The 115,343-nt window shown below is 33.2% G+C and carries 110 protein-coding genes, 2 CRISPR repeat arrays and 1 other annotated feature (2 of these 113 running past the window's edge); of the genes, 24 read left to right on the plus strand and 86 right to left on the minus strand.

The window, feature by feature from the left end:
* The 46 genes from EQM13_RS09180 to EQM13_RS09405 form a co-directional block, all read right to left on the minus strand.
* Positions 1-703, minus strand: the 5' portion of a protein-coding gene (locus EQM13_RS09180; protein WP_071138632.1) for a hypothetical protein. The gene continues 119 nt to the left of window position 1, outside the view; the window shows 703 of its 822 coding nt (coding positions 1-703); its start codon is at positions 701-703; its stop codon lies beyond the left edge, outside the window.
* A 10-nt stretch (positions 704-713) separates the two neighbouring features.
* A complete protein-coding gene (locus EQM13_RS09185; protein ID WP_128752494.1) occupies positions 714-1,811 on the minus strand; it encodes a DUF917 domain-containing protein in 1,098 nt (365 codons plus the stop codon).
* Positions 1,812-1,877: 66 nt separating this feature from the next.
* On the minus strand, positions 1,878-3,473 hold the full coding sequence (locus EQM13_RS09190; RefSeq protein WP_240662913.1) for an AroM family protein: 1,596 nt from the start codon (positions 3,471-3,473) through the stop codon (positions 1,878-1,880).
* Positions 3,466-5,259: a dipeptide ABC transporter ATP-binding protein gene (locus EQM13_RS09195; protein ID WP_071138629.1), complete on the minus strand. Its 1,794-nt coding sequence runs from the start codon at positions 5,257-5,259 to the stop codon at positions 3,466-3,468. Before EQM13_RS09195 ends, EQM13_RS09190 begins: the two co-directional genes overlap by 8 nt.
* Positions 5,260-5,273: 14 nt before the next feature.
* Complete coding sequence (gene nikC / locus EQM13_RS09200; protein ID WP_071138628.1) at positions 5,274-6,176, minus strand: nickel transporter permease; 903 nt, start codon at positions 6,174-6,176, stop codon at positions 5,274-5,276.
* A 15-nt stretch (positions 6,177-6,191) separates the two neighbouring features.
* Positions 6,192-7,202, minus strand: coding sequence for an ABC transporter permease (locus EQM13_RS09205; RefSeq protein WP_071138627.1), 1,011 nt, complete (start codon positions 7,200-7,202; stop codon positions 6,192-6,194).
* Positions 7,203-7,388: 186 nt separating this feature from the next.
* Positions 7,389-8,966: an ABC transporter substrate-binding protein gene (locus EQM13_RS09210; RefSeq protein WP_071138626.1), complete on the minus strand. Its 1,578-nt coding sequence runs from the start codon at positions 8,964-8,966 to the stop codon at positions 7,389-7,391.
* A gap of 489 nt (positions 8,967-9,455) precedes the next feature.
* Positions 9,456-10,763 carry a SpoIVB peptidase gene (gene spoIVB, locus EQM13_RS09215; RefSeq protein ID WP_071138625.1) on the minus strand — a complete coding sequence of 436 codons (1,308 nt, stop codon included), beginning with the start codon at positions 10,761-10,763 and terminating at the stop codon, positions 9,456-9,458.
* 169 nt (positions 10,764-10,932) lie between these two features.
* Positions 10,933-12,633 carry a DNA repair protein RecN gene (gene recN, locus EQM13_RS09220; protein ID WP_071138624.1) on the minus strand — a complete coding sequence of 567 codons (1,701 nt, stop codon included), beginning with the start codon at positions 12,631-12,633 and terminating at the stop codon, positions 10,933-10,935.
* A 16-nt stretch (positions 12,634-12,649) separates the two neighbouring features.
* Entirely contained in the window at positions 12,650-13,102 is a 453-nt protein-coding gene (argR, locus tag EQM13_RS09225; RefSeq protein WP_071138623.1) for an arginine repressor, read from the minus strand.
* A gap of 36 nt (positions 13,103-13,138) precedes the next feature.
* Positions 13,139-13,942: a TlyA family RNA methyltransferase gene (locus EQM13_RS09230; protein WP_071138622.1), complete on the minus strand. Its 804-nt coding sequence runs from the start codon at positions 13,940-13,942 to the stop codon at positions 13,139-13,141.
* 10 nt (positions 13,943-13,952) lie between these two features.
* Positions 13,953-14,567, minus strand: coding sequence for a hypothetical protein (locus EQM13_RS09235; RefSeq protein WP_071138621.1), 615 nt, complete (start codon positions 14,565-14,567; stop codon positions 13,953-13,955).
* 425 nt (positions 14,568-14,992) lie between these two features.
* Positions 14,993-15,208: a hypothetical protein gene (locus tag EQM13_RS09240; RefSeq protein WP_071138620.1), complete on the minus strand. Its 216-nt coding sequence runs from the start codon at positions 15,206-15,208 to the stop codon at positions 14,993-14,995.
* A 44-nt stretch (positions 15,209-15,252) separates the two neighbouring features.
* Entirely contained in the window at positions 15,253-16,128 is an 876-nt protein-coding gene (locus tag EQM13_RS09245; RefSeq protein WP_128752496.1) for a polyprenyl synthetase family protein, read from the minus strand.
* Between the two features lie 3 nt (positions 16,129-16,131).
* Positions 16,132-16,368 (minus strand): exodeoxyribonuclease VII small subunit, encoded by a 237-nt coding sequence (gene xseB, locus EQM13_RS09250; protein ID WP_071138618.1) that lies wholly within the window; start codon positions 16,366-16,368, stop codon positions 16,132-16,134.
* Complete coding sequence (xseA, locus tag EQM13_RS09255) at positions 16,355-17,581, minus strand: exodeoxyribonuclease VII large subunit (RefSeq protein WP_071138617.1); 1,227 nt, start codon at positions 17,579-17,581, stop codon at positions 16,355-16,357. The genes xseB and xseA overlap by 14 nt, the downstream gene beginning before the upstream one ends.
* 2 nt (positions 17,582-17,583) lie before the next feature.
* Positions 17,584-18,549, minus strand: coding sequence for a tRNA (adenosine(37)-N6)-threonylcarbamoyltransferase complex transferase subunit TsaD (locus EQM13_RS09260; RefSeq protein ID WP_128752497.1), 966 nt, complete (start codon positions 18,547-18,549; stop codon positions 17,584-17,586).
* A complete protein-coding gene (nusB, locus tag EQM13_RS09265; RefSeq protein ID WP_071138615.1) occupies positions 18,550-18,957 on the minus strand; it encodes a transcription antitermination factor NusB in 408 nt (135 codons plus the stop codon).
* 31 nt (positions 18,958-18,988) lie between these two features.
* A complete protein-coding gene (locus EQM13_RS09270; RefSeq protein ID WP_234958743.1) occupies positions 18,989-19,228 on the minus strand; it encodes a DUF2273 domain-containing protein in 240 nt (79 codons plus the stop codon).
* Between the two features lie 20 nt (positions 19,229-19,248).
* Positions 19,249-19,800 (minus strand): alkaline shock response membrane anchor protein AmaP, encoded by a 552-nt coding sequence (gene amaP / locus EQM13_RS09275; protein WP_128752498.1) that lies wholly within the window; start codon positions 19,798-19,800, stop codon positions 19,249-19,251.
* 58 nt (positions 19,801-19,858) lie between these two features.
* Complete coding sequence (locus EQM13_RS09280) at positions 19,859-20,254, minus strand: Asp23/Gls24 family envelope stress response protein (RefSeq protein WP_071138914.1); 396 nt, start codon at positions 20,252-20,254, stop codon at positions 19,859-19,861.
* 72 nt (positions 20,255-20,326) lie between these two features.
* Positions 20,327-20,959 carry a SpoIIIAH-like family protein gene (locus EQM13_RS09285; protein WP_071138613.1) on the minus strand — a complete coding sequence of 211 codons (633 nt, stop codon included), beginning with the start codon at positions 20,957-20,959 and terminating at the stop codon, positions 20,327-20,329.
* Between the two features lie 13 nt (positions 20,960-20,972).
* Complete coding sequence (locus EQM13_RS09290; RefSeq protein WP_128752500.1) at positions 20,973-21,557, minus strand: sporulation stage III protein AG; 585 nt, start codon at positions 21,555-21,557, stop codon at positions 20,973-20,975.
* Positions 21,541-22,212, minus strand: a complete 672-nt coding sequence (gene spoIIIAF / locus EQM13_RS09295; protein WP_161567207.1) for a stage III sporulation protein AF — start codon at positions 22,210-22,212, stop codon at positions 21,541-21,543. The genes EQM13_RS09290 and spoIIIAF overlap by 17 nt, the downstream gene beginning before the upstream one ends.
* Before the next feature lie 8 nt (positions 22,213-22,220).
* Entirely contained in the window at positions 22,221-23,405 is a 1,185-nt protein-coding gene (gene spoIIIAE / locus EQM13_RS09300) for a stage III sporulation protein AE (protein WP_071138610.1), read from the minus strand.
* An 11-nt stretch (positions 23,406-23,416) separates the two neighbouring features.
* Complete coding sequence (gene spoIIIAD, locus EQM13_RS09305; protein ID WP_071138609.1) at positions 23,417-23,803, minus strand: stage III sporulation protein AD; 387 nt, start codon at positions 23,801-23,803, stop codon at positions 23,417-23,419.
* 15 nt (positions 23,804-23,818) lie between these two features.
* Positions 23,819-24,016 (minus strand): stage III sporulation protein AC, encoded by a 198-nt coding sequence (gene spoIIIAC / locus EQM13_RS09310; RefSeq protein WP_071138608.1) that lies wholly within the window; start codon positions 24,014-24,016, stop codon positions 23,819-23,821.
* A gap of 13 nt (positions 24,017-24,029) precedes the next feature.
* Positions 24,030-24,554, minus strand: coding sequence for a stage III sporulation protein AB (locus tag EQM13_RS09315; RefSeq protein WP_071138607.1), 525 nt, complete (start codon positions 24,552-24,554; stop codon positions 24,030-24,032).
* 1 nt (position 24,555) lies between these two features.
* Positions 24,556-25,545: a stage III sporulation protein AA gene (gene spoIIIAA, locus EQM13_RS09320; RefSeq protein WP_071138606.1), complete on the minus strand. Its 990-nt coding sequence runs from the start codon at positions 25,543-25,545 to the stop codon at positions 24,556-24,558.
* 125 nt (positions 25,546-25,670) lie between these two features.
* Positions 25,671-26,048 carry a CD1247 N-terminal domain-containing protein gene (locus EQM13_RS09325; RefSeq protein ID WP_234958742.1) on the minus strand — a complete coding sequence of 126 codons (378 nt, stop codon included), beginning with the start codon at positions 26,046-26,048 and terminating at the stop codon, positions 25,671-25,673.
* Positions 26,049-26,089: 41 nt separating this feature from the next.
* Positions 26,090-26,647 carry an elongation factor P gene (gene efp, locus EQM13_RS09330; RefSeq protein ID WP_071138605.1) on the minus strand — a complete coding sequence of 186 codons (558 nt, stop codon included), beginning with the start codon at positions 26,645-26,647 and terminating at the stop codon, positions 26,090-26,092.
* A gap of 219 nt (positions 26,648-26,866) precedes the next feature.
* The gene (locus tag EQM13_RS09335; RefSeq protein WP_071138604.1) at positions 26,867-27,148 is read right to left on the minus strand and encodes a late competence development ComFB family protein; all 282 of its coding nucleotides are present in this window, start codon (positions 27,146-27,148) and stop codon (positions 26,867-26,869) included.
* A 1-nt stretch (position 27,149) separates the two neighbouring features.
* Positions 27,150-28,190 carry a hypothetical protein gene (locus tag EQM13_RS09340; RefSeq protein ID WP_071138603.1) on the minus strand — a complete coding sequence of 347 codons (1,041 nt, stop codon included), beginning with the start codon at positions 28,188-28,190 and terminating at the stop codon, positions 27,150-27,152.
* A gap of 14 nt (positions 28,191-28,204) precedes the next feature.
* Positions 28,205-28,789, minus strand: a complete 585-nt coding sequence (locus tag EQM13_RS09345; RefSeq protein WP_071138602.1) for a prepilin-type N-terminal cleavage/methylation domain-containing protein — start codon at positions 28,787-28,789, stop codon at positions 28,205-28,207.
* Entirely contained in the window at positions 28,749-29,174 is a 426-nt protein-coding gene (locus EQM13_RS09350; RefSeq protein ID WP_071138601.1) for a type II secretion system protein, read from the minus strand. The genes EQM13_RS09345 and EQM13_RS09350 overlap by 41 nt, the downstream gene beginning before the upstream one ends.
* A 2-nt stretch (positions 29,175-29,176) precedes the next feature.
* The gene (locus EQM13_RS09355; RefSeq protein WP_071138600.1) at positions 29,177-29,659 is read right to left on the minus strand and encodes a type II secretion system protein; all 483 of its coding nucleotides are present in this window, start codon (positions 29,657-29,659) and stop codon (positions 29,177-29,179) included.
* A 17-nt stretch (positions 29,660-29,676) separates the two neighbouring features.
* Positions 29,677-31,449 carry an S-layer homology domain-containing protein gene (locus EQM13_RS09360; RefSeq protein WP_071138599.1) on the minus strand — a complete coding sequence of 591 codons (1,773 nt, stop codon included), beginning with the start codon at positions 31,447-31,449 and terminating at the stop codon, positions 29,677-29,679.
* A gap of 6 nt (positions 31,450-31,455) precedes the next feature.
* Entirely contained in the window at positions 31,456-32,892 is a 1,437-nt protein-coding gene (locus tag EQM13_RS09365; RefSeq protein ID WP_161567208.1) for a LysM peptidoglycan-binding domain-containing protein, read from the minus strand.
* Positions 32,861-33,526, minus strand: a complete 666-nt coding sequence (locus EQM13_RS09370; RefSeq protein WP_128752503.1) for a PilN domain-containing protein — start codon at positions 33,524-33,526, stop codon at positions 32,861-32,863. Before EQM13_RS09370 ends, EQM13_RS09365 begins: the two co-directional genes overlap by 32 nt.
* Position 33,527: 1 nt before the next feature.
* Entirely contained in the window at positions 33,528-34,598 is a 1,071-nt protein-coding gene (pilM, locus tag EQM13_RS09375) for a pilus assembly protein PilM (RefSeq protein ID WP_128752504.1), read from the minus strand.
* 11 nt (positions 34,599-34,609) lie between these two features.
* Positions 34,610-35,377, minus strand: a complete 768-nt coding sequence (locus tag EQM13_RS09380) for a prepilin peptidase (protein WP_128752505.1) — start codon at positions 35,375-35,377, stop codon at positions 34,610-34,612.
* A gap of 36 nt (positions 35,378-35,413) precedes the next feature.
* Positions 35,414-35,857, minus strand: a complete 444-nt coding sequence (locus tag EQM13_RS18935) for a type II secretion system protein (RefSeq protein WP_320052438.1) — start codon at positions 35,855-35,857, stop codon at positions 35,414-35,416.
* 81 nt (positions 35,858-35,938) lie between these two features.
* A complete protein-coding gene (locus tag EQM13_RS09390) occupies positions 35,939-37,144 on the minus strand; it encodes a type II secretion system F family protein (protein WP_128752506.1) in 1,206 nt (401 codons plus the stop codon).
* A gap of 12 nt (positions 37,145-37,156) precedes the next feature.
* Positions 37,157-38,209: a type IV pilus twitching motility protein PilT gene (locus EQM13_RS09395; RefSeq protein ID WP_128752507.1), complete on the minus strand. Its 1,053-nt coding sequence runs from the start codon at positions 38,207-38,209 to the stop codon at positions 37,157-37,159.
* Positions 38,210-38,222: 13 nt separating this feature from the next.
* Complete coding sequence (locus EQM13_RS09400) at positions 38,223-39,896, minus strand: GspE/PulE family protein (RefSeq protein WP_071138591.1); 1,674 nt, start codon at positions 39,894-39,896, stop codon at positions 38,223-38,225.
* A gap of 464 nt (positions 39,897-40,360) precedes the next feature.
* A complete protein-coding gene (locus tag EQM13_RS09405; protein ID WP_206172646.1) occupies positions 40,361-41,788 on the minus strand; it encodes an ISLre2 family transposase in 1,428 nt (475 codons plus the stop codon).
* Between the two features lie 654 nt (positions 41,789-42,442).
* Here EQM13_RS09405 and EQM13_RS09410 point away from each other — a divergent pair.
* Complete coding sequence (locus EQM13_RS09410; protein WP_161567209.1) at positions 42,443-42,991, plus strand: YhcN/YlaJ family sporulation lipoprotein; 549 nt, start codon at positions 42,443-42,445, stop codon at positions 42,989-42,991.
* Positions 42,992-43,167: 176 nt separating this feature from the next.
* On the opposite strand, the gene EQM13_RS09415 is transcribed toward EQM13_RS09410, so the two are convergent.
* Together EQM13_RS09415 and EQM13_RS09420 are read right to left on the minus strand one after the other, a co-directional pair.
* Entirely contained in the window at positions 43,168-43,875 is a 708-nt protein-coding gene (locus EQM13_RS09415; protein WP_128752510.1) for a LysM peptidoglycan-binding domain-containing protein, read from the minus strand.
* A 371-nt stretch (positions 43,876-44,246) separates the two neighbouring features.
* Complete coding sequence (locus tag EQM13_RS09420; RefSeq protein ID WP_128752511.1) at positions 44,247-44,915, minus strand: GntR family transcriptional regulator; 669 nt, start codon at positions 44,913-44,915, stop codon at positions 44,247-44,249.
* A gap of 239 nt (positions 44,916-45,154) precedes the next feature.
* Between EQM13_RS09420 and EQM13_RS09425 the strand changes: the two genes are divergently transcribed.
* From EQM13_RS09425 to EQM13_RS09435, 3 genes are read left to right on the plus strand one after another with little or no spacing between them, the layout of a single operon-like run.
* Positions 45,155-47,086 (plus strand): FAD-dependent oxidoreductase, encoded by a 1,932-nt coding sequence (locus EQM13_RS09425; protein WP_128752512.1) that lies wholly within the window; start codon positions 45,155-45,157, stop codon positions 47,084-47,086.
* Positions 47,086-47,352 (plus strand): 4Fe-4S dicluster domain-containing protein, encoded by a 267-nt coding sequence (locus EQM13_RS09430; RefSeq protein ID WP_071138575.1) that lies wholly within the window; start codon positions 47,086-47,088, stop codon positions 47,350-47,352. Before EQM13_RS09425 ends, EQM13_RS09430 begins: the two co-directional genes overlap by 1 nt.
* A gap of 28 nt (positions 47,353-47,380) precedes the next feature.
* Positions 47,381-48,379, plus strand: a complete 999-nt coding sequence (locus tag EQM13_RS09435) for a M42 family metallopeptidase (RefSeq protein ID WP_114217670.1) — start codon at positions 47,381-47,383, stop codon at positions 48,377-48,379.
* Positions 48,380-48,471: 92 nt separating this feature from the next.
* Here EQM13_RS09435 and EQM13_RS09440 read toward each other — a convergent pair whose 3' ends face one another.
* From EQM13_RS09440 to EQM13_RS09460, 5 genes are all read right to left on the minus strand, one after another.
* Positions 48,472-48,930, minus strand: coding sequence for a VanZ family protein (locus EQM13_RS09440; RefSeq protein WP_083381714.1), 459 nt, complete (start codon positions 48,928-48,930; stop codon positions 48,472-48,474).
* Between the two features lie 96 nt (positions 48,931-49,026).
* Positions 49,027-49,500, minus strand: a complete 474-nt coding sequence (locus EQM13_RS09445; protein ID WP_161567210.1) for a prepilin-type N-terminal cleavage/methylation domain-containing protein — start codon at positions 49,498-49,500, stop codon at positions 49,027-49,029.
* A gap of 60 nt (positions 49,501-49,560) precedes the next feature.
* Positions 49,561-49,902, minus strand: a complete 342-nt coding sequence (locus EQM13_RS09450) for a type II secretion system protein (protein ID WP_240663027.1) — start codon at positions 49,900-49,902, stop codon at positions 49,561-49,563.
* Positions 49,899-51,236, minus strand: a complete 1,338-nt coding sequence (locus tag EQM13_RS09455) for a DUF7305 domain-containing protein (RefSeq protein WP_161567211.1) — start codon at positions 51,234-51,236, stop codon at positions 49,899-49,901. The genes EQM13_RS09450 and EQM13_RS09455 overlap by 4 nt, the downstream gene beginning before the upstream one ends.
* A 142-nt stretch (positions 51,237-51,378) precedes the next feature.
* Complete coding sequence (locus tag EQM13_RS09460) at positions 51,379-52,272, minus strand: diguanylate cyclase (protein WP_071138569.1); 894 nt, start codon at positions 52,270-52,272, stop codon at positions 51,379-51,381.
* 104 nt (positions 52,273-52,376) lie between these two features.
* Between EQM13_RS09460 and EQM13_RS09465 the strand changes: the two genes are divergently transcribed.
* Positions 52,377-52,622: a helix-turn-helix domain-containing protein gene (locus tag EQM13_RS09465; protein ID WP_071138568.1), complete on the plus strand. Its 246-nt coding sequence runs from the start codon at positions 52,377-52,379 to the stop codon at positions 52,620-52,622.
* Positions 52,623-52,795: 173 nt separating this feature from the next.
* Here the strand turns inward: EQM13_RS09465 and EQM13_RS09470 are convergent, their stop codons facing one another.
* Entirely contained in the window at positions 52,796-53,281 is a 486-nt protein-coding gene (locus EQM13_RS09470; protein WP_161567212.1) for a GNAT family N-acetyltransferase, read from the minus strand.
* 199 nt (positions 53,282-53,480) lie between these two features.
* Here EQM13_RS09470 and EQM13_RS09475 point away from each other — a divergent pair, with 199 nt between their 5' ends.
* Positions 53,481-54,209 carry an EcsC family protein gene (locus EQM13_RS09475; protein ID WP_240662914.1) on the plus strand — a complete coding sequence of 243 codons (729 nt, stop codon included), beginning with the start codon at positions 53,481-53,483 and terminating at the stop codon, positions 54,207-54,209.
* A gap of 79 nt (positions 54,210-54,288) precedes the next feature.
* Here the strand turns inward: EQM13_RS09475 and EQM13_RS09480 are convergent, their stop codons facing one another.
* From EQM13_RS09480 to EQM13_RS09495, 4 genes are all read right to left on the minus strand, one after another.
* Positions 54,289-55,476 (minus strand): MalY/PatB family protein, encoded by a 1,188-nt coding sequence (locus EQM13_RS09480; protein ID WP_071138567.1) that lies wholly within the window; start codon positions 55,474-55,476, stop codon positions 54,289-54,291.
* A gap of 141 nt (positions 55,477-55,617) precedes the next feature.
* Positions 55,618-56,496, minus strand: a complete 879-nt coding sequence (locus tag EQM13_RS09485; protein ID WP_071138566.1) for a YitT family protein — start codon at positions 56,494-56,496, stop codon at positions 55,618-55,620.
* A gap of 193 nt (positions 56,497-56,689) precedes the next feature.
* The gene (locus tag EQM13_RS09490; protein ID WP_128752515.1) at positions 56,690-57,469 is read right to left on the minus strand and encodes a dimethylarginine dimethylaminohydrolase family protein; all 780 of its coding nucleotides are present in this window, start codon (positions 57,467-57,469) and stop codon (positions 56,690-56,692) included.
* 145 nt (positions 57,470-57,614) lie between these two features.
* A complete protein-coding gene (locus EQM13_RS09495; RefSeq protein ID WP_071138587.1) occupies positions 57,615-58,979 on the minus strand; it encodes a sigma-54 interaction domain-containing protein in 1,365 nt (454 codons plus the stop codon).
* 217 nt (positions 58,980-59,196) lie between these two features.
* Here EQM13_RS09495 and EQM13_RS09500 point away from each other — a divergent pair, with 217 nt between their 5' ends.
* The 4 genes from EQM13_RS09500 to EQM13_RS09515 all read left to right on the plus strand — a co-directional run bounded on the left by EQM13_RS09500 (position 59,197) and on the right by EQM13_RS09515 (position 64,239).
* The gene (locus EQM13_RS09500) at positions 59,197-59,817 is read left to right on the plus strand and encodes a TetR family transcriptional regulator (RefSeq protein WP_071138563.1); all 621 of its coding nucleotides are present in this window, start codon (positions 59,197-59,199) and stop codon (positions 59,815-59,817) included.
* 4 nt (positions 59,818-59,821) lie between these two features.
* On the plus strand, positions 59,822-62,074 hold the full coding sequence (locus EQM13_RS09505; protein ID WP_128752516.1) for an ABC transporter ATP-binding protein: 2,253 nt from the start codon (positions 59,822-59,824) through the stop codon (positions 62,072-62,074).
* The gene (locus tag EQM13_RS09510) at positions 62,067-63,902 is read left to right on the plus strand and encodes an ABC transporter ATP-binding protein (RefSeq protein WP_071138561.1); all 1,836 of its coding nucleotides are present in this window, start codon (positions 62,067-62,069) and stop codon (positions 63,900-63,902) included. The genes EQM13_RS09505 and EQM13_RS09510 overlap by 8 nt, the downstream gene beginning before the upstream one ends.
* Before the next feature lie 91 nt (positions 63,903-63,993).
* Positions 63,994-64,239: a 2-hydroxyacyl-CoA dehydratase gene (locus EQM13_RS09515; RefSeq protein WP_406565244.1), complete on the plus strand. Its 246-nt coding sequence runs from the start codon at positions 63,994-63,996 to the stop codon at positions 64,237-64,239.
* 79 nt (positions 64,240-64,318) lie between these two features.
* Here the strand turns inward: EQM13_RS09515 and EQM13_RS09520 are convergent, their stop codons facing one another.
* The gene (locus tag EQM13_RS09520; RefSeq protein ID WP_071138559.1) at positions 64,319-65,410 is read right to left on the minus strand and encodes a dipeptide epimerase; all 1,092 of its coding nucleotides are present in this window, start codon (positions 65,408-65,410) and stop codon (positions 64,319-64,321) included.
* Positions 65,411-65,561: 151 nt separating this feature from the next.
* Positions 65,562-65,888, minus strand: coding sequence for a DUF3870 domain-containing protein (locus EQM13_RS09525; protein WP_071138558.1), 327 nt, complete (start codon positions 65,886-65,888; stop codon positions 65,562-65,564).
* Positions 65,889-66,121: 233 nt separating this feature from the next.
* Here EQM13_RS09525 and EQM13_RS09530 point away from each other — a divergent pair, with 233 nt between their 5' ends.
* Positions 66,122-67,843 (plus strand): IS1634 family transposase, encoded by a 1,722-nt coding sequence (locus EQM13_RS09530; RefSeq protein ID WP_128752517.1) that lies wholly within the window; start codon positions 66,122-66,124, stop codon positions 67,841-67,843.
* Between the two features lie 214 nt (positions 67,844-68,057).
* On the opposite strand, the gene EQM13_RS09535 is transcribed toward EQM13_RS09530, so the two are convergent.
* The 9 genes from EQM13_RS09535 to EQM13_RS09575 form a co-directional block, all read right to left on the minus strand.
* On the minus strand, positions 68,058-69,182 hold the full coding sequence (locus EQM13_RS09535) for an ABC transporter permease subunit (RefSeq protein ID WP_114217655.1): 1,125 nt from the start codon (positions 69,180-69,182) through the stop codon (positions 68,058-68,060).
* Between the two features lie 3 nt (positions 69,183-69,185).
* On the minus strand, positions 69,186-70,223 hold the full coding sequence (locus tag EQM13_RS09540) for an ABC transporter permease subunit (protein WP_128752518.1): 1,038 nt from the start codon (positions 70,221-70,223) through the stop codon (positions 69,186-69,188).
* A complete protein-coding gene (locus EQM13_RS09545; RefSeq protein ID WP_071138556.1) occupies positions 70,211-71,833 on the minus strand; it encodes a sugar ABC transporter ATP-binding protein in 1,623 nt (540 codons plus the stop codon). Before EQM13_RS09545 ends, EQM13_RS09540 begins: the two co-directional genes overlap by 13 nt.
* A gap of 171 nt (positions 71,834-72,004) precedes the next feature.
* Positions 72,005-73,231: a DUF3798 domain-containing protein gene (locus EQM13_RS09550; protein WP_128752519.1), complete on the minus strand. Its 1,227-nt coding sequence runs from the start codon at positions 73,229-73,231 to the stop codon at positions 72,005-72,007.
* A 502-nt stretch (positions 73,232-73,733) separates the two neighbouring features.
* Entirely contained in the window at positions 73,734-74,210 is a 477-nt protein-coding gene (locus tag EQM13_RS09555; RefSeq protein WP_128752520.1) for a GNAT family N-acetyltransferase, read from the minus strand.
* Positions 74,211-74,253: 43 nt separating this feature from the next.
* A complete protein-coding gene (locus tag EQM13_RS09560; protein ID WP_128752521.1) occupies positions 74,254-74,889 on the minus strand; it encodes a GyrI-like domain-containing protein in 636 nt (211 codons plus the stop codon).
* A 416-nt stretch (positions 74,890-75,305) separates the two neighbouring features.
* Positions 75,306-76,154, minus strand: coding sequence for a GNAT family N-acetyltransferase (locus EQM13_RS09565; RefSeq protein ID WP_128752522.1), 849 nt, complete (start codon positions 76,152-76,154; stop codon positions 75,306-75,308).
* A 71-nt stretch (positions 76,155-76,225) separates the two neighbouring features.
* Positions 76,226-77,278: an FAD:protein FMN transferase gene (locus EQM13_RS09570; protein WP_071138551.1), complete on the minus strand. Its 1,053-nt coding sequence runs from the start codon at positions 77,276-77,278 to the stop codon at positions 76,226-76,228.
* Between the two features lie 64 nt (positions 77,279-77,342).
* Complete coding sequence (locus EQM13_RS09575; protein ID WP_128752523.1) at positions 77,343-78,197, minus strand: hypothetical protein; 855 nt, start codon at positions 78,195-78,197, stop codon at positions 77,343-77,345.
* A 326-nt stretch (positions 78,198-78,523) separates the two neighbouring features.
* On the opposite strand from EQM13_RS09575, the gene rsxC reads away from it, so the two are divergent.
* The 6 genes from rsxC to EQM13_RS09605 are packed head-to-tail and all read left to right on the plus strand — an operon-like array spanning position 78,524 to position 82,980.
* Entirely contained in the window at positions 78,524-79,870 is a 1,347-nt protein-coding gene (rsxC, locus tag EQM13_RS09580) for an electron transport complex subunit RsxC (protein WP_071138549.1), read from the plus strand.
* Positions 79,871-79,872: 2 nt separating this feature from the next.
* Entirely contained in the window at positions 79,873-80,859 is a 987-nt protein-coding gene (locus EQM13_RS09585; protein WP_128752524.1) for an RnfABCDGE type electron transport complex subunit D, read from the plus strand.
* Positions 80,856-81,437, plus strand: a complete 582-nt coding sequence (locus tag EQM13_RS09590; RefSeq protein ID WP_071138547.1) for an RnfABCDGE type electron transport complex subunit G — start codon at positions 80,856-80,858, stop codon at positions 81,435-81,437. The genes EQM13_RS09585 and EQM13_RS09590 overlap by 4 nt, the downstream gene beginning before the upstream one ends.
* Positions 81,438-81,458: 21 nt before the next feature.
* Positions 81,459-82,094, plus strand: coding sequence for an electron transport complex subunit RsxE (gene rsxE, locus EQM13_RS09595; protein ID WP_071138546.1), 636 nt, complete (start codon positions 81,459-81,461; stop codon positions 82,092-82,094).
* A gap of 24 nt (positions 82,095-82,118) precedes the next feature.
* Positions 82,119-82,691: an electron transport complex subunit RsxA gene (gene rsxA, locus EQM13_RS09600; protein ID WP_114217643.1), complete on the plus strand. Its 573-nt coding sequence runs from the start codon at positions 82,119-82,121 to the stop codon at positions 82,689-82,691.
* 13 nt (positions 82,692-82,704) lie between these two features.
* Entirely contained in the window at positions 82,705-82,980 is a 276-nt protein-coding gene (locus EQM13_RS09605) for an RnfABCDGE type electron transport complex subunit B (protein WP_071138544.1), read from the plus strand.
* 56 nt (positions 82,981-83,036) lie between these two features.
* Here the strand turns inward: EQM13_RS09605 and EQM13_RS09610 are convergent, their stop codons facing one another.
* The 3 genes from EQM13_RS09610 to EQM13_RS09620 form a co-directional block, all read right to left on the minus strand.
* Positions 83,037-83,420, minus strand: coding sequence for a DUF6483 family protein (locus tag EQM13_RS09610; protein WP_071138543.1), 384 nt, complete (start codon positions 83,418-83,420; stop codon positions 83,037-83,039).
* A gap of 157 nt (positions 83,421-83,577) precedes the next feature.
* The gene (locus EQM13_RS09615) at positions 83,578-84,345 is read right to left on the minus strand and encodes a serine hydrolase (RefSeq protein WP_114217641.1); all 768 of its coding nucleotides are present in this window, start codon (positions 84,343-84,345) and stop codon (positions 83,578-83,580) included.
* A gap of 14 nt (positions 84,346-84,359) precedes the next feature.
* Positions 84,360-85,655 (minus strand): SLC13 family permease, encoded by a 1,296-nt coding sequence (locus EQM13_RS09620; protein ID WP_114217640.1) that lies wholly within the window; start codon positions 85,653-85,655, stop codon positions 84,360-84,362.
* A 438-nt stretch (positions 85,656-86,093) separates the two neighbouring features.
* Between EQM13_RS09620 and EQM13_RS09625 the strand changes: the two genes are divergently transcribed.
* The gene (locus EQM13_RS09625) at positions 86,094-87,593 is read left to right on the plus strand and encodes a C69 family dipeptidase (protein ID WP_128752525.1); all 1,500 of its coding nucleotides are present in this window, start codon (positions 86,094-86,096) and stop codon (positions 87,591-87,593) included.
* 52 nt (positions 87,594-87,645) lie between these two features.
* Here the strand turns inward: EQM13_RS09625 and fba are convergent, their stop codons facing one another.
* Positions 87,646-88,512, minus strand: coding sequence for a class II fructose-1,6-bisphosphate aldolase (gene fba / locus EQM13_RS09630; RefSeq protein ID WP_071138539.1), 867 nt, complete (start codon positions 88,510-88,512; stop codon positions 87,646-87,648).
* Positions 88,513-88,796: 284 nt separating this feature from the next.
* On the opposite strand from fba, the gene EQM13_RS09635 reads away from it, so the two are divergent.
* The gene (locus tag EQM13_RS09635; RefSeq protein WP_071138538.1) at positions 88,797-89,960 is read left to right on the plus strand and encodes a CD0519/CD1768 family membrane protein; all 1,164 of its coding nucleotides are present in this window, start codon (positions 88,797-88,799) and stop codon (positions 89,958-89,960) included.
* A 187-nt stretch (positions 89,961-90,147) separates the two neighbouring features.
* Here the strand turns inward: EQM13_RS09635 and EQM13_RS09640 are convergent, their stop codons facing one another.
* From EQM13_RS09640 to EQM13_RS09655, 4 genes are all read right to left on the minus strand, one after another.
* The gene (locus EQM13_RS09640; protein ID WP_200795933.1) at positions 90,148-91,194 is read right to left on the minus strand and encodes a zinc-dependent dehydrogenase; all 1,047 of its coding nucleotides are present in this window, start codon (positions 91,192-91,194) and stop codon (positions 90,148-90,150) included.
* Between the two features lie 12 nt (positions 91,195-91,206).
* On the minus strand, positions 91,207-91,869 hold the full coding sequence (locus EQM13_RS09645) for a class II aldolase/adducin family protein (protein WP_071138537.1): 663 nt from the start codon (positions 91,867-91,869) through the stop codon (positions 91,207-91,209).
* A 33-nt stretch (positions 91,870-91,902) separates the two neighbouring features.
* A complete protein-coding gene (locus tag EQM13_RS09650) occupies positions 91,903-92,184 on the minus strand; it encodes a PTS sugar transporter subunit IIB (protein ID WP_071138536.1) in 282 nt (93 codons plus the stop codon).
* A 90-nt stretch (positions 92,185-92,274) separates the two neighbouring features.
* Positions 92,275-93,645 carry a PTS galactitol transporter subunit IIC gene (locus EQM13_RS09655; protein ID WP_071138535.1) on the minus strand — a complete coding sequence of 457 codons (1,371 nt, stop codon included), beginning with the start codon at positions 93,643-93,645 and terminating at the stop codon, positions 92,275-92,277.
* A 178-nt stretch (positions 93,646-93,823) separates the two neighbouring features.
* Between EQM13_RS09655 and EQM13_RS09660 the strand changes: the two genes are divergently transcribed.
* On the plus strand, positions 93,824-95,266 hold the full coding sequence (locus EQM13_RS09660; RefSeq protein ID WP_128752526.1) for a DDE-type integrase/transposase/recombinase: 1,443 nt from the start codon (positions 93,824-93,826) through the stop codon (positions 95,264-95,266).
* 284 nt (positions 95,267-95,550) lie between these two features.
* Here EQM13_RS09660 and EQM13_RS09665 read toward each other — a convergent pair whose 3' ends face one another.
* Positions 95,551-96,435 (minus strand): zinc-dependent alcohol dehydrogenase, encoded by an 885-nt coding sequence (locus tag EQM13_RS09665; protein ID WP_206172647.1) that lies wholly within the window; start codon positions 96,433-96,435, stop codon positions 95,551-95,553.
* Between the two features lie 425 nt (positions 96,436-96,860).
* Between EQM13_RS09665 and EQM13_RS09670 the strand changes: the two genes are divergently transcribed.
* Positions 96,861-97,199, plus strand: a complete 339-nt coding sequence (locus EQM13_RS09670) for a cytochrome C biogenesis protein (RefSeq protein WP_114217633.1) — start codon at positions 96,861-96,863, stop codon at positions 97,197-97,199.
* Positions 97,200-97,307: 108 nt separating this feature from the next.
* Positions 97,308-97,451: a DUF6019 family protein gene (locus EQM13_RS18230; protein WP_159429020.1), complete on the plus strand. Its 144-nt coding sequence runs from the start codon at positions 97,308-97,310 to the stop codon at positions 97,449-97,451.
* Between the two features lie 16 nt (positions 97,452-97,467).
* Here EQM13_RS18230 and serS read toward each other — a convergent pair whose 3' ends face one another.
* The 6 genes from serS to EQM13_RS09700 form a co-directional block, all read right to left on the minus strand.
* Positions 97,468-98,751 (minus strand): serine--tRNA ligase, encoded by a 1,284-nt coding sequence (gene serS, locus EQM13_RS09675; protein ID WP_114217632.1) that lies wholly within the window; start codon positions 98,749-98,751, stop codon positions 97,468-97,470.
* A 59-nt stretch (positions 98,752-98,810) separates the two neighbouring features.
* Positions 98,811-99,013: a binding site (T-box leader), on the minus strand.
* A 68-nt stretch (positions 99,014-99,081) separates the two neighbouring features.
* Positions 99,082-103,512, minus strand: coding sequence for a coiled-coil domain-containing protein (locus EQM13_RS09680; protein ID WP_128752528.1), 4,431 nt, complete (start codon positions 103,510-103,512; stop codon positions 99,082-99,084).
* Complete coding sequence (locus EQM13_RS09685; RefSeq protein ID WP_128752529.1) at positions 103,481-104,248, minus strand: DUF6063 family protein; 768 nt, start codon at positions 104,246-104,248, stop codon at positions 103,481-103,483. The genes EQM13_RS09680 and EQM13_RS09685 overlap by 32 nt, the downstream gene beginning before the upstream one ends.
* Positions 104,238-105,746 carry a replicative DNA helicase gene (locus tag EQM13_RS09690; protein ID WP_128752530.1) on the minus strand — a complete coding sequence of 503 codons (1,509 nt, stop codon included), beginning with the start codon at positions 105,744-105,746 and terminating at the stop codon, positions 104,238-104,240. The genes EQM13_RS09685 and EQM13_RS09690 overlap by 11 nt, the downstream gene beginning before the upstream one ends.
* Positions 105,737-106,768 carry a Wadjet anti-phage system protein JetD domain-containing protein gene (locus EQM13_RS09695; protein ID WP_128752531.1) on the minus strand — a complete coding sequence of 344 codons (1,032 nt, stop codon included), beginning with the start codon at positions 106,766-106,768 and terminating at the stop codon, positions 105,737-105,739. The genes EQM13_RS09690 and EQM13_RS09695 overlap by 10 nt, the downstream gene beginning before the upstream one ends.
* 44 nt (positions 106,769-106,812) lie before the next feature.
* Positions 106,813-107,238: an acyl-CoA thioesterase gene (locus tag EQM13_RS09700; protein WP_206172648.1), complete on the minus strand. Its 426-nt coding sequence runs from the start codon at positions 107,236-107,238 to the stop codon at positions 106,813-106,815.
* Between the two features lie 200 nt (positions 107,239-107,438).
* On the opposite strand from EQM13_RS09700, the gene EQM13_RS09705 reads away from it, so the two are divergent.
* Positions 107,439-107,723: a transposase gene (locus EQM13_RS09705; RefSeq protein WP_206172649.1), complete on the plus strand. Its 285-nt coding sequence runs from the start codon at positions 107,439-107,441 to the stop codon at positions 107,721-107,723.
* A gap of 8 nt (positions 107,724-107,731) precedes the next feature.
* Positions 107,732-108,634, plus strand: coding sequence for an IS3 family transposase (locus tag EQM13_RS09710; protein WP_240663028.1), 903 nt, complete (start codon positions 107,732-107,734; stop codon positions 108,632-108,634).
* 88 nt (positions 108,635-108,722) lie between these two features.
* A CRISPR array of direct repeats spans positions 108,723-109,735; the repeat unit is 29 nt; unit sequence GTTTCAATTCCTCATTAGGTATTATAAAT.
* Between the two features lie 169 nt (positions 109,736-109,904).
* Here the strand turns inward: EQM13_RS09710 and EQM13_RS09715 are convergent.
* Together EQM13_RS09715 and EQM13_RS09720 are read right to left on the minus strand one after the other, a co-directional pair.
* Positions 109,905-111,194: an IS110 family RNA-guided transposase gene (locus EQM13_RS09715; RefSeq protein WP_128751741.1), complete on the minus strand. Its 1,290-nt coding sequence runs from the start codon at positions 111,192-111,194 to the stop codon at positions 109,905-109,907.
* A 413-nt stretch (positions 111,195-111,607) separates the two neighbouring features.
* A CRISPR array of direct repeats spans positions 111,608-114,182; the repeat unit is 29 nt; unit sequence GTTTCAATTCCTCATTAGGTATTATAAAT.
* Positions 114,183-114,481: 299 nt separating this feature from the next.
* Positions 114,482-115,343 carry the 3' portion of an RNA-binding domain-containing protein gene (locus EQM13_RS09720; protein ID WP_128752533.1) on the minus strand. 305 nt of this gene lie beyond the right edge of the window, so the window shows 862 of its 1,167 coding nt (coding positions 306-1,167); its start codon lies off the right edge, out of view; its stop codon occupies positions 114,482-114,484.

Here is a 115,343-nt window from a genome sequence, read left to right on the forward strand (position 1 = left end):
TTTCATAGATTTTATCCAGCTCATCGGATTCCCCTGATATGTCCATAGTTATACTTCCCTGAGCTTCACCTATTCCTCCCGCAGAAATAACCGTTCCCTTTACTTTAGCTAACCTTTCTATTCCACTTACTTCCGTTATTATTTCACCTATCAGAGGAACCAAACCGACTGCCATGCCAAACGAATATTTTTTCTTTAATCTGCCTGTTTTTTTTATTATATCATTAATATTTCCTGGAACAAGTTTTTCATAACCTGCAGGTATCATTATGTTTATTCCTTCTCCATACCAGTTGGAAAGAGCATAGGGTACTTCTCCGCCAAGAGATGATCCGACCATCATAGCTGCATTTCCATAATTATCTATTGCATTTGCCCCGCATATTATTACATCATCTTTTTTTATATTTTTAATATCCCTAAAAAAAGTATCATCAATGCCATAGAATTTTCCGTCTTCCAAAATAGCTACATGGGGAACGCTGAAATCCATATTCATTTTTGTTCCTCTTTTACTTACAACTCCACATACACTTACCTTCTCTCCGCATAATAAATAGCAAACTTTCGAAACGGTACTTCCGCCTTTGAACACTATTCTCCCTTTCTCTAAAGCTTTCTTTATCCTTTTATCTTCTCTTATTGAAAGGGCTATAATATATTTTGATTCTTCCGGCGTTAATGTTACTTGCAATATCTCCATCTTTTCTCCTTTATATATACGGTTTCCAATCTATATCATGCCCGAAGTGCCTTGGCCCAAAAGTCTTTAAACCCTTTTCGGTAGTCCATTCTTTCGGCGCGGGAAGTACTATAACGGAAACTTTCATCCCTTCTTTTCCGTAGGGATTTAATAATGGTTCTTTTTCGTCTTCGTTAAATATACAAATAAGATCCGGTACTACCGCATCATATTTACCGTTTCTCCAAGTTATTATATTTTCATTTTTATACCATACTTTAAATTCATCATTATTGTACTCACCACTTCCCTTTATTGTAAGTGTTCCCACAGTAAAACCTTCCAATGTATCCCAATCATTGGAAAAGATACATCCTTTAAATATTACTTTTCCCTTGCCGGAGTCCGCTATTTTTTCTGATATATCTTCATTATTTTCCTTTGCTGTTCTATATGCTCTCCCGATTTTCAAAGCATTCGTTATTGCACCTCTTATAACTGCTTTTTTCAAAGTCTTTGTCGGTTCAACATGATCTACTACCGCTATACTGTTTTGGCTTACAACTGCCAAAGCTCTGACTAAAGATTCAGCTCTAAAGTCATTCACCACATTAGTAATTATGACAGATTCTCCGAATTTATTTACTAAGGACATAGGATGAATACTTACATTGTTTAAATAATAAGTCGAATGTTGAAGTTCCGGCACCGACCTTCCTGCCGGGTCAGCATCCACTATATACTTTCCCGCCATTGCTCCGCTATAAAAAGCTGTTGCAGTATTTCCACCTCCAAGTTCCGTAGATATCACTGCTTTTACTTCCTTTCCGAGATATTTCTCCATTTCCCTGAGAGCAATAACATGGGAAGCTTCTTCTGTTACCGGAAGTCCTTCATATTTTTTTATTTCTTCTTCTGTTAAGGGAGATATTGCTCCGCATGAGTATGGAGTAGCAATAAGATCATCATCCTCTAATTCATCAAAATCAACAAGGATGAATTCCTTGTTAAGGTCCAAAGCCTCATCAATTTTTTTTATACCGTCAGATAAGCTTCCCCCTCCTCCGGTTCCTAATATAGTTGCACCATAAAGTATATCTATTAAATCCTGTCTTGTAAGTTTTATCATTTCAATCTTCTCCTTTTATTTGAAAATTAAGTTAAGCAAAAACTGTTTTATCTTTCAATTCCCATATCAAGCCAAAGTCTTTAACAGCCTTGTTGCCAATACCCTTGGCACAAGTACATTTTTACCGGATTCTTTTTCTACTATATTTCCCATATCTTCCGTATATCCCATACAATCCATCAAAATGATATCTACATCTTCACTTTTAAATTCCTTTGCCTTTTCAGAAATAAATTTTTTATCTTCATAAGGTTCTGCTGACTTTATAATCGGCTTATATCTCTCATACTGCTTACATGAATCTCTGATCTGTTCTTCCTCAGGCACAAGTATTCCTATTCTTTCCACTCCAATTGCGTCTAATGTAGCCCTTATTATCTTCTCGGGCTGTAAAACCATGGATTTCTTATTGAAATCTTTAAATTTACCTGTACACATAAGCATTGATGCTTTTATATTTCTTTCTTCAAGTTCTTCTATCTTTTTCTGGACTAATTTCCATGCACTATTTTCAGATATCTTAACAATTTTGTCTTCTCCTATTATTGTCACAATAAAAGGTTCTCCCTTTGCAGGCCAAAATTTTTCTTTCACTTCATCATAATTGTAGCCATCCAATGCTCCTATGGAAATTACCTCTAATTCAGGCTCAAGTATATCATTTATATTTTCGGTAATGTCACTTCTTGCTGCCTGTCCCATAGTAATCAATCCGACTTTTTTCTTGATCTGAACTCCCTTAGTTTGAAATCTTCTCTGACTGCCATAAAGTCTTTTAATAATGTTATATTCTTTAGGGTCATAAAATAAATTTGGATTCTTAGGAAATTCTTTTGCTATTTCTACTATATATCTTGCCGCCTGTTCTATATCAAACAAGTGAGTCGACCCTGTTGCACATCCTGCTATAGGAAGTTCAGTTGTTATAGCTATCCCCAATACAGGAGCTTTTGTAACTGTAGAAGGCTGCAATATACTGTTAAGATGAGAAAGCCTATTTCCATAAGGAGTTATATCCTGTTGTGCCAAGGGAAATACTACCGGCATCTTGCCTGTCGTTCTTTTCATTATATCTAAAAGGTATTTACTTACGCTTAATATATATCCTTCTTTTACCGTGTTTGATATAGCATATCCGTTATTATTTATAATCTCGTTTCCCTTTGTTGTATCTACACTTATAATTGCATCCATGTCTTCATATATGCAATTTTCATTTATATCTTCATCATCTACCGATGATCCCATAAACGGAACGGGAAAATGATCTACAACAGGGGCATTAGGACATATATGGGTTGTAATGATGACATCGGAGTCAAGTCTGTCACCTTTTTTATTCATTCTCAGAATCTTAAGGCCCGCTGCCAATACGGTCAAAGCACCATCCCCGTCCGAAACAAATCCGGTTAATTTCGGTCTTGCACCTATACCTCCGAGAGTCCCCGTTATCCCAAGGGTAGGAGCACTTTTACCAATTGATTTTCCATTTCTACCTTTTATTTTTATATATATAAAATCTGTGCTTCCCTTGTCCGTAGTCACTCTGTTTATTTTATATTCAAAATCACCGGATTCATTTTTAAAAACATCTACTACATCCTGTCCTGTAACATTTTTATCATCCATAATTTCATATAAATCTATAACTTGTCTAAGCATTATGCCCCTCCTCAAATAATAAACATGATACATAATGTTCTTTATCCAAATATGTTATTGCCGGTTTCCTTTTCTTACATTCTTCTGTTGCATTTTTGCATCTTGTATGAAATGAACAACCTGACGGTGGATTTATGGGACTCGGTATATTGCCTTCCAAAGTAACCAATGATTCTATTCCTTCTTTACCAAGTTTCGGTATGGAATTGAATAAAGCTTTTGTATAAGGATGTTGAGGAAATTCAAATATTTTATCTGCTGTCCCAAATTCCACGATTTTTCCAAGGTACATAACTGCTATTTTATTTGACATCTGATTGACTACGCCGAGATCGTGAGATATAAGAATATTTGTAAGCTCAAATTTATCTTTCAGATTCCTTAATAGCTCCAATATCTGTGCCTGAGAAAACACATCTATCGACGATGTAGGCTCATCAAGGATGACAAGCTTTGGTTCGGAAGCTAAGGATCGCGCAATTGCTATTCTCTGTCTTTCTCCGCCACTGAATTCATGAGGATATTTAAATGCCGCATCTTCTTTTAATCCAACCATCTTTAACAGAGCATCTACTCTTTCCAATTTTTCTATGCTGTTAAGATGTTCATGAACATCTATAGGTTCTGAAATTATATCTTTAACAAGCCATCTTGGATTTAAAGACCAATAGGGATCCTGAAATACTATTTGTATATCCTTCCTTATATTTCTTATGCTTTTTTTGTCTAAGCTGTATATATCCTCTCCTTCAAATATAACTTTTCCTCCTGTAGGCTCAAAGAGCTTCAATATGGTATTTACAAGGGTGGATTTACCACAGCCCGATTCTCCAACTATGCCTAAAACTTCACCTTTTCTTAATTCAAAGCTCACATCATCAACTGCTTTTAGCTTCAGCACCTTTTTCTTGCTTAACTCATTTTTAACTTCAAAGTACTTCTTTAGATTTTTAACTTCAAGTATTACTTCATTATCATTTATTTGTTCTGTTCTTTTCTTCTTAGATTTTACTGCCTCAATCAATTGTTTCGTGTAATGCTCTTTCGGACTGTCTATTATTTCAGATGTCCTTCCCTGTTCTATTATTTTCCCTTTATATAAAATTCCAATATTATCACAAAATGCAGAAACCAAGCTCAAATTATTTGCTATAAAAAGTACCGTCATATTAAATTTTTCCTGAAGTTCTTTCAATAGTTTTAATATACTTGCCTGAATAGTAACATCCAAATTTCTTGTGGGTTCATCTGCAATTAAAAGTTCGGCTCCGCAGGAAAGAGCCAAGGCTATTATTATTCTCTGCCTCTGTCCTCCGCTCAACTGGTGAGGATATTTTTTCATTATATTCTCAGGGTCTGCCAGCTTTACTATTTCAAGTACTTTTACGGCTTCTTTTTCCGCTTCTTTTTCATTTATATTTTTATTTTTCTTTATAACTTGTACAATCTGATATCCTACTGTAAATACGGGATTTAAGGTAGACATAGGGTCTTGAAATATCATTGCGATTTTTTTACCTCTGATTTCCCTTTCAAGATATTTTTGATTTTTATTTAGTATATTTTCTCCTTCAAGTAATATCTCTCCCTTTTCTATTTCTCCCGGCGGACATTGAAGCAGTTTTAATATGGTAAGAGCCAATACTGTCTTTCCGTATCCGCTTTCTCCTACAATTCCGTAAGTAGTACCCTTTTCAATCTTTATACTTTCTATATCCAATACATTTTTTGTTCCTTCAAAGGTATGGTGGTTTACCTTTAAATTTTTTATTTCTAAAAAAGCCATTTTCCGTTCCTCCTTTATTTGTTCCTCGTTTTAGGATCAAGTATTTCTCTTATCCCATCTCCCAATAAATTAAATGTCAACACGGTTATGAATATTGACAACCCGGGAAATATACTGTACCACCATATATCAGGGAAATAATTTCTTCCTGTACTTATCATCAAGCCCCATTCAGGAGTCGGTGCTTGGGCACCGAGGCCTAAAAAACTGAGGGATGCTATAGTCATAATAACTCCACCCATATCCATTGATGCCTGTACAATAACCGGTGAAATCGTATTCGGTATTATATGTTTAAAGATTGTTTTAAATTTTGATGTCCCTATAGTTTCAGCAGCTTGAACAAATTTTCTTTCTTTCATGGATATGGCCTGCCCTCTGACAAGTCTCGTGTACCAAGGCCACCAAGATATTGCTATAGCCATCATGGCGTTATTTAAACTTGGTCCAAGAACGGAGACCATGGCTATTGCCAAAAGAAGAGGTGGGAAACTTAGAAATATGTCCGTAATTCTCATTATGACTTCATCTAACATTCCTCCGACAGTCCCTGCAATGGCACCTAAAGGCACTCCTATTATTAATGCCAGTCCAACAGAAAGAACTGCCGTAGTAAGGGACACTCTTGTCCCATAAATTACTCTGCTGAATATATCCCTTCCAAGTTCATCTGTACCAAAAAAATGGGTACGTGAAGGAGCAAGAAATTTATCTGCTATATTAGCCTCATTAGATATATGAGAAGGATACGGTATTATCAGAGGAGCAAATACAGCTATTAGGAACAAGACTATCATTACATAAAAGGATATTTGAGTAAGTCTGTTCTTTTGTAATAAATAAAATGATTGTTTTAATTCCTTTACCTTAGGTTTCATAATTTCTATAAATACATTTTTATTTGTGCTTTTTTCCATCTTCAACACCTTCTCCTATACTCTTACTCTGGGGTCCATAGCTATAATTATATCTGCGATCAAATTCAGTATTACATAACATGTAGCAGAAAATATAGTTACCCCTATTATTGCCGGATAGTCTAAAGTCACAACCGACGTTGAAACATAATTCCCTAATCCGGGCCAGCTGAATATCGTTTCTACCAGAAAGGTATTTACCAGCGTATAACCAAGAGATAATGTAAGCACCGTAGCTGTCGGCCCCAATGTATTTTTAAGTGCATAATTCCACAATACCTTTCTTTCCGAAATACCATAAGATCTTGATGCCGTTATATAATCTTCATTTAAAACTTCAAGGAGAGCTGATCTTGTCATTCTTGCCACAAGCCCAATAGGATAAAGAGCTATAGTTATGCCCGGAAGAATTATGTGAGTGAGGGCATCCCAAAATATTGCCCACTGTCCTGTTATCAAACTGTCAAACAAAAGCATTCCGGTAATATGAGGTAAATTATAAAAAATGGTTGTCTCCGTACTTACTCTGCCTCCGAGAGGAAGTATCCCAAGATTTCTATAGAAAATCAATTGCAAAAATAATGCAACCCAAAAAGTTGGAAGAGAAACCGAACCTATTGAAAAAAATCTGCTTATATGATCCATAGCCTTATCTTTTTTCTTCGCGGAATATATCCCCATAGGAATACCTATTATTATTGCAAGTATAAAACCAAACAAAACCAGTTCCAATGTTGCCGGGATGTAAGTTGCCAGTTCTTTCGTTATTGGCTGATGAGTTCTTAAAGAATTTCCGAGGTCTCCCTTTAACAAATCTTTTAAATAATTTATAAACTGTACAGGAATTGGTTTATTCAATCCCAGCTCTATCTTTGCTTTTTCTATCTGTTCCGGTGTAGCTCTTGCGCCAACCCATTTTGCAGCGGGATCTGACGGGACGATTCTTGCTATAATAAAAGTTATGGTTATTACTCCTAACAGCACAACCAGCCCCATCAAAAGTCTTTTAAAAATGTACTTTTTCATATGCCTTTCCCCTTTTAATTAAATTATATTAGATTTACATGAAGTATCTTTCACATCACAATCCCCTTTATTTTTTTATAAAAACAGATGCAAATAATTATTTAATATCTTAAATTTGCATCTGTTTTTATTTTGAGGGGAAATATCTTATTAGCAGGTAAATTTTAAAATTTTGTGATTCAAATTTTATTCTGTATACAAATCATAGAAATATATTACTCCTTCATAAGCAGGATTAGACTCAAATCCTTTTACTTTCTTATTTACAACCCATGTTGACTGATCATCATATATATTAATAAAATATGATTTATCAACCACTTCTTTTTGAACATCCACAAGTATTTTTTCAGCTTTTTCTCTGTCCGTAGCAATTAAATTTTCTGCTTCCTCTATCATAGAATCAAGCTTAGGATCCTTTATATATGAAAGGTTAAATGTTATATTTTCTTCCGATTTTACTAAACTTGTAAACCAGCTTATAGGACTCGCATAATCAGGCCACCAGTTCATAACAAGTATATCCTGTCTGTCCTGGGGATTCGTATTCTTCGATTTTTCCCACACGTTATCCCAGTTCATTTCTCTTATCTCAAGATCAATACCAAGTTTTTTTAGATTGATTTGATATAGCTGGGCAAAATTTCTATAGGCTTCAGTTCCTGACGTAAAAGTCATCTCAAGTTTTAATCCATTTGGGTCTACTCCCGATTTTTTAAGATATTCCTTGGCCTTATCCAAATCAAACTTATACTGAGGAATGCTTTCATCGTGTCCCCAAAGTCCCGGAGGAACAAGACCAAAAGATTGTTTTGCCTGTCCTTCCCTCACATCTACAACTGCTTCCTCATAAGGAAATGCATAGCTCAAAGCCTTTCTGAAATCCACATTATCAAGAGGCGGTTTTTCCGTGTTAAAAAATCCTATTACATTTCTCCATGTATCCTTATTTTCTACCAATAAATTTTCATTTTGTCTTAATGCCTTTAAATCCGTATTTGAAAACCTGTCGGCAAAAAGTGCTTCACCTTTTTCAAGAAGCTGTCTTCTGGCACTTCCTTCTGCAACCTTTTTGATTACAGCGTTAGAGTATTGCCCTTCTTTCCATCCTCCCCAATATTTATCGAATTTTTGGAAAACGACTTCTTCACCTTTCGTTATTTTCATAATTTTATATGGCCCTGAACCGGCATCATTTCCTTCATTAAACCATTCACTGTCTTTATCTATTGCATTAGGTGATATTATATATGCTGCATATCCGGCCGATGCTATAAGATCTATGGGAGCCGGATATTTAAGATTAAACGTAACTTCATACTCTCCTGTAACTTCTATTGATTCTACGCTGTCCCAAATAAAGGCCGCTCCAAGGTTCATATTTTTTGTTCTTTCTATAGATTTTTTTACTGCTTCTCCATTCAATGCTTCACCATCATGAAATGTTATTCCTTTCCTTATATTAAACACCCATGTCTTTCCATCTTCACTGGCCTTCCAGTTTTCTGCAATAACCGGTTTTAATTTCTGAGTCTTATAATCATATCTCGTTAAAGTTTCATACACATTTTGCAAAACTATTATTCCGTTTGAATATTCAACACTGGGATCCAAATTTATATATGGCTCCGTACTATAAGCATAATAGGCAATTTTTTTATCAGATGCCTCTCCCTTTTCAGAATCATTTCCCCCATTTCCACATCCGACTAACATAACTGCAATAAGCACTAAACATATTATTGCTGAAAATCCTTTTTTCATTATATTTTCATCTCCTCAATGCAACCCATTTATTTTTCATAATATTAACACAATTTAAGATTTAATTCTTTGTATTTTTTACAAAATTTTTTATATTTTTTTATAAAAAATATATTTTATTGCATTAAATCATTTTTTTATCCGATATTTACAATAATCGACATCATAATGATAAATAAATTAAATCCAATTATACCTTTTTTAATCCTCTTTTTTTAATAAACGTTTTCCATTTTTAAATTACTGATATGTAAATAAAAATTACTTTTTTTATAATAATTCAAATTCTAATATGAATAAGAAAAATTCTAAAATTTCATTTTTAGAATTTTTCTTAGTTATTTATCATTTAAAATAGCTTTTTGTAATATTTATATATACAATTTCTTTATCATATATAAATTTATTAAAAAGGAAGCCTTTTTTGAAACTCACCTGAAGTCAAGTATACATTAAAGTATATTATAAAAAAGATAGGATAAAATAATCCTATCTTTTAATTTCTAAATATTCACTATTATCATAACTATTTTTTATCTGTCTCAACATCCATTCTATATATAATCCGTATCCTTTCGACGGATCATTGACAAATACGTGAGTTACCGCACCTACTATCTTTCCATTTTGAATTATAGGACTTCCGCTCATCCCCTGAACAATTCCTCCGGTTTTCTGCAATAGCTTCTTATCTGTAACCCTTATAATCATACTTTTTTGTTCCGGAACTGTTTGATTATAAGCTTTGACTATTTCGATATCAAATTTCTCCACTTTTTCTCCGTCTATTGTACTTAAAATATAAGCTTTCCCTTCTTTAACTTCTTCTTTAAATGCAATGGGATAAGCTTTTGATTTACTCAGACTATTATTGTATAGATCTCCGTATATACCAAAGGAAGTGTTCTTATTTATATCTCCTATTGTACCTTCCGTTTCATAGAATATTCCTCTTATTTCTCCCGGGCTTCCTTTTTTGCCTTGTTCTACATTAGAAATCTTAGCATTCATAATTTTGCCGTTTTCCACACTTAAAAGTTTGCCCGTATCTATATCGGTAATTCCATGACCTAATGCGCCAAATACTTTCGTATTTTCGTCATAAAATGTTAATGTTCCTATTCCCGCTGTTTTATCTCTAACCCAAATTCCCAGCCTGTAGCAATTATCCTGCATGCTCTTTACCGGTTTTACTTCGGTTGTAAAATTAGCTTTATTCCTTTCTATCTCTACTTTTATACGAGTATCTTTTAAATCATTTAAAAGTTCAACCACATGTTGAGCATCTCTGATTTTTTGACCATTTATCTTTACTATACTATCTCCTGCTTTTATTCCGGCATCCTTAGCAGGATTATATTTTTTACCGTCTATACCTATAATATCTGCAACTGCAACTACCAATACACCCTTTGTATTTAACTTTACACCAATGGAATTTCCTCCAGGAATTAAATAGGGTCTTTCTATTACTTTCACTTTTACATCTTTTACAGGTATTAATCCAAGTAATTTAAATTGAAACTCAGTATTACCTATTTCTATTCCATCTATACTATAAGATCTTTTAAAAGACGAATTATCTTTTTCATAACTCACCGGCTTAACTATTTGATTATTTGACTCTGTTTCGTCAAAGGTAAAGGGTAAAAGAATATCAAGAACTTTATTCTCTCCTTTAATTACATTTATTTCTACCGGTAAGCTGTAAACACTGATTAATTGTATAATGGAAATAAAAAACAAAATCAGAAAAAAATTACAGAAAATTCTTTTATGTCTATAATGTTTAGTCAATAAAAATCACTCTCCCAATCTTGCCTTTTCTATCTTCACCTCCAAAAAAAAATTTTTTGTGCAAATATAATTTAGCCTTTTTGAGAGTTAATTATTCTCTGTAATTATTTATTGATATGTAAAGCACAATAATTTTTGGAAAAAAAAACACTTTAAATTATAAAGTGTTCTAAGTAATTTTTTTAAATTTTTTTGACATTTCCAACATTTCCTTTGCGTGAAGCTTAGTTGTATCAGTTAAATTCACTCCACCTAAAAGTCTCGACATTTCAGCTATTCTTTCCTCATAATTAAGTATTTTAACTTTTGTGCTTGTCCTCCCATTTACGATTTCTTTTTTTATAGAAAAATGCGTATCAGCTAATGCGGCAATCTGAGGTAAATGAGAAATACATATTACTTGACGTCCTTTTGATATTTTATAAATCTTTTCTCCTACTATTTGTGCCGTTCTTCCGCTGATCCCAGCATCTATTTCATCAAAAATTAAACAAGGTATTCTGTCGTATTTTGCAATGACCGTTTTAAATGCAAGCATTATTCTTGACATTTCTCCTCCGGAAACTATTTTTGATAATGGTTTCAATTCTTCTCCCAAATTAGTTGAAATTAAAAATTCAATTATATCAAATCCCTCTTCTCCATAATACTTCATTTTTTTAAAATTTATTTTAAATATAGAATTTTTTATATTCAATGTATGAAGTTCCTTTGAAATATCCGATTCTAATTTTTTAGCTATTTTTTTTCTCATTTCCGATAAAATGGTTGAATTTTTATTTAGTTCATTTTCCGTTTCCTCTATTTTTTTATTTATTCTCTCTATTTCCTTTTCATTATTAATCAGTTGATAAAGTCTTTCCGAGATACTGTTTTTATAATTAAGTATTTCCTCTAAACTGTTCCCATATTTTTTCTTTATTTTATATATGAGATTCAGCCTTTCTTCTAAAAATGCAAGCCTTTCTTCATCGAATTCGGTATTTTCAATATAATTTTTAAGTCCTCTTGAAATGTCCTGGATTTCAAAGTTTACATTTTCCAAAGCTGATGAATATTGATTTAAATCTTCATCATATCTCTTTACCGAATTCATCAGACTTATACTCTTATTGATTCCATCCGATACGGAAATGCTGTTATAGTCTTCCGAATCCAGTATATTTATAATCTCTCCTACATTTAAGGAAATATTTTTAATATTGGACATTTTATTGTACTCATCATATACTTTCTTTTCTTCTCCATCAGAAAGTTTAGCACTATCTATCTCCTCTATTTCATATTTTAATAAATCTATTTCTCTATCCTTTTCTTTTGAATCAATTGAAAGCTTTTTAAGCTCTCCCTTTAAAGAAACAATTTGATTATATTCTTCACTGATTTTTTTCTTTAAAATATTAAATTTATCGTCGCCGAAATCATCTATCAACTTTATGTAACTTCCTACATTCAGCAGGGACTGATGTTCATGTTGACCATGAATATCAATTAATTTCTGTGTCACATCATTTAGGATATTTAATGTAACCGTTTGTCCATTTATTCTTGACACACTTCTTCCAGTTGAAAAGATTTCCCTTGATAAAAGAAGGGAGTTGTTATCTTCCTTTTCAATGCCGTACTTTTCAAGAATATCATCGATTTCTTTGGAATTCTCAATATAAAACAGTCCCTCCAATATTGCTCTGTCGCATCCTGTTCTGATCAAATCCTTATTAGCTCTACTCCCCAGAATTAAATTTATAGCATCTACAACTATTGATTTTCCTGCTCCGGTTTCCCCGGTTATAACATTTAGCCCTTCAGAAAAATTAATCTTCAGGCTATCAATAATAGCAAAATTTTTAATATTTAATTCAACAATCATATATTACTCCTCCAATTTAATTAAGAAAACTGGTAAGTATTTTTAATACATAATCGGTTTTTTCCTCTTTTTCAATCGCAACAAATATAGTATCATTTCCGGCAATAGAACCTGCTATTCCATCAATTTTAGCAGTATCTATTGCTGAAGCGCAAACTTGAGCTGCTCCCGGCAATGTTTTTATTATTATTATATTTTCGGCAACATTAAAATCGATTACTGAACTTTTAAAAATCTTTATAAGCCTTTCCGTAGTCCCTTCCTTGTTATCTTCCATTAATGCATATTTGTATTTTCCATTCTTTGATAATACTTTTACAAGTCTTAGTTCTTTAATATCTCTGGATATAGTGGCCTGCGTTATATCAATTCCAGCCCTTTTCAAATAATTAGATAAATCTTCCTGGGTTTCTATTTCAAAATTTTCAATTAGTTCAAGAATTTTGCTTTGTCGCTGATACTTTTTCATGTTTGCCTCCTTCGTACAGAAATTAATCATAATATTTTATAATAATTTATGAGCAGATTTAATAACTTCCTTAATCCTGCTATTGTCTACAACCTCTTCTGTCTTCCATTCCTTTTTTATAAACGATAAATACTCTGTATTTCCTTCTTTCCCTTTTATGGGAGAATAAGTCAATCCGCACATACCCATTCCTATACTGTCACAATAATCTCTTAAGCCTATTATAACATTTTCATGAATTTTATAATCTCTGACTATACCTTTTTTGCCTACATTATTTTTTCCGGCTTCAAACTGAGGTTTTATAAGGGCTACCATTTCTCCCTCTCCTTTCAATAATTCTTTAACTACGGGAAGAACCAACCTAAGGGATATAAAAGACACATCTACGGATGCGAAATCTCCTTCTACATCTAAATCTTCTTTTTTTAGATATCTAATATTAGTCCTCTCTTTCACAATAACTTTGGGATTATTTCTTATCTTTAAATCAAGTTGTCCATAACCTACATCTATGGCAACTACAATACCTGCTCCCTTTTGAAGCATACAATCCGTAAATCCTCCCGTAGAAGCTCCTATGTCTAAAGCCGACTTTCCCTTTAAAGTTATATTAAATTCATTAATTGCCTTTTCAAGTTTAAAACCACCTCTTCCAACATAGACAAGAGGGTCTTTCTTAACTTCTATAACACTGTCTTCATCTATTTTTTCTCCTGGTTTATCTATTTTTTTTGTACCAACATATACCGATCCTTCTTTAATAATCTTCTTAGCCCTTTCTCGTGAGTCAGCAAATCCCTTTTCTGTCAGCAAAACGTCAATTCTTTTTTGTATCATAAAACCGCTCCTAATATTTATCAGCTTTTTTGTTATTCTTCTTTTTTAAATCTGGAAGAAAATTAATATGAAATTTCTCTTCCATAAATTTAAAAAACTTTGAAGTCTGAATTATTATGTTGTTTTTATATTTAATTGCTATTTCTTTCCCAAAAGCCTTGCCTCCTACGGTAAGAGCTGCTATCAAAGAAGTAAAAATAACGCTAAGCATTGTCCCCCGTTTTATACTATATATATCGATTAATTCATAAATAATTGTAGTTCCCACGGCACCACTTATTATTCCACATATATCTCCTATTACATCATTACAAAAATTTGAAACCTGTCCCGCATTTCTTATCAATTTTATTGCATATACCGCCTCGTCGACTTTATCTGCAGCCATGGAATGAAAGGGCTTTTCTATCGCGGAAGTAATGGCTACCCCTATTATGTCAAATATGATTCCAATAAGTATTATAATTACGAGGAGTAAAAAACCCAATATTATATTCAACTCTTTTAACAGACTTTCTGAAATCAAAGTAAAAAATACAGACATTCCAAAAGTCCATAACAATATAAAGGTAATCCATTTAGTATTAAATTCATTGGAAAAAAATTTTTTCCCTCTTTTCCCCATTATTTTACCTCCAAGACCATATTAAATAAAAAGCTGATAGCTCTTGCTATCAGCCATAAAAGTGGCAGTATAATAGGTAAATTTTACGGCTTAAGGTCTAGTTGGATTTCCCAGATAGAAACTGCATGTCGCCATAACAGTGGTTTCCCTTTAATTCCATCTCTGCTCTGTTGCCAAAAGCAAGGCTAGATTACCATTTAGTCCGCACTGTAATCCCTAAAATACCTCTCATCTGAACAGTCTAGGAGTTTTCCTCTGACAGTCAGCCTATTTCTCAGCCTCTTTTGCAAATTAGGTTTCGATAACATAATTCTACACATTTTAGGCCTAAATCAGGTAGAATCGAACTTATCATCCGCCTATTTCACTCAAGGCAGGCTACTATGCGGTAATTCAATTAAAACCACAAGTTTATCATGTCATAATTACTGTATAGTATTTATAACAAGTCTCCACAAAGGCAGGGTCAACGCCTGCATGCCGTTGCAAGTCGCCCCATCCTTTTTACTCCCAGAAAAGACCCTCAACTGGGCGTCGAAAGCCTCAACCAGGAACTTCATCGATATGCCCTTTAACGGATTTTTAGCCCCGTTTTCAAAAATAGCTGTACTGACTAGAATACTGTACCACTTCTTTGCCATTTAAATTATATCATAATAAAATTATATTTTCAATAATAAAATGATTATTTATTCCGCCCAGTTAAATAATATGCAAATTTTTCAAAAAATTTAGCTCTATTTCTGTCCTTATTCACAAAATATTTAACTATATTTATGGCATTATTGTCAAGTTCTTCAATTTCTTTTTTTGCCTCGTCAACGGTATGAAAAGATAAGTAAGTGGTTTTGGAATCATCTTCTCCGCTGTTATAGTCTAATACATCATCTTTAATTTGATAACTTACGCCAATAGCTAACCCGTACTCTTCTAATTTTTTTAATTCTTCTTCACCTGCTCCTCCGATTATTCCTCCGGAAATCAATGAGGCTTGAATTAAAGCGGCAGTTTTATTTTTATACATAAAAAAAAGCTCGTCTCTTTCAATATTCTTTCCTTCCGATAATATATCAACTACCTGTCCTCCTACCATACCGTATATTCCTGAAGCATTTGCTATAACATTCATTGCTCTTACATACCTTCTGTAATCTTCTAATGTATGGCTTTTGTTAATAATATTTTCAGCCATGGTTTCATAGGCAAGATTTAAAAGACCGTCTCCTGCGAGTATTGCCAATGCATCTCCGAAAACTTTATGATTAGTAAGTTTCCCTCTTCTGTAATCATCGTTATCCATTGACGGCAGATCATCATGGATTAATGAATAAGTATGTATCATCTCTATTGCCAATGCAAATGGTATTGCATCTTCATACTCTCCCTTAAAAAGCTCGCAACTTTCTAAAAGCAAAATAGGCCTTAATCTCTTTCCTCCCGTAAACAAACTATATTCCATAGCTTCTACAATCTTTTTCTGATAACTGCATTCTTTAATGACGTTTTTTAATTCTTTGTCTATAACTTCTTTCAAGTTATTCATCTCTTGTAATAAATCCATTAATTAGTCCTCCAAATAAAAATCATTCTCCAAAATATTTCCTTTATCATCTTTTAGTAATACTTTTACATCCCCTTCAACTTTATTTAAAATATCAAAACAATATTTATAAAGTTCTACCCCTCTCTTGAAATTTTCAAAAGATTCTTCTAAGGTCAGATCTTTACTTTCCATTCTATCTACAATATCCTTTAATTCCTGGAGGGCCTTTTCAAAAGACAATTCGTTATTTAAATTCATTTTTAAGTACCCCTTTTTGTATTTTTGCCACTTTTCCTTTTATCATACCATCTTTTAATAAAACATTAAAGTTATCTCCGACTTTTATTTCTTCCACAGATTTTACTACCATTCCTTTATCATCATATATTACTCCATATCCCCTCTTTATAGATGACAAAGGGCTCAAAACATTCAGCTTATGCTTATATAAATCCAACTTGTTTTTTTCTTCCTTATACTTTGCCGTAAATAAAATATTTAAATGTTTAAATATGCCATCCAAATACTGTTTATCATCATTGATGACATTTGCTGGATTAGAATTTTTAAGCCTTTTTCCCATATACTCCATCTGAACAAAATTCCCCTTCATCACAGATAGAAAATTGGATTTTAAACTCTTATAGGAATTCTCCAGATCTTCTTTCAATAAACTCAATTTGGGAACAGCCAATTCTGCACCTGCTGAAGGAGTAGGAGCTCTTAAATCCGAAACAAAATCCGCAATAGTAAAATCTCTTTCATGGCCTACCGCTGAGATGACGGGAGTATTTAAATTATAAATTATTCTTGCAAGGTTTTCATCATTAAAGGAAAACAGTTCCTCATAAGAACCTCCTCCTCTTCCCATAATAATTAAATCAATATCATTCCTTGAATCTAAGTACTTTAATCCTTCTATTACATTTGAAGCTGCATTTTCTCCCTGAACCAAAGACGGATATATTATAATGTCCGCAATGGGAAATCTTCTTTTAATTACATTTAAAATATCCTTTATTGCAGCTCCCGTAGATGAAGTAACTATTCCGATTTTTTTAGGAAAAGCAGGAATAGCTTTCTTATTTTCAATATTAAATAAACCTTCTTTTTCTAATTTTAATTTTAAATTTTCAAAGGCTTCATATAATTCTCCGATTCCGTTTTTTTTGATATTTCTAACATATAACTGATAATCCCCATCTCTTTCATAGACGGATATATATCCTAACGCTATAACTTTCATGCCGTCTTCCAAAGAAAAATTCAAGGATTGATTATCATTCTTAAACATTACACATTTTAGCTTTCCACTTTCATCCTTCAATGAAAAGTACATATGACCGCTGTAGTGATGTTTAAAATTAGAAATTTCCCCTTCTACACACACATTGCAAAGTATCGGGTCCCCTTGAAAAAGTCTTTTTATATAAAAATTTATTTCACTTACCTTTAAAGGTTTTATATCCATATTTATATCTCCCAAACATGACCCTTTTTTATTCTCCCAAGGTTTGCCATTCCTACTCCGTTATCAGTACATATATCGGTATTGGGAAAATAACATTCAATATCATTATAATTTAAGCCTTTTAGAAGTTCATCCCTGATTATTGAATTAGATGAAACGCCTCCAATAAACAAAATATATTTTACATCGTATAAATAGGAGGCTTCTAAAACAATTCTAATAATAAATTGTGAAATACAATAGAATAGGGTATTAGCAATATCTTCCCTATAATATATATTCTCGCCGTAAATTTTTTTAAAATAATTTTCCATTCCGGAAAAATTGGCCCATGTGCCATGAGTACTCATCGGTAACTTAAGATTTATCCTCTTTCCTTTTTGAGAAATATAATCCAATTCCCTCCCACAAGGAAACCTAATTCCCATTGCCACTCCTATTCTATCGATAAGTTGTCCTATATTTAAGTCTTTTGTCCCACCAATTATATTAATATCAAAATTATCTTTCTCATTGTCAATTAATAACAATTCGGTAGTTCCGCCTGACAGGTGAAAGGCAAGAAATCTTTTTTCATCTTCTAAAGGACTATTTAACATTCCCGAACTTATATGCCCTTCCTGATGGCTAAACTGTTTTAAAGGTTTCTTCAATATGGAAGAAAGAATAAATGCCTGTCCTTTTCCTACTTGAAATACAGGCATGTATGAATCCTTAACTGTTCTTGGAGCTACACTTACGGATATAGTATTAATATTTCCCGGATCAATTATATTTGAAAGCTTATCGATCATTAGAGGTAAATTTTTCATATGCTGAAAAATTGCATCTTGTTGTCTCAACCCAACTTGATTTTTCTTCACTTCAAGTATCTTTCTTAAATCAATCAACGTGTTTCCTCCAGCGTCAATAACAGCCAAAGATGTAGTATAATTACTGGTATCAATTCCAACATAATATTTATCCATTTATCTATTCTCCATTGTTCGAACGAAATTTCCCAGCATTCCGTTAATAAATTTTGAAGATTCTTCTGTACTATACTTTTTGGCAATTTCTATCGCTTCATTTATGCATACTTCTATAGGTATATCCTCCCTGTATAAAAGTTCGTATATGGCGATTCTTAAGATGGACAAATCCACCTTCGCAAGTCTGCTTATTTTCCACCCTCTGATATTTTGAGAAATATTCTTGTCAATAGTATCCAAATTCTTTAAAATAGTAACTGCCGAAGAAGAAATGTACTCTTTCTCTTCTTTATTAAGTTCTCCGTTTTCTATAAAATCTTTTACACTGCTCTCAGAATAATCATTGTTCATATCCATTTGATATAATAACTTCATCGTTTCTTCCCTTGCCAATTTCCTTCCCATTATGATCCTCCTTTAGCAGAAACATTATATACTATTGCTTATTTTTACCTTGCGGAAGAAATTTATCCAAAAAGTGCTTTAAAGCCTCCATTTTGTCGGTTTTACCTCCTAAATAGCAGCCTATGCAAATACACAATACTATAAACAAAGTTTTAAAAAATCCCACTGTAAGTATAAAAATTCCAATCAAAAAACCTATTATCCCGCCTATAGTTTTTCCTCGGTTAGTATTCAAAATATTTACGATATTATCTAATATCTCTTTAAACACTTTTTAAACACCCCTGCTCTTTATTTTACTACTCTTGATGCAGTTGTAACATTGGATATTTCTATTTTTACTTCATTTACAGGAACACCTGTACATTCCTCAATATGTTCCTTAACTTTTTTTTGAAGTTCTTCGGACATTTGGGGAATATTTATTTCGGAAGAAACTTCCCCCTTAAGTCTGACTGACAAATTTCCTTCTGATATATCAACAGCATTTTTAACATTTCTGATTCCGCTAAATTTATCTGCAACGCTTTGTACTAATCCTTCTATTGTTTGAGATGAAATCTTCACTTCTCCCACATTATTATATTTTATAATATAAGCTTCTTTTTCGCCGCCATTTTCTCTTCCCTTAACTACCAAAAGAAAAAACCTTATACTTGCCAACAAAAAAGCAACGCCAATAACGGAAAAAACAAATTCTCCCTTCATGTTTTGCAAATATACATTCAGGTTTTCATCCGACAGGAACCATATATTATCAAAGGGAAATAATATAAGGACAATAGACAGTATCCCAATGCAAAATGTATAAATTGCCAACATCAATTTATCCAGCATATTCATAATATTACCTCCTTAAAAGTATTTAAATTTACCCTCTGTACGATCAGAGGGTAAATTTTTACTTTACTCTTGGTTCTTCCTCTAATTTAGGTTCTTTAGGAATATTTACCCCCTGTACATTTACATTTACTTCCACTACGTTCAATCCGGTCATAGTCTCAACAGTTTCTTTTACATTTTCCTGTACTTGTTTTGCTACTTCTCCAATCTTTGAACCATATTCCACTATTAAAAAAAGATCTATTGCCGTTTCTTTATCTCCAACTTCAACTTTAACACCCTTGGACAAATTTTTCATCCCGAGTATTTCAGTTATTCCGCCTGTTATTCCTCCGCTCATTCCGGCAACTCCCTTAACTTCCGTTGCTGCTAAACCTGCTATTATAGCTACTACCTCATTAGCAATCCTAACATTTCCATATTCGCTTTTTTCTTTATCATTAATTTCTGCCATAATATCCACCTCCATAAATTTTAATCTCCTCCAGTATATTATACCAAATGTGCATTAGTTTTACAAACTATTCTATGCCTTTTTCATTATTTTTATCTTATCTGAATCCAGATTTGTCTCACTTTTAATTATTTCCAATATTTTTACCACATCCTGCTCAGTCAGTTCCTTTGCAGATACTACAACCTTTGCACTGTCCTCCTTTAAAAATACCAAAGCATCATCAAACCCCTTTGCTTTAATCAGTCCTTCTATATATAATTCATTTTCCGATAAAGCTCCTATTCTCATAATTTCTTTTTGAGCTTCATCTCTTGTTTCGGCCTTTGTTTTTTCATTATTTACAATATCATTCAATTTATCAATTAATCCTGCTCTCATTTTATCTCTGGATAATCTGTACTCCACAAAATAATTACTTTTTTGGGCACTTACTTCTTCCGTAAGGGACTCCTCGATATTCTTATTGGTGTCTTCAATTAAATCTGCCGGATTTTCGCTTTCCACAACCTGAACCTTTTCTTCACTTATTGTTTGAAGAGAGTTTTTTTCATTTTCTTCTGCGAGTTTTTCCTCTTCATATTTCTGATATTCATTAGAAGATTTAATTGCTGATTTCTGAGTTAAATAATGATTTAAATATCCCGCCAATACCAACAGCACAACTAAAATAGTAATAAATGCAGGTTTTTTCACTGAAAACATTAATATCACCCTCCTAATTACTTGAATATACATCTACCTTACTGCCTGAAATTCCCAAAACGGTTTTTACCGCTTCATATAATTTTTCCTTTACCACAGCATCATCCGCTCCTTGGGCCACAACTATTACTCCGTTAACTTCCGGATTTATCTCCTTCAACGTTATAAATGAATCTTCATTTTCTTTTGTAACTATTTCGTAAACCGTATCCTCTTTAAGTGTTTCCCTAACTCCCCCTTGGGAATCCTTTTCACTTGTATTTTCTTGATTCTTGGTCGTATTTACTGCAGGTACTTTTTCCGTAGTATTTTGTAATGTAATCATGACATTTACCTCTCCTGCTCCTTTTATTTGGCTTAAGATGTTTTCTAATTTTCTTTCCAATATTGTCACGTAATCCTCCGTAGAATCTCTCTTCGATTTATCTGTCGTATTCGTTTCCCCTAAATTATAATTTCCTTTATTTTTACTGTCAGTAAACATACTTACTGTTATCAATATCATTACTCCAATAATTAGTATAATGACGAGTTTAGTTATATATTCTTTATTTCCCATTTTTTCTAACTCATCTTTTATTTTATTTAGTAATTTCATTTTCATCACCTGCCAATTTAGTATTTTTATATAAAACGATATTCTCATAAGGTACATTAAAATTTTCGGATATTACATCCTTAATATCTTTATTATCTATTATTTCTCTATTTGTAGAAGAGGGCTTTTGATTTTTACTAACTGTTATCTCTTCAATGTCATCAATTTTTATATTCTTTTTTTCACCCTCTTCTTCCTTTTTTTCTTCTTTAGCTTCTTTTATGTCCATTTCTATTTTTTTGATATTCCCGTAATCCTCCCTTTCTTCATCTTCTTGAAGCTCTATTTTAATGTCCGAAACGCTATAGTTTGTATTGGAACTTATAATTTCTTCAATTTCTCTTTTTAACTTATTTTTATATGCAGTTATCACCTGTTCTTTTTGAGCTGCCAACAAATCATCATTTTCTTTATAGCTTATATTCATGGTTTCAACAGAACTTGTAAGTAAGGATTTATCAACATCTATATCCTTGTTCTTATTTAAAAGCTTTATGATAGGGTTCATAATTGCTATAATTACTAAAATTCCTATTACCATATCCAAGAATCTTTTCATGTTTCCACTGGGAAGAATAATCTCAAGGAATGATATTAATATAAATAAAATCACTATATTTACAGCCCAGTCTTTTAAAAAACTTATATATTCCACTTTTCCACCTACCTTAACATCAAAGTAGCATTTCCTGCCTCTATAATAATAGTTATGGTTATAAAAAACATGGTTGCTACAGAAAGTATCGATGCTAATATTAAAGTCAAAGACTTACTTACCTCATTTAAACATTCAATTTCTTTCTGACCTGATATTGGTTCGATAATAGCTATTGTCAATTTATATAAAAATATTATGGAAATTATCTTCATGACCGGTATTATACATATTAAAAATAATGCAAATAACCCTATTACGCCTACCGCATTCTTAAGTATTGCAGAACATCCTACCACAGTTTCCACAGCATCCGAAAGAAATTTCCCTATTATTGGTATGAATTTATCTACCGCAAATTTAGCAGTCCTTATAGTTACACCATCAACCTTGGAAGCTACCCCATACATTGATATAACTCCTATAAAAACCGTTAATGCAATGCCAATTATCGTTACTGCAGCACCTCTTATAAGCTCAGCCAATCTTCCGAACTGAATTTTGTCCGATATTTTGCTTAACAAACCTATAATAAATGAAAAGAATATCAGCGGAAATATTATTCCTCTTATCACAGTTCCTACGATATTTACAGTCCCAATTATCAAGGGATTAAACATTACACTTGTGGTGGTTCCCCCAACTGCTATTAGCAAGCCCAACATGGGAGGAAGCATAATTTCCATGAAATTTACCATGTTATCTACCGCTTCCTTGCCTATAGATAATGATATGCTGAAGCTTCGTATCAGTATTATTGAAATAACCATATAAGAAACAAAATAAGCAAGTTTACTGACATTATTTGTTTCAAAAGAACTTTGAAGATTAGTAAGGATGCCCGATATTATCACTATAGATAATATATTTATTAGAATTGTAATATTTGCTAAGACCTCCTTTAAAAAAATCTTCAATATACCTATAAGAATCGACTTGCCATCTATTCGGTTTTCTCCCTTTATCATAGATAATATAAATTCTTTAAGGCTGATTTTGGGAAAATAATCATAAGTGGTTTTATCCAAATTATCAAGAAAATTTTCTATTCCGCTTAAATTCAATTTGTCAAACTGTTCTTCAATTAAACTTTTATTTTCCTCGTGTATTTCATCTTCAACCTCACTACAGAAACTTATTTGAGGGATTAGCAACAATAAAAATATTAAAAATAAACTTTTGTTTTTTTTCATAAAATCCACCTTTAAGGAAAAATTTTTATAATCATATCCATAAGAGCTATAAATATGGGCATTGATATAACCATTATTATTACTTTTCCTCCCAGTTCAATTTTATTTGCAATATTTTCTTCTCCGGCATCTTTAGAAATCTGAGCTCCAAATTCAACTACGTAAGATATTCCTATGATTTTTAAAATTGTTGTAAAATATGCAAAATCCACATTCGCTCTTTGGGCTAAATTACTTAATACTTGTACAACATTAAAAAGTTTGTCAATAACCATGGAAAATATAATAATACCTGTAGCTACACTTACAAGTAATGCATATTCAGGTCTTATACCTTTAAGTACTACTATTATTACTGTAGCTATAAGGCCTATTCCTACAATTCTGAATATATCCATAACCCCACTTCCCAGCTAATAAAGTTGAAATAAAGATTTTACATTTTCAAATAATTTGCTTATTAAATTTATAACTACTCCCAATACTATTATTACTCCAGCTAAAGTCGCTAAATAAGCATATTCTTCTTTCCCCGCTCTCTCCAATAATGTATGGAGTACTGCAGATAAAATTCCAATACTTGCTATTTTAAATATCAAATCCACATTCATGCTTTTCTCTCCCTTACAACAATATAATTACTAGAGCTACTCCAAACAGTAATCCTAAATTTTTATAAACCTTCTCGTTTTTTTCCTTTTCTTCTCTTGCTTCTTCTTCCAAATTTCCTATTTCCATAAATATAAGTTTAAAATTCTTTTCCTGATCACTTCTGTCGGAATTACCCAACATTCTTCCTAAAGATAAAAATACTTCTACATCTTCTTTTTTGAACAACAGTTCTTCCTTCAATACATCTTCAACACTTAAAAAGCCATCCAACAGATTGGCATTTTTATTTTGAAATAAATAATCTCTTATATATTTAAATATGAATGAAAATTTCTTATTTCCTTTGTTATATATATTTAAGAATGCTTCAGGAATAGGATTTGCTCCATATATAATTTCAGTCTCCAACAATCTTATGCAATTCTTCATATGTAGGATATTATTGAGTCTGTCTGAATATTTTTTCCCATAAATATATCCTATTAATGAAGAAGAAGTAACTATTAAAAGACTTCCTATAATCCTTAAAATAATCATATTAATATTTCTCCCGATTAAGAACTGAATTAAAAGAATATCCTTCAACTATGTCCCTTACAGTGCCTACGCCCTTAGAATTATCCAAAAATATTATCCTTTCAAATATCTTTTCTTCGATTATCCAGCTTAAACTTTTCTTAGACAGCAGGTCTTCTATATCTTTACCATGAACGGTCGATATCAATTTGACTCCTGCCTTTAATGCTTCATGAACGGCATTGATGTCCTTATAATCTCCCAATTCGTCTGTAGCCACAACTTGAGGTGACATAGCCCTGATAAGGATCGTAATACCGTCACTTTTCAAACAACCGTCCAGTATATCGGTTCTGATTCCCAAATCATTCTGGGCAACTCCATTGTACACTCCTCCTATTTCAGATCTTTCGTCTACCAATCCTACTTTTAACCCTCTAAAATCGTACTCTTTCATTCCGTTACTGATATTTCTTATCATGTCTCTCAATAAAGTGGTCTTTCCACATTGAGGAGGAGAAACGATAAGAGTATTAAAAATTGAATCCGGAGGAATTATTATAAATTTCATTATATTATCGGATATACCTTTCTTTTCTCTGCCGATTCTCATATTAAGAGAAGATATATCCCTGATACTTTCTATTCCCTTTATCCCATAAACAGTTTTTCCTGCTATTCCTACCCTATGTCCTCCCTTCAAAGTTATAAATCCACTTCTCATTTCTTCTTCAAAGGCATATACGGAATATCTGCTTATGAGCTGAAAAGTTCTGACCAAATCCTCATGGGTTGTAATCAGTGCGCCTTTTTCTTTTTTAGATACAGACCCTTCATTCATTAAAAAATATTCTGTTCCTCCTCCAAATATCATAAGAGGTTTTTCTTTTCTAAGCCGAATTTCTTCTGCATTTTTTTTTATATAATCTGGAACTTTCCATAATTTCTTACTCAACTCTGGTGAAATATATTCTAAAATACTGTTAAAAGTTTCCGTTCCGTTCTTATCCATAACATGTCCCTCCTTTTTATATATAAATATGACTTTTAAAAAAGAATATGCTATGAATTTAATCAAAAAAAATAAAACTCTGAAATAGGGCCCTATTTCAGAGTTTTATTTTTTTTGATTAAATCTTATTCTTCATCGTCAAAGTTTTTATCATGACTATATAAGCCATTTCCATCTTCTTCCTCTTCGTCATCTTCATCGTCATCTTCATTATCATATTCAAAATCGTCATAATCTTCATCATCATAATCTTCATCATAATCTTCGTCGTCAGATCCGAATATTCTTTCTTCTACATCTGCCAAATCCTCATCCATATAATCTACATATTCTTCCAAATCCGACTGGTCATCATTCAATTCACTGATTGCATCGGCAAACTCTTCTAACGCATCAATTATATGTAGAATCATTTTGCCCTCTTTTGACCCTGCTTCAATCTCCATCCCTTCGGCTAATCCCTTTAGATAAGATACCTTTGCATATAAATGTTCCATTTTCATTTTGACCCCTCCTTATATTTTTTTCTTAATATTATTGTTTCCTAAGCTCTTGATAAATACTCTCCTGTTCTTGTATCAATTTTAATTTTATCCCCTTCATTTACAAATAAAGGCACTAATACAGTGGCTCCTGTTTCCAGAGTAGCAGGCTTATTGGCACCTGTTGCGGTATCTCCCTTTAATCCCGGCTCTGTATGAGTTACAACAAGTTCCACAAAATTCGGCGGAAGAACTTCAAAAGGCTTTCCCTGATAAAATCTTATTGTAGCACTATCATTTTCCTTAATATAAGTTATGGCTTCTTCTACTTGATCTTTATTTAATGGAATCTGTTCATAACTTTCGTTATCCATAAAATAATATAATTCTCCATCATTATATAAATACTGCATTTCCTTAGTTTCAATATGGGCCTTAGGAAATTTATCATTTGGATTAAATGCAATTTCTTTTATTGCACCTGTCATAACGCTTTTAATTTTTGTCCTTACAAAAGCCGCACCTTTACCTGGCTTAACATGCTGAAAGTCAATAACTTGATATACATCTCCGTCCATTTCAAATGTTACGCCCTTTCTGAATTCACTTGCAGAAATCATAAAAAAACCTCCTATTAAAAATTTCATCTCCTGAATAATTTAGTACTTCTAATTTTATCGAGCAATATATAATTATCTCACTATATGGAGCAATAAATAGTTTTAATTAATAGTTAAAAAAATAATTATATCATTTTAATTATAACAACTCCTAACAATTCCTACAAGATTAAAATTTATGCTATATTAATTATTTCCTATATTTAATAAAAATATTTTTTACCTCTCCATATCCGTATGATGAGGAGAATCTTTAACTATTTGTATTGCCTTTTCTACCTCCTTAACCAAATCCGCTTCAAACTGAAAATTCATAATATCCAGCCTCTCATATATCTCTCCCATCTTTGTAACTACATACTTAGGCGGTAAATTATTTAACGATATTGCTTCAATATCGAGTCTGCACTTTTCGCAACTACACACATCTTTTCTTTTCTTTAGCAATTTATCTATTATATATTCCACTTCGTCTTCCATTAAATTATGTAATTTTATCATTTTATCTTTTCTCCTTAATAGCTATTAATTTAGGATTTATATAATTATCAATATAAATTCCAAATTTTCTGATTAACCTCTTATCAAAGCTAAACTCTATTCTTTCTGACAAATCATCTATTTGTCCCTTATATTCATTTAAAAAAGTTATTCCACTAACAGATGGTTTCCCCAATGAATTACATACTATTTCCCCTCCGTCAATCATTAAAATGCCCTCTATATTTATTTGATCATTAATAATTAAATTTCCCTGAACATATAATATCCCTTTGACCTTTTTGTCCTTATCAGAAAAATCATTTAAAATACTCACAAAAGGCTGTATTCCTTTCTCTCTTTTAACAACCAAAAATAATTCTTCCGAATTCAAAACAAACCTTTCATGGGGAAATCTTTCTTTTGGTCTGTACAACTCAACGGACACCTTTTGCCCATCCTCACTAAAAACAACATCTATTCTTTCATTTCCAATTGAATTAATCACTACTTTATTATCTACAATCAGATGATCAAATTCTCTTATTGTCTCTGATAAAAAAGCATTAAATTCTTCTTTTTCTTCTTCCTCAAAAAGATCTTCCCTAAGAATCGGAAATCCCATTTCATAAAAAGAATTTAAAATATTAAAATATCCTTCTATATTTTTTTTTGAGTTTATATATATGCTGTTTGTGTTGAGACAACCTCTTAATTTATCGTCTTTCTCAGATATTTTCATGGTTACGTAAGGATTGTCATTTTGAATCAGCAAATCCTCTTCAGCGATCTTTATCCTGTTTCCTTTAGGAAAATTACCCTCTCTTCCAAAAATCAAATAATGTTTAATCCTCGGAAGAATTTCTTCTTTATAATACCTTTCATCATTCAAACATAAATAAATCTTGCCTTCTCCTGAATAAAAACATTGATCCGCTTGAATTGCAGAATTAACAATCATTCTTTCCAAATAAGAAAGATATAAAAGAAAAATTCCCATAAACATTAGTATTGCCATTACAAATAACGAAATTATCGTTATATAACCTTTATTCTCAGACAATTTCACACCTCAAATCAATAATCCCTCAGGCATCTTATAAAGATATCAGTTTCTAACAATAAATCATCGTTAATCTCTCCGTCGAATATAAAGGAAAGCCGAATTATACTTCTTTCAAAGTCTACATAGGTATCAGTTGATTTTATATGCTGGCAAATTGAATTATGGCCTCCTTCTTTAAATCTCTTTCCATGAGGATATTCATTTCCTCCGCTAACCGACAGACGTATAATTTCTTTGGTTTCTTCCTTATGATAATATGTAATATATTTATATTCTTCCTTGTCATCAGCATCAATGATCCTTTGAATCACAAACCCCATATTATTCTTTATTATTCTGTTCAGGTCGGGAATTTTCTCTGATGATATAATTTTATCCCCATCTTTAATTTCTCCTTCAATATAATCCATGAGATACCTTCCGTTTAAATACATATCATCCAATTCTTCAACTTTCCTATTCATCTTTGCATAATGATTTAAAACATAACTTAAAGTTAAAATAATGACAGAACATATACATAAAGAAAACACAACCTCGATAAGAGTAAATCCTTTATTCCCTTTTCTTGATAATATATGATTTATATTCCACATCCTTAACTTTTCTCCCATTATGAGAAATCAGCACTCTAATCTTCCACAGGACTCCTTCTTCTTTATAAATACGGATTGTAAAGGGATATTTATTCTTCTCAGAACCAGAGGGAAGAAATATTTCGGCATTTCCCTCGGGTTTAAATTTATCCATTATATTATCAAGGCTTTCATCTAAAATAAAAAAATCGGAACCTAATTTATAATCATAACTTTTAATATTCTCTATGACTGTTTCCCCATAATATTTCATTTTCATTTTATGTTCCAATAAAGAAAAATTGTATAATGCATTATTTAATATGGGAAGAACAAAGACGGCTACAATTCCCAATATGAATAATCCCAAAAGAATTTCTATAAGGAAAAAACCTTTTCTTTTCATATTTACCTTTCTTTTCTTTCTATATTGATCTTTCCTGTTACAGGTTGAATTGTAATCTCAAAAATTTCTTCTCTCCGGTTTTTTAATCCGATTGTTCCTCCCTGAGAGGGTGAACCCGTAGGGTTAAATATTATCTGGTTGTCATGAAAATTTTGTCTGTATAACAATAAACCACTCTCAAAATAAACTCTTTTTATCAATTCCTTTTTCATTTCTTCTTTATATAAAGAATAGCAATTCTCCTTTGTGTCAAGCCTTACAATATACATCTTTCCTTCCGTTATTGATTTGTTCCTGCAATAAATTAAATCCCTTTTAAAAGTGTTTATTTCGGCTCTTTCTCTTATTCTTAAGGCGGTCTCCCATTTAGGCAGAGCAATGAACAAGATCAGAGAAAATATGGCAATAACTATTATCAGCTCAATAAAAGTAAATCCCTTCTTGAGAAATTTTCTTTTTATAGTATCTATTTCTACAAAAAACATAAATTTCCTTCTTCTTTTCAATATTTTTCTTCATTGATAATATTAAGCATATATACAACTTCTCCCCGTGATATATAGCTTTTCATACTATTGTAACTCTTAGAACGGGTATCTTTAATATAAAGAATTTTATCGGCGATATTTCTCCATTTAAAACCGTCGGTATTCATAAGTTTCTTCATTATATTATCAATTTCCTCATAAGTAATAAAATTATTTGGCCTGAAAGTATCGTCATTGTAGCCTCCTATATACCCTTTATCCAAGGCATAGCCGATAACTTTCTCATATCCCTTCATGGAATTTGCATCTTTAAACTTTTCTATATTTTCAACATCATCAGGAAGATGCCAATCATATACTCTGCTCAATATAATTAAAAACTCTCCCCTTCTTATGGGGTTGTCCGGTTTAAATGTATTGTCGGAATATCCGAAAACATATCTTCTTTTAATATATGTTGTAATTTCATCTCTTGCCCAGTGTCCCCTTATATCATATAAACCGGAAAAATTTTTATCTACCAGTACCCTGAATATTCCTCCTTCTCCCTTTATAGAAGATGGAGAAACCAGAGCGGAAATACTGTCTTCCTCAATATTGCTTGGAATATAAATCCAATTATTATCGATAAGTTTGTATATTCCTCCCTTTTCATCCCCGTAATATTCAAAGGATATTTTCACTTTACTATTATCATTAAAAACTCCAGATTCATTGTTTAATCCTATATTTACTATTTCAGACCCCTTAATCATATTATCGGGAAGTGAAAAATTTCCTCTCGGGTTTGTATTGATGTTTAATATACTGTCTTCATAAAAAGTTCCTTTTTCTATTTTAACATTTATCTTTCCGTTATCGCTTTTTACTTCTTCTCCCTTTGCAGAAATAAGCTTAGTCAAGGAACTCTGAGATAAATTCTGATTTTCCTCTGTCTGATAAGATTTTGCATATCCTTCATTAAAGCCGTCTCTGTACCCGTCTATAAACCCATCAATATATTTCTCATTTTCCATCTTCAAGTTAAAATTCTGTATAATGCTTAAATCAGAAACATAATGATCATTCGGATCATCGGCATATCCCATATAATAATCAAAAGTCCCTGCCTGTTCTCCGTTTCTCATTCCTATTTCTTTTCCGTAATCATATGAATTCTCATAAAATATTTTTACATTATTCAGATTAGCCTCTCTGTAGCTTTCCTCATATTTCTCTTTAAAAAATGTTCTGAAATCATTTATAAAAGCACTCCTGTAAGAACTACTGTCCAAAGATAAATTAAACATTGATATGATAACTGAATTTGATGGAAGAGATTGATAATAATTATTCTTCTTGCCTAAATAATAATCCCTTATACCATATATTTTCCCCAAAAGTTCTCCCATGTCTTTTCCATCTGTATTATCTGCATTTTGACTATCCGAGCTTTTGTCGGTTTTTTTGTCTGGTTTAAGTATTTCTTCATATCCAACCTGAAATCCTTCATAGTATCCCTGGGAAAAGTACAGAAAATACTCATCATTCTCATCTTCCAGAATATTTTTAAACTTTGTCTTTAAGCTTGCAGCAGAAGGCAAATATTTATAATATTCATCATCTATTTTCTTCAATTTATTTTCCAGAGCTTTTTCCCGTCCGTCGGCAATTCCCCTTTCATATCCTTTTGTCCTTGCCTCGGTATAATTTTCTTCGTCAGCAGAATCTCCATAAGAAATCCCGTTAAATAAGAATATAAATAAAATAAAAAATACTGCCACCAAAATGCTTTTCTTATTCTTCATCACTTTTCACCTTCCATCCTGTACCGGAAGTACCAATATTTTTCCCGGAATCAAATCCTGATCCCCGGATATTTCATTATATTTAAGTATATCATTCTTCCTGTTTCTGTTGCTATGTGTTTTATCACATATCTTATCTAAAGTATCTCCCTTTTCCACCACATAAAATATAAAGGTGTTTTTATCTTCGGATGCACTTTGCCCTTGGTTTAAAGGGTAATTCGCTTCCAATTCATCTATAAGTATTACTCCGTAATCATTCTTGTTTTCATTTAATTCCACGTATATCCTGTCAATCTTTAAAGGATAAACTTTTAAATCGGAAGGAGGCTTAGCTTCAACATATTTCCATCCTGTCCACCCTATGCCGTTGGAAATATTCGTATATATTTTTTCTCCGTCCTGAGTTGAAAATCTGATTCCCACCGTGACGGGAGAATATCCGTAAGAATAAACCCACATCCCGACAGAATCGGGAGGATAATCAATCTTGATATTTTCATCGGTTAAATCCACAAAAGCTCTGTTTTCCTTCTCCGATCCCAAAATATTGTACTCCAGTCTTAAAGAGTATTTCCCTTCTTTGAAATTGCTGGATTTGGATATTCTTCCCCCGATATCAACGTGGGAAGGCATAAAATATATTTCTCCGTCATCAAAGCTTTCTAAAAGTTTTTTATTAGCTTTCTGTTCTCCGCTTTCTTCTTCGCTTCCATATGGATAGCTGCTATTACCGGAAATTTCGGAAAAATTTTCTGCGTTTTCTAAAGAGTCGGAAAGATCCTCAGAATTTTTGATTTTCTCATAATTAAAATCTGATTTAAAGGGATCTTCTTTATAACTGTTTTTAGGTTCTTCCATATAAACAAAATCTTTATTTTCATCATCATTTCCCTCTATACTGTAAGCCCTCAGAAAAATATCCCCTTTTACCGCATCATTATCTGTTTTGTCAATTGTAAGCCCTGTAATAACCAGCTTTTTAGAACTTATCCCTATATTTTCCAAAATATCCATAAGTCCGTCATAATATCCTTCATATGGAATAGATATGTCAACATAATCAAAGGTAATACCTTCAATTTTTTCTTTAGAATAAGGGCTAAAGGAAATATCATTTATTTTAACCTCAGAATTTTCGATCATATTGTTAAGCATATATAAAATCTGTGCTTGATCTAAAGACGGAAAATATTTTCTGTATATATCATCTTTATTTTCTTTCAGCGTTATCAATTCCTTTTCCGTTTTATCTTCTCTTCTGAATATTCCATTTCTCCTATCCAATATATCAGTATATTCGTCCTTTGTTGAATTCAACATAAAAATTTTATCTCTTTGGGGAAAAACAAAAAATTTTAACATTCCCCAAAATACTATTAAAAAAACCAATATAGATAAAAGTATTCTTTCATTCTCCGTCAGGCTTATTTTGAAGTTCATCTTGGGAATTTTCCTCGCCGGAACTGTCCTTATGAGATTCCCTCTTTGTTCCTTCCGTACTTTTTTCCCCATCACTATTTTTCACACCTTCAAATTGAATATTTAATGTAAAATTATAATAACTTTCCCGTGAAGATATATCTGATATAAATATACTTTTAAAATCCTTTATTTCATTTAAGCCACGTTCAAAATCCGCAATCAGATATCTGTTCTTTGAATTTCCCGATATCTCAATGGAAGAAGGATTAATATTTATTGAAGTGAGAAAAAGATTGTCCGGCATCTTGTCCGTAATTTTTTCTAATATAGCATTATCTATTTTATCCATTGAAGTAATCTTTTCATCGGCTTTATTTAATCCCGTAACAATTTCTTCTTGACTTTTAAGCTCTTTTTCCTTATTTTCCGTGTACTTAACCTCTTCTTTAGCTCCTTCATCTTCCACTTTTTCTTTCAGGAGAAGTGTTTCCCTACTTAGTTTTCTAACCCTAATGGCATTCGAAACAGAATATATTGCAGTAAAAATTATAACTAATGCTATGGAAAAATAAAAAATTATTTCCTTATTGATTTTATTGGTTCTTTCATTTTTCTTTTCAATATAAGGCTCAAAAAAATTTAAATCTCTCATATCACTTCTCTCCCGACAACCGTATTATTAACCCGATACAATTAATGTACTTATTCAATTCTTCATTTATAAACACCTTATTCAAACTATCTATTCTTGCCGAAGGAATACTGTAATAATTAGAAAAGATATTTTCCATTCCAGATATTTGAGAGTATCCTCCATATATAAATATCATATCGATTTTGTTTCCTGTTTCCCTCGAAGTATAATATTTAAATACTTCTTCAATCTTCTCAAGTATGCTTTCAATTGAAGTTTTCATTATATTTTTCAACCTGTTATCATCGGAATATTCATTATCAATATCCCTTATTTCTCCCATAGTCTCTTTTTTTTCATTCAATTCTTCTCTTCCTATTCCAAGGAAATTCATCATATTATTATCTACATATCTGCCGCCTTTTTCTACTATTCTGCTTACCTGAATAATTCCATTCTTAACTATAGTTACATTTGTGGAATCAAATCCTATATCAATAAGAGCGATAGTACCTGCCCTTGTGTTATAAACGTTATTTGCTCTATCTGAAAAATTAATTGCCTTGACAGCAGAATTCGACTGATAATCCAATACAGCCGGCCTTAAGTTCAACTCCTTTATGAGATTTAAATGCTGTTCGACAATTTCCTTGGGAATTGCAATCATAAGTATATTCTTCTTTTTACCTTCTTCATCTTCAACAACTTTAATATCCTTATGCTGTATAATATAATCTTCACAATCCTTAGGAAGATACTCGTCAGCCTGATATTTCAAAATACCGTCTATTTCCTCTCCCGATACGTTAGGAAGAATTACTTCTCTTGATATAATATCAGAACTCTTAATCGTAATATATGTTTGTCTATCCTTAATCTTATTATGTTCCATTCCTTCTTTCAAGAGATAGCAGATAAGTTCCTTATCCTTTATATATCCGTTTTCATAAGCTCCCTCGGGAGTAGAAACTGAAAAACATTTTGATATATATATTCCCTTCGGTGTTTCTCTTCCTTCTACAATTTTCATTTCATAAGCACCTATATCCATAGAAATAATATTTTTATTGATCAAAGATAAAAATTTCAAAAAAATTCCTCCTAATTACTTCCCCAAAAAATATTTATATACCACAAAAGCAGTTTATCTCCCCAAAGAGATGTTATGAGAAACCCCATACATATAAAAGGTCCGAAGGGGATTGAATCCTTTCTTCCCTTCTTTTTTAAAGCTATAAGCATTAATGATATAATTGCACCTATAATAAAGGATAAAAATATATTTAAAAATACCATTTTAAGACCTAAAGCAAACCCCAACGCTCCGATTAATTTAATATCTCCCCCGCCCATTCCTCCTTTGGACAGAACGGATATAGTCAGGAAAAGTAGTCCTCCTACCAATAGGCCTAAAATACTATTGAACCATTGAGGAGATACGCTGTAAAATATATAAAGAGATATTTTATATATTATAGAAAAAATAAGGATTAAAAAAATAAATCTGTCGGGTATAATGCCGCTATAACAGTCAATAGAGCTTAATACAATTAAGACACCGCAAATGGCCCCATAATATATGAATTCCGCAGACAATCCGTATTTATGATAAAATATCAGATACATAACTCCGTTTAGAAATTCTATAAGGGGATACTGCAAAGAAATTTTTCCCCTACAGTATCCGCATCTGCCCCTTTGAAATATAAAACTAAGTATGGGTATATTATTATACCATTTAAGAGGATGCCCGCATGTGGGACAATGAGAACCCGGAAAAACTACGGATTCTCCCCTTGGTATACGATAAACGCATACATTTAAAAATGAACCTATTATTGTGCCGAAAATAAATATAATTAAAGGCATGTTTTTTTCTCCTTTAAAAACTTTGATTAACAGATATTATTCAGCAGGAGCTTCTTCATCAAGTACAATTTCTCCGTCATCATTTAATTTAGCATAGCCGGGCTCGACTTTGATTTTATCTTCCTCTACAGTAACTGTGTAAGTATCCGGATCGATTTCTTTTTTTACCGATTCCGGAACTTCCGGCCACTCCTGAAGATAATCTTTCCACCCTACAGCACCTTCTTCATCCGTTTCTTCAGTATCCTTTGTCCAACCGCCTTCGGGCAGAGCTTCATCATCGGTTATCGCCAAATTTGCCGCACCTTCCAAAGTCTTTACATTGGCATTGTGAGCAGCTACCGCTGCATTCCTCCTTGATTTTGTGTATCTGGGCACTGCTATTGCCGCCAAAATTCCAAGTATTGCTATAACTACCACCAATTCAATTAACGTAAATCCTCTTTTTTGTTTCATCTTTTTGACAAAATAATTAAACATTCTTTCTTCCCCCTTATTAAAATTATTAAAATTTTATTTATATAAAAAGCTGTACTACTTTTTTATATCACCCCCTACAAATTACATCTTTATTGTATTAACCATGTCAAACATCGGCATTGCCATAGCTATAACTATGAATCCCACTATCAATGCCATAAAAACTATAAGCAAAGGCTCAAGCATTGTAGTCATCCTCTGGAGGGATGTTTCCACCTCTTCATCATAAAAATCCGCTGTTTTATCGAGTATCTCATCAATAGACCCGGATTCCTCTCCTACTTTAATCATTGAAACTACCATAGGAGAAAAAATATTTGTGTCATCTATGGTTTGAGACAAAGGTATACCTTTTTTTATGTTTTCCTTTACAATTTCAAATTTATCGGATATAACACTATTTTCCAATACCTTTTCCACCACATCCAACGACTGAATAAGAGGTATGCCGCTGAACATAAGAGTTGACAAAGTCCTTGCGAATCTCGAAGTAATCACCTTAATATTGAAGTCCTTAATTATCGGAAGCCTGATTTTCAATCCGTCAAAAAATAATTTCCCCGAAACAGTCTTTTTATAGGCATTCAACGATCCTACAACCAAACCGATTATCAATATATACAAATACCAAAAATTCTTTATGCTGTTACTTATGCTCAGTAAAATTCTTGTAGGCAAAGGAAGAAGAGCGCCATTACTTTCAAACATTCCTATAAATGTAGGCATGACTACCACAATAAGAAATATCACAACTCCTATAGTTACTATACTTAAAATGGCGGGATATATAAAAGCATTTTTAATCTTATTCTCAATTTTATTTTCTTTTTCATAATGAGAAGCCATTCTTTCCATTATTGTATCTAAATTACCGCTTACTTCCCCGGCCTCTACCATATTTATCAAAAGAGACGGAAATATCTTCTCTTCTTTTTTCATAGCTTCAGATATGCTTAAACCTTCCTGCACATTTTCACAAACAGAATTTAGCCCTAATCTTAATTTTTTATTTTCGGTTTGAATGCTTAATATGTCCAAACATTTCACAATACTTATTCCTGAATTAAACATTGTATAAAATTGCCTGCAAAATACTCCCATGTCCTTTTTGGAAATCTTCTTGGAAAAAGAAATATTTCTATTTTCGTTAACCTTTTTTTCTTCAACGGACACGGGATAATATTTTTTGTCTTTAAGCATTGCTACCACATCATTAGAACTTTCCGCTTCATATACTCCTTCTATAGGCTGCCCCGTCTTTGATACCGCTCTATATTTAAACCACATATTCACACCATCCTATTTCAAATACCTTTTAATAACATCGGGAAATACAGATTGGCTTAATACAGTTTCCTCGGATATCTTTCCTTTATTGAAAAGTTTCAACATGGAATTATCCATGGTTTGCATCCCATATTTGCTTCCTGTCTGTATTGCCGTATCTATTTGGTGAGTCTTTTCTTCTCTTATTAAATTTCTGATAGCGGGAGTGGCAACCATTATCTCAAAGGCTGCAATTCTCCCTTTTCCATCAATCGTCGGAAGAAGCTGTTGAGATATTATTCCCTGTATTACAGAAGAAAGTTGAATTCTCACCTGCTGCTGCTGATAAGAAGGAAATACATCTATTATTCTGTCTATGGTACTGGCTGCTCCTATAGTATGAAGAGTAGAAAGAACCAAATGCCCTGTCTCTGCGGCCGTCAGCGCAATACTCATGGTTTCAAGATCTCTCATCTCACCTACAAGTATTACATCGGGGTCCTGCCTTAAAGCAGCTCTCAATGCATTGGCAAAGGATAAGGAGTCACTTCCTATTTCTCTTTGATTGACTATGCTTTTGTCATGCTTATGAAGATACTCTATGGGATCCTCTAAAGTCAGTATATGGTATTTTTTGTTATGGTTTATCAAATCCACTATGGAAGCAAGAGTTGTAGATTTACCACTTCCTGTAGGTCCCGTAACTAATATAAGGCCTCTGGGCAGCATGGATAAATCCTTTACAATTGGAGGAATCCCCAATTCATCCATAGTGGGTATTGTCAAAGGAATTATTCTTAGAGCCATTCCAAAGCTTCCTCTCTGTTTAAAAACGTTAATCCTAAACCTTCCTACGCCTGAACTTGAAAAGGATATATCAAGTTCTCCTTTTTCCTCAAGAATTTTAAATTTATCTTCGGATAAAATTTCTTTGACCAAATATTCCGTATCCTTCGGAGTAAAAATATTTTCCCCATAATTTTGAAGAATACCGTTAATCCTAAATACAGGAGGAACTCCAACGGTTATATGAATATCCGATGCTTTTAATTTTATCCCCACTTTTATTAAATCCGAAATCTCCATATCTGCCTCCTAATTATAAAGTGTATCCTACCTTCAAAGCTTCCTCCATAGTTATAGTGCCACTTTCCACTAACCGTACTGCGTTTTGAAACAGAGTTTTCATACCCTTTTCAATCGCTAAATTCTTAATATAATCGGCACTCTCTCTTCTGTCAATACCTCTCCTTATATCCTCGTCTATGGGCATTACCTCATGGACAGCTGTTCTCCCTTTATATCCTTTATTACATAAATTGCACATATTAGGCTTGTAAAAGACCATGTCCTTTTCCGTATCCAATCCCAGAATCTTTTTTTCTCTATAACTTGTCTCGTAAGGTGTCTTACAAAAAGGACATAATTTTTTTATCAGTCTTTGAGAAATTATCCCGATAACTGCCGAAGAAACCAAATATGGTTCAATTCCCATATCAACAAGCCTTGTTATAGAAGATGCAGTATCATTGGTATGAAGGGTTGAAAAAACCAAATGCCCCGTTATAGCTGCTCTTACAGCCATTTTCGCCGTCTCGCCGTCTCGTATCTCTCCCAACATAATAATATCCGGATCCTGCCTTAATATGGATCTGAGTCCGTTGGCAAATGTAAGCCCTGCTTTATTATTGACCTGAACTTGATTTATTCCGCTAAACTTATATTCCACGGGATCCTCCACCGTTATAATGTTCTTTTCTATGGAATTAAGCTCACTAAGTATAGTATAAAGAGTAGTCGTTTTTCCGCTGCCTGTAGGACCGGTAACTAAAATCATTCCATAAGGCTGATTAAGAATATTTTCAAAGGATATAAAATCTTCTTCAGTAAAGCCTAAATCCTTCTTAGTAAATAAAAAACTTCCTCTATCCAAAATCCTTAAAACTATTTTTTCTCCGTAAATTGTGGGAAGAGTAGAAATACGCAAATCAATATCTCTTCCGTCCACATTAATTTCAACTCTTCCGTCTTGAGGAATTCTTCTTTCCGCAATATTCATCTTCCCCATTATTTTTATTCTGGTAATTATAGCAGAAATGGTGTTTCTAGATAAATTCATTATTTCCTGTAAATCTCCGTCTATACGAAACCTCACTCTGACATTATCGTTAAAGGGTTCGATATGTACATCACTGGCTCTCATGTTAACAGCCTGTGCTATCATAGAGTTTAAAAGCTTTACAACGGGAGCACTATTTATCTCCTCTTGGTTTTCCTCGATTGTTTCATCATTTGGAATATAATTTTCTTTAAACTCTTCAAGTACTCTCTTTGTTCTTTCTTTTTCATAATATTTATCTATTGCCCTTTCAATATCCTTTTTTGTAGAGATTACAGGTTGTACATTAAATCCAGTGGTCAATCTAACATCATCAATTGCAAATATATTAAGAGGATCCGCCATCGCTACAATCAGATAATCATTTTTCTTATCTACTGCAATTAGATCATACCTTCTGGCTAAATTTTCCGGTATCAGCCTTGATACTTCCGAATTTATTAAATATCTGTCCAAGTCTACATGAGGTATACCCAGTTGAAATTCTAACACCTCTATAATGTCTTTCTCACTTACCCAACCTTTTTCCACTAAAATTTCTCCAATTTTTTTATCGCTGTTTTTCTGTTCTGAAATTGCTTCATTTAATTGCTCTTTTGTTATCTTCCCTACATACAAAAGCAAATCACCAAGTTTTGCATTATTTCCCTTCATAATTCTCCCTTCAATTTTTTCATTTATTATCTATGATTATACAAAAGATTTTATGTTTTTTCAATATTTCATAAATATTTGATAGAGTCAAGTTACTGTAGGGAAAAAATATATAGATATCATCCATATTTTAAAAAATAAATTGTTTTATACAATTATTCCCTATGTTTGTAAAATAAGTTCTCCTTTTATTTCTTTTGGTATAAAATTTTTTATTACTTCGTTGCCGATTTGCTATTGACATGGAGCCTCTGCCTGCATGGTTTGTGTACCTAAAGGGGGTAACCCATAGATAAACGTACCACCCTCCTTTACAGGTTACCATGCAGGCTACTCCATATCAATGGCCCGCTACGCCAAATCTTTTATCTCTATGGTTTTCTAACTAATATGCTAACTTTATAACTCTATTATATAACTTTTATTTTTTGCTACAACTATTCTTACCTCTTATTTTACTTTACTTAAATTCTACCCATTATTGCTCTTATTTCGTTATATAATCCTGTCTTTTCTCCTCTCACTATTGCTGTCGGCCTAATGTCCCAAGTATCATTATACCTGTTCGCAATACTTCTTGCTTCTTTTATTAATTCATCTTGTATCTGTTCTTTCTCTTCTTTTTCCCTTTTCATCTTTTGCGCCATTACTAAATCATATACTTTCCCTCCGTTCCCTTTGTAAATTAATAACTTCGACATTTTACCGACTCCTATTTTTGACCATCCTTTTGGTCTGCTGCTCAAACGGCTTGAAAATATATGGCTTACGTGTCCTTCCGTACTACATCCTATTATTCCTATCCCTTCTTCTGCTCTTATCTCTATTCCATCCCAATTGTTTAATATATATTGTTCTGCTCTTTTTACTGCTCCCTTCTTTGTTTTATTTTCTGTAAGGCTCAATATCTCTTTAAATACTTTTTTTACTTCTTCTCTGTCCGGCCAGTCAACCGCATCTTTCAATTCCTGTCTTATTATTTCATTATTTAGATGCGCGGTTGCTGTTATTATACACTTTTTCAGATGATATCCGTCAAGCACAAATTTACTCTTTTCAATCCACTTTACTCCTTGGCGTATCCAGGATGCTCCATCTCCCGATATATATATTTTCTCTACATAATTCATGTTGTATTGTTTGTCTATATAATCTGCTGCTTCAAGCCATAATTTTTCCGTATTTTCATACATCCCTCCAAAATATTTTACATTCTTTAACCTCTTTCTGCTTTTACTGCTTTTTTCTGCATCTATTCCTTCATGTACATAAACGATCTTTGGCATTGCTATATTATACTTGCTTTTGTTAATTCCTTTTTGCTGTAGATGCACATGATCTTCATCCGCTTCTATATATAATGTTTTTATATCCTTTTTCTTGTGTTTTTTAGTTTCTGTTGTTGTAAAATCAAGGTTGTGTATTTTATCCATCACGGCCTGTTTACTTATTTCATTCATATATGACGCTTTTTCTCCCGCTTTTCTATAGCTGCTTTCTGCTGCCTCATCAACTGCATTTATTATTACATCCTCACTCATTTTTTCATGCGGTTTTATTCCAACCATATCATCAACAAGATGATGCCTTTTCCCTCCCATTTTGGGTTTAAAATATGTTCTTTCATATGTTACAATACCAAAACTTGTTAAAATCCTATTTTTATCTTTTCTTACTATTTCCCATTTTTTCTTTCTAACTCCGCTGTTACGTAGATATTCATCCATATTCTCCAATACTTCTGTTATAATATCTCTTCCAAGCTCAAATAAAATTTTTTGTAAGGCAAGTATTAAACCAACAATATTTTTATTCCCTTCCATGAAATTTTTTATCTCATTTTCAATTTTTTTTACTCCAAACTCATTAAAATGTTGTATACTATTATACATAGAAGATATCATCCTTTCTTAATTTATTGGTGTTTCAACTTATATTTTAATAGGATGATATCTTCTTTTCAACTATATATGGAAATATATTCTATTTCCCTACTGTAATTTTACACTAACTAAATATTTTGGTATTATATAGCTAATCTACTTTTTATTTAATAATTTTAAATTAAACAGCGTTTTTTTGTAATTTAAAGTCAAATTTTCATTTATAAACCATAGGAAAGCTGCATTTACATCATTAGATATCTTTCATTAAATAGGATTTAAAAATCCTTTTTTATAGTATACAGAAGGATCATATTCCCATTAATTTATATTTTCCGTTAAATGGGTTTCAAAAAAGGCTTCATTATTATTAATTTTTAATTAAAGCCTTTTTTATATTTTGATTTTATGAAAAAATTTGTTGCCTAATTGTTTTTTATTTTATTGGATATTAGTATTTATCAATTATGATAAAATTTTTTATGATATTATTTTTCTTTCCAAAGATATGTTTATTTTCATTTTCTGTTTTTCTCAATCCATTATTAAGTATATTGATTATAAACTGTCTTAATAAAAAAAATATAAAATGAGAAAATAATAAAAGGAGGTGATTAGTTGAAAAAAAATAATAAATTAATTCTTATTTTAACTGCTTCGATATTGTCAGTCTCAATGGCCGGCTGTGGAACCAAAACTTCCCAAAGGCCAAACAGCAGAGTAGAAACAAGGATTGGTAATCAGGCTCAAAGAAGAACTCCAAACGTTATGCCGAGAAGTAATGTTCCAAGACTTGAATCAAACTTAAATAACAACTCTGGAATTGATAATAATGGGAATACGAATCTAAGCACAAATAATAATGGAAACATGACTCAAGGTTCTTATCAAAGAGCACAAAATATTGCTCGTAGAGTTGCAGCATTAAATGACATAAATAGTGCAACAGCAGTAATAACAGGAAATACTGCCTTAGTCGGAGTAGATCTGAAGGGAACAACTAACGATAATCTTACAACGAATATACGAAATAAAGTTGAAACCGCAGTTAAAGAAGCCGATAAAAATATAACAACGGTAAATGTAACAACTAATCCTGACTTATATTCAAGAATCAGTACTATAGCAAGAAACATAAGTAACGGAAGACCTCTGAATGATTTTGCAAATGATATACAAGACATATTAAGGAGAATGAATTTAAACAGATAGTAAAAGACGGTGAAGGCAAAATATAATATATCTAAAAGCTCAAAAATCTAAATTATTAAATTTTTGAGCTTTCTTTATATTAATCAAGTAAATTTTGAAACCCATTTGACGTCAAGTCCTGTCAAGGTAAATTATGACTTTACTATGGGTTATAAATAATTGTTCAAATTATAATATTAAGTTGGTATGCATATCACTTGGCCTATTTGCAAATTATTCGGGTTAATCCCCGGATTGGCATTTATGATAGCCTGAACGCTTACATTAAATCTTTGACCAAGGGTAAACAATGTATCTCCTGCTCTTATCGTGTATAGAAATCCGTTCGGACATGAAGGTGTAGGCCCTACCATAGTTGGTATACATATTACCTGGCCTATTTGTAAATTATTCGGGTTAATTCCCGGATTGGCACTTATGATAGCCTGAACGTCTATATTGAATCTTTGGCTAAGGGTAAACAATGTATCTCCTGCTCTTATCGTATATAGAAATCCGTTCGGACACGGAGGTGTAGGCGTTGCCATAGTTGGTATACATATTATTCTTCCTACCTGTAAATTGTTCGGATCAATCCCTGGATTAGCGTTTATAATAGCCTGAACGCTTACATTAAATCTTTGGCCAAGAGCAAACAGAGTATCTCCTGCTCTTATTGTATATAAGAATCCATTTGGACATGAAGGCATAGGTCCTGCCCCAGGTATGCATATTATTCTTCCTATCTGTAAATTATTCGGATCAATCCCCGGGTTGGCATTCATAATCTCTTGAACACTTACATTAAATCTTTGACTAAGGGCAAATAAAGTATCTCCTGCTCTTATTATATATTGAAAGCTTCCACCAGGACATACTTGTTCCATTCCATAATCATTGTACATAAATAACCACCTTTCTTTCTAATATATATTTCCCTTATATATTATGCTGGAAAGGTGTCAAATGACAAAATATTATATAATAAAATTAAATATCTTCCTGCTTTTCGTATCATGTTCTCCTTAATCTATATTTCCCGTTAAGTGGGTTTCAAAAAAGGCTTCATTATTATTAGTTTTCGATTGAAGCCTTTTTTATAACCCATAGGGAAATTATGTTCTCCTTAATTTATATTTCCCGTTAAGTGGGTTTCAAAAAAGGCTTCATTATTATTAGTTTTCGATTGAAGCCTTTTTTATAACCCATAGGGAAATTATGTTCTCCTTAATTTATATTTCCCGTTAAATGGGTTTCAAAAAAGGCTTCATTATTATTAGTTTTCGATTGAAGCCTTTTTTATATTTTCCAATAAATACTCCTTAGCATGTTTAAAATGATTTTTCATTAAAAAAGATGCTTTGCTGAAATCATTATCTTTCATTGCTCTTGCAATATCCTTATGTTCTAAAAGAACTACTGATTTTGTAACTGTTAAATTTTGATATATATTTGCCAATATACTGAATTGACTTCTTATGTTTTTAGAAGCATTATATAATCTCGAATTATCTGCATATCTAAAAAGGATATCATGAAAATTGTCAGATTCTATCATAAATTCCTCTATATTGTCAGATTCTAAATACTTTTCCTGGAGTCTGACAGAATTATTTATCTCCAATACAAGTTCTTTCTTTTTAATGCTTTCCATGGATAATCTGAGAGCTTCCAAATCTAAACAGGCACAAAAATCATATATCTCATTAATATCCTTCTCATTAAATTCAATTACCTTGCCGCCTACATTTGTTATATGGTCAATCAGCCCTTCCTGCCCCAATCTGTTTAAGGCTTCCCTAATCGGCGTAGAACTGACATTAAATCTTTCCTGCAAGATCTTTGATGTTAATTTTTCACCGCATTTAATATTTTGATTTATGATATCCTCTTTTAAAATATTATAAATTTGATCTGCAAGAGTCATTTTTACTACATTATCCATAATATTTTCTCCCTCTTATCATCTTAAATTATTTATGTTAATTATAATTTCACTACTTTATTATAATAAATTTAATCTAATAATGCAATACATTCTGCAAAATATATTTTGCAAAATGTATTATAATATGATATCATAATTAGTATATATTAAACTTTCTATCATTTCCTCATAATATTAAACTCAATTTAATGTGTAAGTATTATAAAGTTTAAATTTAAAGGCAGAAAGGAGAAATTATGTATAATATCAAATGGCCATATTCTTTGGAATATGAAAAAGAAGAAAAAATAACTACAGACGTTTTGGTCCTTGGAGGCGGAATTGCAGGATGTATGGCTGCCATTGCCGCTGCAGAAAGAGGACAAAAAGTCGTGCTGGTAGAAAAGGGAGCTACCAAAAGAAGCGGTGCCGGAGGTTCCGGCTGTGATCATTGGGAATCCGCCGCTACAAATCCCTGTTCAAAAATAAGTCCTGAAGAACTCACCTCTGCTATGCTTGACGATAATGACGGATACAATAACGGTATATCCCACTATATCGAATGCCGGGAAGGATATGACAGACTTTTGGATATTGAAAAAATGGGCGGAAAAATAAGAGATACGGAGGATGAATTTAAAGGTGCAGCCTTTCGAGATGAATCTACAAAGCTTATGTTCGCCTATGATTACGAAAACAGGTATACTTTAAGGATATGGGGTTCTACTTTTAAACCTGCCATGTATAATAAATTAAAAAAATTAGGTGTAAAAATTTATGACAGAGTAATGGTCACTTCCCTACTCAATGAAGAAGGCAAACAAGGCAATCGGTGCATCGGTGCAACAGGTATGCACACAAGAACCGGAAAGTTTTTTATCTTTAGAAGTAAAGCCACTATTTTATGCATGTCAAGGCCTGCCAGAATATGGTTATTTTCTCCCTCCCTTCCCGGACTATGCGAATTCAGGCCTACCCAATGCATTGGAGACGGTCATGCCATGGGATGGAAAGCAGGAGCTGAATTTACCATGATGGAAAAATCCGTAGTAGGTGAATTTTCTGCTGCAGGAAGAAGTTATCCTCCCTATGGAGCGGGAAATAATCATAATACCTGGTATCCTGCTTCTCTGATAGATTCTGAGGGAAAGGAAATCCCTTATGCGGACAGAGATGGAAATATCCTAAGAAATGTATCGGAGAGATTTAAACCTGCCGATAGTCAAAAATTTTTCTTAAAAGGAGGAGGAATTGATAATCCAAAATATGACTACGAAGGTCCTGAAACCCTTCCATTTTCCGAAATGATTGAAGAAGGTTATAAATTGCCATTTTATGCCGATTTATCTACACTGCCGGAACTTGAAAGGAAAGTTATATGGGGCATGATGATAGGAGAAGAAGGAAAAACTAAAATACCCGTTTATAAAAATTATACTGATGCAGGATTCGATCCGAAAAAAGATGTGCTTCAGTGTTACGGTACCGGATGGACTTCAGCTGAATTTCTGCCTCAGGAGCGTCAGCTCTTTGGCCTTCCCGGAGGGTTCTTAAATGATTGGAATTTGAGAACCAATATAGAAGGGTTATACGTTGCCGGTGATGCTTTATTTGCATCAGACTGCTTTGGACATGCTGCAACTACAGGATATTATGCCGGAAGGCATGGAGCAAAATACGCTGAAACTGCAAGTATATCAGAAGTTAATCCAGTACAAATAGAAAAGGAAAAATTAAGAATATATTCTCCTATCAATAATGATCCTTATACAAGCATAGGATGGAAAGAATTAAACATGGGAATATCAAAAACAATGCAAAATTATTGCGGGGACATTAAAAGAGACGAACTTTTGAATATAGGATTAAAGCAATTGAAAGAATATGAAAAACAAGTTATTCCAAATACTTTTGCCTATAATCCTCATGAACTTGTAAGGCTTCTTGAAGTATTTGATATCCTTACCGTGTCTCAAATAATCATACAATCTTGTTTATCAAGAAAAACCAGTTCAAAGCCTCTCCATTTTAAAAGAGGCGATAATAACGGAGAAGACGAGAAAAGATTTATTACATTAAAACAAGCTGATGATAAAGTGATAATAAATAAATTGCCTCTTAACTACTTCGGGGATTTAAAAGAGAATTACGAATTTCACAATAAAGATTATGTTGGGAGGAAAAAATAATGTATGAAATGCCTGCGGCAAATCCTATTATATATGAAAAAGAAAAATGTATAGGTTGTAACAGATGTGTGAATATATGCCAAGTAGATATTTTAATTCCAAATCCCGAAAAGGGTAAACCTCCCATTGTGTTATATCCGGGAGAATGCTGGTATTGCGGATGTTGTGTGATGGAATGTCCTGTGGAAGGAGCCATTACCCTTCGTCATCCTCTAATGAACCAAGCTCATTGGATAAAAAAAGATTGTTTAACAAATAAATTATAATAAAAATATAAGAAAGTGAGGGAAATTTATGCTTTTAAAAGAATTAACTCAATTATGTGGAGTAAGTGGATATGAAAAGGAAACAAGAGATTTTATCAAAAAAGCTGTTTCTGAATATGCTGATGAAATTTCAGTAGATGCTTTGGGTAATTTAATCGTGTTTAAAAAAGGTACAGGAAAAAATAAGAAGAAAATCATGTTAGCTGCCCATATGGATGAAATAGGAATCCAAGTAACAAAAATTGAAGAAAACGGAATGATCAAAATAAAATCATTAGGATTTCTCTGGCCTTATACGACATACATGAGCAGAGTCAAATTCAGAAATGGAATAACAGGTATAATATCCAGCACAGTTAAAGCAGAAGACATTAAAAATGATTTTACTAAACTATACGTAGATATCGGCGCCAAATCAAAAGAAGAAGCACTAAAACATGTAAAAGTGGGAGATGTCGCTTCCTATATCGGTGAATATGTCGAACTTAAGGATAATGACGTTACCGCAAAGGCAATGGACGACAGAGTAGGATGTTATATAATGATTGAATCATTAAAAAAGATAGATAACCCTAAAAATGATATTTATTTTGTGTTTACTGTACAGGAAGAAGTAGGCTGCAGAGGCTCGAAAGTTACTGCAGCAAGAATAAAGCCGGATTTGGGAATAGCTATTGATGTAACTCCCGCTCATGATTATCCGTGTGATTTGGAAGGAAGTAATACGGTAGGAGGAGGTACTGCCGTCAAGGTATCCGATACTTCTGTAATATGTGATGAATATCTTGTGGAAGAGATGGTTAAATGCTGTAAAGAAAATAACATAAAATACCAACTTGACGTTATTGCAGTTGGAGGAACCGATGCAAGTTCTATAAATCAGTCTAATTTTGGGGTAAAAGCAGCAGGTATATCCGTTGTAACAAGATATCCCCATGGCCCAAATTCATTGGTAAATATGAAAGATGTAGAATCTTCCATAGAATTACTTAGCAAATATGTAAATCGAGATTTTAATTTTGACTAAATAAAAAAAAGGGTGGTAAAATTTTTATTTACCATCCTTTTTATACAACTTTTATACAACGCTCTCTTATCTTTCTTCCATTTAAAAATATGTCAATACTTGTTCTTTTTAATCTTACTTATTGCTTCATATATGGCAATACCCATAAGAGATCCTGCACTATCAATCAACACATCTTTTATCTGAGCACCTCTGCCGGATACAAAAATCTGATGAAATTCATCGCTGATTGCATAAACAATGCAAAATGAGATAGAGATAATAAATATTTTAAATCTTCCCATCTTACTTTTTTTCATCAAATTTATTATCAATATTCCTAAAATTAAATAGGAAAAAAAATGAGCATTTTTCCGTATTAAGTGATTCGTTCTGTCAAAATCAAAATTTGAATTAGGTGCAGCTCTTTCTGCTGAATTTATAACGATTTCCGTTATCTTTTTGCTCAGAGCGTTAGACTTTGATACGGGTTGAGACGATAAAACAAAGATAATTGACAGCCAAAATAATATAACAACATAAAATATAATCCGTTTTTTGTTCTGATTCATTTTCATAATTCCCTCTATTGATTACTTTATTTATATATAATTTCATTTTATCATTAATTTGTCCTGATTCAAAGGAAAAGAACTGTTTTATTTGATTTACCGCTTGGTATAATATATGACATGAGTCCCTTCATTGTCTATATCTATGGAAGGATTGTTTTCTAAAGGTATTTCCGTTTCTATTTCATAATTATCTCGAGATATTTTTAGACTCAATCCCCCATTCTTCGGTTTAAAGAGTATATCCGATAATTCGGCAATTACCTCTTCCTCGTCTTCTTCTGAATATTTCTTAACCAACTTATTTTCTTCCAACCCAATAGAATAATACTCGCTTTTTCCATTAATTTTTCCATCTTCGGAGACTTTAGAGGTTATAAAATCTGCCATTCTAATTTCCTCTGTTACTTTATCCATAGCTACTCTTACATTTCTTTGTATATCGCCTTGATCTACAGATCTATTGAAAATATTATTCCCAAGAAAATATATATTGAATATCAATAACAATGCTATTAATAATAAAGCTAGAGATAATATCAATTCCACAAGAGTGAATCCTTTATTCAATTCATTACATCCCCTATCCAATTTGTGCAAAACATAAAATCACTATCTACCTTTCTCATTTTATTGCGGAATATAAGTTGATATTGTATTTTTATTTTTATCATGTAAATTCACTTGAATTTTAATACCATCAGATTCACACTTAAAATCTTCTCCATTATCATCATGAAATTCTAACTTTAATGTATATTCCTCCCGATTCGAATCTTCTCCATTATTCTTAATTGCCTTTTCAATGTTTTCCTGAGCTTGAAAAATATACCGAGTTTTCTCCCCCGAAGAAAATATATTTTTCATATTTCCTGAAAGCACAGTTAAAAGTATAGCAGCAAGCATACCTACTATACCTATGGAAACCACTACTTCAATCAAAGTAAAACCCTTTCTCTCCAAGTGCATCATCTCCAATAAGCTATTTTATAGGCACTGCCGGAAGAACCATCTTCCTCTGAATCTGGCAGTGTTATTTTTATTTCTTTATTTGGTGAATCTATTCTGCAACCTCCTCCCAACACAATACTGCCTCCGACTATCCCCCCTGTAACCGATGCCCCGCCGCCGATGTCTATGGAAGCCTTCGGTGCATATATATTCATGGATCTTGCTCCTCCATTAATTGTAATTTTACTTCCCGCCGTAATCAAATCTCCATAAACACTTCCGCTTCCGCTGATATTTATTTCCCGGCTGTTTGAGTACAGGGATGCATATATTTGAGTTTCATTATCTACGTTAATTGTATTTGCGGAATTAGAATATATTTTAACATTATCCGTCTTCCCTTCTCTTTCATTTATTCCACCCTTAACTTTAAAATTATTATCCACATACAGATACAGCTTTCCGTCTCCGACAACTTCTATACGTCCTTGTTCTATATTTAAATTTCTTACTCTCAGCACTATGTCCCCATCACTTGTATCCACACGCAAAGTGGTATTTTGTATTATATTTATACTGTCATAATATCTGCTGCTTCCTATAACCGTGTTATTATTCTGCCAATATACTGTTAATATCCCATTCTCAGCGTGACTTTCAGGATTTTCTGTAGGCAACCCTTCGGACAAATCTTCGGGAAACTCAGGCAGTAAAGGAATAGGATAATTTTGCTTTTCAATGTACTCTACATCAGGCATCATTTGTTTTTTCCATTCGCTATTATCAACCTTAATCACATCATCATTTAAAGCCTCTATATTTCCCTCTATAGTAGGCCATCCTGAAATATGTATGGAACCCGGCTCCTCTGAATTACTTCCTATATTGCCTTTTACGGTTCCTCCCCGGATCTCAATGCTGCTGTTTCCAAATACCGCTGCAATTAACTCTACAGTTTGAGAATCTCCACTTTTATCTCCAGACATGACCAATTCCGCTTTTCTGTCTACAGTACTTTTATTATACGGAACTTTTCCCGTAGAAATTATATACAAATTATCTCCCGATTTAACTATACTTACCACAAATTCTCCTTCTCCGAATTTTACCGGCTCACTATAAAGAGGAAGGGATTCATTAAATTTCTTCAAAGCATCTCCGCTCATCTTTGATATCCAATCTGCAGTTCCTATCGCTCCGGATCTTGCTATATAGTAAGCTTTCACTTTTTTCTCTTGAATCAAAGTTTTGTTAAATTCTCCCCCAGCTACCGTAATCATAGTCAAACCAAATATTAAAATTATGCTTAATATCATTACAACCGAAAGAAGTATGTACCCCTTATCGTTTTTCATTGACATTTATTTAATCCCTTCATTTCTAATTATTATCATAATTTTATCACGGTTTTACTGCACTATCAACAACTTATGCATATTTGTATATTCTTTTCTCATAAGGGTAGCGTATATGCACCTTCGCTGGTTTAATATGTCTTTATACATTGTTTAAATATTTCACAATCAATCTGTCCAATTCCCTGCTTAATTTTAGTACCTCTTTACTGCTTGCATTACTGCCATCTTTCGGAATTTTTCTGTCCAATTCATTTTTCATCTTTTCAATATTTTGCTTTAGATTTTTTAAATCATTTACTTCTATCCGCTTTTCTTCTTGCTTTGTTCTCTTTTCTTTATATAAATCCTTATCTGCTGTTTTTATCATTTCTTTTAAATTATCAAAATATTCGGAACAAGCTATACCTGCACTGACATGAATATCAGCGTTAACTTCCATGGTGCTTTTATTAATCTCTTTTTCTATTCTTTGAATCACTTTATTCAAGCCTTTTTTGCCTTGCTTGTGTAGTAAAACTAAGAATTCGTCTCCACCATATCTTATTCCTAAGTCTTCTTTTCTTATACTCCTTTTAATTGCCTGTCCAACTATTTCTATTGCCTTATCTCCCGCTAAATGTCCGTAATTGTCATTAATTTTTTTTAAATTATCTATATCTATCAGTATTACGGAAATGTCTTTAAGCTCGGGATGACAAAAAAATTCACTATTCATTTGCTCCCAATAATTTCTATTATATAATCCTGTTGCAGTATCAATAAGGGCCTTATTGCAATTACAGCATTTATAGTTCTTTGGATTAATGACAATTATGTAATAAAGTTGGTCAGTAATATAAAATCCATCAATATTTACAAAATAGTTATCCGAAGTATACTGAATAGGTAAATCTACAGCTAAATTTTCTAAAATATTTAGTTCTTTAAGGTAGTCATAAGTCATCCGATATTCAATATTACTGTAACAAATCTTATGTTCCCGATTCATTACAATTTGAATTACCCCGTTGGTTTCAAAATTTCCCTCATGCATTACTGTTAACCTCCAAATTTACAATATGTTTTTTATTAGAACATATTATTCCATAATTTCGGATAAAATACAATTGTTCTAATAACGAACAGAGGTGATATATTATGAAATTAGTTTTAGATTCTAAAGAACACAATATCGCAGGCCCTAAAGTAAAAATCGCAAGGTTAAAAAGTAACATGACGCAAAAAGAGTTATCGATAAAACTCGAAACATTAGCTGTTTATATTGATAGAGCCAGCATTTCCAAACTCGAACACCAAAAAAGAATTATTACCGATATTGAATTAATGGCTTTATCTCAAATTTTAAATGTAAGTACCAACTATCTTTTGGGGTTAGAAGAATAATTTGTGTTCTAATAAAGAACATTATAACATTTATATTTCCTTTTGTGAACATAGCATTATATCTTTTTTCCTTCTATCAAAACAAAAGAGGCTTCTCTTAAAATATTGATAAATTAAGGAAGCCTCTTTTAAAACCCTTTTAACAAAACATGTTTCTTAATCTAATTTATGATTCAACAGTCAAATATTTTTTCATAACAATTAAAAATTCCTTTTCTAAACACAATCTGCCCTCTAAAAACATATCCGTTTCTTTTATAGAAATTAAGTGCAGAAAGATTCTCCGTAAAAACATCAAGTCTAACAGATGAATATCTCTTCTTCATTATATAATCTTCAGCAGACAATAAAGTTTTATTGCCTATTCCCCGCCTTTGAAAAACAGGTTCTACACAAAACCTATGTATAACACATATTTTTCCTTTAGTGTTAGCCCAATTAACCGATTTATATTCTGGCTCCTGAGATCCATTAATTACTATCGAAGATATGGGAATATTATTTAATGTATCAAAAACTACAAATAAACTTCTTTCTTCTATATCATTCCTCAAGATTTCTTTAGTCGGATAAACTTCATCCCACTGATCTATATTCAGTTTTCTCAGGTGAAAAACAACATTTTGATATATTTTAAATATTTTATCTATATCATTCATTTCAGCCAATCTAAATATATAACTCATGTTTATCCCTTCTTCCTGATTTCTCTTTCAATAACTCATTTTGCATCTGTTATTTGAATATTATTTTTAATTTGATATTAAGAAAGGATTTCTTTCTTTTTACATCAAGACAAAAATAGTATAATAATATAAGATATTATATAAAATATAAAAGATCTATAAAACAAGGCAGGTGATCAATATCAATTCCTATTATACAGAAATATTAAAGGAATTAAACGAATGGAAAAAGAAAACAAGAAGGAAGCCTTCTATAATCAACAATGCTTCAAAGACTATACAAAATAAATTCAACAGTATTCTTCCAGAACCATATCACGAAGCTGTAACCGCAGCTATAAAGACCATGGTTAAAGCCGTACTTACAGGCTCCCAATTTTTAAGCAAAAAACCGTATCTCCAAATATCTCTTCCCGAAAGAGAAAATTTAGTAAAAGAAAAAATAAACTTTTACAGAAAAACCGCGATGATAGAAGGAGCAGGCACAGGAGCAGGAGGTTTTTTAATAGCCCTTGCCGATTTTCCGTTACTTTTAAGCATTAAAATAAAGCTTCTCTATGATATTGCCGCTATTTACGGTTTTGACACGAATGATTACAAAGAAAGACTTTATATCCTTCACATTTTCCAACTTGCTTTCTCAAGTCAGGCCAAAACAAATCAGGTATTTTCAAAGATGGAAAACTGGGAGGAGTATTCAAAAACACTTCCTGATGATATAAATCTCTTTAATTGGAGAGACTTTCAGCAGGAATACAGGGATTATATAGACATTGCAAAACTCATGCAGATGCTTCCGGTAATAGGAGCATTGGTAGGCATGTCTGTAAACTCCAAACTTATAAATAAGCTGGGAATCACCGCTATGAACTCCTACAGGATGAGAATATATGACTTATAAAGCAATAATCCCTATTGTTTTATATTTTTCTGCATAAGTACAGACAATGCAAGCTGTAACCTCCACACCTCCCCCTGTATTAATCATACTCCTCTTTTATTACAGTACATATCCTCTTAAGTCCCTCTTTAAGCAAACTCCTCGGGCATGCAAAATTTATTCTTAAAAATCCGTCTCCTCCATTTCCAAACCATGTCCCGCCATCTAAAGCAACCTTCCCTTTATGATAAACAAAATTTTCCAACTTCTTACCGCTTCTTTCGTATTCCCTAAAGTCCAGCCAACCTAAATATGTTGCTTGAGGATTAATGAGCTTAGCCTTTGGAAGGTTTTCAGCGAGATATTTATGTATAAAATCAATGTTTTCTTCAAGATAATTCAGCAGATGGTCCAACCAATCCTCAGATTTGTTGTATGCCGCTTCAAGAGCTACAATACTTAAGGGATTTTGATTCCCTATAGAATTTTTGTCCAAAACTTTTTTATATTTTCTCCTATATTCCGGGTTTGGTATGATAATATTGGAGATTTCCATTCCTGCTAAATTAAATGTCTTGCTTGGAGCAGTACATGTTATGGAATTCATTCTAAAATCTTCTCTAATGGAACCAAACATTATATGTTTATATCCGGAAAATACCAAATCATTATGGATTTCATCGGCTACTACGATTACATTATTTTTTAAGCAAATATCTCCTAATCTTATAAGTTCTTCTTTCGTCCAAACTCTGCCTATAGGATTATGAGGGCTGCAAAGTATAAACATTTTCACTTTAGGATCTCTTGATTTTTTCTCAAAATCTTCAAAATCAATTTCATAGTGATCATCATTAAATATTAATGTATTGTCTGCCACAGTACATCCGTTTTCCTTTATAGAATTTGAAAACGGATAATATACAGGATTCTGTATTATTACTTTGTCTCCCGGTTCACAAAAAGCTTGTATTAGATAATTAATTGCAGGAACCACCCCTGGAGTATATTCAATCCATTCCTTCTCAATAGTCCAACCATGGCGTCTCTTAATCCAATTGATTATTGCCTCAAAATAAGAATCCGGCCTGACACTATAGCCGTATATACCATGCTCGGCTCTTTTTACAATTTCATCGATAATAGGCTGAGCCGATTTAAAATCCATATCTGCTACCCAAAAAGGAATTGCGTCCGATTCACCAAATAAATGTTTTAAACTTTCTTGATCCCATTTTACGGAATTAGTTCCCGAACGGTCAATCACTTCATCAAAGTTATATTTCATTCACACTCACTCCCGCAAATTTATTATAATATAAATAATTTTGGTACTAATTGAGTCTCACAAGACTTAAGTCACGTGCTTTAATATTTATATATTATATACTAATATTAATACTTGTACAACAAATCAGGCATTAACTATTTATATCCCCGTATTTTTAAATCCCTTTCCTCTTACCTCTACGACATCGCTTGCTATAAAAAATGCTTTCGGATCTATTTCATCAATAATATGTTTTAATTTTACCGTTTCTCTGGAAGTAACCACACAATATATAACCTTTTTGCCCTCTTTTGTATAAGCACCTGAGCCTTCCAAAAAGGTAACCCCTCTGTTTAACTGCTTTAGTATGGTATCTGCCAATTCTTCAGGCTTATTTGATATTATGATTATTTTTTTCCTTACATTAAGCCCTGTTTGTACTTTGTCTAAAATCCTGTATCCTATATACATGGATATCAATGTATACATTGCGGATTTGTATCCAAATAACAAAGACGAAAAAGATATTACTATCGTATTGGCTGCCATCAATCCAGACCCGATATTTATATTATATTTGGATTTAAGTACGGCGGCTATTATGTCAAATCCCCCTTGACAAGTTCTGTGCCTAAACATAAGCCCCATACCTATTCCGTTAAATATACCGCCAAAAATTGCCCCCAGCAGTATATCCTTTACCGCTAAATATTGATTGATGTCCTTGGTTACAGTCAATAAAAAAGAAAAAACCAGCATGGAAATAAATCCAAATACAGCAAATTCTCTATCCACCAGTCTGCTTCCTATTAAAAAAATAGGAAGATTTAAAATGAATACCATAATACCTGCCGGCATACCTGTCAGGTACTGAATTAATATTCCAATGCCTCCTATACCGCCGCTTAGAAGTCTGTTAGGTACAAAAAATACATTAAACGCGACAGCACAAAAGAGATTACCCAACAGTATAAAAAACAATTTTCTTACTACATCTTTGGACTTATCATTTTTCAATTTTTCAATATAATTTGACATAGAATTTACTTATCCTTTCAGCACGAAATATTTTGTTTTTATAACTATATATTATTATAATATATATTGCCCACTAATTCACGGCTGAAGTCACGGATAAACATAAATATTTTTATTCAATCCAGGACTTCGGAGTAATAAAATAAGCTGTCACAAATTAGTTTTGCAACAGCTTATCTTACAATGTACAATTTTATTTTGAGCTATCTTCCGGTATCCTAAGAGACAGGCAGGTAAGTCCGCCGTCCATCTTCTCAAATTCCGACATTTCAACTTCTACAATCTTAAAACCTGCATCAACTATGGCTTTCTTTGATTTTGAAAATCCCTTTGGAATTATAAGATGACCGTTCATTTTAACGCAGTTTGCAGAATAAGCTTCATCATCGTCTACTTTTATCATTTTAAATTTCTTAAATACATCATTATCCTTAAATTCACCGGCGGCAATAACTGTATTATTCCCTGCATAAATTACTCCCGTCTTAAGATGAAGTATTTGTTTTACCGGCACTGCTGAAGCGGTATACCCATATTTATTTAATATTGCCGTAAGCTGCCTTGCTCCTTCCGCATTCGTTCTCTTCGATTGTCCTATATAAAAGTGTTTGTCAATTCTCAGTATATCTCCTCCTTCAAGGCAGGCAGAACCCTCTAAATACTCGATATTGCTATAAAATTTCTTAAGAGTATCTATTATTTCCTTTTCTTCTCCCTTTCTTGAAGCAGCACCAGGTCTTGTAATTATGGCACACTTTTCAGTTACAACAGCTACATCCTCTACAAATGTGGAATCGGGATATCTTTCATCAGCTTCAAGTACAGTAACGGAACATCCGCATTCTTTTAGTGCTTCGATATAACCTTCATGTTGTTCTAATGCTTTTTCATAATCCGGTTTGCCGAGATCAGCGGTAGTTATACCATCAGCAAAATTTTTAGATGGCTTTCTCACTATTACATTTTTTATCATTCCAAACATCTCCTTTTATTTATAGAGCATATTTTTTAACTGTAATATTAATAAGCAAAATTCATGCCAATAATAAAATACCATAACAGAGCTACTTTTAATGAAAAACAAGGAAAATTTTTTTGCTTTTTAGCAAAATTTTTTTCTATTTCAAATTATATTTTAATAATTTATAATTAAGACTCTGTCTTGAAATTTTCAGAGTTTCCGCTGCTTCTGTAACATTTTTGGTATCTTTTAAAACTTTCTCAATAATACTTTTCTCATAGTTATCCACAAGCTCTGCCAGCGATTTTTCACCTGATTTAAAATCTGTATTAAGCCGATTATGTCCTCTTACGGAAAAAATATAATCCGGCAAATCCTCTACCATTATCATATCATTAGACGCTAAGTTAAAAGATGCTTCTATTACATTTTTCAATTCCCGTATATTTCCCGGCCAGGAATACGTTTTAAATATTTTCTTTACCGATTCGCTAAGACCTTTTATGGATTTACCCATCTTCTTATTATATTCTTTTATGAAAAAATCATATAAAACTTCAATATCATTTTCTCTATCCTTTAGATCCGGTAAATTGATTTGAACCACTCCTATTCTATAAAACAGATCTTCTCTAAGTTTATTTTCAGCAACCGATTCCAAAGGCGGCTCATTAACTGCAGATATTATTCTGACATCCACCTTTATACTATCTACAGAGCCAACTCTTCTTATTTCCTGATTTTCGATGGCTTTAAGCAGTTTGGCCTGCATAGACAATTCCATTGAATTTATTTCGTCAAGAAAAAGAGTTCCCCCGTTAGCGGCCTCGAACAATCCCCTTCTATTTTCCGCCCCTGTATAGCCGCCTTTTACCGTACCAAACAATATACTTTCAAAAAGAGTCGAAGGAATTGCCGCACAATTTTGTGATATAAAAGGTTTTGATACTCTCTTGCTGTTCTTGTGTATGGATTGAGCAACCATCTCTTTTCCTGTCCCCGTATGCCCGTAAATCAGAACCGGAGAATCCGTCTTGGCCGTTCTCAAAATAGTCTTCTTTATATTAATCATCTTCTCGTCATTAGTAACTATATCGTCTATATTATAATAATTATTTCTGTTCTCATCTATTTCCTTTAATTTTAATGATATACCCTTCCTTCGTTTGTCCGGATCAATATATAAAGAAACCTCAACAGCTCCTACTATCTTTTCTCCTGATTTTATGGGAAATGTAGAATTTACCGCATATATTTCAATTCCCTTATAATTAACAAGATGCTGTTCTTCATTTAAAATCGCATTACCCGTATTCAATACTCTCAGCATACTGCTGTTACGTTCATTTAATCCCGGATATATATCCCAAATGTATCTTCCCACAATCTCTTCATCGTAAAGGTTATATATATCCGTCCTATAGTTTCCAGAATACTCAATAATGCCTTTATCATTTATCATTACTATTGCATCAATATAATTGTACAAACTCAATATTTGTTTAATATAATTCTGCAACATTTGATCACCCTTTATTTTCACTTATACTTAAAATCCATCCTATATAAAGTATAAGATAATATACATAATATATCAACCAGTAAACATTATTCAAAAATTCCATAGTAAAACTTTCATTTAATATATTGGTTTTTTCTTGACAAATAATTAAATGATAACTATAATAATGACAGGGTGTCATATGACACCCTGTCATTATTATGAAGGGAGGATACTAATGCCTAAAACTACTTTTTATAATTTACCTCCTGAAAAAAAGAAAAGAATTTTTGAAGCAGCAAGAAAGGAATTCTCCAGAGTTCCTTATAATAAGGCATCTATTAACCAAATAATTCAGGATGCCAATATTTCAAGAGGGAGTTTCTATACTTATTTTGAAGATAAAAAAGATTTGGTTCAGTATATGATGGACGAATATGCTACAAAGTTGGTAATCCAAGGAAAGAAAACCTTAGAAAATTCTAACGGAGATATTTTTGCCACATTTACAGACTTATTCAATTTTACTCTTGAATACAGTATCGTAAGAGACGCTATGTCCATGTTCAAAAATATATTCGTAGGAATGCATACCAGTGGAGATTTTGCCATAAGTGAAACCTTTAATTTCAGAAATGAAATGGAAGATATTAAGGCTCTTATATCAAATATCAATACTGAAAATCTTTGTGTTGATAATAAAGAAGAGTTAAAGGACCTTTTGGAAATTCTCATTTGTATTATGAAATTTTCCATTTTACACGCTCCTACAACTTCGGAAAATTTACCTCAGGCAAAAGCTCATTTTTTAAATAAAATTAATATCATCAAATATGGCATATTGAAGGAGAGGAACTAATTAAATGTTAAGGATTTTTAAATATCTAAAGAAATCAATCATTCCAATCTTAGTAATAATAGTACTTTTGGCTATACAAGCAGTTACAGATCTGTCTTTGCCGGAATATACTTCAAAAATTGTAAACGTAGGAATCCAACAAGGAGGCATTGATAATGCAGCTCCAACTATAATTCGAGAAAAAGAAATGAATAAAATTTTATTGTTTATGAATAATTCAGAAAAAGAGACGGTGCTAAAAAATTATACTCTGCTCAATCAAAAAAATTTAAGTAAAAATGATTTCAAGGAATATAAAGATGAATACCCTGCATTGAAATCTCAATCTTTATATAAGTTAAAAAACATAGATGAAAATACTTTGAAAAAATTGAATTCTACTATGAGTAAATCCATAATCATTGTCTCTCAATTAGAAACCAAATCGGATGAAGTCACCGCTTTAACCAAACAATTGATGAATGCTTTTCCTAAAGGAGCGCTGCCGAAAAATGCCGATATATTCGATATATTTTCACTTTTACCCCAAGAACAGCGTATCGAAATGTTGAAAAAGATAAACGATAAATTTGCCGGCATGTCGGATAGTATGATTGAGCAGGCAGCAACAGTCTATGTAAAAAACGAATATAAGGTTATCGGTATTAATACTGATAAAATGCAAAACCACTATATAACTTTTTCCGGTCTAAAAATGTTAATTTTGGCCTTAATAGGTGTAATAGCGTCTATTTTAGTTACACTTTTATCTTCCAGAGTTGCTGCAAAATTGAGCAAAAAGCTGAGAGAAGAAGTCTTCACCAAAGTAATTAATTTTTCCAATAACGAGTTTAATCGGTTCTCAACTGCATCATTGATTACACGAAGCACAAATGACATACAGCAAGTTCAAATGATGATGATGTTATTGTTCAGAATCGTAATCTATGCTCCCATTTTAGGCGTCGGCGCATTTGTCCGAGCAGGAAATGCCAATAGTTCTATGGAATGGGTCATAGGTATAGCCATACTTATAATTTTATTCTTAGTAATAGGATTATTCTCTATTGCTATGCCAAGATTTAAAAAACTGCAACAATTAATCGACAGGTTAAACCTGGTATCCCGTGAAATATTAACCGGTTTAACGGTTATTCGTGCCTTCGGCAATGAAAAACACGAGGAACAACGTTTTGATGATGTTAATCGTGACTTGACGCGAATCAGCCTGTTTGTAAACCGAATAATGACTATTATGATGCCTACTATGATGCTTATAATGAACGGAATTGCCGTATTGATCGTTTGGGTAGGTGCCGAAAAAATAAATGCCGGCTCCATGCAGGTAGGCGATTTGATGGCATTTATTCAATACACTATCCAGATAGTCATGGCATTTATAATGATTTCTATAATCTCCATAATTCTTCCCCGAGCTTCTGTTTCGGCAAAGCGTATTTTGGAAGTACTGGATACGGAAATTTCAATTAAAGATCCCGGAAATCCTCAACGTTTTGACGAATCCAAAAGAGGATACGTTGAGTTTAAAGATGTCTCTTTTAAATATCCTTATGCTAAGGAAGAAGTTTTAAGCCATATCAGTTTTACTGCAAATCCGGGAGAAACCACCGCTATTATTGGGAGTACCGGAAGCGGTAAATCTACGATTATTAATTTAATACCACGCTTTTTTGATGTAACTGAAGGTGAAGTATTGGTTAGCGGAGTAAACGTCAAAAATGTTAAACAGCATGACCTAAGAGACCAACTTGGATTTGTACCGCAAAAGGGAATTCTGTTCTCGGGAACCGTAGAATCTAACGTTAAATACGGTAAAAAGGATGCCTCTGCAGAAACAATAAAAAAAGCTGTCCGGATTGCACAAGCCACCGACTTCGTTGAAAGCAAACCGGATAAATACCAAAGCGAGATTTCACAAGGCGGAGACAATGTATCCGGAGGACAAAAGCAGCGATTGTCTATTGCAAGGGCGATTGCGAAAAACCCCGATATTTATGTATTCGATGATAGTTTTTCAGCCTTAGATTTTAAAACCGATGCTGCTCTTCGTCATGCTCTTAAAAAAGAAACCCAAAAATCTACCGTTATAATCGTTGCACAGAGAATAAGCACCGTCTTACACGCAGAACAGATTATAGTACTGGATGAAGGCAAAATTGTGGGAAAGGGCACTCATCATCAGCTCATGAAAGACTGTGAAATTTACAGACAAATTGCTTTATCACAACTTTCAAAGGAGGAACTTACAAATGAGTAATCAAAATAAACGTTATAATAAACGTCCCAGAAATATGATGAGCAGTGAAAAAGCTAATGATTTCAAAGGTACTTTGAAAACTTTGATTTCTTACTTATCAGTATACAAAGTCAGAATTGCCTTTGTCATTGTATTTGCAATAGGAAGCACTGTATTTTCCATTGTCGGTCCTAAAATTTTAGGTAATGCCACCACGGAAATCTTTAATGGACTTGTAAGTAAAATTTCAGGAGGCAAAGGAATCGATTTTAATAAAATCGGACAGATTTTAACGATGCTTATAGGATTATATATAGTTAGTGCACTTTTTTCCTATGTCCAGAGCTTTATCATGACAGACATCTCTCAAAAATTCACTTATAATCTCCGTAAAAGTTTATCGGAAAAGATTGATAAGATGCCCGTAGGTTATTTTGAGACTCAAACCCATGGTGAAGTTTTATCTAGGATTACAAACGATGTTGATACTTTGAGCCAAAGTTTAAATCAAAGTTTAATTCAGATTATCACATCCTTTTGTTCAATTATCGGATCATTAGTAATGATGTTGTCTATCAGTTGGCAAATGACTTTAGTCGCTGTTCTGATCCTGCCATTTTCAATGGCTATTATAAGTTTCGTCATTAAAAGATCCCAGGGATATTTTAAACAGCAGCAAAGTCATTTAGGCCATGTAAACGGTCAAGTAGAAGAAGTCTACGGAGGGCAAAATATCGTCAAAGTATTTAACGGAGAAGATGAAGCTATCAATAGCTTTTCAAAAGAAAACGAACAGTTGTATCAATCAGCATGGAAATCCCAATTTTTCTCCGGAATAATGCAGCCAATCATGTCTTTTGTAGGTAATATCGGATATGTGGGAGTATCAATTCTTGGAGGATATTTAGCAATTAAGGGAACTATTACAGTAGGTAATATCCAATCCTTTATTCAATATACCAGAAGTTTCACAATGCCTATCGGACAAATTGCTCAGGTATCAAATATGTTACAATCGGCAGTTGCCTCTGCAGAAAGAATATTTGAATTTTTATCCGAAAAAGAAGAGGTACAGACAGTTCCTAATCCTGTATCAATTAACGGGCTGAAAGGAAATGTGGAATTTAAAAACGTCAACTTCGGATATACACCGGATCGTACTATTATCAACAACTTCAATGCTAATATAAAAGACGGGCAGACTATTGCAATTGTTGGTCCTACAGGCGCCGGAAAAACTACAATAGTGAAACTCCTTATGCGGTTTTATGATGTGAACAATGGGGCTATTTTAGTAGACGGCCATAATATAAAGGACTTTAACAGAAGGGATCTTCGTAAAATGTTTGGCATGGTATTACAGGATACCTGGTTGTTTAACGGCACAATAATGGATAATATCCGTTACGGAAGATTAGATGCTACCGACGAAGAAGTAATTGCTGCCGCTAAAGCTGCCTATGTCCATCATTTTATACAAACCTTGCCAGAAGGTTATAATATGGTGCTTAACGAGGAATCAACCAATATTTCTCAAGGTCAGAAACAATTGTTAACTATAGCTCGTGCTATCCTGGCAAACCCTGAAATTTTAATCTTGGATGAGGCAACCAGTTCGGTAGATACTCGTACAGAACTGAGGATTCAAAAAGCAATGCAAAATCTCATGAAGGGCAGGACTACATTTGCTATTGCCCATAGACTGTCAACGATTAGGGACGCGGATTTGATTTTGGTAATGAATAACGGTGATATTGTGGAACAAGGTACTCATGAACAGCTATTAAAGGCCAACGGATTCTACACCAGCATTTATAATTCTCAATTTGAAAGTGCTGAGGTTATTTAACGATTGATAAATTAATGAAAGTATTCTGCTATAGTAATAGCTGTATCATTTTAAAAAACATTTTTGCTTATACAATTATATAAGGGGGATAATATATGAGACCGAAACTTATGGAAGATTGTCCGAAGAATATAAAGCTGACGGAGTTGTAGACCTAACATGGCAGGCCTGTCATACTTACAATATTGAGTCCTTTACTGTTAAAAATTTTGTTAAAGAAAAACTGAACCTTCCTTTTATACAAATTGAAACCGATTATTCCGATTCGGATATTGAACAATTAAGAGTAAGGATAGAGGCTTTTTTAGAAACCATAGGAAAAACTGCCTATAACTAATAGATAATGAAAATATGATATGAAATACAATGTATTTCATATCATATTTTGTTATAACCCAAAAGTTTTTTCTGCTAAATCAGTCTAAATACTTTAACCCATTTATTTTTTTAATTCCAAGACCAGGTTCATCATTTAAGGTAATCTTGGATTCTTCAAAAGTTGACCCACCTTCTATGGTATCTTCACTGCAAAGGAAAGGACCGTCTAAATCTATTTTTGTAATAACACTTTTGGCTGCTGCCAGATGTACTGCGGCATTTACACTTACCTTTGATTCCAGCATACATCCAATCATACATTCCGTTCCGTATATTTCCGCAATAGAGCAAATTTTAAGTGCATCATGAAGTCCCCCTGTTTTCATAAGTTTAATGTTTATAAGATCTGCCGCTCCCTGTTGAAGTATATATAAAGCATCTTTCGGGGAAAATACGCTTTCATCTGCCAAAACAGGTATAGAAACATTATCCCTTACAAATTTTAACCCCTCTACATCATGAGCCTCTACAGGTTGTTCCACAAATTCAATTTCCAGACCTTCATCTTCCATTTTTCTTAAAACCCTTACGGCTTCTTTTGGTTTCCAACCTTGGTTAGCATCTATTCTAAGTTTTATATCATAGCCTACTGCCTTTCTTATAGTTTTCATTCTCTCTATATCAATCAGAGGATCCTTCCCTACCTTTATTTTTAAAGTTTTAAATCCTCTTTTAATAGCGTCCAAGCTGTCTTTGGCCATTTCTTCCGGTTCATTCACACTTATAGTTATATCCGTAGTTATTTCTTTTCTATGCCCTCCTAATAATTTATAGAGAGGAGCATTATACAATTGACCGTACAAATCATATAACGCTATATCTACGGCTGCCTTGGCGCTTGTATTTTTTACTATAGATCGATCAATTTTCTTCATTATCCCTTCAATGTTTTCTATATCCATTCCCATTATTGATTTTGAAATATAATCATTTATAGCTCCTACTATGGAACCTTTAGTATCTCCGGTTATAACTGCCGTAGGAGGAGCTTCTCCGTACCCTATATTGCCTGTATCCGTATGAACCTCTACAATTATATCTTCTATACTGGTTACAGTTCTTAACGCAGTCTTAAAAGGCACTTTAAGAGGAACTGAAATTTCTGCCACCCTAATATTTGTAATTTTCATATTCATTACCCCCATAATATTAAATTTATAACCCTGATAATTATACAAAAAACCAGCGAAAAACAAATCTTTTCGTTTTTCGCTGGTTTTCATTTACTCCGATATAGTTGTGCTATATCACATAAACAAAGCAGCTTTTCCTTTTAATATTTTACTTATAATATTTTTGTTTTACTTCCTGGTATTTTTTTAACGCATCCTTATAGGAAACCAAAATTGCTTTCTGGGATGTGCCATGATAGCGTTTTTTCAATTCCTGTTCTATATCGTCATCGTATTCATTTAATCTTTTTCCAATAAAAATTCCCCTTATAAAATTTTCAGTGATACTAAGAGTATGGGTACATCCTACATCTACTATCTCATCAGTTTCTACGTTCACTTCATAGGCCATATAAAATGAATGATATATTACACTAATGGCATTATCCATATTTGTCCTGGATTCACCTATAATATAAACCGTATTATCAGACATAACATCACCTTACATAATCGTCTTATATACTATAATCATCTACACCATATATAATATAATAACTTAAAGATTTTTTCAACAATTTTTCATAACACGGGTCTTTGACAGTTGAAGAATAAAAAAATCGCTAAAGTCATTGAAATGGCTTTATTTTTTTGTCAAATTTAAAATATTTATATTGCGGAATAGACCGGAATGTGTTATAATATTCTTATATATAGGAGGTGTCGTCCATGAGGTTATCAATCTCTAAATCTAAAAATGCTACTTCACTTTATGTTAAAAAAGATGTTGTGGTCAATGGTAAAAGGACTACTAAAATAGTTGAAAAATTAGGTACTGTTGCCGAATTGGAAAAAAAGTTGGGCGGCGAAGATCCTGTTGAATGGGCAAAAAAATATATTGCTCAGATGAATCTCCTTGAAAAAGAAGGCAAAGAAACTGATGTTATTGCTAAGTACTCTCCATCAAGATTATTGAAAAAAGATGTTCAATTTAGTTTCAATGGTGGCTACCTATTCCTCCAAAAAATTTATCATGATTTAGGGATACATAATATCTGCAGCGAAATTAAAAAAAAATATAAATTCAATTTTAATTTAGATTCCATTCTTTCAAGGTTAATTTATGGCAGAATACTTTTCCCCGGTTCTAAACTGTCGACCTATGAACTTTCTTCTGAATTAATTGAGCCACCGGATTTTCAACTCCAGCATATATACAGGGCACTTGAAATTATTGCAAAGGAATCAGATTTTATTCAATCATCTTTGTATCAAAACAGCTTAAAGGGTTCTAAACGAAATACCGGGATTCTTTATTACGACTGCACTAATTACTTTTTCGAAATTGAACAATCAGAAGGATTAAAACAATATGGCTTTGGAAAAGATCACAAACCAAATCCCATTGTACAGATGGGACTGTTTATGGATGGTGACGGCATTCCTCTTGCTTTCTCAATCAGCAAAGGAAATACAAATGAACAGCTTACCTTAAAGCCTTTGGAAAAAAAGATTTTGTCAGACTTCAATGTTTCAAGATTTGTGGTATGTACTGATGCAGGGCTTGCGTCTAATGCTAACAGGAAATTCAACGATAAAAACGATCGTGCTTTTATTACAACTCAATCGATCAAAAAATTGAAAAACTATCTTAAAGACTGGGCTCTTGATCCGAAAGGATGGCATCTTTCAGGAGATGATGGGCTCTACGATATCATGGAGCTTGATGAAAAAAATGATATTGAAAAAATATTTTATAAAGAACGCTGGATAAAAGAAGATGGATTAGAGCAAAGATTGGTTGTTACATATTCAATAAAATACAGAAATTATCATAGAAAGATACGCAGCTCGCAGATTGAACGTGCTATGAAATTGATAAATACAAATCCAAAAGCAAAATTAAAGAAGGCAAATCAAAATGACTATAAAAGATTCATAGAAAAAAAACATTACACTTCTGATGGGAAACAAGCAAAAAAAGAGATTTACAGCATAGATACGGATCTTATATCAAAAGAAGAAACATATGACGGTTTCTATGGTGTATGTACAAATCTTGAAGATGATGTTGATATAATCGTCAAAGTAAACAGAAAGCGCTGGGAAATTGAAGAATCATTCAGGATTATGAAAAGTGAATTTAAAGCAAGGCCTGTACACCTAAGCCGTGATGACAGAATTGAGGCGCATTTTATGACCTGTTTTATGGCTTTATTGATCTATAGGATATTGGAGAAAAAATTAGAAGAGAAGTTTACATGTAGTACTATTATCAACAGCTTACGTAAAATGAATTTTAAATTAGAAGAGGGAGAAGGATATATTCCCATATACACCAGAACAGATTTTACTGATGCCTTGCATGAGGTATTCGGATTTCGTACTGACTATGAAATCGTAACATTAAAACAAATGAAAAAAATTTTTAAGCTGACAAAAAATCGATAAACATTCCGCACTTTTATATTAATCTATAAAAGCTTGTATCCTATTGTTTTCAATAGCCTACAAGCTTTTTCTTTTCTCCAACTGTCAAACTTGGGATATACTATAATCATCTACACCATATATAATATAATAACTTAAAGATTTTTTCAACAATTTTTCATAACACAAATCAAAAGGAGGAAAATAGATTTCCCCCTACATGATTCAAAAATTTTTATTTAACATTATTCTTGCCGCCGGTATCCAATCTTAGCATGCGTCGATCCATATCTTTATCCTTTTGGCGTTTCCATGAATGGAGTATCAATGCTGTGGTAACAACGCCGTAAGATATAAACATTCGGAAGTACTCTCCTATCATTGCCTGACCGGTAATATACTTACCTGCCATCGGCATAACAATAAACATCAAATGAAACAAAATCGTACCAATAATAGCATTTGGAATAGTAGCTCTGGCAACAGTCGCGCCTCCTACTAAAAGAGAAGCTGCCGCAAAAAGAGCTGCCTGATCCGCTCCATTATATGTGTTTAAAGTCCCAATGTTCTGAAGATAAATAATTTGTCCGTAACAAGCAAGAACCGTTGAAATTACTATTGATTGAATACGCGTTTTTTCTACATTGATGCCGGCAGAATCAGAAACATTCATTTCCAATCCTACTGCTCTCATATCATGACCAAGCTTCGTTTTTCTAAACCAGAAGGTAAAGAGACAAAGCAAGCCGATAATCATAAAAGTCCCGAGAGGTATATTCACGCCTTCACTTGCACTTCCTATGCGTATCATCCACAAATTATCAAAACCCTTAGCCGTAGCTAAATTTAAAGCATTACGCACGCCATATCCTCTTGAGAGCAGCATGCCGGGATTTTTGAAATTGATTAAAGAGCCGCATACATACAAAAGGAAGAACTGATAAATCCCCGAAATAAAAAGTCCCAACATCATGGAAGTAATCATTTCTCTTCCTTTAGCCCTATTTAATACTACTCCTCCAAAATACCCAAGAACAATGGCTATGGGCGTCGAAACAAGAGCCGCCAACATAAGGCCCCAAGCACCTCCTACACCCCAGTCATTTATAAATATCAGTCCAATCTGTCCTGCCATAGCTCCTAAAGTCATTCCAAAATTTATACCCATCCCTGCCATTATAGGAAGGAGCAACGATAAAACTAAGAAGGAATTCCTCACTAATCGTGTTACAATCTGGTCTGCCAAATAAATTCCGGAAAACTGCGAAAGCGGAATTGCTATTATACTGATGACCAAAAACAGTACCGGAACAGCGCTGCCGGTAAGCAGTCGGCCCATTTTTCTTTTATCATAGTTCATAATTTACCTCCTCCCCTTTCGAGTCAACGCATATACTATCATTCCATTAGAAACTATTATCCTGATAATTTCGGATATATCAATGTTAATGGCACTGTTGATTACTGACGGAGTCATTGTTAAAATACCTTGAAACAGAAGTGTTCCGATAATCACGTTACCAATTGACGCCTTATTAACAGAAGCTCCCCCCAGGAGAACTGCAGCAACTGACGGAAATGAAAAAGCCAGCGGAGAATTATACATTTGTATAAATCCAAAACTCTGTTCATAGACAATCATTCCAACAGCCGCTATCATAGTTGAAAGCATAACAGATATAATACGCATTTTATCAATACTTATCCCGGAGGCCCTTGCATAATCCGGATTAGACCCGACTGCAGTGATGGCAGTACCGGTCTTAGTTTTGAAAAATCCCCATACGATTAAAGACATAACAGCAAAAATTAAAATCATACCTGTAGGTATAGTTAAATAATTTGAAATATCAATTTTCAAAAAATTGCTAATCTGATGAAACCAGTAGTTCTCAACACTAATTGTTACACGAAGACCTTCCCCCTTAAATCCTTGAACACTCGCGGGATTTCTGAAGGGAAGAACCAGCCACATCATATTCATAAAAAATACGAAAGAAAATCCTACATAAGTGGCTATAATCATCTCATCACCTTTAACACGGTTTAAAAGCAATCCATAAAAAAATCCGAAAACAGCCGCAATAGCTATTCCTATAAGAAAGGCCATTAATATTCCTGCAAAACCTGCGAGATTAAGTTCAAGGCTGACTACAGCTCCAATCATTCCGGCTATTAATCCCACGGGAATACCAAAATTCAGTCCACACCCTGATTGAATCATAGGAACCATAGACAAAACCATAATTGCATTCATACCAAAACGCGTAATAACATCATTGAAAGAAGTATCAACCCTTACTCCAAAAAATGGAGCGATAACAAACAAAGACAGTAAAAAAAGTGCAATAATAATGCGGGGCCATCCAAATTTTTTTACGAATTCCTTTATCGCAACCATACTTTTTCACCTTCTTCATTAATCTGACATTCTCCGGACATTAAGAGTCCAAAATCAGTTGCATCAGCATCAGGCGGCAAAATTCCAAATACTTTTCCTTCACAAACGACAACAACCCTATCGCTTATAGAGCGAAGCTCTTCTAATTCAGAAGAAACTATAACTATAGTCGTTCCATTTTCTTTATTATATTTTCTTAGGGCATCCAGAACCAATTCTTTTGCTCCAACATCAATACCGCGAGTAGGTTCGGATACAAACAATAATTTGGGATTCATAGCAAAAGCTTTGGCAAGGCAAACTTTTTGTTGGTTACCTCCTGAAAGATTTCGTGCTAACTGACGTTCGCCGGTACATTTAATTTCCAATGCTTTAATATAATCCTGTGCACATTTTCTCATAGCCTTATCGTCTCTCCATTTAATAATTCCGCCTAAATAACTCTTAATAAACCTATTATGAACCTGCATTGCATTAAACCCGATATTCCAATCGATAGGCTCGTCCAAAAGCAAACCTACTCCTCGGCGATCTTCAGAAACAAAAGCTAAACCATTTTTAAGAACTTCAAATGTATTGTTCAGAGGGATTGGTTTATTTTCAAAATAAATCTCTCCGCCGGCTTCGAAAAGTCCCATTATTCCGTTAGGAATTCCCAACTTTCCCTGCCCGGCCAGTCCTCCAATACCAAGAATTTCTCCTCTGTAAACCTTCAAGGATAAATCCTTTACTACTTCTCCAGGCATATCCACCCAAAGGTTCTTTGTTTCAAAGATAACATCTTCTTTATTAATAGTATTAAAAGATTTAACAGCTTTATTTTCTTCTTTATCAACGTCTCTACCGACCATCCATTTGGCAATCTGATGCACGCTAACATCTTTCGTAGGCCTTTCCACCACCACCGCACCATCTCTTAATACAACAATACTATCACAAATGGATGTTATTTCACGAAGCCGGTGAGATATAAATATAATGGAAACACCCGAATCAGCCAATCTTCGCATAGATTTGAGAAGAATTTCAGCTTCCGATTCTGTTAAAACAGCAGTCGGTTCATCTAAAATAATAAGCTTAACTTTCTCTCTTCTGATTTCACGAGCTATTTCTATAAATTGCTTATAACCGACAGGTACCTCAGAAACTAAAGTATCTGTGCCCAATTGAACTCCCAACGTATCTATAACACTCGCTGCACTTTTTCGAATTTTGGGTAAATCTACGGTTTCAAGTCTCTTCCCCAAAATTTTGGAAATTACACTGCTTTTGGTTATTTCCATATTAAGCAATACATTTTCTGCAACTGTAAACCCGGGAATCAAAGAAAATTCCTGATGTACCATACCTATTCCCGCATTCAGTGCTTCAACGGGATTATCAAATTCAACTTTTTCTCCATTAAGATATATATTACCTTCATAGCCGCCGGTTTCAGCAATTACATTCATGCCAAAGAGTATATTCATTAAGGTAGATTTCCCGGCACCATTTTCTCCAACAAGACCTAATATTTTTCCTTCTTCAAGGGTAAAGCTTACATCTTTCAATACTTGGTTTCCGTTAAAATCTTTTCCGACATTTTCTAATCGAAGTAACTCATCTTTCATAGACAATAGATTCACCTCATCTTTGAATATAAATAATATTATTTTATAACCCATAGGAAAGTTTTATAAATGAGTTTTAAAAAAGGCTTCCTTAGTTTATTAATGCTTCGATAGAAGCCTTTTTTGTTATAATAATATTTAGAAACGGTCCTAAAGGACCGTTTCTAAATATTATTTTATATCCTTATATTTTTCAGGAACAACTTCTTTACTATTTCCTAAATATCCTTGGCCAAATACATAGGTGTCTTGATAAACAAGCACATGGTTTTTAATATCTTCTTTGTTAACACGATCATAGTACAGGGAACCATTCCAATCAGCTCCGGGAGTATATTCTCTGAAAGCATCGAGTACATCTTCAAGAGAACCTTTCTCCATTGTACCCTCCACTACATTTTTACCATATTCAACTAAAGCTTCCGTAGCTGTATATCCATAGGAGTAAGCCCATGTCCCCATTCTTTTAGCTCCGCCTTTTTCAACTACAACGTCCTCGACTTTTTTAAGAATAGCAGGCCAATCTCCCGCTTCTTCCTTCAGATCAATGCCAAACGCTCCCGGATATCCCATTATCGGTGAAGGAAGGTCAGGTTCAACAAATATGGCTCCCAGTTCTGCAACCCTCTTTAACAACGGCTCTGTCTGAGCATCATTTGTACAGAAGAAGGCGGTATCCTTGCCATATTTTTCAACCCATGCAGGCATCTTTTCAAGAATAAACTGTTGTGCGCCTGGAATTCCAACGTCACTCATTGGGTCCGGAGCTGTTTCAAATACAAACTTTAATCCTAAGTCTTTACAAGCTTGTTCCATGATATTTCTTCTTACTGACAATAGTTCTATACTCATATGTCTTGGAAAGGAAATGTGTACAAAAGTCTTTGCACCCATTTTCTTAGCGGCAAGAACTATAAGATACCCACGATTTATGTTGTCAGGGTCAACAACCAAATCTGCAGCCCCTTCAATCATCGCTGTATCTTCTTGAGAAGAATTCGCTAAAAGCAATATATCAGGTCTCTTCTCACGAATCTGCTGAAAAGCCGCAACAGTTCCGGGAACAGCTTGATTTACTACAATTGCTTTCATATCAGGATCATCGGAAAGACCTACAATCTGCGCAATAGTAGTTTCCTGCTCTTGCATAAAATTATCAGGATAGGTAACATGCTTTATCATTCCTCCCGAATCAGCATCTCCATACTTTTCAATCATGGCTTCAGCACCACGAAGCTCATCCTCACCTTGAGATACTATTCCGGTAACGATACCAATATGCATTTTACTTTCTTCACCATCTGTGGAACCAGCCGGTGGTGTTTCTGATTTAGAGCATGCTATTAATCCAAATACCATAACAATGCTTAAACCAATTAACAATACTCTTTTAAACATTTATACTCCCCATCACTATTTAGTTAAACCCATTTATAATACACGAATTCCACATTTTATAATTCCATTGTTAAGAAAAGACTAATTTTACGCAGAATTCAGTATTTTCTGTATTTTCGTTATCCTTGACCCACCATTTAAATTAATAATAAAACCATATAAACCCTTTATTATTTTTAATTTATTTTCATATTTGGAAATTATTTTAATAATACAATAAACATATATACATTGTCAAATAACAATATGAACAATTTCGCATAATATTAATGCCAATATCTGGTTTGAATTTAATTTTATACATCATATATTCATTTTTTTATATAAAAAGCAGTTTGTTAAGGTTCTGTTAAAATTTTATTACGAAATTATTAATATTTTATCACATTTATATTAAATATACAACCACTTTTATTCTCTATCTTCGTAAAAGAGCTTTCAATTAAAAAAACTGTTACATCCGGAACTATTTGGTTCGTTATGTAACAGCCTTTAATATTTTTTAAATAATCTTCTCAAATTCAATTTCATGAAGAATAGGGATATTATCAAAACCGTATAATGGTATTTGAGGTTTGAGTTTCCTTGATCTCTGTATTGCGTTTATATGTATTTCTTTCATATAAAAGCCTCTTTTCTGGTAGTATCTTATGGCCTTAGTATTATCATTAGTCGTTATAAGCCAGACCCTCCTGCATTTATTTTCTTTAGCTTTTTCGATTACCTTATTAATTAAATTTGATCCTATACCTTGGTTTTCCACTAAACTATCAAGAGACACTATCTCGCATTCACCATTTTCAATACTGTAAGTTATCACACCATCTATTTCCCCGTTTTCAACGGCTACATAACCTTCCAAGATATCTGCAAAATGTACTTTGCCTTTTGAAACTATTATTGGTGAACCCCAATTATCGGATATAAAATCAACTACATCTTTTCTTAATTCATCACAAATTGGAATGATTGTATACATAATTTATACCTTCTTTACATTTTCCATATAACTTATATTTAAATCATTTAACGTACTTTTCTACGGGGAAACGCAAAACCGTTTTTAATTTCTCAGTCTTAGTTCTTCTCGGATCAGATATATATATTTCGTGATGCTTATGAATATCATCCGTTATATCTTTCAGTTGGTTATTGACGATAAACTCAGATATCCTATCAATAGTACGCTTCTCATCATCATATGCTCCGATATGCATTGCTTGTACGCACAATCCTTCTGTAAATATTTCAAATCTTGCCTTTGAAACATCTATAGAAGTTTTCTTTCTTTTACATTCCTCAAGGGCCCATTCAAATATTTCTTGAGTTACAAACTCCGGTTGTCGTATCATCGAAGTCCATAACCATTGAGATTTCGGCTTGTTCCAATCCAATTTTCCTCCATCACACCACCATAACCCTTCAAGAGGCGGTACCACATATTCAAAATATCCTTTTTTCTGTTTTCCGCTCATTTTAATAGTAAAAGTAAGAGAATACAGAATTTTAATACCCTCCTGATATTCTTGATCTTTCGGTTCTCCCTTTCCGTCAACCATGATAAAATTCATGGAAGGTATATTGACCAAAACCGGTTTTTCCTTTGGTAAGTATAAATCTTTGTATTCCCTTTTGTAATCCAACTTTTCAACAGCCATATTTATATCTCCCCTTTCAACAATATATACGTCTTTCGTGAAATGCCTGATTATATAGTATTTACTTCAATTATATCAAACAATTCTTGACATCTGTATGTCAGGAATTATTTAAAGTAACATTTTTAATATTCAAATATAAAATAATATTAAATATCATTAAAGGAAGTGGTTAACCCGTACATTATATAGAAGTTGAAAAAAATGTAAGAATTGCAATTCATGATTTAGATCCTAAAAGCAAAAAAACAATTATTTTGCCCTTATATTAAGCAAAGGAATAATAGGTTCCCAATTATATCCTTTTCAACATAGCGGTCACGGAATTTTTTATGATGAACTTGAATTGTTTAACTATATCTTTTTAGAATTTTTGCAAAAATAAATTAAATGTAAATTATATCAAAAACAACATTTTATGAATATCTGTAATAATCAAACCGGGTTTTAATTTTAAATCCACTTTTAATGTAAAGATTATATGCTCTGCCGTTATTACTGTCGACTTCGAGAGTTATATCTTTAATACCCATATTTATGAGAATTTTCAGTAACAGATTAAGCATCTCTTTCCCGTATCCTTTGCCTTGATATCTTTGAGAAATCCCCAATCCAAATATGGAAGCTTCCTCTTCTAAGTTGACATTACAAGTCCCAATAATTTCATCCCCTAAGATTGCCATATAGGAAATTATTTTAGGGGAATTTATTGAGTTGATTATCATACTTTTTTCATCCTCAAAACTGCCTCCGAATATGTCCGTATTCAAAGATATCATATCTTCTATTTTTTCTTGGGGAATTGGCTGCAAAGTTAATTTGGTATTTTGGTTTTTAAAGAACTCTCGATTATATACCATCAGATATTCCGAATACTCATATTTAGCATTTAATTTTTTCAAAACGCCCTTTGCATCATTGCCATTCGGCTCCTCAACAAAAAGTATATCGGAAATTGAATATAATTTTAATTCTTCGATAGCTCTATTCAATAAAGTATCAAAATATCCCTTCCCTCTATGGGAAGGCAAGGTATATGCAGATATCTCCGCTTCTTTGGAAGTCGGGACAAACATAGTTAAACAACTTATCAATCTATCCTCATCGTATAATAAATAAAAACATTTTATTTCATGATTAAAATTTATTTCATTTGCTAAAAATAAGTCTCCCTTCAATTTTTCGTATCGTTGACAAATACGTTCAAGGTTTCTGATATCCGCTACTTGAGATTCATTTAAACATTTAAGTTCTAAAATTTTCATTATATATTTCCCCCGCTTCCAATCCAATATTATATCTTATATTTAATTATAAGATTCCGCTTTACTACAGATTAATATTCTTCTTTAATTAACTTAAAATCCTTATTTTCTACAGAAAAAAGTTTAGAAAGTTTTTTAGGTAAGATTATTTCTTTATCCTTTTTAATAAAAATACATTCAACCTCTTTGAAATTATTCAAAAATTTCTTTCCCTTTTCTGTTCCCAAAACAAAAATAGTCGTTGAAAGGGCATCGCAATCTATGGATTTATTTGATATAATGCTTACCGATGTAAGCTCATTGTTTACAGGGTACCCTGTTTTGGCATCAATAATATGATGATATTTGACTCCGTCTACTATAAAATACCTTTCATAATCTCCCGAAGTAACCACAGAGCTGTCTTCTACCTGAACTATCCCTGCATAACTTCCTGTTTCCCCAAAGGGATTTTGTAATCCTATCTTCCATTTAGTATTTTTCCCCTTATTTCCCACAGCATATATGTTTCCTCCCAAATCTATTATAGCCTTTTTTACACCATTGTCCTCAAGTATTTTTTTAACTTCGTCTGCCGCATAACCTTTAACTATACCTCCCAGATCCAATTTCATTCCTTTATCTTTTAAAAATACCTGATTATTATCAAGAAGCTCAAGTTTTTTATAATCTACCTTCTCCCTGGCAATTTCAATATCCTTTTTATCAGGTATACTGCTTCTTTCTATCTTTCCTTCTCCGTTTATGTTCCACAAATCAACCAAGGGCCCTATTGTTGGTTCATAAGCACCATTTGATAGTTCGGCATAATATTTCGCTTTTTTCAACACATAGTATACATCATTATGTACTTTTACAGGTACTATTCCCGCATTATTGTTTACCTTAGTTATATCGCTCGTCTTTATTGTATTGCTCATCCTGTTTTCAATTTCGGCTATCCTTTTAAATGCATTATCTAATGTTTTTTCATCTTTCTTATCATATATCTTAATGGTCATAACAGTATCCATCATAAATTCCGTTTTTTCTATACTCTTGTTCTCTTCCTTATGGCAGCCCGTAAATATCAAAGAAAAAGAAAGTATAATTATAGATAATTCTAATAAATATTTTTTATTCATATTGATTCCCTTTCTCACTATTTATTGAAAAAAGGCCCTAACTTATAGTCAGGACCTCATAATATTATTTGGCCTGTTTCAAAGCTTCTTTTGCTAATTCAATCATTGTATCTCTTGTACTTGTAGCACCTGATACTGCATCAAGTTTTAAATTTTCTACCCCATCATTATAAATTATCTGTTTTTGAAATTCCGTAATAGTATCAAATGCAGGAAGATGCTCATAATTTTCCGTAGATTTTATATCTCCTTTCTTAATTTTAACAGTCTCGGTTTTCTGCTTATTATCATCCCCGACTACAGGTTTCCCGTCCTTATCTAATACAGCCTTCGTTCCATCCATATCTTCTACGGCAACATCATGAAAATCAACCCCGGTAACAGTCCCATTTTTGACTACAATCTTGATCTGTGAAAGCCATCCGTGATTTGGTTCAGAAGCCTTTGCCTCATAAACTCCGTCTTTATAAACAGGACTATATGTTTCTCCCTTTTCAGCTTTTTCCAACAATTTTCCTACCGTATCTTTAAAACTACTTTTTGTACTTGTAGCACCTGATACTGCATCATAATCAATATTATCTAAATTTTTCTTATCTGTAAACTGCTGATTTAAATTTTTAATTACCTCCAAACCTTCCTTGTATTCATAATTATTTTCATTTTTAGCCTCTCCTGTCTGAGAAAAATATTCATTATAATCAAAGTCGGTTATTTTCCCATTTTCAACTTTCATGGTAGACAAGGAATAAATTCCATGATCATTAGCGGGCATTTTGATCAAATAATCGCCATCTTTTAATTCCTGTGTACTGCTGCTTTCTTTATTGGTATTCGCAGCTTGATTATCTGTACCTTTAGAACATCCGGAAAAAACTAATAATGCTAAAATTAAACTTAATGATATAAATTTTTTCATTTTCTCTCCCCTCTCTTATTGTCCCGGATGGAATTCATTCTCCATCAGTTATTTTTATTACCCTTATCATCTTCATTTAATCACCTCAAAACATCTTTATAAATATTCCCACAAAAGTAATCGTCTCAAACAACAAATAACTTAATTATTATGCACTATCTTTGACTATTTAGATATTTTATACAAAATGGCAAAATATATGGTATAATTAAGACGTTAGTGAATTATTTTACTATAATTTATCTAATTAAGTAATATATGATCAAAATATTTAAGAAACTTTTATTATTTAATTCAATTGTAATATGAATAAAGAGGTGGAAAATGTGGAACTAAAAAATCGAACCTTTAAGGGCGGAATTCATATACCTCCTTTCAAGGAACAAACAGAATTACTCCCCTTAAAAAGAGCAAAGGAACCAAATTTTGTAGTTATCCCCCTTCAGCAACATATAGGTGCTCCTTGTGAACCTTTAGTAAAAATAGGAGAGAAAGTTAAAGCGGGACAAGTTATAGGCAGTTCACAGGAATTTGTTTCTGCAGTTGTACATTCAAGTATTTCAGGTACAGTTGCAGGAATTGAAACAAAATTAACTCCAACGGGAAACAAAGTAAAATCTATAATAATTGAAAATGATGGCACAAAGGAATCAGAAGGAAAGATAGTTTCTAATGCTTCTCTTGAAAATATGACTCCAAAGGAGATATTGGATATAATCAGAAAAGCCGGAATAACAGGTATGGGTGGAGCCGGATTTCCCACTCATGTAAAATTATCTCCTCCTCCGGACAAAAAAATAGATACAGTTATCTTAAATGGATCGGAATGTGAATCCTTCCTCACATCTGATGCCAGATTGATGATTGAAAAACCCGAAAATGTAGTCTTTGGATTAAAAGCAATAATGAAAGTATTGGGAGTCAAAAGAGGATATATCGGAATAGAAGACAATAAGACAGAAGCAATAAAATCCATTAAAAAAACCTGTGAAAAAGAAGAAAATATTGAGGTAGTACTTTTAAAAACCAAATATCCTCAAGGAGATGAAAAAAGGCTTATAAATGTAATTACAGGTAGAAAAGTACCTTCCGGAGGACTGCCAATGGATGTGGGTGTAATAGTGAATAATGCCGGAACATCAAACGCCATAGCCGAAGCAATTCTTGAAGGTAAGCCACTTTATGAGAGGATAATAACGGTAACGGGAAATGGAGTTAAGCAACCTCAAAATCTTATAGTAAAAATAGGAACATCTTTTAAAGACGTTATAAATCAATGCGGAGGTTACAATAAAAACCCGGGGAAAATAATAATGGGAGGTCCTATGATGGGAATAGCCCAAGTTACCGATGACGTTCCTGTAATAAAGGGAACTTCCGGAATATTAGTTTTAACCGAAGAAGAATCTAAACCGCAAGAGGTTTTGCCTTGCATAAAATGCGGAAAATGCTTGGAAGTTTGTCCCGTAAGATTGCAGCCCATTTATATAAGCAAGTATTCATTAAAAAAGCAATATGACAAGGCAGATGAATATCATGCCTTAGATTGTATTGAATGCGGATTGTGTTCTTATGTATGTCCGTCAAAGATACATTTAGTAGAGTCAATAAGATTAGCAAAAAAAGTAATTACCGGAAAAAGAAAAAAAGCAAGAAATGATGGGAGGAATTAGAAATGGACAATATTTTTAAAAATGAACTTACAGTGACATCATCTCCACACATATTGTCCAAAAATACGGTTCAAAAGACAATGTTGGATGTAATAATAGCACTGTTCCCAGCAGCAATAGGAAGTATATATTATTTTGGATTAGGAGCCCTCAAAATAATAACCGTATCAGTAATTTCGTCGGTATTCTTTGAAGCATTCTATCAAAAGATAGCTAAAAAACCAATTACCATAAATGATTGCAGTGCAATTGTTACAGGATTGCTTATTGCATTTAATTTGCCTTCAACGGCACCATGGTGGATACCTTTTATAGGTTCCGGATTTGCAATTATAATAGTAAAACAATTCTTTGGCGGTTTGGGTTCAAACTTTATGAATCCTGCATTGGCGGCAAGAGCAATGCTCTTAACATCTTGGCCTACTATTATGACTAACTTTGTATCGCCCGGTTCTGCAGATGGAATTGCTTCGGCAACTCCATTGGCGATAATGAAATACGGAGCAGCTGATGTAACAGCGTCGGCTACAGTGAAGGAAGCAGGAAATGCCCTTCCCAAATTGATGGATATGTTTCTCGGGAATACCGGAGGCTGCTTAGGAGAAACATCGGCTATTTTACTTCTTATAGGAGCTATATATTTATTGATAAAAAAAGTAATCGATTGGAGGATACCAGCATCATATATATTAAGCACTGCTGTATTCCTTCTGTTATTTGGAGTAGAAAGTCAAATGATACCATATCATATTCTCGGGGGCGGACTAATTTTAGGAGCTTTTTATATGGCAACGGATTATGTTTCATCGCCTGTTACTCCTATAGGACGTATTGTATTCGGAATAGGAGCAGGATTTCTAACAGCTTTAATCAGAACTAAAGGCGGATATCCCGAGGGTGTGTCTTATTCCATATTACTTATGAATATAGCTACCCCATTGATTGAAAAATTTACAAATCCTAAAGTTTTTGGGAGGGTTAACGGATGAAAGAAACGTTGAAACTTGGAATATCGCTTTTTTTGATAACAGCAATAAGTGCTATAGTCCTTGCAATAAGTAATAATATTACATCGGCAAAAATAGCGGAAGCCGACAAATTGGCTAACGATACGGCAAGGCAAGAAGCTCTTCCTCAGGGAGAAACCTTTAAATCCATAGAGAATAATAAATTAAAGGAAATAACAGAAAAAAATCCTGAAATATTAGAAATATTTGAAGGAAGAAAAGAAGACGGAAGTTTGGCAGGATACACCTTTAAAGTTTCAGTTTCAGGATACGGCGGAAAAATAGAGATGATAACAGGTATATCCTCTGAGGGAAAAATAACCGGAATAAAAATATTAAATCATGAAGAGACTCCGGGTCTTGGAGCCAATTCGACCAAACCCGAATTTCAAAACAGATTTAAAGATAAACCTACAGATAAAGAGTTAGTCGTAGTAAAAACTCAGCCCACATCTGACAATGAAGTGCAGGGAATAACAAGCGCTACCGTTACTTCAAAGGCAGTAGTGAAAGGTGCAAATACAGCAATAGATACATTCAATTCAAAATTTGCAGAATGATTCTTTAAGGAGGTGTACAGTTTGAGATTATCAAATATATTTTACAATGGAGTAATAAAGGAAAATCCGATATTCGTGCAACTTATCGGAATGTGTGCTACCTTGGCTATAACTACAAGTGCATTGAACGGATTGTCAATGGGATTGTCCGTTACAGGGGTATTGGTTTGTTCCAACTTTGTAATATCTTTGTTGAGAAATGTAATCCCCGATAAAGTTCGTATTCCCGCCTTCGTCGTAGTAATAGCAACTTTTGTAACTATGGTCGATATGTTTCTTAAAGCCTTTGCTCCGGCAATATACAGTGCATTGGGACTTTTCATCCCATTAATAGTAGTAAACTGTATAATATTTGCAAGGGCAGAGACTTTTGCCTCGAAAAACGGAGTAATAGAATCAATCGTTGACGGTCTCGGAATGGGAATAGGATATACAATAGCATTAGTAATATTGGGAAGTATAAGAGAAATATTGGGAGCCGGAAGTATATTCGGGATACCATTGTTCGGAGAAGGGTTTCAGCCTGCATTGATATTGATAATGCCGCCGGGAGCATTTATATTGTTGGGAACACTAATAGGAATTTTTAATTTGATAAGAAAGAAAAACGAAAATAAAAAAGACGTTAAACATAAAGAAGAATCCTACAATATTTAATATCATATACAGGAGGGAAATTCTATGAATTTGTTTACAATATTGATAAGTACTATATTCGTCAACAACTATGTTCTAGCCCGTTTTTTAGGAATATGTCCCTTTTTAGGTGTATCAAATAAAACGGAAACGGCAGCGGGAATGGGAGTTGCGGTTACATTTGTAGTAACATTATCATCTATAATAACTTATTTCATACAAAAATTAATCTTAGATCCGTTGAAATTGGAATATTTACAGACAATAGTTTTTATACTTGTAATAGCTACATTAGTTCAATTTGTTGAAATGGTAATGAAAAAAACAAGTCCTACATTATACAAGGCCTTAGGTGTTTATCTTCCCTTGATAACAACTAATTGCATAGTTTTAGGAGTTGCAATATTAAATATTAAGGAAGGCTATAATTTAGTACAGACAATAGTTAATTCAATAGGCGCATCAGTAGGATTTGCTTTTGCCTTGATACTTATGGCATCTGTAAGAGAGAAGCTGGAACTTTCTGAAATCCCGGAAAGCCTTAAAGGTTTCCCCATAGCCCTTATTACCGCAGGACTTATGTCAATAGCATTTTTAGGATTTAAAGGATTAGTATAGGAGGTTATTTTAAATGAGTACAATATTATTGCCGGTAGCAGTATTGGGAAGTTTGGGCCTTATATTTGGCATCGGGTTGTCCTTGGCATCAAAGGCCTTCGAAGTAAAAATAGATCCGAGAATAGAAGCTATAAAGAAATGTTTACCGGGAGTCAATTGCGGAGCATGCGGATATCCCGGCTGTGAAGGATTGGCATCTGCTATCGTGGAAGAAAAAGCATCTATAGACGGATGCAAAGTGGGCGGAAAGCCCGTAGCCGAAAAAATTAAAAATATAATGGAAGGTTAACTATATAACTGTATAAAAGGAAGGAATAAATTTTATTCCTTCCTTTTATATGAACGTTAATAATTCTCAAAGAGTGTCAGCAGTCCGGAATCTCCAAACTTCTCTACCAACGTCTTCAGCCCCAATTCAATTTCATCTCTGCTATAATTATGAGATGCCAGGTATTCATCAGTTAAGTTATTTAACTTTGAATAAAAATCTAAACCTAATTCCAAATATTTTTTATTTTGTGGATCAAGTTTTTCATATAATAAATCCTCGGCTTCATTAATATCTCCCTGGTTTATCATATCTACCAACTGTTGATATAGATAATCCGTTTCTGTATATTCCCTCTCATCCGGCAACTGATAAGTAACCGAATCGCTGCCGAAAAAGAATTTTGCAATGGTTTTTATTAAATCTTTGATCATGCGTATAAGATAATCTTCCTTAATCATATATTAAAGCACCGCCTTATTTATCTTTACATATATTTTATTAAAAAATGGTTCTCATGATATTGACTTTATTTTACTATAACCATATATAATTGTCTATAATAAAATCAGTGATTGATGGGTTTATCCATCAATCACTGATTTTATTGCTAAACATCTAAAATTCATCGTATACCATTTTAGATACTTTCCCTATTATCTCTCGCCCATCTTTATTAGTCTCGGTTTCATTGGTAAGGACACATATTATATATTCCCTATGAGGAAGGTATACTATTCCCACATCATGTTCAAGACAGTCTAAATCCCCTGTCTTATGGGCTATTATAACATCTTCCGGCAAATACAAATCCAGTCTTCCCCTTACCTGCTGCCTTTTTAGAATATCCAGCATCATACGGCTGCATTCTTCATTTATGTTCTTACCTCTGTATATAAGCTCTAAAATTAAACACAAATCATTAGCCGTTGTAAGGTTCTCCCTGCCTTCCTTTGCAGCCTGAGAATCCATCATTTTTCTCTGAAGTCTTGTATTTTTGAGTCCCATATCTTTTATTCTCTTATTTATATTATCCATGCCTAACAAATCAATTAATATGTTAGTAGCCATATTATCACTTATTATAATCATCAATGTCATTATTTCTTTTAATGTAAATTTATGACCTAATTCTAACTCTTTAAGGATACCGTCTCCGCCGGTTTTCATGTTCTCAGTCAATTTGATCTTATCATTTAAATTTAATGACCTCATATTGACTCTATTAAAAAGTTCCGACATTATTGAAAGTTTAATCGTGCTTGCAGAAGGGAATACAAGATTTTCATTTATTTTTATTTCCTTCCCTGTTTTTAAATCCTTTATTGCAACAGCTACATTTCCTTTTTGATTTTTAATAAATTCTCTTATCTTGTTTTCCAGCATCTAAATTCACTCCTTTAATCGAAAATAGCTCTGACTGCAGCAAGTATTACAGAACATACAGTCACGGTTATCCCATATTTAACTAAATTTTTCATATCCTTTGATCTTGCAAGCCCCATTTGTCCAATCATATCCGCTTCAGGGTATGCAAATGACGTAATTTGTCCGGAAACAAGTAGTATCAATGCCCACAAAGAAGGAGACACTCCTAAATCCTTAACAATAATTTTAAACATATTATTCATTACTATATTATCTGCAGTCGCAGCACCGCCAACTCCAAAAATACCTGTCAAAGCAGTTACTATGGAGAATATCACTTTGTTTTGTGATTTAAGAAGAGGTTTTAATAATGAGACAAGAGCTTTAAATGACCCTGCTTTGTCAATAAATTCAATAAACGGATTAAACAATATAAACATGATAAACAACCACATCATACGGGAAGCACCTTTGATAAAAGTATCAATTAAATCATTGGGCTTTAATTTCCCCACCAATCCCGTTATTACAGACGCTAAGACAATAACCAATATTGCATATGAAGCTCCGCTTTGAAGAGTTATACCATACACTATTAATGCAGTCATAGATAAAATAAAGGCCAAAGTTGCTCTTTTGGTTTCTTGCTTAGCTTCATAATCTTCTTCTACTTTTTCCACATTTTCATAGGCATAAATTCCTTTAGTTTTTTTCTGAATTCTGTTTGCAAATATATATGTTATTACCAATACAAGAATAGCCAACGGAATTCCCGCTCCCAATATATACTGGCCATAGCTTAAACCCGTAAGCCCCATAATTGTTACTACCTGCGGAGTATAAGGTCCTACAAACATTCCCGTAAGGCCTGCCCCTAAAAAAATCGTTGCAACAGTCGATGGAGTTATACCAATTACTGCAACCAAAGGGATTATGATAGGAGCTATAATTGCATTTGCTCCTGCCAATGTACCAAGAAGTGATACAAGAACCATTGAGCTTATCATTGTAGCTAATATTGCTTTTTTCTCATTGTTAACTCCTATTTTTTTCATCAGAGATTTAACTAAATATTCAGCTACACCTGTTTTTTGCAGAATTGCTCCAAGCCCTGAACCTAACATAATTATAAATCCTATCATACCTAAAAATGATCCCAGCGACTCGGCCAATACTCCCCCAAAAGATGAAAATGGCTGCTTTGTAAGAATAGCAGTTAATATAACACTTATTGCTACATTTAATACAGGATTAATATCCTTAAATGATAAAATGATATAAATAACTAATGGTACTAAGCCAAAGATAGGTGATAAATTAAATATCATACTGTAACCCTCCCTTAAAATTTTTTAATAAAAAACCAGCGAAAAACAGGCTTACCTGTATTCGCTGGTTTTCATTTACTCCGATATGGTCTTTTTATTTACCATATCACATAAACAAAGCAGCACCATTTATTCATCACTTTAATATAATGAAAACATTTTCAACTCTATTTTACAACAATTTTGAATTTTTTTCAATATTATTTTTTTACAAAGAATAATGCATACTTTTTAACATTAATATTTATAAATATAAAATTATATTATAAATATTAATTCTTTGACCGATTTTTATAAAACAAAAGTTAATAATTTTATTCTGTCAAAGCAATTTCAAAGATTTATGGGAATACTGACAACGTAGGGTTATTGCGAATATAAAAAAGATATATTATACTATCTCTGGTATCTAAAAATATTAGAAGGGTGTGTTAGAATATGAAAAAAAGAATAGCAGCAGTTATTATGGTAAGTATCATGATTTTGAGTTCCGCCACACAAGTCCTGGCTTGTACAGGAACAATTATCGGAAAAGATGTTTCTGCCGACGGAAGCACGCTTATAGGAAGAACTGAAGATATAGACAGCGCTCATACAAAACAGTTCGTTGTACATCCGAGGACTGAATATAAGTCAACAGACATATTTGAGGACCCTGCAACCGGCTTTAAATATCCTCAGCCTAAAGTATCTTATAAATATACAGCAGTACCAGATTCTGAAATAGAAGAGGACGGTATTTATGCAGAAGTGGGATCCAATGAATATGGAGTATGCATCGATGCAACCGTTTCCGCAAGTCCCAATGATACTGTCTTAAAATATGATCCATTAGTTGAAAACGGATTAAGAGAAGCTAATATTCCGACAATAGTACTGCCAAGAGTGAAAACAGCTAAAGAGGGAATAAAACTTGTAGCTTCAATAGTTGAAAAACAGGGCTCTGCAGAAGGAAATATACTTGTGATAGCTGATAAAAATGAAGTTTGGTATATGGAAATTCTCTCAGGCCACAGATATGCGGCAATAAAGTTTCCTGAAAACGTTGCTGCAGTATTTCCCAATTGTTATATGTTAGGATATGTTAATTTGCAGGATAGTAAAAATGTAATTGCTTCAAAAGATCTTTTAACATTTGCAAAAAACCACGGATTTTATAAAGAATATAAAGGTAAATTTCATACTGCTCTATCCTACGGAGAACCTTTAGAGCAAGGAAACAGAGACAGACTCTGGGGAGCACAAAATTTGTTGGCTCCAAGCAAAAATATTTCTTATGATTCACAAGTATTTGATTTATTTATAACTCCGGATAAAAAAGTATCTTTAAAAGATCTAATGGAACTTCAAAGATACAGATATGAAGGAACTAAGATAGATGCAAATCTTCCCGAAAACAAAACAGTACGTCCTATAGGAACTGAAAGACAAGCAGAATGTCACATAATTCAACTAAAAGATAAATATCCTACAGAACTTGGAGGAATCATGTGGCTGGCAATGGGGAATGCCGAACATTCCGTGTATCTTCCTACTTACGGAAATATAAACGATACTCATAAAGCTTATAAAGTAAAAACAGCTAATTACAGTCCTGACTCAGCTTATTGGATATTCAGAAGTCTAAGTACATTATCAGAACTTGATAGGGATAAATACGGAAAATCCGTAAGAGAATACTGGAGTGATTATGAAGATAATCTTATTGCCGAGCAAGAAAAAACAGACAAAAAAGTGCTGGAAATCTATAACAAGGACAAAGCCAAGGCTGCCGAATATACTACACAATTAGGTATAGACATTGCTGAAGATGCAATGTCAAAGGCTAAGACAATATATGAAGAACTTTTTACTTACGTATCAAGAGAAGCAGGCAGACCTAATAAGACACCTTTCGTGCCTTCCATTTCAACTGTAGAACAAGACGTAGCAAAATAAAAGTCTAACCAATAATGGCACTGCTCTTTGCAGTGCCATTATTATAAAATCTTTAAGCTCTGTTTACAGAACCAAATAGTACCATCTTTTCCTTTACTTTTGCCTTAATAGCCTCAAAGCCAGGTCCTAATAATTTACGGGGATCATAGCCCTTCCCTACTAAATCCTTACCATCTTCGATATATTTACGAGTAGCCTCTGCAAAAACTAATTGACATTCGGTATTTACATTAATTTTAGCAACTCCCAAAGAAATAGCCTTTTTTACCATATCATCCGGAATTCCTGTCCCTCCGTGTAATACTAAGGGAACATCTACGGTTATCTTTCTTATTTTAGCTAAAACATCAAAATTAAGTCCTTTCCAATTTGCAGGATATTTACCGTGAATATTTCCGATACCGGCAGCCAGCATTGTAACGCCTAAATCGGCTATTCTTTTACACTCAGCAGGATCAGCCAATTCTCCTTCACCAATTTTTCCGTCTTCTTCTCCTCCTATGGCACCGACTTCGGCCTCCAAGGAAATCCCTTTTTCCCTTGTGATCTTTATAAGTTCCTTTGTCTTCTCAATATTTTCTTCTATAGGATAGTGAGATCCGTCAAACATAACTGATGAAAAACCAGCTTCAATAGTTTTAAGGGCTCCTTCATAACTGCCATGATCCAAATGCAGAGCCACGGGTACCGTAATATTTAACTCTTCAAGTAATCCATTAACCATTCCGACTACGGTCTTATATCCTCCCATGTATTTCCCTGCACCTTCAGAAACTCCCAAAATTACAGGCGAATTGTTTTCTTGAGCCGTTAATAAGATCGCTTTGGTCCATTCCAAATTATTAATGTTAAAATGTCCCACGGCATATTTCTCTTTCATGGCCTTATTCAGCATTTCCTTAGCATTAACCAATACCATTTTATATTCCACCTCTCAAAATATTATTTAACAAAACTTTACACTTTAAAAAATCATAATATACTATAGCTCTATGTCTATTATAATTTATTATTAGTATATTTTACAGGCTTTATTGTAAAAATAAAAATTTTGTAATAATAAAACTACTACCCTGCTCTATTTTTCTGAATTATTAAATTCTTTAAATATTTTGGACAAAATCATATAACCTATATTAAAATAGAATTAGCGGAAACTAACATTATTAATAAATTTTTATATAAAATTAGGAGGATGATGGCGTGGAAAACAAAACTATTGTAAAATCCGTAAGCAAAGAATCACTTCTTTTACTGATTGGAATTATTGTTTTTTTTGCTCTTTTTATAAGTATAATGGGTGCTACTAATACGTTTAAGACAATGATAGCTACTGCCCACGATCTTATCTTAAATACTTCATTTTTCATTATGGGGGTTGCAATACTGGCAAGTGCTTTTTCTGCCGTGTTATCCGAATTCGGAATTATTTCAATAATGAATAAAATTTTAAGTCCAATTATCAAACCTTTATTTGATCTGCCCGGAGTAGCCAGCCTTGGAATTATTACCACATACCTTTCCGATAATCCTGCAATTATTTCATTAGGCCGTGAAAACAATTTCAGAAAATATTTTAAAAAATACCAGCTTCCGGCTATTACAAACCTTGGGACAGCCTTCGGAATGGGATTGATTGTATCAACATTTATGATTTCTCAGGCAAAGGATGGAGAAAATTTTTTAGTTCCGGTTATTATAGGAAATATAAGTGCAGCCATAGGAAGCATAATAAGCGTAAGATTGATGATGAAACATACAAAAAGGATTTACGGTACCGAAGAATATGTAACATCAAAAGATGACAGTTCCTATGACATAATGGAATTCAGAGAAATAAGAAATGGAAGTGTATTTCAGAGATTTCTTGAGTCGTTGCTGGACGGCGGTAAAGAAGGTGTCAATCTGGGTTTATCAATTATTCCGGGAGTCGTAATCATCTGTACGTTTATAATGATGCTTACCAACGGTCCTTCTCCCGACGGAATGTATACAGGAGGAGCCTACGAAGGAATCAGGCTTCTTCCATATATAGGAGAAAAATTGAAGTTTATTTTAAATCCTCTCTTCGGATTTAAACACCCTGAGGCTATATCATTTCCAATTACGTCTTTGGGAGCCGTAGGTGCCGCTCTGGGCCTCGTACCAAAATTTTTAGAAGAAAACCTTATCGGTGAAAATGAAATAGCTGTATTTACTGCAATGGGAATGTGCTGGAGCGGATATTTGAGCACTCATGTAGCAATGATGGATGCCTTAAATATGAGGGAGCTGACGTCAAAAGCCATAATAAGCCATACCATTGCCGGATTGTGTGCCGGAATAATAGCTCATTTTATATACATAATATATGCTTTTATATTTTAGGTATAATAACATCCAGTTTAACGCTATACGCTTAATTGGATATTCAAAACAACAAATAATATAAAAATACTTATATCAATGTAGCTTTTTTGAAGTCCATTTAGGTCAAGTATAAATTAATAAAAAATACTCATCTTCTTATAAATTGAAAAGAAAGATGAGTATTTTTATATTTTACTTTCTCACTTTAAGGCTTCAATACCACTTTTATTGCTTCTCCGCTTCTTGTAAGCTCTACGGCTTTTTCTATTTCCTTCAGCGGCAGAACATGAGTTACAAACTTCTTTGCATCCAGCCTCCCAGACGTTATAAGAGAAAATGCCTTCCTTGCCTGTAAGTTACTGTATCCATAATGTCCTATCAATGTTAAGGTATTGTAATGTATAATATTTGTATCTATATTTGTCAATTTCCCCTTCGGCACTCCTCCGAAAAATATTACGGTACCTTTTTTACATGCCATCGATATAGCCTGATTTTGTGCATCGGTAGATGGGCAGGCTGATATTACTTTTTCTGCTCCCCATCCTCCTGTTATTTCTCTTACTTTGGCTACGGGATCTTCTTTTGACGAATTTATCAGATAATCTGCTCCAAATTCTTTTGATTTGTTTAACCTTTCTTCCGACTGCTCTATTGCTATTACCGCTTTCGCTCCTCTTATCTTTGCAAGAGCCGTATGAAGGCATCCTATCGGCCCCATTCCTATAATGGCCACAGTATCTCCTAAAGTTATGCTGCAGTTTTCCTGACATGCATAAACCGATGATAATGGCTCCGTGATAACTGCCTGTTCATATTCAAGTTCATCCGGAATACTAAGTACTACTCCATTTTTTAATACTTTTTCTTCAAGAAGCATATATTCTGCATAGTCTCCCTGGATTTCCGTACCTATAACAGTTAAATTCTCACATAATTCTTCGTATCCCAACCTGCATGCTTTACATTCATGACACGGTACTACAGGAGAAACATACAGCCTGTCTCCTGCTTTAAACTTCTTTACGTTCTTCCCTGTTTCAGCTACTTGTCCTGTTATTTCGTGCCCTATTATCTGAGGATATTTAACCTTATAATGTCCGTAAGTGATAGTTCTTATATCCGATCCACACAATCCTATAGCCTTAATTTGAAGTAAAACATCATTATCCCCGCATACTGGCTTATCTACTTCTTCATATCTTATATCTTTAGGTCCATAAAGAACCATAGCTTTCATTTTTTCTTTCATATTCAAGCCTCCTTACATTGTCTTAAATTTTACTTCTGAAGGATATTTCCACTTTTCAAGTTCTTCTTTGGGAAGAATATTAGGTTCTTTTAAGTTATTCAAAGTTAAAGTAATATAATAAATCTCCGCTATTTCTTCCAAATACTGAGCCTTCAGAAATGCATCCTCTATATCATTTCCCACTGCAATAGCTCCGTGGCTTTCCATAAGACACACGTCGCTATACTTCAATGTATCTGCAACATTTTGTGCCAGAACTTGAGTTCCAGGCCTTCCATAAGGTGCGACAGGTATCCTTCCGTTTTTACTACAGTTATTACATTCATATATTATCGGAGGTATTTCCTTCCCCAAAACGGAAAAAGCAGTCGCGAAGCGAGAATGAGTATGGGCCACTGCCATTACATCCTGTCTTGTCTTATAGATTTCAAGATGCATCAAAATTTCACTTGAAGGCTTATATTCCGTTTTCATTTCTATTACATTGTCATCCAAATCAACAACGGAAATATGTTCGGGAGCTAAAATCTCCCTTGAAACTCCTGAAGGGGTTATGACGACATATCCTGTCTTTTCATCTCTTATACTGAAGTTACCGGATTTATGTTTACACATGCCCGATTTATCCGCTTTCTTCGCTATTTTAACAACCTTCTCTTTTAATTCTTCAAGCATTTATTATCATTCCTTTCAAAATCAATTTAAATTTCATTTAGTCAAATATCCAATAATTTTTTCGCAAACTTCTTCCATTCCTATTTTAGTTACAAAAGCCGTACCTAAAACAACAGGTCTATTAACTTTAATATTATTAGGTCCTATTAAAACAATGACAGTGGGATCTAAAGCATTAAAGTCAGCCTCATATACGTTAACTCCTTTAACCTCCGCATCAATTTTTCTTTTTTTACAGTAGTCCTTTATAAAATCAACTGCAAATTCTGTTTTATGATGTGAAGTCCCTGTAGCAACTACTACCTTATTTTTCATACATATATCTCCTTTGAAATTAAAATTTACTAAACAAGGAAAGATGTCCGAATCTAACAATCAAGAACATCCGTCCTCGTCCAGGTTATTTCAATTTTCGCTGTATTGTTTATATTGCTTCTTTATATCATTTCTAGTCCATATCCACATGCCAGCATATATAATTAAAGCAATCAATCCTATTATAAATGTCTTGCTGCTAATCAATTTCAGCAATATCCATAATGTAACGTGGCAGCTCATATCAATTCCGGAAATCATTGTTGCGCCCTTCGGGAAAGCAAAATTTACTGCATGTCCTAAGGTTGTAGTTAATGCTCCCAAATCTGTTGCGATATAAAATACCCCGCACATCGTTATAATTGAATTTATCAGTCCTCTGAAAACATTCCCTTTGGTGGCTGCTACTGCCCAGATAACTGTAAAGGGAAGAACAGCCAAGTCTGCAAAAGGCAACATTTTATTATAAGGTAAAATAACCGATAATATTATGGTAATAGGTACCATCAGCAATGCTACGGCCATATTGGAAGGATTACCAATGACCACTGCGGCGTCTAAACCTATATAAACTTCTCTTCCCGGAAACTTTTTGGAAATAAAATTCCTGGCTCCTTCGGAAATTGGCATCAACCCTTCCATAAGAAGCCCTACCATTTTAGGCATCAGGACCATTACTGCTGCCATCTGAACTCCTAAGGTCAATGTTTTGGCTAAACTATACCTTCCCAAAGCTCCCAACAGTATTCCCAATACAAGCCCGATTGTAAGAGGCTCACCAAATATACCCATCTTTTCATTGATTGTTTTTTCATTAATTACTATTTTATTAAAAAATGGAATCTTATCTTCTATTTTATTTAAGGTATACATTATCGGGGCAAAGTTGACTGTTTCCCCATGAGGCAGAGAGATGCCGGGAAGCCCGAAATAATTTTCAACAACGGGTGCCGTCCAATCCGCAAGTTTAAATATAACTACGGTATTTATTAAAGTGGCTATTATGGCCAAAATCATATTATTATTTGTTGCATAATATACCATTGCTCCAGGAAATATCAAATGCCAATAATTCCAAATATCTACATCCATCGTTTTGGTGAAATTAAAATAAAGCAGAATCATATTAAATATAAAAATAATTGGAATCAAGATAGCCGCCAATGGTGTGGCAAAAGTTATAGCCGCTCCTACAGGCCATCCTACATCAATAATGTTTAAATTAATTCCCAATGATTTAATTAAAGCCTGAGCTGCCTCTCCTACAGATTCACTCAATAATCCGATAACCAGATTTAATCCGACAAAACCTATTCCTATAGTTATCCCCGATTTAAAAGACTTTTTAAACCCTTGTCCCAAAATTAAACCGAAAATAATCATAATAATCGGCAGCATAGTAGCTGCTCCTAAGTCAAGAATCCAATTAACACCTGCTTTTACAGCTTGTAAAAAATACATAATTTTACCTCCTTTTTTATTAGGGTAGTGTCAATAAGACACCCCTCTTTTTTTATTTAAAGCCTTATATTATCAAGGGTTACAGAGTTTTTATAAAATAAAAAACAATGACCCCCCATTTTCTGCTATAATTTGAGTTATCACGCACCAAATTTAAATAGAAAGGTTGGTCATTGTTATGTCTCAAATTATAACTTATTTACTACTATATAATCAATACTTACTTAATCGAATTTATGAATTAACTTTATTTATCGCAAAGCATATCCCTATTAAACAGTGGACTTTCGATGATTCTAAAAGTCCTTATTATCAGAAATTTAAAATTGATAAGCTCCCTATCATCAAAAAATTTATCAAACAAGATTATAAATTCCTACTTGAATACTATATCTGGAAATATGGTAAGCCTGTCAAGCCTGTTCAACGCCGTAATGGTAAAACCATTCCTGAGGATACTGTCTGCCCTCTCTGTGGTGCTCCTCATCAATACATTTACGATAATAATGGTGGTAAAGGCCAATTTCAATGTAAAGTCTGTGGTCAAACTTTTATTACAGGTAAACAAGCAACTTCTCCTTTGGTTCTTATTTGCCCTTATTGCGGACATGCTTTAGTTGCTAAAAAAGATCGTAAACACTTTATTGTGCATAAATGTGTCAATAAGAATTGTTCTTACTACAAGAACAATTTAAAGCTGCTTCCCAAAGACTCAGATCCTAGTGAGAAGTATAAATACAAGCTCCATTACATCTATCGTGAATTTACGCTGGATTTCTTTTCTATGGATTTACATCAGCTTCCTTCATGGGCTACTAGTTTTAAGTTTAGAAAGAACAATGCTCATATTATGGGACTTTGTCTTACTTACCATGTTAATCTTGGTTTATCTCTTCGTAAAACTGCTGAAGCTATGCGTGAAATCCATAATATTAATATCTCTCACACTATGGTTGCAAGCTATGCAAGAACTGCTGCTGTATTAATTAAGCCTTTTGTTGATACATTCGATTACAATCCTTCAAATAACTTAGCTGCTGACGAAACCTATATCAAAATTAAAGGACTCAAAGGTTATGTTTGGCTCATTATGGATACTGTTTCCCGCTCTATTCTTGGTTATCAAGTCTCTAAAAGTCGTGACGTCGGCCCTTGTATACTTACCATGAGAATGGCTTTTGATAAATTTAGAAAATTCCCAGGTAAAGCTTTAAAATTTATATCTGATGGTTACAGTGCTTATCCTTTAGCTGCTCAACAGTTTAAAATTGAAAAGGACTGGGACTTTAATGTTACTCAGGTCATTGGTTTGACTAATGATGATCCTGTAACTAAAGAGTATCGTCCCTTTAAACAAAAGATTGAACGCCTTAACCGTACTTTCAAAGCTTCTTATCGTGTTACCTGCGGTTATGGTACCGATGATGGTGCTTATTATGGTATAAACCTTTGGGTTGCTTACTATAACTTCCTGCGTCCTCATGAACTTTATAGTTGGAAACGTCCTTTAAATGAGGTTGATATGCTTAAGAATGCCGGCAATATGCCCGGTAAATGGCAGCTTCTTATCTTTTTAGGACAGCAAGTCATTCTTAATATGCAAGAAAATCCTGCATCTTGATTTCTATCTGTTCTTAGATTTCAGAGCCTGAGGTAACCCAGCCACCCTTTAGGGCTTGCCCTTGATAGTAGGACAAATACAATGCTACAATACTGTAAAGACGGCACGAAAAATTATCTGTTCTTGAGTTTCTTCGCCGTCGGTAAATATTGCGCAGCATTGTTTTGGCATACTGTCAAGGGTGGCGGTGACTGCCATGAAAATATATTTTTGCAATTTCCCAGGTTCTATTCAGCCTGATTTTTTTATTCTTGTTTTTCATAGGCTACTTTACACTATCTTTATTAGGGTATTATGGCATATTTAATGCCTTCCTGTCTGCCAATACTCTCCAGTGCATCAATTGTTTTTGATAATGGATATTCTCCCGTTATGAATTCACTTCCGTCAACCTGCCTTGTTGCAAGAATATCAAGAGCTTTTTTTATATGATAAGGGGTATGGTGATATACAGCTTTTATCTTTATTTCTTCATAATGAAACTTGACGCAATCAATTTTAAAATAAGTTCCTTTCTTCGTCCCTCCAAAAGTGAGTACCTGTCCACCCGGCCTTATCATATTTATTGCATTTTCCCAAGCTTCGGGATATCCAGTTGCCTCTATGGCCACGTCAACACCTTTTGATTCCTCCGTTATGTCTTTAATTCTTTGAGGATAATCTTTATAGGACGCGTTTATTGTTTTTACTGCTCCAAATTTTTCGGCTTGTTTCAGCCTATATTCCGAAAAATCGGCAGCTATTACTCTTGCCCCCTTCAAAGAAGAAAGTTTTACAAACATCAATCCTATGGGACCACATCCTATAACTGCTACTGTATCACCTAATTTAATATTGATTTCATCTATTCCGTGAAGTACGCAAGCAAGAGGTTCGACCAAAGCTGCTTCTTTATAATCAAGGTCATCGGGAATATGAAGATAGTTATATTTTAATATTTGACTCGGAATCACTATATACTCGGCATATGCCCCGTTTAAATACTGAAGATTCTCACATAAGCTATACTCTTTCCGTTTGCAGAAATAGCAGTGAAAGCAAGGGACTGAATTAGCTCCAACGGCTCTGTCTCCCACTTTAAAGTTTTTTACATTTTTCCCTACTTCAACAGCATTATATTGGCAAACGTTTGTCCAAACCGGATTTATAAAAATTTTTTTATTATTCAATATAACAGACTATTTCATTTAATGCCAATGTTATATAATTGTCTATTATATAAAAAATCTTTCATAAACCTTATAAAACAAGTATAACGATGTAAAAAACCATGTTTTAAAATATTCATCTCATTTGCTTTATAAAACAAATGAGATGAATGGTCTTGATTGTATATTATCTTTAATGCATTTATCACCATTTTCTGACACCTATTAATCTTTTTTCTGACAGCCATATTGATTTTATTTGGCAGTCCAAATATCACAATATTAAGATTCCCAGCATAGTTGCAGTTTGTCAGTATTTTCGGAATATCTATGGTTTTTACATTGCTTTCTTTCTATTTATTGTTTATACTGGTATGGAATAAAAAAATGAGATTTAGCAGTTGAGTTATACAGTTCTAATCATATTTATATTGAGGGTGATAAAAATGGATTTTTCAAAAGTTAAAATAGAAATATATGTCCCGCAAGAATATATTGAAAGTTTAAGGGATGAGCTGACGAAAATCGGAGCTTGCCAAATCGGAAAATATGATCACGTTATTTCCTTTTCTAATGTACAAGGTTATTGGCACCCCTTGCTTGGAAGCAGTCCTTTTAACGGAGAAGTTGGTACCATAAATTTCGGTTCCGAATGTAAACTGGAAGTCCGCTGTCCAATTACGAAAGTTAAGGATGCAGTAGCTACAATTAAAAAAATTCATCCTTATGAGGAACCTGTAATCAATATTATTCCTCTGATAAATGATATGTTTGAAATTGAATAGCTTCATAAAATGAACAGAATATGGAATAAAGTATTTTAATCATTGAATTTTACTATATTTTGAGATAATATGTAATTAATCCATATTATAAAAGCGGAGGAGAAAAATATGGGAAATTCAACTATATTAGGTTCATTAGGCTTAGGGCTAAACATAGGTTGGGATTTAATAAAACTGGCCATTTTATATTTTGTAATAAAATATGCAGTTAAATCCGCTATAAATGAAAGTCAAATAAAAAGCAGGCAGTAAGTCAAACTGCCTACTTTTATTTTTTTATAACTTCTTTCCCGCCCATATACATTTGAAGAGGCTTAGGAATTGTAACGGAGCCATCTGCATTAAGGTTGTTTTCCAAAAATGCTATCAGCATACGGGGCGGTGCGACTACTGTATTATTAAGAGTATGTGCAAGATAGTTTCCCTTTTCTTTACTTCTAATACGAATACCAAGACGACGCGCTTGTGCATCTCCTAAATTTGAACAGCTTCCAACTTCAAAATATTTTTTCTGACGGGGTGACCAGGCTTCCACATCAATACTTTTTACTTTTAAATCTGCTAAATCACCTGAACAGCATTCTAAGGTACGTACGGGAATGTCCAAAGAACGGAAAAAATCTACTGTAATATGATATAATTTTTCAAACCACTGAGGACTTTCTTCCGGCTTACAAACTACAATCATTTCTTCTTTCTCGAATTGGTGAATACGATATACCCCTCGTTCCTCAATACCATGAGCACCTACTTCTTTTCGAAAACAGGGAGAATAACTGGTTAATGCTTGAGGAAGCTGTTCCTCATCTAAAATTGTGTCAATAAATTTTCCAATCATGGAATGTTCGCTTGTTCCGATTAGATATAAGTCTTCTCCTTCAATTTTATACATCATATTTTCCATTTCTGAAAAACTCATAACTCCGTTTACCACATTGCCACGTATCATGAAAGGTGGAATATAGTAGGTAAAACCTCTATCAATCATAAAATCCCGTGCATATGAAAGAATGGAGGAATGAAGACGGGCAATATCACCGCAAAGGTAATAAAAACCGTTTCCACTGGTTTTTCTTGCACTATCAAGGTCTATTCCATTAAGTCTTTCCATAATATCAACATGGTATGGTACTTCAAAATCAGGAACAATGGGTTCTCCAAACCTTTCACGTTCAACATTTTCACTGTCGTCCTTTCCGATGGGTACGGACGGATCTATTATATTTGGAATAACCAACATTCTTTCCCGAATTTGACTCTCAATATTATCTTCTGACGTTTTCAAATCAGCAAGTTCCTGTGCAATATCTTCAACTTGTTTTTTCTTTTTTTCAGCTTCTTCTCTTTGCCCTTTGGACATTAAAGCTCCAATCTCTTTGCTAATAGAATTCCTCTGACTTCTGAGAAAATCACTTCTTGTTTTTGTTGCCCTGAATTGTTCATCTAATTTTATTACTTCATCTACCAATATAAGTTTTTCATCTTGAAATTTTTTTCTGATATTTTCTTTTACTATTTCAGGATTTGCCCGCAAAAATTTAATATCTAACATTTTTCTCCTCCTCATATACAGTATTTTAAATAAAAAAACCTCCCAATCTCATATAATAAATATGGGACGGAAGGATCCGCGATGCCACCCAAATTGTCAGCCCATAAGGCTGACCACCTCTAAAACGTGCAATAAAGGACACATTCCTTCGATTTTTCATCGACAGCTCTAAAAGTGGAAAGGCTTAAATTCTAACCGGTTCGCAGCAAACACCAGCTCTCTGAATAGATTTATAAGCCGAAGTTTTTATCATCGCTCATATATATTTTTGTATTACTAAATTATATCTATTATATACAATTCGAAAATAATTTACAAGTAAAAAATCTTCTAAAACATGGTAAGCTGTTCTTTTTCTCCGAGTCTCGATAAAACCTGGGGATCATTATCTTTAAAAAAAGCATACTTTATCTCTCTTTCTTTAGTGAATATCTGAGTATCTTTGTCTAAAGAAGGACGAAGTCTGCAACTGTACACTATTGGAAAATAATCTCTTATATATTTTCCTTCGCTGTGAGCAGTCAAAGCTATTATTTGAAACCCCAACTGTTCGGCAATAAAGAATACGGGATCCAAAACATGGTTACTTGAAGCTTCTCCGAACGGATTATCCAATATAACCGTACGGTTCCTCTTTTGTTCGAAATTTATACTCTGCTTTTTTTCAGCAAGATAATTCAATATCCCCAAAAATAAAGTCATATTTTTACTCCATTTTTCCCCGCCGGACCAAGAATTCGTTTTTTCCCAAGACACGGGAATACTATTTACCTTACCGTCATTCGTAACTTTTCTGCATTTTACTTTTATTCCGTCCCCTGCCATAAGGGCTTTCATAAGCTGCTTGGCTTGAAATTTATCTTCTATATATTTTCTTACGGAAGACTTATCTTCTTTTCCCTCTTCATCCTTAAATTCATTGCTTTCAATATCTTTAATCATAATATTTATATAATTTCTTATTTCTTCCTTCCCAAATTCTTCTTTCCATTCCGGAACGTCAATTATATATATTTTTTTTGATTTGTCGTCTACCTTTATCCTCGTCTTCTTAGAAATAGACCCTATTTCCTGAGCAAGGGACTTTAAATAAGAATTAAGATATTTCACAAACTGGCTTATCTCCTTATCATGCTCCATCATATCCATTTCCAATATATTTACGGTTTTGTCAATTCTTTTATCTATGTTTTTCTGCCATTCAATAATATCATCATATTTATCTTTATATTTAATCCCCCATAACGCCATGTTTTTCAATCTGGGTTCGCTTATGTGTTCACTGCAAAACATCTCAAAGTCCCGTTTTTCTTTATCTACTTTAATTATATTTTCCTCTGTTTCCTTTTTTATATTTTCAAGGGAGTTCAAAACGAGACTAACATATTTCATTCTATCATAAGGAAGCCCTTGAATCATATCATCGGATAAACCTAAGGATATGACATTATCAGACAGATATTCGTATTTTTCATTTTTCAGCCTCAAATTATTCAAAACTTCTTCTATTGATTTTAGTTCTTTATCCCATTTTTCTTCCATGGAATTCAAATAATCAATTCTCTTACCCAATTCGATCTTCTCATCATCTATCTCTTTCTTCACATTTCCCAAGGAATCGGTAAATTCCACTATCTTATCATAAACCTTAAAATAATCTTCTTCTTTGACTTCATATTTACTTTTAATATTCTGATATTTTTCTTTAAATCTATTTAATTCTTTTTCTTTTTTATCCAGCAGGGGAGAAAGAACTTTTATACTTTTAATCAAATCCTCGATTTCGGCTTCTCCGTATATGGGAAATTCCATATCCTTTTCTGACTGATATTTGGCACGTAAAATCAAATTCTTTAAATCCTTCCGATGCTCTTCTTTTGCATCAGAAATTTTCACTATATTATACGATATATTTTCTCTGTCCTTCTGCTTCTTATTTAATACATCTTTCAATTCCTTTCTTTCTCTCTTTAAAACTTCTATGGAAATCGGAGAATATTCGGGAACAAAATCTCTGACTTCCATATACAATTCGTCTTTGCTTAAAGAATCAATATAACCTTTAATCTTATTTAGTTCTAAAAGTAATTTTTCAGATATTCCCCTGTACCTTTCTGTTTCCTTTTTATTCTCTTCCTTTTTTTTATTGTTTTCCTCAATTTTAAAATCCAATCGGAATAAATCTTTTTTTATACCTTTCACGGAGTTTTTGAAATTTAAATACTTTCCGGCTTCCACAATATTTTTATTTAATACATTTTGTTCTTCTTGCAAATTGTTGATTTTATTTCCCGCATTTTTTATATCGTTATCTATCTGCAATACTCTTTTTTCTCCTTCTTCTATATTGCATTTTATCGTATTTATTTCCTCATCAGTATGTTTGTAATCCTCTTTTAACATAGTAAAATCCTCATAAGGATATTGGTCTAAAAATTCTTTTATTTTGTTTAAAACTTTAGTATACCTTTCCAACTCTGTTTCTTTTTCTTTCCTTGCCCGGGTAGCGCTTTCGGCTTTTTTTTGTCCTTCGGTTTTTTTAGCCTGAAAATCTTCTCTCTTTATATTATCCTTCCATACCGAAGGATAGAGAAAAATATCATTTTCTATTTTTCCTCCTTCCAAAAGGAGCTGTGCTTTGGATTGAGTCAAAATTCCAATGGGACAGCTGATTTTATCTATATTCCTTTTAAGTTTTTCATGTAATTTATTTTCACCGTTATCCGCAACAATTACGGATGATGCCCAATAAGGATAGTTCTGATAATACTCTGTTTCATCCTTATTCAAAACGGCAGCCGCCCTTCCGATATACTGAGCACCGGATTCCAAAAAAACGAAGTTATTCCTCCACTGATTTATCCATGAATCCAGCATGGGTTCGGCAGTAAAATACTCATTATCCTTATAATCATCGGAAAACCTGTGAGATATCCTTTCATTTATCAGAAGTTCTTCCCTTTCCCGCCTGATTCTCTCACATTTATCTTCTAAAGCCGCTACTATCTGTTCTTTTTTTATATACAAACTGTTTATATGCTCATAACCTGAAATCAGCTCCTTTATCTTGATTAACAATTCCTTTTCTTCATTTTCTATTCTTTCTATTTTCTCTCCCAAAACTCCCCTGTTATCTGAAAGCTGCTCCTGTTTTTCCCTGTAAGAACTTAATTCGGCATTGATACGGTTTTTCTCCTCATACATCTCTTTCAGCCTCTCACGGCGTTCTACTAAATCCTTTTCCAGAAAATTAATTTTATCCGTCCATTTAGGATACTGTTCTTCTATTGTTTCATTTTCGGAATTGGAAAGTATCTCGCTTTCAATATCTTTCATTTGTCTGCAGGAAAAGTTCAGCTCTCCCCTTAGATTCCCTTTTTTTTCAACAAGTTCCTCATACTCCTTGTCTAAAGAGTCCTTTTTTTCTCTAAGTATACGGAGATTATCATTACATTCCTCTCTTTTTCTATTCGCTTCATCTCTCTTCCCATTCAATTTATTAAATTCTCCGTCAAAATATCCACTAACAGCGGATGAGTTGATTCTCAATTGTTTTTCTGCTTCATCGGTCTTTTCATCTTTTTCCAACATATCAAGCTGTTTTTTATAGATCAAAATCTCGTCTTCATCATCCTTGATCTTTTTTTTCAATTGAGCAATCTCTAAGTTTTCCAGCCTTCTTTCCTTAGCCGAAAATTCGTCTTTTTGCACCTCGTAATCTCTGAGACAGTTGTTATATTCGTTCTCATCCTTTTCTAATTCTTGCTTTATGCATTCCAAATAATAGGAATATTCCTTCTGAACTAATTTTTCATTTGTACTCTTCCAATCATTCTGTGCTTTTTCTACATCTTTTAATTCCTTATCCGTCTTTTTATGCTCATCAAGGAAAAATTCATAAAGGGCTTTTCCCTCTCCTTTTTTCTTACCGAATTTTTCAAGAGAATAATAATATTCCTTATATACTTCAACGTATTTTCTTATTCTATCCTGAATAAGTTTACTTTCATCTATATTCTTTTTCAGATAATTATGTTGCTTGAAATGTTCCCTCTGATTTTCAAAAGTATCGGCAAAATCCTTCATTCCGTTTCCCGCCAGGGCTTCTTCGGCAACGGGAATCAGGAGCCTGTCGACTAAACTTTCGGTAGTTTTGCAGCCGTCAAAAAATTTCTCCACCCCTCCCTCTTCTCCGTTTATCAATGATATTCTTCTCCATTCCATAGGAATTATCTTAAAATTTTCTTCTATATATTTTTGATATTCTCTAATTGTAGAAAATCTCTTGGCATTTACATGCTCCTTGCTCATATATTGATAATAATCATTCATTTCTTCTCTTCCCGCAGGGCGTTTATTCCCATTTGAAGTATTTCTGACAAAAGGGATATTTTCGATTGAATTGCTGTCACTACTTCCGTATTCATAAACATATCTGTAAGAATCCAGCTTACCGTTAACTAAAAACAACGTTACTGCAGTTAAGGCATATCTTCTGGGTCTTTCGTTTAATATCCATTCTACGGCTATATGAGCGGGATTGCCTTCCAAAGACAATGTATCCTTTATTTTTCTTTCCGCTAAATCCGAATGAGGAAGAATTGCCTGCAAAACGGTTTGTATAAAAACTGTTTTCCCGCCTCCGTTTTCTAAAAGAATTGCTCCGTTATTGCCTTCAAAAACAAAGATGTCATCGTTGTATCTTTTGGAACCTCCCTCATATACGACATTAGTGAACCTTATTTTCGATATGGACGGCATTTTTTCTCTCCTTTCCTTCTCTTTCCGCTTGATACATAAAATCTAAAATTCCTCTGTTGAATTCATATTCCATATAGTATTTTTGAACAATTGTCTTGGCTTTCTCCGTAAGTTCTATTTCGTCATTTCCTATATCAGTTATAAGCCCTTGATTTTCCAAAAATCTTTTCACCGTATTTAAAAAGCTGAGCCTGCTGACGGTCCTGGCATCTTGGACTTTTACGTTTTCCCTCAAATCATCCATTGCTTCCCACTTTTCCACTATTCCCACCCAATTATATTCGCTATCCTTCTCAATCTTTTTCAGCTCATCTTTGTCTATTTCCTTAATTGAGGAAATATGATTATTTAGAGAAGAAAGCCATTCCTTCATGGGTAAAAAATTCCTTGTTGCTTCGGTGCTCTGATAGCTGTCGTAAAATTCCCCGAATAAAACGATTATAGCCACATACATAAGATATATATCCAAGTTTACTGCTCTCGAAGGTAGATACTCTTTTTTAATCTCTTCATTTGATACATGAAATGGTGAAAGAGGTTCCGTTGGAACCAAATATACATATTCTCCCGCAGGTATAACAGTACACCCCACAACTGATGAAAATTGATTTACTAAGTCTCTTACCTTGTCATCGGTTATATAAAGCCTCATTTCATCTTTCTCGCAAAAACCGTTGGCTGCAAGGTAAGAATATATTTTAAACGCATTCAAAACTTCAACATCCCTATATTCCATCTGTATTCTCCTCTAATCTCATAACCATATTCTTTATTGAAAATCTTTTATTGCCGTAAACTATTCCGTCCTTCTCAACTACAGTTAGTTTTATCCTTTTACCTTTAAAGATTTCAAATGCATCCTTAAACAATTCATTGTTATCATATTCTGTGTCATTCAAAATAATAGGGGATTTCTGATGAAGTATTATCCAAAAATCATAAAAACTCCTGTGATTTAATATATCTTCATCCTCAGATTGCATATTTCCGACAACTTCTTCTAAAGTAATTTCATTTTTGTTTCTCATCATCTTAATAACGATCTCCATTATTTTTCTAAAATTAAATTTTGTAATATTAAGGTATTCATCTATAATTTCCCCTTCTTGGGGCTCGGCAAATTCATAAATATCCTCACTTTCCCTTTCCGATTCTATCTTTTGTTCATAAAAAACTCTCAGAGGAGACCAGGTTTTTGCCATCGACAAATACATAAACGGATTTATAATGTACCTTGACGCCCCAAGGGGCAGAGGTATAGATATAAGCCTTTTTGTTATTTCCTCCTCAAAATTAAAAGATTCAACTCCTATAAAATATAATGATTCCTGAGCTGATTCCAAAGCATTTGTCTTTAAAGATATGCTGTTCTTAAGCAATTGCCTGTGCTCACTATGTACTTCGTCTAATTCATTATGAATTTTCCTTATTAATTCATAAGCCTTTCTGTCTTTTTCATCTTTAATTTCGTATTCCATTTTGTTTTTCGTATCGTTTACAAAATTTAGAAGTTCATCAAACTCTTCATTCTCTCTTGCAAGCCTTAAGTTTATATCCTCTATAAGGTTTTTATATCTTTCATAGGATTCTTCGGAAACAATATTTCGATTTATTTCATGGCCTATTTTAATTATTCTGTCTTTAAGGTTGCCGACAGCTAACCTCATCTCGTCAATCTGCCTCAAAGCCCCGGCAAATTCCCCTTTTTCCAGCTGTTTCCTCAATAGAAGCTGATTTATGGATATTTGAAATTCGCTGAAATATTCTCTTGTGGAAAATACAAGTTCAAGTCCTTGCTCATCCAATGTATAATACTGGATATTCGATTTTGTATCGGACAGCCCGGATTTCAATATTGAATAATATACGGTTTCGTATCTTCTTTTTTCCCAATTATAAAAAGTCTTGCTGTTTCTTTTTCCGCTGGGAGGCCTAAAAGCATCAATAATATTTCTTGCTGCTCTTTCAAATCCTTCAATATTCAAATCTATTCTTCCGCCATTTACTTCGGCAAAAAACTGTGCAAGTTCCTTCACTCCCGTATTTCTGTTTCTCATTATCATATTTTCGAAAAAAAACAACAGAGAAAGTAATCCCAAACTAAAATAATCTATAAAGTTTCCGCTGTTATCTTTTTCTCTTTTATTTTCCAGTTTAAACAAGGGTTCATATAAGAAAAGCCTCCCCACTCTTTCTCCATAATTATCAAGTATTCCCCTTATGTTTATGTCCACGAAATTTTCCTCCAAATTTCCCTCATCTTCTCCTTTTCCAATCCTTCCTGAGGATAGTATCCTCCTCTTTTCAGCATATCCATAATCCTGTCTTTATAATCAACGCTGAAATTATTTAAAAAATTTTTCACAGCTTCATCGTTATGGATTTGTCCATGTTTTCCGTAAGAAAAATGATTTTTAAAAAATTCCTTATAAAAATCCACGGCAAGAAAAGCTTCTCTTTTTTCATTTACGGCATTCCATATGGATATTCCCTCATAATCCAGATCTCCGAAGTAAAAAACTTTATTTTGCTCGCATCCAAGCCTCAGCTGGTCTTCCAGTACAGATATCCCCGAGGTTATCTTCCAACCGGCACCATAAACCAAAGAAGTAAATTCCGTATTTTCAATATCATCCATTAAAGCATAAAATGTAGATTTATTCTCCACTATCAGATGCATATGAGTTTCACCCAGAATTTTATTTCTGTTTACAGCAATCATCAAAGGGTCCGGCATGAAATTTATATTAAGCCTTTTCCACAGTCCTATCCTTTCTAATATGACTTTTCCCCCTTCTTCATCTATCCACTTTTCATTTCCCACAAACCTGTAAGAAAGCTCTGAGGTCGTATATTCACCGGTAGGAATTCCTTTTGAATTTAAATAAGAATTGATCTTCATTATATAAGGAAGATCCCTTTCCCAATATTTTTCTCCGAGAGAGTAATAGTTCTGCAGATTTATATTTTTATTCGCTTTCAATTGATAGGAAGCTATTCTGTCGACAATTGCCATATTGAAATATGATTTGTTAATCCTAAAACTATTTGGAATGGAAATAGGTTTATCGGTAGTGCCGCTGGCTTTAATAGGAGAAAGTATTCCTTCCTTTAACATATCATTAATTACTACCGCATAATCATCATATTCCACATCTCCCCGCAAGTGATCTTCTATCTCCCATAAACATATGGTCTTTTTACGGCAATTCTTTAGGAAATAATATAGAATTCTTCTTACAATTTCGGGTTTCATATATCTTCAATTCCTCTCTTTCACTATATATAATATATAGTTGTTTAACACTTCTCTTCATTTTCCGCTTTTTTTAACATATCCCAGATTTCTTTAAATTTCTTTCGGAAATTAACCGGTTTCATCTCTTTGTTCACAAAAGCATGCTCGGTAAAGCCTTCGGCTAACAATAAATTATCCCTCTTCCTTATAATATTATATTTTAACCTCAGCCTTACTCCCTCCATTTTTTCAATTTTAGTTTCAATAATAATTTCATCATCGAATTTAGCCGAATATATATATTTACATCCTGTTTCTATAACCGGAAGAAATATTCCCTGAGTTTCAAGGTATTCACAGGTATAGCCCATATCTCTAAAAAATTCGTTTCTTCCAACTTCAAACCATGTAAAATAATTTCCATAATAAACTACACCCATTTGATCCGTTTCTTTATATCTGACCCTTATGTTTGTACAATTTTTCACAAATAACCCGCCTTTCTTCATTCAGCATACAATCAATTAATAATACTCCAGTGATATTATTATATCACTTCAATCTTTCTCAAACAATCAAATATATTTAACTTGGTGTTAGAATATAAATAGTACAAGTCAAAATGAGAAAATCCAAAATAAATATAAATTATGGTACAATGTATGTATCGTAGAAGGAGGAACTCATTATGGCTAAACAATATGATAAACAATTCAAACTGGATGCAATCCAGTATTATCAGGATCACAAAGACCTTGGGCTTATAGGTTGTGCTGAAAACCTTGGTATCAGCCAGCAGAGCCTTTCCAGATGGAAGAAGGGACTTGAACAAACTGGAGAGATTGTGTGCCGTGGCTCCGGGAATTATTCTTCCGACGATGAAAAAGAAATAGCACGTCTTAAGCGTGAACTTCGTGACACAAAGGATGCCCTTGATGTCTTAAAAAAAGCTATAAGCATTCTGGGAAGATAACAGAAGCTATTTATCATGAAGTTTCTGAAAAGACGGAGGCTGCCAAAAAAGAAAATCGCCGGGTTTCCGTCTCCGGAATGCTGAAAATTTTAGGCGTTTCACGCTCTGGATACCTTGCCTGGCAGAAACGTGTGCCCTCTGATACACAAAAGCGCAAAGAGGCTGTTAAAGTTAAAATCAAGGATATATACGATGATTCAAAGCAGAATTATGGTGCACCAAAGATTACCCAAAAGCTTCAGCAGGAAGGTGAAACCATCTCTGAACGTACCGTAGGCAAATATATGAAGGAAATGGGTATTAAAGCTCAGTGGATAAAGCCATGGACTGCAACAACCAAAGATTCCGATTTTAGTACGGAGCTTCATAATATCCTTGATGAACAATTTAACCCTGACCGTCCAAATGCAGTATGGTGCAGCGATATTACTTATATCTGGGCAACAAGAGGATTCGTCTATCTAATAAGCATTATGGATCTATATTCCAGAAAAATCATTGCATGGATGCTCTCAAAAACGATGGAAGTTTCCTGCGTAATAAATACAATAAACAAAGCTAAAGCGAGGAGAAATACAGACCTACCACTTATTTTACATAGTGACCGCGGAAGCCAGTATGTTTCCAATGAATATATAAAAGCTACTGCTAAAATGCAGAGAAGCTATTCAAAAAAGGCTTTCCCATGGGATAACGCCTGTATTGAATCGTTTCATGCAATAATCAAACGTGAGTGGCTGAATCGATTTAAAATTCGCAATTATCAACAGGCATACAAGCTTGTATTTGAATACATTGAAGCTTTCTACAATACAAAACGAATTCACAGTCATTGCAACTATATGTCACCCGATGATTTCGAGAAGCTGTATGCTAAAGTACAGAATGACAGCTTACTTTTAGCTGGTTAATATGAGGATATTTTTCTCATTTTAATTTGTACTAAATCTTGACATAGGACCATTCTGATTGAAACAGTTGATGAGGATTATCACATTGGTTTCAATTCCTCATTAGGTATTATAAATTTGGTCGTGTCGGTCGTGCTTCTAAGGATAGCCCTGTTTCAATTCCTCATTAGGTATTATAAATGTCACATTTACCGCTGGTTTTTGTAGGGGCCAGCTAGTTTCAATTCCTCATTAGGTATTATAAATGTTGTCCCGTATTCTTTCAATTCATCGTACATTTCTGGTTTCAATTCCTCATTAGGTATTATAAATGCTTTTTTTATTGAGAAGGAGGGATAGAATGAAGTTGTTTCAATTCCTCATTAGGTATTATAAATCATTAGAAAAGTTGGAAAAGAGGTGAAAGTATGAAAGTTTCAATTCCTCATTAGGTATTATAAATAACAGATATAAAATATCCTTTCTACTTTGGAAATTTGTTTCAATTCCTCATTAGGTATTATAAATTTGAGGCTTTTGAACAGCATATTAGGGATAGCGAATGTTTCAATTCCTCATTAGGTATTATAAATCTTTCACAAGAGCGTTATCCGCTCCGCATAGAATAGCTTGTTTCAATTCCTCATTAGGTATTATAAATTATGAACATCCAGAGAAGTTCGTTTCTTCAAGCGAGTTTCAATTCCTCATTAGGTATTATAAATGAGAGCGTTTTAGAGCGTTTCAGAGGTATTCTGACGTGTTTCAATTCCTCATTAGGTATTATAAATTTATTGATGTTCCAAGCTCCTGCCATTGACATTCCGGTTTCAATTCCTCATTAGGTATTATAAATAAAACTGAAATCCATATTCCCAAGCTTGCAGATCAGAGTTTCAATTCCTCATTAGGTATTATAAATATGTCTCCGGAAGCGATAACAAAAAAAGTATGCAGTGATTTGTTTCAATTCCTCATTAGGTATTATAAATTGTAATCAGCTGCATCTGTCGCAATTATATAAGCGAGTTTCAATTCCTCATTAGGTATTATAAATAATTTCGTCCTCGGCCTCTTTCTTCTCTTCATCATAGTTTCAATTCCTCATTAGGTATTATAAAAAAAAGACCAGCTAATTAAAGTCAATAGATTTTAGCAAAATAATATTAAATATTTTTTGAAAAATTAATAATAAAAAAATGCACACCTAATAAACCAATGATTATTGGTTTAAAAAACGAAGCTGTTATTTAAAATTGTTCTTTGAAAACTAAACATTAAATACAGATCATTAGGCTACTGAAGACCTAGTAAGAAGTAGTTCCTCATGCTCTTCTGGGGTTCTTAGCTCAAAAGGCTTTTTGTCTCTCATGACGGCGAATATAATATTTACTAATTTTCTCATTACAGCACCTAATGCAACCTTTTTGGGCTTGTTTGTACACTTTTTTTGGTAGAACTCATAGAGCACTGGATTAGTTTTGTCACCATTTCTCTTACTTCGAATATTGGCTAAAGCAGTTGTAAAGATGACCCTACGAAGCAATCTAGAGCCCCTTTTAGACATTTTGTTACGGGTTCCGGTGAATTCACCCGATTGATTAACAGAGGGGTCAATTCCAAAGAAAGCTACAAGTTTATTGGGGCTAGAAAATGCAGAAAAATCACCAACCTCAGCAAGTATCGTGGCAGCAGTTAGTATCCCGATACCAGGAATACTGCATAGCAGATTAATAATAGGTGCCAATACAGGATTATCTTCTAAAGAATCTGCTAAAATAATTTCATTAATTGCGTCAAGTATGTCTTTTTGGGCATCTTGTAAGGTTCTTACCATGGAAATATTAACTTTGAGAATGGCTAGATTTCCAGGGTTATTGATGCTTAAATCTTTAAATTCCTTAGCTTTTAAAACCAAAAGTTCATATTTTTCAGTGGACCACGCTAAACCTTTTTTAGAAGTTTTTTCAATAAGTGATATTAATGTTTGTTTGTTAGCCTTTAGAATTTGCTTAGGTGAAGGATACCTATCAAGTACTGCTAAGGCAGTGTTTGAATATACATTTTGGAAGACATCTGTAAAGTTTAGCATTACTTGATCAATAATGCCAATAAGCCTATTCTTGTAAGTAGTAAGTTCATCACCTAACTTGTAATATTGGCGACAAAGGCTTTTAAGGCAGTCAATAACATCATCAGGAACAACAGTAGTCTTAATAAAAGAAAACCTATAAAGCAATGCAATCTTATGGGCATCAAATTTATCATTTTTTACTTTCCTTATTCCAATATTTTTGATAGAATCAGATTGGATGGGGTTTATGATAGAGACCTCAAATCCAGAATCAGAAAGATAGTGGAAGAGGATTTTGTGATAGTGCCCAGTGGATTCTAAGACTACGACAGGCCTAATTGCAAAATCCTTTTCTGCTTTTTGCAATAGACCTATAGCCTCTTTAATACTGTCAATTGAATCATGATAGATCTTAATACGATGATAAATCTCATTATTAGGGGACAAAATACACATCTCACTAAAATTTTTACCAACATCAATTCCAGCTACAGGTGGATAATCCATAAGAAACCTCCTAAATAAAGTATTTGGATTTAGAAATCCATTCCTTCTCAAATAAGTACACAACCTTGCATGTGACACGAGGAACCAGTGTTAACTGGCCTCAACCAGCCAAATAATGTAATCTTATGAGAATGGATAGATACTCTTTTTTACAGGTAGTCGCATAAAGGCGTCCTAGGAGGAATTGCATCAACCTCCAAATCCATAAATTAATTATACAATATTGTTCATGGTTCAGGCCAAATTAAACTGGCTTTATGGCTAGGGTGAGAAGCCAAAGAAATGTATTTAATGATTAGAAAAGAAGACTATATTATTATTTAAGAAATTGATAATTATTACAGTGGAAAACTGTAATTTGATTATAACTATATTGTACAAGGAGGAGAGTAAATGAAAGAAAACCCATACAGGTTTCAATTCCTCATTAGGTATTATAAATTAAAATTGCAGATATGGCAATGACTGATATGGCTGAGTTTCAATTCCTCATTAGGTATTATAAATTAAAATTGCAGATATGGCAATGACTGATATGGCTGAGTTTCAATTCCTCATTAGGTATTATAAATAAGAAATTGTTTTTAGCAAATGAGATAATAGAAAGTGAGTTTCAATTCCTCATTAGGTATTATAAATCTAAAATTGCAGATATGGCAATGACTGATATGGCTGAGTTTCAATTCCTCATTAGGTATTATAAATGTTCTCCTTTCGGAATTGGAGTATACCCGCCTTTACTGTTTCAATTCCTCATTAGGTATTATAAATAGAAACTCTTTACCGGTGAGAGCGTGACCGTTGAACGGTTTCAATTCCTCATTAGGTATTATAAATTAGCAAGAGCATTGAGAGAGGCAGGCTTTGATACCGAGTTTCAATTCCTCATTAGGTATTATAAATAATGATGATACATCATGCCAGTGCATGGGCCGACGGGTTTCAATTCCTCATTAGGTATTATAAATCTTCTTACCAAGAAAGAACTAATTAAGAGATGGAAAAGTTTCAATTCCTCATTAGGTATTATAAATCCCGGCTCTTACATCAGTTGGTTCTGTTGTCCCGAAGTTTCAATTCCTCATTAGGTATTATAAATTATGCTACATATTTAAATTTGCTATCTCCGGTTGCAGTTTCAATTCCTCATTAGGTATTATAAATTCCTGAATATTAAGCAAACTTATTTCATCCATGCTGTTTCAATTCCTCATTAGGTATTATAAATAAATTCCCTATAAGCAACTTCCAGAGTGTTATTATTGTTTCAATTCCTCATTAGGTATTATAAATTACATCATTTTCTGCCATGCTTTATCACTCCTTTTTTGTTTCAATTCCTCATTAGGTATTATAAATTTTATTACATTTTTAAATTCTATATCTAAAGATGTAAGTTTCAATTCCTCATTAGGTATTATAAATGAGAAGAAAAATGAAAAAGAAATATGAATTGACAGGGTTTCAATTCCTCATTAGGTATTATAAATTTATAAAATTATTAAAGCTGCTATCTAAAGAACCCATGTTTCAATTCCTCATTAGGTATTATAAATATGGGGAGACAACCCCCTGATGAACTGGTACACAAAGTTTCAATTCCTCATTAGGTATTATAAATGTTATCCAGCAGAAAGAACCTTTATATTTAAACAAGTTTCAATTCCTCATTAGGTATTATAAATAAGTGGAAGTATACAAGCCAATGAAAGAGCTTGTATAGTTTCAATTCCTCATTAGGTATTATAAATATGGGCACGACGGCATATGCCTTGTCTTGGCCTACGTTTCAATTCCTCATTAGGTATTATAAATTATATCATCCGCATATATTTTATATATCGGATGGGAGGTTTCAATTCCTCATTAGGTATTATAAATTTTTTTGGCTTGGCTTTCAGAGATGCAATCACAAGTTTCAATTCCTCATTAGGTATTATAAATCTGGCGATTGAGGACTTCTCAATACAGATGGCTATGTTTCAATTCCTCATTAGGTATTATAAATTGTAAATACAAAGGAACAAGGAGCCTAAGGAGTGATAGTTTCAATTCCTCATTAGGTATTATAAATTGCTGTATTCCTCAATACGTCCGAAAATTGTCCCGGTTTCAATTCCTCATTAGGTATTATAAATTGCCTGGGCGGTTCCATATTCACCTCCTTCACCCAAGTTTCAATTCCTCATTAGGTATTATAAATAAAGGAGAATGCAAGTTAGATTCTCCTTGAATTACAGTTTCAATTCCTCATTAGGTATTATAAATCCAACCGGCAAATATAAAAAAGGCTGGGAGGTAACAGGTTTCAATTCCTCATTAGGTATTATAAATAATACATGTAGTGTTTGAAAACGCTATAAATCCATAGTTTCAATTCCTCATTAGGTATTATAAATCATATGAAATGATAGCGGACCCGAAGGCGGAGAAAGCGTTTCAATTCCTCATTAGGTATTATAAATCTTGGTGGGAGTCCTTGTCAGGGGTTTAGTAAAACAGGTTTCAATTCCTCATTAGGTATTATAAATTTTTGCACAATCGAATACTTCGTGAGTATTTAAACATAGTTTCAATTCCTCATTAGGTATTATAAATCTTCTATATCCGATTGCAATCCATTGCTAAAAGGAAGTTTCAATTCCTCATTAGGTATTATAAATAACTATAGTTTTAGTACCCGAGCCAGTTGAAACGCGTTTCAATTCCTCATTAGGTATTATAAATAACGGTGCCAATGCCGGTTTGCGTCGCTGGGCTGGAGTTTCAATTCCTCATTAGGTATTATAAATAACTTGTTTCCGGGACCAGTCTAAAGGACAGAGGGGGTTTCAATTCCTCATTAGGTATTATAAATGGGCAGAAGAAAGCAAAGGCAAAACCGAAAAAAACGAGTTTCAATTCCTCATTAGGTATTATAAATTCGAGAATGTAGCGATTGAAGGTTTTGAAGAAATCGGTTTCAATTCCTCATTAGGTATTATAAATCCATCTATACATTGATATTATTATATTCTTTATTCTTTGTCAAACTAAAAAATTTGTATAATTTTTTTAATAATTTCCCTGTATTTATTGGTATTACTTAATTATACAAAAAAATAAATTGTTGTCGATCCCCTGAACTTTTTACCTTATTAGGGGTCGACAACAATTTACTTTATAATTTTATATTAAATACAAAAATTTTCTTCTGGTATAAAATTTTCCGTCTTCGATTGCATACCTATGTAAATTAAGATATGAACTTATTATTTATTAAGAAGATTTTTACATTCTATAACCATCTATACTTTAATTTTAAATATAGTAAGAATAAATTCTTCTCCTTGCTCCATCAGTAATGGTTCTTTGGCTCCCGATTCTTTCATATTCTTAATGATCATAGGAATTCCTCTTCCTAACTGGTCAATATATCTCATATTCTCCATATATTTTACCAAAAATGGATTTCGAGCATAAGACACTCCTATTTTCATTTTTTCTATAGTAACTGTATTGGGAAGTCTTCCCGGACTTCTAAATTCTATTCTATCGTCAAACATAAATACCCTAATTTTAGAACCACTAATACTATAGTTTCTATGCACCAATGAATTAACAATAGCTTCTCTCAACACTATTATTGGATATTCTTCTTTTTCCTCTCTCCTAAGACCATTTATAATAGAAGGCGTTCGCATATTATTCCTTATAATCACCATTAATTGATCGGCAATATCTTGAATACGTCCTGTTATTACTTTTTTATCTATTAATTCATCCGTTATCTCATTACCTTTAAAATGAGCAAAACTTACGCCATTTTGCGGAAGATACCTCTCCGGCTCCTTTCCAAATATGAGTAATCCTCCTACTGTACAGACTGTCCCCGTTTCAACTTCTTTTAATATATCCGCATTAATCAATATTCTTCGTGTAGATTCACTGTTTTCTTCAAATAAATCAAAAGTATTGTATTTCATAAAATAATCTCTTATAATATCAACATTTAAATCTTTGATAGTTGTTCCTTCCACCGGAGATATATCAAAATGTAAGTTTCCTGTTCCTTCAAAAAGTCTTAACAATTCCTCTCGTGAGGCAATTCTTTTTGTAGTACCGACTCTTATATAATATTTATGGTCAACAGTATAATACGGTTTATTT

It is taken from the genome of Acidilutibacter cellobiosedens (genome assembly GCF_004103715.1).
Classification (GTDB): domain Bacteria; phylum Bacillota; class Clostridia; order Tissierellales; family Acidilutibacteraceae; genus Acidilutibacter; species Acidilutibacter cellobiosedens.

Coding starts and splice junctions, on each gene's coding strand:
- EQM13_RS09185 (WP_128752494.1), bottom strand. CDS start 1,811: ATGATAAAACTTACAAGACAGGATTTAATAGATATACTTTATGGTGCA.
- EQM13_RS09190 (WP_240662913.1), bottom strand. CDS start 3,473: ATGCTTAGACAAGTTATAGATTTATATGAAATTATGGATGATAAAAAT.
- EQM13_RS09195 (WP_071138629.1), bottom strand. CDS start 5,259: ATGGCTTTTTTAGAAATAAAAAATTTAAAGGTAAACCACCATACCTTT.
- nikC (WP_071138628.1), bottom strand. CDS start 6,176: ATGGAAAAAAGCACAAATAAAAATGTATTTATAGAAATTATGAAACCT.
- EQM13_RS09205 (WP_071138627.1), bottom strand. CDS start 7,202: ATGAAAAAGTACATTTTTAAAAGACTTTTGATGGGGCTGGTTGTGCTG.
- EQM13_RS09210 (WP_071138626.1), bottom strand. CDS start 8,966: ATGAAAAAAGGATTTTCAGCAATAATATGTTTAGTGCTTATTGCAGTT.
- recN (WP_071138624.1), bottom strand. CDS start 12,633: ATGATTGTTGAATTAAATATTAAAAATTTTGCTATTATTGATAGCCTG.
- argR (WP_071138623.1), bottom strand. CDS start 13,102: ATGAAAAAGTATCAGCGACAAAGCAAAATTCTTGAACTAATTGAAAAT.
- EQM13_RS09230 (WP_071138622.1), bottom strand. CDS start 13,942: ATGATACAAAAAAGAATTGACGTTTTGCTGACAGAAAAGGGATTTGCT.
- EQM13_RS09235 (WP_071138621.1), bottom strand. CDS start 14,567: ATGGGGAAAAGAGGGAAAAAATTTTTTTCCAATGAATTTAATACTAAA.
- EQM13_RS09240 (WP_071138620.1), bottom strand. CDS start 15,208: ATGGCAAAGAAGTGGTACAGTATTCTAGTCAGTACAGCTATTTTTGAA.
- EQM13_RS09245 (WP_128752496.1), bottom strand. CDS start 16,128: ATGGATTTATTACAAGAGATGAATAACTTGAAAGAAGTTATAGACAAA.
- xseB (WP_071138618.1), bottom strand. CDS start 16,368: ATGAATTTAAATAACGAATTGTCTTTTGAAAAGGCCCTCCAGGAATTA.
- xseA (WP_071138617.1), bottom strand. CDS start 17,581: ATGGATATAAAACCTTTAAAGGTAAGTGAAATAAATTTTTATATAAAA.
- EQM13_RS09260 (WP_128752497.1), bottom strand. CDS start 18,549: ATGGATAAATATTATGTTGGAATTGATACCAGTAATTATACTACATCT.
- nusB (WP_071138615.1), bottom strand. CDS start 18,957: ATGGGAAGGAAATTGGCAAGGGAAGAAACGATGAAGTTATTATATCAA.
- amaP (WP_128752498.1), bottom strand. CDS start 19,800: ATGAATATGCTGGATAAATTGATGTTGGCAATTTATACATTTTGCATT.
- EQM13_RS09280 (WP_071138914.1), bottom strand. CDS start 20,254: ATGGCAGAAATTAATGATAAAGAAAAAAGCGAATATGGAAATGTTAGG.
- EQM13_RS09285 (WP_071138613.1), bottom strand. CDS start 20,959: ATGTTTTCAGTGAAAAAACCTGCATTTATTACTATTTTAGTTGTGCTG.
- EQM13_RS09290 (WP_128752500.1), bottom strand. CDS start 21,557: ATGAAATTACTAAATAAAATAAAAGATGAGTTAGAAAAAATGGGAAAT.
- spoIIIAE (WP_071138610.1), bottom strand. CDS start 23,405: ATGAAAAAAAACAAAAGTTTATTTTTAATATTTTTATTGTTGCTAATC.
- spoIIIAD (WP_071138609.1), bottom strand. CDS start 23,803: ATGGATATATTCAGAATTGTAGGAATAGGCCTTATAGCTACAGTAATA.
- spoIIIAC (WP_071138608.1), bottom strand. CDS start 24,016: ATGAATGTGGATTTGATATTTAAAATAGCAAGTATTGGAATTTTATCT.
- EQM13_RS09315 (WP_071138607.1), bottom strand. CDS start 24,554: ATGATTATTTTAAGGATTATAGGAAGTCTTTTAATAGTTACTTCTTCT.
- spoIIIAA (WP_071138606.1), bottom strand. CDS start 25,545: ATGGATAAGAACGGAACGGAAACTTTTAACAGTATTTTAGAATATATT.
- EQM13_RS09325 (WP_234958742.1), bottom strand. CDS start 26,048: ATGAAAATGGAACATTTATATGCAAAGGTATCTTATCTAAAGGGATTA.
- efp (WP_071138605.1), bottom strand. CDS start 26,647: ATGATTTCTGCAAGTGAATTCAGAAAGGGCGTAACATTTGAAATGGAC.
- EQM13_RS09335 (WP_071138604.1), bottom strand. CDS start 27,148: ATGATAAAATTACATAATTTAATGGAAGACGAAGTGGAATATATAATA.
- EQM13_RS09345 (WP_071138602.1), bottom strand. CDS start 28,789: ATGTGGAATATAAATCATATATTATCAAGAAAAGGGAATAAAGGATTT.
- EQM13_RS09350 (WP_071138601.1), bottom strand. CDS start 29,174: ATGAAAAGAAAAGGTTTTTTCCTTATAGAAATTCTTTTGGGATTATTC.
- EQM13_RS09355 (WP_071138600.1), bottom strand. CDS start 29,659: ATGTTTTTTGTAGAAATAGATACTATAAAAAGAAAATTTCTCAAGAAG.
- EQM13_RS09360 (WP_071138599.1), bottom strand. CDS start 31,449: ATGAAGAATAAGAAAAGCATTTTGGTGGCAGTATTTTTTATTTTATTT.
- EQM13_RS09365 (WP_161567208.1), bottom strand. CDS start 32,892: ATGAACTTCAAAATAAGCCTGACGGAGAATGAAAGAATACTTTTATCT.
- EQM13_RS09370 (WP_128752503.1), bottom strand. CDS start 33,526: ATGAGAGATTTAAATTTTTTTGAGCCTTATATTGAAAAGAAAAATGAA.
- EQM13_RS09380 (WP_128752505.1), bottom strand. CDS start 35,377: ATGCCTTTAATTATATTTATTTTCGGCACAATAATAGGTTCATTTTTA.
- EQM13_RS18935 (WP_320052438.1), bottom strand. CDS start 35,857: ATGTTTAATTATTTTGTCAAAAAGATGAAACAAAAAAGAGGATTTACG.
- EQM13_RS09390 (WP_128752506.1), bottom strand. CDS start 37,144: ATGTGGTTTAAATATAGAGCGGTATCAAAGACGGGGCAGCCTATAGAA.
- EQM13_RS09395 (WP_128752507.1), bottom strand. CDS start 38,209: ATGGAGATTTCGGATTTAATAAAAGTGGGGATAAAATTAAAAGCATCG.
- EQM13_RS09400 (WP_071138591.1), bottom strand. CDS start 39,896: ATGAAGGGAAATAATGCAAAACTTGGTGATTTGCTTTTGTATGTAGGG.
- EQM13_RS09405 (WP_206172646.1), bottom strand. CDS start 41,788: ATGTATAATAGTATACAACATTTTAATGAGTTTGGAGTAAAAAAAATT.
- EQM13_RS09415 (WP_128752510.1), bottom strand. CDS start 43,875: ATGTACAATGATTATGGAATGGAACAAGTATGTCCTGGTGGAAGCTTT.
- EQM13_RS09420 (WP_128752511.1), bottom strand. CDS start 44,915: ATGGATAATGTAGTAAAAATGACTCTTGCAGATCAAATTTATAATATT.
- EQM13_RS09425 (WP_128752512.1), top strand. CDS start 45,155: ATGTATAATATCAAATGGCCATATTCTTTGGAATATGAAAAAGAAGAA.
- EQM13_RS09430 (WP_071138575.1), top strand. CDS start 47,086: ATGTATGAAATGCCTGCGGCAAATCCTATTATATATGAAAAAGAAAAA.
- EQM13_RS09435 (WP_114217670.1), top strand. CDS start 47,381: ATGCTTTTAAAAGAATTAACTCAATTATGTGGAGTAAGTGGATATGAA.
- EQM13_RS09440 (WP_083381714.1), bottom strand. CDS start 48,930: ATGAATCAGAACAAAAAACGGATTATATTTTATGTTGTTATATTATTT.
- EQM13_RS09450 (WP_240663027.1), bottom strand. CDS start 49,902: ATGATGCACTTGGAGAGAAAGGGTTTTACTTTGATTGAAGTAGTGGTT.
- EQM13_RS09455 (WP_161567211.1), bottom strand. CDS start 51,236: ATGAAAAACGATAAGGGGTACATACTTCTTTCGGTTGTAATGATATTA.
- EQM13_RS09460 (WP_071138569.1), bottom strand. CDS start 52,272: ATGCATGAGGGAAATTTTGAAACCAACGGGGTAATTCAAATTGTAATG.
- EQM13_RS09465 (WP_071138568.1), top strand. CDS start 52,377: ATGAAATTAGTTTTAGATTCTAAAGAACACAATATCGCAGGCCCTAAA.
- EQM13_RS09470 (WP_161567212.1), bottom strand. CDS start 53,281: ATGAATGATATAGATAAAATATTTAAAATATATCAAAATGTTGTTTTT.
- EQM13_RS09480 (WP_071138567.1), bottom strand. CDS start 55,476: ATGAAATATAACTTTGATGAAGTGATTGACCGTTCGGGAACTAATTCC.
- EQM13_RS09485 (WP_071138566.1), bottom strand. CDS start 56,496: ATGTCAAATTATATTGAAAAATTGAAAAATGATAAGTCCAAAGATGTA.
- EQM13_RS09490 (WP_128752515.1), bottom strand. CDS start 57,469: ATGATAAAAAATGTAATAGTGAGAAAGCCATCTAAAAATTTTGCTGAT.
- EQM13_RS09495 (WP_071138587.1), bottom strand. CDS start 58,979: ATGTTGCAGAATTATATTAAACAAATATTGAGTTTGTACAATTATATT.
- EQM13_RS09500 (WP_071138563.1), top strand. CDS start 59,197: ATGCCTAAAACTACTTTTTATAATTTACCTCCTGAAAAAAAGAAAAGA.
- EQM13_RS09505 (WP_128752516.1), top strand. CDS start 59,822: ATGTTAAGGATTTTTAAATATCTAAAGAAATCAATCATTCCAATCTTA.
- EQM13_RS09510 (WP_071138561.1), top strand. CDS start 62,067: ATGAGTAATCAAAATAAACGTTATAATAAACGTCCCAGAAATATGATG.
- EQM13_RS09520 (WP_071138559.1), bottom strand. CDS start 65,410: ATGAAAATTACAAATATTAGGGTGGCAGAAATTTCAGTTCCTCTTAAA.
- EQM13_RS09525 (WP_071138558.1), bottom strand. CDS start 65,888: ATGTCTGATAATACGGTTTATATTATAGGTGAATCCAGGACAAATATG.
- EQM13_RS09530 (WP_128752517.1), top strand. CDS start 66,122: ATGAGGTTATCAATCTCTAAATCTAAAAATGCTACTTCACTTTATGTT.
- EQM13_RS09535 (WP_114217655.1), bottom strand. CDS start 69,182: ATGAACTATGATAAAAGAAAAATGGGCCGACTGCTTACCGGCAGCGCT.
- EQM13_RS09540 (WP_128752518.1), bottom strand. CDS start 70,223: ATGGTTGCGATAAAGGAATTCGTAAAAAAATTTGGATGGCCCCGCATT.
- EQM13_RS09545 (WP_071138556.1), bottom strand. CDS start 71,833: ATGAAAGATGAGTTACTTCGATTAGAAAATGTCGGAAAAGATTTTAAC.
- EQM13_RS09550 (WP_128752519.1), bottom strand. CDS start 73,231: ATGTTTAAAAGAGTATTGTTAATTGGTTTAAGCATTGTTATGGTATTT.
- EQM13_RS09555 (WP_128752520.1), bottom strand. CDS start 74,210: ATGTATACAATCATTCCAATTTGTGATGAATTAAGAAAAGATGTAGTT.
- EQM13_RS09560 (WP_128752521.1), bottom strand. CDS start 74,889: ATGGCTGTTGAAAAGTTGGATTACAAAAGGGAATACAAAGATTTATAC.
- EQM13_RS09565 (WP_128752522.1), bottom strand. CDS start 76,154: ATGAAAATTTTAGAACTTAAATGTTTAAATGAATCTCAAGTAGCGGAT.
- EQM13_RS09570 (WP_071138551.1), bottom strand. CDS start 77,278: ATGAATAAAAAATATTTATTAGAATTATCTATAATTATACTTTCTTTT.
- EQM13_RS09575 (WP_128752523.1), bottom strand. CDS start 78,197: ATGAAAAAATTTATATCATTAAGTTTAATTTTAGCATTATTAGTTTTT.
- EQM13_RS09585 (WP_128752524.1), top strand. CDS start 79,873: ATGGACAATATTTTTAAAAATGAACTTACAGTGACATCATCTCCACAC.
- EQM13_RS09590 (WP_071138547.1), top strand. CDS start 80,856: ATGAAAGAAACGTTGAAACTTGGAATATCGCTTTTTTTGATAACAGCA.
- rsxA (WP_114217643.1), top strand. CDS start 82,119: ATGAATTTGTTTACAATATTGATAAGTACTATATTCGTCAACAACTAT.
- EQM13_RS09605 (WP_071138544.1), top strand. CDS start 82,705: ATGAGTACAATATTATTGCCGGTAGCAGTATTGGGAAGTTTGGGCCTT.
- EQM13_RS09610 (WP_071138543.1), bottom strand. CDS start 83,420: ATGATTAAGGAAGATTATCTTATACGCATGATCAAAGATTTAATAAAA.
- EQM13_RS09615 (WP_114217641.1), bottom strand. CDS start 84,345: ATGCTGGAAAACAAGATAAGAGAATTTATTAAAAATCAAAAAGGAAAT.
- EQM13_RS09620 (WP_114217640.1), bottom strand. CDS start 85,655: ATGATATTTAATTTATCACCTATCTTTGGCTTAGTACCATTAGTTATT.
- EQM13_RS09625 (WP_128752525.1), top strand. CDS start 86,094: ATGAAAAAAAGAATAGCAGCAGTTATTATGGTAAGTATCATGATTTTG.
- fba (WP_071138539.1), bottom strand. CDS start 88,512: ATGGTATTGGTTAATGCTAAGGAAATGCTGAATAAGGCCATGAAAGAG.
- EQM13_RS09640 (WP_200795933.1), bottom strand. CDS start 91,194: ATGAAAGAAAAAATGAAAGCTATGGTTCTTTATGGACCTAAAGATATA.
- EQM13_RS09645 (WP_071138537.1), bottom strand. CDS start 91,869: ATGCTTGAAGAATTAAAAGAGAAGGTTGTTAAAATAGCGAAGAAAGCG.
- EQM13_RS09650 (WP_071138536.1), bottom strand. CDS start 92,184: ATGAAAAATAAGGTAGTAGTTGCTACAGGGACTTCACATCATAAAACA.
- EQM13_RS09655 (WP_071138535.1), bottom strand. CDS start 93,645: ATGTATTTTTTACAAGCTGTAAAAGCAGGTGTTAATTGGATTCTTGAC.
- EQM13_RS09660 (WP_128752526.1), top strand. CDS start 93,824: ATGTCTCAAATTATAACTTATTTACTACTATATAATCAATACTTACTT.
- EQM13_RS09670 (WP_114217633.1), top strand. CDS start 96,861: ATGGATTTTTCAAAAGTTAAAATAGAAATATATGTCCCGCAAGAATAT.
- EQM13_RS18230 (WP_159429020.1), top strand. CDS start 97,308: ATGGGAAATTCAACTATATTAGGTTCATTAGGCTTAGGGCTAAACATA.
- serS (WP_114217632.1), bottom strand. CDS start 98,751: ATGTTAGATATTAAATTTTTGCGGGCAAATCCTGAAATAGTAAAAGAA.
- EQM13_RS09680 (WP_128752528.1), bottom strand. CDS start 103,512: ATGCCGTCCATATCGAAAATAAGGTTCACTAATGTCGTATATGAGGGA.
- EQM13_RS09685 (WP_128752529.1), bottom strand. CDS start 104,248: ATGGAATATAGGGATGTTGAAGTTTTGAATGCGTTTAAAATATATTCT.
- EQM13_RS09695 (WP_128752531.1), bottom strand. CDS start 106,768: ATGAAACCCGAAATTGTAAGAAGAATTCTATATTATTTCCTAAAGAAT.
- EQM13_RS09705 (WP_206172649.1), top strand. CDS start 107,439: ATGGCTAAACAATATGATAAACAATTCAAACTGGATGCAATCCAGTAT.
- EQM13_RS09715 (WP_128751741.1), bottom strand. CDS start 111,194: ATGGATTATCCACCTGTAGCTGGAATTGATGTTGGTAAAAATTTTAGT.